Annotated in this window: 88 protein-coding genes and 1 tRNA gene (2 of these 89 only partly in view); 38 read left to right on the plus strand and 51 right to left on the minus strand. The window is 46.9% G+C overall.

The genetic code is table 11. The features are described 5' to 3' along the window. Together AC1XUF_RS12860 and AC1XUF_RS12865 are read right to left on the minus strand one after the other, a co-directional pair. Positions 1 to 1,303 carry the beginning of a histidine kinase gene (locus tag AC1XUF_RS12860; protein ID WP_483342205.1) on the minus strand. It extends 1,718 nt beyond the left edge of the window, so the window shows 1,303 of its 3,021 coding nt (coding positions 1–1,303); it begins with the start codon at positions 1,301 to 1,303; the stop codon falls past the left edge of the window. A 68-nt stretch (positions 1,304 to 1,371) separates the two neighbouring features. Next, entirely contained in the window at positions 1,372 to 1,791 is a 420-nt protein-coding gene (locus AC1XUF_RS12865) for a hypothetical protein (protein ID WP_483342206.1), read from the minus strand. Positions 1,792 to 2,226: 435 nt separating this feature from the next. Here AC1XUF_RS12865 and AC1XUF_RS12870 point away from each other — a divergent pair, with 435 nt between their 5' ends. Further along, entirely contained in the window at positions 2,227 to 5,169 is a 2,943-nt protein-coding gene (locus AC1XUF_RS12870) for a DEAD/DEAH box helicase (RefSeq protein ID WP_483342207.1), read from the plus strand. 119 nt (positions 5,170 to 5,288) lie between these two features. Here the strand turns inward: AC1XUF_RS12870 and AC1XUF_RS12875 are convergent, their stop codons facing one another. From AC1XUF_RS12875 to AC1XUF_RS12885, 3 genes are all read right to left on the minus strand, one after another. Beyond that, positions 5,289 to 6,584 carry an adenylosuccinate synthase gene (locus tag AC1XUF_RS12875; protein WP_483342208.1) on the minus strand — a complete coding sequence of 432 codons (1,296 nt, stop codon included), beginning with the start codon at positions 6,582 to 6,584 and terminating at the stop codon, positions 5,289 to 5,291. Positions 6,585 to 6,659: 75 nt separating this feature from the next. Further along, positions 6,660 to 7,160, minus strand: coding sequence for a Fur family transcriptional regulator (locus AC1XUF_RS12880; RefSeq protein WP_483342209.1), 501 nt, complete (start codon positions 7,158 to 7,160; stop codon positions 6,660 to 6,662). Between the two features lie 125 nt (positions 7,161 to 7,285). Next, positions 7,286 to 9,577 (minus strand): RelA/SpoT family protein, encoded by a 2,292-nt coding sequence (locus AC1XUF_RS12885; protein WP_483342210.1) that lies wholly within the window; start codon positions 9,575 to 9,577, stop codon positions 7,286 to 7,288. A gap of 164 nt (positions 9,578 to 9,741) precedes the next feature. Here AC1XUF_RS12885 and AC1XUF_RS12890 point away from each other — a divergent pair. Both AC1XUF_RS12890 and tig read left to right on the plus strand, forming a co-directional pair. Next, positions 9,742 to 9,823: transfer RNA gene (locus AC1XUF_RS12890), tRNA-Leu, on the plus strand. 158 nt (positions 9,824 to 9,981) lie between these two features. Beyond that, the gene (tig, locus tag AC1XUF_RS12895) at positions 9,982 to 11,331 is read left to right on the plus strand and encodes a trigger factor (protein ID WP_483342211.1); all 1,350 of its coding nucleotides are present in this window, start codon (positions 9,982 to 9,984) and stop codon (positions 11,329 to 11,331) included. Positions 11,332 to 11,381: 50 nt separating this feature from the next. Here tig and AC1XUF_RS12900 read toward each other — a convergent pair whose 3' ends face one another. Next, positions 11,382 to 11,762: a helix-turn-helix domain-containing protein gene (locus tag AC1XUF_RS12900; RefSeq protein WP_483342212.1), complete on the minus strand. Its 381-nt coding sequence runs from the start codon at positions 11,760 to 11,762 to the stop codon at positions 11,382 to 11,384. 246 nt (positions 11,763 to 12,008) lie between these two features. On the opposite strand from AC1XUF_RS12900, the gene AC1XUF_RS12905 reads away from it, so the two are divergent. The 5 genes from AC1XUF_RS12905 (at position 12,009) to AC1XUF_RS12925 (ending at position 17,252) form a co-directional block, all read left to right on the plus strand. Continuing rightward, on the plus strand, positions 12,009 to 12,683 hold the full coding sequence (locus AC1XUF_RS12905; protein ID WP_483342213.1) for a ClpP family protease: 675 nt from the start codon (positions 12,009 to 12,011) through the stop codon (positions 12,681 to 12,683). 245 nt (positions 12,684 to 12,928) lie between these two features. Further along, positions 12,929 to 14,173 carry an ATP-dependent Clp protease ATP-binding subunit ClpX gene (clpX, locus tag AC1XUF_RS12910; RefSeq protein WP_483342214.1) on the plus strand — a complete coding sequence of 415 codons (1,245 nt, stop codon included), beginning with the start codon at positions 12,929 to 12,931 and terminating at the stop codon, positions 14,171 to 14,173. A 107-nt stretch (positions 14,174 to 14,280) separates the two neighbouring features. Beyond that, positions 14,281 to 15,057: an SDR family NAD(P)-dependent oxidoreductase gene (locus AC1XUF_RS12915; RefSeq protein WP_483342215.1), complete on the plus strand. Its 777-nt coding sequence runs from the start codon at positions 14,281 to 14,283 to the stop codon at positions 15,055 to 15,057. Between the two features lie 106 nt (positions 15,058 to 15,163). After that, positions 15,164 to 16,123, plus strand: coding sequence for a 1-phosphofructokinase family hexose kinase (locus tag AC1XUF_RS12920; protein ID WP_483342216.1), 960 nt, complete (start codon positions 15,164 to 15,166; stop codon positions 16,121 to 16,123). A 67-nt stretch (positions 16,124 to 16,190) separates the two neighbouring features. After that, complete coding sequence (locus AC1XUF_RS12925; RefSeq protein WP_483342217.1) at positions 16,191 to 17,252, plus strand: NHL repeat-containing protein; 1,062 nt, start codon at positions 16,191 to 16,193, stop codon at positions 17,250 to 17,252. 22 nt (positions 17,253 to 17,274) lie between these two features. Here the strand turns inward: AC1XUF_RS12925 and AC1XUF_RS12930 are convergent, their stop codons facing one another. After that, positions 17,275 to 18,000 carry a hypothetical protein gene (locus tag AC1XUF_RS12930; protein ID WP_483342218.1) on the minus strand — a complete coding sequence of 242 codons (726 nt, stop codon included), beginning with the start codon at positions 17,998 to 18,000 and terminating at the stop codon, positions 17,275 to 17,277. Between the two features lie 195 nt (positions 18,001 to 18,195). On the opposite strand from AC1XUF_RS12930, the gene AC1XUF_RS12935 reads away from it, so the two are divergent. Continuing rightward, positions 18,196 to 20,526, plus strand: coding sequence for a TonB-dependent receptor (locus AC1XUF_RS12935; protein ID WP_483342219.1), 2,331 nt, complete (start codon positions 18,196 to 18,198; stop codon positions 20,524 to 20,526). Positions 20,527 to 20,561: 35 nt separating this feature from the next. Then, positions 20,562 to 21,116 (plus strand): hypothetical protein, encoded by a 555-nt coding sequence (locus AC1XUF_RS12940; RefSeq protein WP_483342220.1) that lies wholly within the window; start codon positions 20,562 to 20,564, stop codon positions 21,114 to 21,116. Between the two features lie 44 nt (positions 21,117 to 21,160). Here the strand turns inward: AC1XUF_RS12940 and AC1XUF_RS12945 are convergent, their stop codons facing one another. Next, the gene (locus AC1XUF_RS12945; RefSeq protein WP_483342221.1) at positions 21,161 to 21,571 is read right to left on the minus strand and encodes a Fur family transcriptional regulator; all 411 of its coding nucleotides are present in this window, start codon (positions 21,569 to 21,571) and stop codon (positions 21,161 to 21,163) included. A gap of 187 nt (positions 21,572 to 21,758) precedes the next feature. Between AC1XUF_RS12945 and AC1XUF_RS12950 the strand changes: the two genes are divergently transcribed. Beyond that, positions 21,759 to 22,151, plus strand: a complete 393-nt coding sequence (locus tag AC1XUF_RS12950; RefSeq protein ID WP_483342222.1) for a MerC domain-containing protein — start codon at positions 21,759 to 21,761, stop codon at positions 22,149 to 22,151. A 3-nt stretch (positions 22,152 to 22,154) separates the two neighbouring features. Here the strand turns inward: AC1XUF_RS12950 and AC1XUF_RS12955 are convergent, their stop codons facing one another. After that, entirely contained in the window at positions 22,155 to 23,369 is a 1,215-nt protein-coding gene (locus tag AC1XUF_RS12955; protein WP_483342223.1) for a serine hydrolase, read from the minus strand. A 154-nt stretch (positions 23,370 to 23,523) separates the two neighbouring features. Between AC1XUF_RS12955 and AC1XUF_RS12960 the strand changes: the two genes are divergently transcribed. Together AC1XUF_RS12960 and AC1XUF_RS12965 are read left to right on the plus strand one after the other, a co-directional pair. Beyond that, on the plus strand, positions 23,524 to 25,242 hold the full coding sequence (locus AC1XUF_RS12960; RefSeq protein ID WP_483342224.1) for an IlvD/Edd family dehydratase: 1,719 nt from the start codon (positions 23,524 to 23,526) through the stop codon (positions 25,240 to 25,242). A gap of 11 nt (positions 25,243 to 25,253) precedes the next feature. Further along, on the plus strand, positions 25,254 to 26,048 hold the full coding sequence (locus tag AC1XUF_RS12965) for an SDR family NAD(P)-dependent oxidoreductase (RefSeq protein WP_483342225.1): 795 nt from the start codon (positions 25,254 to 25,256) through the stop codon (positions 26,046 to 26,048). 5 nt (positions 26,049 to 26,053) lie between these two features. On the opposite strand, the gene AC1XUF_RS12970 is transcribed toward AC1XUF_RS12965, so the two are convergent. The 4 genes from AC1XUF_RS12970 to AC1XUF_RS12985 form a co-directional block, all read right to left on the minus strand. Next, positions 26,054 to 26,770, minus strand: coding sequence for a hypothetical protein (locus AC1XUF_RS12970; protein ID WP_483342226.1), 717 nt, complete (start codon positions 26,768 to 26,770; stop codon positions 26,054 to 26,056). Between the two features lie 75 nt (positions 26,771 to 26,845). Then, positions 26,846 to 27,439 (minus strand): gliding motility lipoprotein GldD, encoded by a 594-nt coding sequence (gldD, locus tag AC1XUF_RS12975; RefSeq protein ID WP_483342227.1) that lies wholly within the window; start codon positions 27,437 to 27,439, stop codon positions 26,846 to 26,848. 90 nt (positions 27,440 to 27,529) lie between these two features. Next, on the minus strand, positions 27,530 to 29,371 hold the full coding sequence (gene glmS / locus AC1XUF_RS12980; protein WP_483342228.1) for a glutamine--fructose-6-phosphate transaminase (isomerizing): 1,842 nt from the start codon (positions 29,369 to 29,371) through the stop codon (positions 27,530 to 27,532). A 214-nt stretch (positions 29,372 to 29,585) separates the two neighbouring features. After that, positions 29,586 to 30,392 carry a glycogen/starch synthase gene (locus AC1XUF_RS12985; protein ID WP_483342229.1) on the minus strand — a complete coding sequence of 269 codons (807 nt, stop codon included), beginning with the start codon at positions 30,390 to 30,392 and terminating at the stop codon, positions 29,586 to 29,588. 207 nt (positions 30,393 to 30,599) lie between these two features. On the opposite strand from AC1XUF_RS12985, the gene panC reads away from it, so the two are divergent. Continuing rightward, positions 30,600 to 31,442: a pantoate--beta-alanine ligase gene (panC, locus tag AC1XUF_RS12990; protein ID WP_483342230.1), complete on the plus strand. Its 843-nt coding sequence runs from the start codon at positions 30,600 to 30,602 to the stop codon at positions 31,440 to 31,442. Between the two features lie 59 nt (positions 31,443 to 31,501). Here the strand turns inward: panC and AC1XUF_RS12995 are convergent, their stop codons facing one another. Next, entirely contained in the window at positions 31,502 to 32,980 is a 1,479-nt protein-coding gene (locus AC1XUF_RS12995; protein ID WP_483342231.1) for a Gfo/Idh/MocA family protein, read from the minus strand. Positions 32,981 to 33,228: 248 nt separating this feature from the next. On the opposite strand from AC1XUF_RS12995, the gene panD reads away from it, so the two are divergent. The 4 genes from panD (at position 33,229) to AC1XUF_RS13015 (ending at position 35,907) form a co-directional block, all read left to right on the plus strand. Beyond that, on the plus strand, positions 33,229 to 33,579 hold the full coding sequence (gene panD, locus AC1XUF_RS13000; RefSeq protein ID WP_483342232.1) for an aspartate 1-decarboxylase: 351 nt from the start codon (positions 33,229 to 33,231) through the stop codon (positions 33,577 to 33,579). 38 nt (positions 33,580 to 33,617) lie between these two features. Continuing rightward, on the plus strand, positions 33,618 to 34,646 hold the full coding sequence (locus tag AC1XUF_RS13005) for a lysylphosphatidylglycerol synthase transmembrane domain-containing protein (RefSeq protein ID WP_483342233.1): 1,029 nt from the start codon (positions 33,618 to 33,620) through the stop codon (positions 34,644 to 34,646). Positions 34,647 to 34,730: 84 nt separating this feature from the next. After that, positions 34,731 to 35,219, plus strand: coding sequence for a D-glycero-beta-D-manno-heptose 1-phosphate adenylyltransferase (gene rfaE2 / locus AC1XUF_RS13010; protein WP_483342234.1), 489 nt, complete (start codon positions 34,731 to 34,733; stop codon positions 35,217 to 35,219). A 7-nt stretch (positions 35,220 to 35,226) separates the two neighbouring features. Further along, positions 35,227 to 35,907 (plus strand): zinc metallopeptidase, encoded by a 681-nt coding sequence (locus AC1XUF_RS13015; RefSeq protein WP_483342235.1) that lies wholly within the window; start codon positions 35,227 to 35,229, stop codon positions 35,905 to 35,907. Positions 35,908 to 35,976: 69 nt separating this feature from the next. On the opposite strand, the gene AC1XUF_RS13020 is transcribed toward AC1XUF_RS13015, so the two are convergent. Next, positions 35,977 to 37,146, minus strand: a complete 1,170-nt coding sequence (locus AC1XUF_RS13020; RefSeq protein WP_483342236.1) for an FG-GAP repeat domain-containing protein — start codon at positions 37,144 to 37,146, stop codon at positions 35,977 to 35,979. A 157-nt stretch (positions 37,147 to 37,303) separates the two neighbouring features. Here AC1XUF_RS13020 and gcvT point away from each other — a divergent pair, with 157 nt between their 5' ends. The 8 genes from gcvT to AC1XUF_RS13060 all read left to right on the plus strand — a co-directional run bounded on the left by gcvT (position 37,304) and on the right by AC1XUF_RS13060 (position 46,752). Continuing rightward, entirely contained in the window at positions 37,304 to 38,386 is a 1,083-nt protein-coding gene (gcvT, locus tag AC1XUF_RS13025; RefSeq protein ID WP_483342237.1) for a glycine cleavage system aminomethyltransferase GcvT, read from the plus strand. 34 nt (positions 38,387 to 38,420) lie between these two features. Further along, positions 38,421 to 39,131 (plus strand): 2-phosphosulfolactate phosphatase, encoded by a 711-nt coding sequence (locus AC1XUF_RS13030; protein ID WP_483342238.1) that lies wholly within the window; start codon positions 38,421 to 38,423, stop codon positions 39,129 to 39,131. A 20-nt stretch (positions 39,132 to 39,151) separates the two neighbouring features. Beyond that, a complete protein-coding gene (locus AC1XUF_RS13035) occupies positions 39,152 to 41,134 on the plus strand; it encodes a hypothetical protein (RefSeq protein WP_483342239.1) in 1,983 nt (660 codons plus the stop codon). 67 nt (positions 41,135 to 41,201) lie between these two features. Continuing rightward, positions 41,202 to 43,025, plus strand: a complete 1,824-nt coding sequence (locus AC1XUF_RS13040) for a PorZ beta-propeller-like domain-containing protein (RefSeq protein WP_483342240.1) — start codon at positions 41,202 to 41,204, stop codon at positions 43,023 to 43,025. Positions 43,026 to 43,071: 46 nt separating this feature from the next. Next, on the plus strand, positions 43,072 to 43,716 hold the full coding sequence (locus AC1XUF_RS13045) for a uridine kinase family protein (RefSeq protein ID WP_483342241.1): 645 nt from the start codon (positions 43,072 to 43,074) through the stop codon (positions 43,714 to 43,716). Between the two features lie 57 nt (positions 43,717 to 43,773). Further along, complete coding sequence (locus tag AC1XUF_RS13050) at positions 43,774 to 44,490, plus strand: hypothetical protein (protein ID WP_483342242.1); 717 nt, start codon at positions 43,774 to 43,776, stop codon at positions 44,488 to 44,490. 133 nt (positions 44,491 to 44,623) lie between these two features. Further along, positions 44,624 to 44,776, plus strand: a complete 153-nt coding sequence (locus tag AC1XUF_RS13055; protein ID WP_483342243.1) for a lasso RiPP family leader peptide-containing protein — start codon at positions 44,624 to 44,626, stop codon at positions 44,774 to 44,776. 32 nt (positions 44,777 to 44,808) lie between these two features. Continuing rightward, positions 44,809 to 46,752, plus strand: a complete 1,944-nt coding sequence (locus AC1XUF_RS13060) for an asparagine synthase-related protein (protein WP_483342244.1) — start codon at positions 44,809 to 44,811, stop codon at positions 46,750 to 46,752. Here the strand turns inward: AC1XUF_RS13060 and porU2 (AC1XUF_RS13065) are convergent, their stop codons facing one another. Together porU2 (AC1XUF_RS13065) and porU2 (AC1XUF_RS13070) are read right to left on the minus strand one after the other, a co-directional pair. Next, complete coding sequence (gene porU2, locus AC1XUF_RS13065) at positions 46,753 to 50,046, minus strand: putative type IX secretion system sortase PorU2 (RefSeq protein ID WP_483342245.1); 3,294 nt, start codon at positions 50,044 to 50,046, stop codon at positions 46,753 to 46,755. A gap of 66 nt (positions 50,047 to 50,112) precedes the next feature. Next, positions 50,113 to 53,082, minus strand: a complete 2,970-nt coding sequence (porU2, locus tag AC1XUF_RS13070; protein ID WP_483342246.1) for a putative type IX secretion system sortase PorU2 — start codon at positions 53,080 to 53,082, stop codon at positions 50,113 to 50,115. A gap of 313 nt (positions 53,083 to 53,395) precedes the next feature. Here porU2 (AC1XUF_RS13070) and AC1XUF_RS13075 point away from each other — a divergent pair, with 313 nt between their 5' ends. Both AC1XUF_RS13075 and AC1XUF_RS13080 read left to right on the plus strand, forming a co-directional pair. Continuing rightward, the gene (locus tag AC1XUF_RS13075) at positions 53,396 to 53,998 is read left to right on the plus strand and encodes a collagen-like triple helix repeat-containing protein (RefSeq protein ID WP_483342247.1); all 603 of its coding nucleotides are present in this window, start codon (positions 53,396 to 53,398) and stop codon (positions 53,996 to 53,998) included. Positions 53,999 to 54,249: 251 nt separating this feature from the next. Continuing rightward, the gene (locus AC1XUF_RS13080) at positions 54,250 to 55,776 is read left to right on the plus strand and encodes a malate:quinone oxidoreductase (RefSeq protein ID WP_483342248.1); all 1,527 of its coding nucleotides are present in this window, start codon (positions 54,250 to 54,252) and stop codon (positions 55,774 to 55,776) included. 280 nt (positions 55,777 to 56,056) lie between these two features. On the opposite strand, the gene AC1XUF_RS13085 is transcribed toward AC1XUF_RS13080, so the two are convergent. From AC1XUF_RS13085 to AC1XUF_RS13160, 16 genes are all read right to left on the minus strand, one after another. Further along, complete coding sequence (locus AC1XUF_RS13085) at positions 56,057 to 56,902, minus strand: sugar phosphate isomerase/epimerase family protein (protein ID WP_483342249.1); 846 nt, start codon at positions 56,900 to 56,902, stop codon at positions 56,057 to 56,059. Between the two features lie 3 nt (positions 56,903 to 56,905). Further along, positions 56,906 to 58,114, minus strand: coding sequence for an FG-GAP repeat domain-containing protein (locus AC1XUF_RS13090; RefSeq protein WP_483342250.1), 1,209 nt, complete (start codon positions 58,112 to 58,114; stop codon positions 56,906 to 56,908). Positions 58,115 to 58,147: 33 nt separating this feature from the next. Further along, entirely contained in the window at positions 58,148 to 61,309 is a 3,162-nt protein-coding gene (locus AC1XUF_RS13095) for a PVC-type heme-binding CxxCH protein (protein ID WP_483342251.1), read from the minus strand. A 99-nt stretch (positions 61,310 to 61,408) separates the two neighbouring features. Then, positions 61,409 to 62,485, minus strand: coding sequence for a glycoside hydrolase family protein (locus tag AC1XUF_RS13100; protein WP_483342252.1), 1,077 nt, complete (start codon positions 62,483 to 62,485; stop codon positions 61,409 to 61,411). Further along, entirely contained in the window at positions 62,482 to 64,257 is a 1,776-nt protein-coding gene (locus AC1XUF_RS13105) for a hypothetical protein (protein ID WP_483342253.1), read from the minus strand. The genes AC1XUF_RS13100 and AC1XUF_RS13105 overlap by 4 nt, the downstream gene beginning before the upstream one ends. Before the next feature lie 58 nt (positions 64,258 to 64,315). Further along, complete coding sequence (locus AC1XUF_RS13110; protein WP_483342254.1) at positions 64,316 to 66,037, minus strand: hypothetical protein; 1,722 nt, start codon at positions 66,035 to 66,037, stop codon at positions 64,316 to 64,318. 103 nt (positions 66,038 to 66,140) lie between these two features. Next, a complete protein-coding gene (locus AC1XUF_RS13115) occupies positions 66,141 to 66,305 on the minus strand; it encodes a hypothetical protein (RefSeq protein WP_483342255.1) in 165 nt (54 codons plus the stop codon). A 6-nt stretch (positions 66,306 to 66,311) separates the two neighbouring features. Then, positions 66,312 to 68,081 carry a RagB/SusD family nutrient uptake outer membrane protein gene (locus AC1XUF_RS13120; RefSeq protein WP_483342256.1) on the minus strand — a complete coding sequence of 590 codons (1,770 nt, stop codon included), beginning with the start codon at positions 68,079 to 68,081 and terminating at the stop codon, positions 66,312 to 66,314. A 17-nt stretch (positions 68,082 to 68,098) separates the two neighbouring features. Continuing rightward, the gene (locus AC1XUF_RS13125; protein WP_483342257.1) at positions 68,099 to 71,221 is read right to left on the minus strand and encodes a SusC/RagA family TonB-linked outer membrane protein; all 3,123 of its coding nucleotides are present in this window, start codon (positions 71,219 to 71,221) and stop codon (positions 68,099 to 68,101) included. A 36-nt stretch (positions 71,222 to 71,257) separates the two neighbouring features. Then, entirely contained in the window at positions 71,258 to 73,150 is a 1,893-nt protein-coding gene (locus tag AC1XUF_RS13130) for a RagB/SusD family nutrient uptake outer membrane protein (RefSeq protein WP_483342258.1), read from the minus strand. An 18-nt stretch (positions 73,151 to 73,168) separates the two neighbouring features. Continuing rightward, positions 73,169 to 76,681, minus strand: coding sequence for a TonB-dependent receptor (locus AC1XUF_RS13135; RefSeq protein WP_483342259.1), 3,513 nt, complete (start codon positions 76,679 to 76,681; stop codon positions 73,169 to 73,171). 21 nt (positions 76,682 to 76,702) lie between these two features. Further along, positions 76,703 to 77,791, minus strand: a complete 1,089-nt coding sequence (locus tag AC1XUF_RS13140; protein ID WP_483342260.1) for a FecR family protein — start codon at positions 77,789 to 77,791, stop codon at positions 76,703 to 76,705. A gap of 88 nt (positions 77,792 to 77,879) precedes the next feature. Continuing rightward, positions 77,880 to 78,479, minus strand: a complete 600-nt coding sequence (locus AC1XUF_RS13145; RefSeq protein ID WP_483342261.1) for an RNA polymerase sigma factor — start codon at positions 78,477 to 78,479, stop codon at positions 77,880 to 77,882. A gap of 120 nt (positions 78,480 to 78,599) precedes the next feature. Further along, the gene (locus tag AC1XUF_RS13150) at positions 78,600 to 79,841 is read right to left on the minus strand and encodes a DUF6786 family protein (RefSeq protein WP_483342262.1); all 1,242 of its coding nucleotides are present in this window, start codon (positions 79,839 to 79,841) and stop codon (positions 78,600 to 78,602) included. Positions 79,842 to 79,844: 3 nt separating this feature from the next. Further along, positions 79,845 to 80,927 (minus strand): L-rhamnose/proton symporter RhaT, encoded by a 1,083-nt coding sequence (gene rhaT, locus AC1XUF_RS13155; protein ID WP_483342263.1) that lies wholly within the window; start codon positions 80,925 to 80,927, stop codon positions 79,845 to 79,847. Positions 80,928 to 80,975: 48 nt separating this feature from the next. Further along, positions 80,976 to 83,225 (minus strand): FG-GAP-like repeat-containing protein, encoded by a 2,250-nt coding sequence (locus AC1XUF_RS13160; RefSeq protein ID WP_483342264.1) that lies wholly within the window; start codon positions 83,223 to 83,225, stop codon positions 80,976 to 80,978. Positions 83,226 to 83,343: 118 nt separating this feature from the next. Between AC1XUF_RS13160 and AC1XUF_RS13165 the strand changes: the two genes are divergently transcribed. The 3 genes from AC1XUF_RS13165 (at position 83,344) to AC1XUF_RS13175 (ending at position 86,029) form a co-directional block, all read left to right on the plus strand. Continuing rightward, on the plus strand, positions 83,344 to 84,648 hold the full coding sequence (locus AC1XUF_RS13165; RefSeq protein WP_483342265.1) for a UDP-N-acetylmuramoyl-tripeptide--D-alanyl-D-alanine ligase: 1,305 nt from the start codon (positions 83,344 to 83,346) through the stop codon (positions 84,646 to 84,648). Positions 84,649 to 84,864: 216 nt separating this feature from the next. After that, positions 84,865 to 85,416, plus strand: a complete 552-nt coding sequence (locus tag AC1XUF_RS13170) for a peroxiredoxin (RefSeq protein ID WP_483342266.1) — start codon at positions 84,865 to 84,867, stop codon at positions 85,414 to 85,416. A 22-nt stretch (positions 85,417 to 85,438) separates the two neighbouring features. Continuing rightward, the gene (locus AC1XUF_RS13175) at positions 85,439 to 86,029 is read left to right on the plus strand and encodes a carboxymuconolactone decarboxylase family protein (protein ID WP_483342267.1); all 591 of its coding nucleotides are present in this window, start codon (positions 85,439 to 85,441) and stop codon (positions 86,027 to 86,029) included. Positions 86,030 to 86,076: 47 nt separating this feature from the next. On the opposite strand, the gene AC1XUF_RS13180 is transcribed toward AC1XUF_RS13175, so the two are convergent. From AC1XUF_RS13180 to AC1XUF_RS13210, 7 genes are all read right to left on the minus strand, one after another. Beyond that, a complete protein-coding gene (locus tag AC1XUF_RS13180; RefSeq protein WP_483342268.1) occupies positions 86,077 to 86,895 on the minus strand; it encodes a TapB family protein in 819 nt (272 codons plus the stop codon). A gap of 54 nt (positions 86,896 to 86,949) precedes the next feature. After that, the gene (locus AC1XUF_RS13185) at positions 86,950 to 87,429 is read right to left on the minus strand and encodes a hypothetical protein (RefSeq protein ID WP_483342269.1); all 480 of its coding nucleotides are present in this window, start codon (positions 87,427 to 87,429) and stop codon (positions 86,950 to 86,952) included. After that, positions 87,416 to 87,736, minus strand: a complete 321-nt coding sequence (locus AC1XUF_RS13190) for a hypothetical protein (RefSeq protein ID WP_483342270.1) — start codon at positions 87,734 to 87,736, stop codon at positions 87,416 to 87,418. Before AC1XUF_RS13190 ends, AC1XUF_RS13185 begins: the two co-directional genes overlap by 14 nt. A gap of 10 nt (positions 87,737 to 87,746) precedes the next feature. Continuing rightward, entirely contained in the window at positions 87,747 to 88,469 is a 723-nt protein-coding gene (locus AC1XUF_RS13195; RefSeq protein WP_483342271.1) for a hypothetical protein, read from the minus strand. 4 nt (positions 88,470 to 88,473) lie between these two features. Next, complete coding sequence (locus tag AC1XUF_RS13200; RefSeq protein WP_483342272.1) at positions 88,474 to 89,943, minus strand: PKD domain-containing protein; 1,470 nt, start codon at positions 89,941 to 89,943, stop codon at positions 88,474 to 88,476. Positions 89,944 to 90,206: 263 nt separating this feature from the next. Then, a complete protein-coding gene (locus AC1XUF_RS13205) occupies positions 90,207 to 90,929 on the minus strand; it encodes a LytR/AlgR family response regulator transcription factor (protein ID WP_483342273.1) in 723 nt (240 codons plus the stop codon). 6 nt (positions 90,930 to 90,935) lie between these two features. Further along, a complete protein-coding gene (locus AC1XUF_RS13210) occupies positions 90,936 to 92,036 on the minus strand; it encodes a sensor histidine kinase (protein WP_483342274.1) in 1,101 nt (366 codons plus the stop codon). A 300-nt stretch (positions 92,037 to 92,336) separates the two neighbouring features. Here AC1XUF_RS13210 and ahcY point away from each other — a divergent pair, with 300 nt between their 5' ends. Beyond that, positions 92,337 to 93,653 (plus strand): adenosylhomocysteinase, encoded by a 1,317-nt coding sequence (gene ahcY / locus AC1XUF_RS13215; RefSeq protein ID WP_483342275.1) that lies wholly within the window; start codon positions 92,337 to 92,339, stop codon positions 93,651 to 93,653. A gap of 74 nt (positions 93,654 to 93,727) precedes the next feature. On the opposite strand, the gene AC1XUF_RS13220 is transcribed toward ahcY, so the two are convergent. From AC1XUF_RS13220 to AC1XUF_RS13240, 5 genes are all read right to left on the minus strand, one after another. Next, positions 93,728 to 94,597 carry a mechanosensitive ion channel family protein gene (locus AC1XUF_RS13220; protein WP_483342276.1) on the minus strand — a complete coding sequence of 290 codons (870 nt, stop codon included), beginning with the start codon at positions 94,595 to 94,597 and terminating at the stop codon, positions 93,728 to 93,730. A gap of 164 nt (positions 94,598 to 94,761) precedes the next feature. Next, on the minus strand, positions 94,762 to 95,541 hold the full coding sequence (locus tag AC1XUF_RS13225) for an SHOCT domain-containing protein (protein WP_483342277.1): 780 nt from the start codon (positions 95,539 to 95,541) through the stop codon (positions 94,762 to 94,764). A gap of 49 nt (positions 95,542 to 95,590) precedes the next feature. Then, positions 95,591 to 96,676: a M48 family metallopeptidase gene (locus AC1XUF_RS13230; RefSeq protein ID WP_483342278.1), complete on the minus strand. Its 1,086-nt coding sequence runs from the start codon at positions 96,674 to 96,676 to the stop codon at positions 95,591 to 95,593. Between the two features lie 18 nt (positions 96,677 to 96,694). Then, positions 96,695 to 97,654 carry a YjgN family protein gene (locus tag AC1XUF_RS13235; RefSeq protein WP_483342279.1) on the minus strand — a complete coding sequence of 320 codons (960 nt, stop codon included), beginning with the start codon at positions 97,652 to 97,654 and terminating at the stop codon, positions 96,695 to 96,697. Positions 97,655 to 98,048: 394 nt separating this feature from the next. Further along, positions 98,049 to 98,945 carry a helix-turn-helix domain-containing protein gene (locus AC1XUF_RS13240; protein ID WP_483342280.1) on the minus strand — a complete coding sequence of 299 codons (897 nt, stop codon included), beginning with the start codon at positions 98,943 to 98,945 and terminating at the stop codon, positions 98,049 to 98,051. Between the two features lie 176 nt (positions 98,946 to 99,121). Here AC1XUF_RS13240 and AC1XUF_RS13245 point away from each other — a divergent pair, with 176 nt between their 5' ends. Beyond that, the gene (locus tag AC1XUF_RS13245; protein ID WP_483342281.1) at positions 99,122 to 100,108 is read left to right on the plus strand and encodes an aldo/keto reductase; all 987 of its coding nucleotides are present in this window, start codon (positions 99,122 to 99,124) and stop codon (positions 100,106 to 100,108) included. A gap of 97 nt (positions 100,109 to 100,205) precedes the next feature. Beyond that, entirely contained in the window at positions 100,206 to 101,006 is an 801-nt protein-coding gene (locus tag AC1XUF_RS13250) for an aldo/keto reductase (RefSeq protein ID WP_483342282.1), read from the plus strand. Between the two features lie 307 nt (positions 101,007 to 101,313). Here the strand turns inward: AC1XUF_RS13250 and AC1XUF_RS13255 are convergent, their stop codons facing one another. The 4 genes from AC1XUF_RS13255 to AC1XUF_RS13270 form a co-directional block, all read right to left on the minus strand. Next, positions 101,314 to 102,675, minus strand: coding sequence for a TolC family protein (locus AC1XUF_RS13255; RefSeq protein ID WP_483342283.1), 1,362 nt, complete (start codon positions 102,673 to 102,675; stop codon positions 101,314 to 101,316). Between the two features lie 34 nt (positions 102,676 to 102,709). Next, positions 102,710 to 105,835, minus strand: coding sequence for an efflux RND transporter permease subunit (locus tag AC1XUF_RS13260; protein WP_483342284.1), 3,126 nt, complete (start codon positions 105,833 to 105,835; stop codon positions 102,710 to 102,712). Between the two features lie 13 nt (positions 105,836 to 105,848). Continuing rightward, positions 105,849 to 106,940 carry an efflux RND transporter periplasmic adaptor subunit gene (locus AC1XUF_RS13265; RefSeq protein ID WP_483342285.1) on the minus strand — a complete coding sequence of 364 codons (1,092 nt, stop codon included), beginning with the start codon at positions 106,938 to 106,940 and terminating at the stop codon, positions 105,849 to 105,851. Between the two features lie 132 nt (positions 106,941 to 107,072). Next, positions 107,073 to 107,348, minus strand: a complete 276-nt coding sequence (locus AC1XUF_RS13270; RefSeq protein WP_483342286.1) for an ArsR/SmtB family transcription factor — start codon at positions 107,346 to 107,348, stop codon at positions 107,073 to 107,075. A 110-nt stretch (positions 107,349 to 107,458) separates the two neighbouring features. Here AC1XUF_RS13270 and AC1XUF_RS13275 point away from each other — a divergent pair, with 110 nt between their 5' ends. Further along, a complete protein-coding gene (locus AC1XUF_RS13275; RefSeq protein ID WP_483342287.1) occupies positions 107,459 to 107,812 on the plus strand; it encodes a filamentous hemagglutinin in 354 nt (117 codons plus the stop codon). A 22-nt stretch (positions 107,813 to 107,834) separates the two neighbouring features. On the opposite strand, the gene AC1XUF_RS13280 is transcribed toward AC1XUF_RS13275, so the two are convergent. After that, the gene (locus tag AC1XUF_RS13280) at positions 107,835 to 108,377 is read right to left on the minus strand and encodes an O-acetyl-ADP-ribose deacetylase (protein ID WP_483342288.1); all 543 of its coding nucleotides are present in this window, start codon (positions 108,375 to 108,377) and stop codon (positions 107,835 to 107,837) included. A 544-nt stretch (positions 108,378 to 108,921) separates the two neighbouring features. Here AC1XUF_RS13280 and AC1XUF_RS13285 point away from each other — a divergent pair. Then, entirely contained in the window at positions 108,922 to 112,710 is a 3,789-nt protein-coding gene (locus tag AC1XUF_RS13285; RefSeq protein ID WP_483342289.1) for a carbohydrate-binding protein, read from the plus strand. A gap of 2 nt (positions 112,711 to 112,712) precedes the next feature. Here AC1XUF_RS13285 and AC1XUF_RS13290 read toward each other — a convergent pair whose 3' ends face one another. After that, positions 112,713 to 113,714 (minus strand): GlxA family transcriptional regulator, encoded by a 1,002-nt coding sequence (locus AC1XUF_RS13290; RefSeq protein ID WP_483342290.1) that lies wholly within the window; start codon positions 113,712 to 113,714, stop codon positions 112,713 to 112,715. A gap of 188 nt (positions 113,715 to 113,902) precedes the next feature. Here AC1XUF_RS13290 and AC1XUF_RS13295 point away from each other — a divergent pair, with 188 nt between their 5' ends. After that, entirely contained in the window at positions 113,903 to 114,403 is a 501-nt protein-coding gene (locus AC1XUF_RS13295; RefSeq protein ID WP_483342291.1) for a DUF1579 domain-containing protein, read from the plus strand. A gap of 321 nt (positions 114,404 to 114,724) precedes the next feature. Next, positions 114,725 to 115,343: the 5' portion of a DUF4932 domain-containing protein gene (locus tag AC1XUF_RS13300; RefSeq protein ID WP_483342292.1), read on the plus strand. The gene runs 785 nt beyond the window's last position; only the first 619 of its 1,404 coding nucleotides appear in the window; the start codon lies at positions 114,725 to 114,727; the stop codon falls past the right edge of the window.

A 115,343-nucleotide genomic window follows, 5' to 3' on the forward strand; every position in this document is an offset into this window, starting at 1 on the left:
CCCGGTTCCGAAAGTGCTGCTTGCCAGGCTTCCATTCGGAAAAATCCTGCTTATCCCCGATAAAAATCCCTTTATCCGTAAAAGAAAAAGGCCTGCCCTGAATCCATCGCAACTGTTGTGATTGTGCGTTAAAAGGATACTTCATCAACCTGAATTGATTGCTGTTGGGGCTCCATTCTATCACCCCGGAATGTGAAAGCCCAAGCAGATAAGTTTGATTGGGAGTGGGCAGTATGCAAGTGATCTGGACGGGAAGCCGCACAATATTCGATGGCAGAGTGATGGTCCGTATGCCGACATTCCGGTAACGGTATTTGTAAACGCCTTCGCTGGTACCCACCCACAATATTCCGTTCGTTTTGTCATCGAACATATCATTGACTTTTATTCCATTGTTATAAAACTCGGGTAAATGGTATAACTGACCAGTCTCCGGATAAAGAATGCTGATCCCATCACTGGTTCCTATAAACAGGAGCTTGCGGCCGTTTTCATCCGACGACTCCTGAACGCACAATACATTGTTATGCTCAAAACCAGCCTTACGGACACTGTAAGACTTGTCGCCAGGCGAAAAACGAACTAAACCATATTCATACCCTCCGATCCAGAGATTGCCCGCAGCATCTGCCGAGGCTTTGCTAAGCCTTATCGGGATCTTATTTGCAGGCAATTCCGCATCCATTCCAAGCTCACAAATCAGTCTGTCATTTTTGCGGTCATAGCTGTACAACCCCAATTCCGAAACGACCCATAACCTTTTTTGGGCATCCTCGAAAAAGCTGGCGTACTGGTATATATCGCCCCCCGAGGCAGAATTTGAAAAAGTGTAGCGGCGCAGTTTCTTTGTAGAAGGGTCGTACCGTTTCACAGAAGAATAATCGCAAACCCATACCTGGTCGTGGGAGTCCACCATTCCCTGCTCATGCAGATCGTTTCCGGGGTCAGCGTCGTCATAATTGTTAAAAATCACCGTAGTCACTTCAAGCGTCCGGATATTAATTTTACACAAGCCACGAGTATCAACGGAAGTGTAGATATCCCCATTTGAATCCGCAGATGCCCCGGAGCAATAGCCTAGCAGCAAACTGTCGAGCCGAAGAAAGTCGTACCCATCATACCTGCATATGTTGCGTCCAGTACCGATCCATAAAAAACCGCTTTTGTCCTTGGTTAAGCACCATACATCGTTGGAAGGAAGCCCTTCCTTCGTCGTAAGATGTTCGAGCGTGAGGACCGGCATTTGGGCAATCGTTTTCCTGTAAGTACAAAAAGCAATGAGGAAAACCATTAGATACTTCATAAATCAAAAAAATAATACGCATTGTTATTTCACAAAAGCCCCTGCTTCGGCTGACCTTACTGCTCTTTTTACCTATCCGGCTTCATTGAGAGAAAAGGATAACAAATTGCCGCTACTGGGCTGGTGCAGCCTGAGGATCTCAGCAAACGATCGCTCTTTTTTTCGGGCATACCTTTGAAAGTCCCGGTTATTTTCCGATTCGGCAACCCGATCAATATCAGTCCGTTTTCATTGTTGATTATTCCCGACCGTTCCATGTCTTTTTGGGATTCCGCAGGGTGATAAGAACCTTCAATAGGAGTGTTACTAATCTGAACGCGCGTTTGAAAGGCCGGAATAGGGGTTGTTTTATCATCGGACGCGAATTTCCAGATAAAAAGTCCTGGAACCTTCAGGGAATCGTCGGGGGAAGGACAGGTATACTGCTTTTCATGGTAACAAATGACAAGTAATACGCCAAAAATAAAGTATGGACGAAATGACTTCATAAACGGGCTGAGAAATAGGATTAGAGGAACACTAACGTCAGTAGAATAATCACGGTAATGAGCAACAGTGCGATCCAGTCAAAACTTTTTTCCAGAAATCGGCGTATCCCGTGACAGCCATTTTTCAAGCTGTCCTTTCTGTTGATTTGTCCGCTACCTCCCATGCTCGTTTCATTGGTGAATGATAAATTACATTTTAAAAATGCCCATTAAGCGCAGATAATATGGATCGGATTGAAATGTGGGGAGAAAAAGAAAAAAAACGGCTGCGTTGACCTGATATGCGGAGCGGCTATTCGAAAAGACTTCGTGGCAGGAGTCTTTTTTTTTGCCCTGCTTTAACCTATATTTGAAGTTTTCCATACCGTAAAGACGGCTATTTCCGACGGCCCTATATCCCTTTTCCCATCAACAACTCATCACGCAGAACAGTCCATGAAAGTATCTCCCTCAGAACCTTTTAAGATTGTTTACTCAATTCTGAACCACGAGTACTTGGGGTATATCTTTGAATCATTTGTAGTCCAGCTCAACAATCACGGTGAGTTTACATTTCAGATACAAAACATTTCTTCCAAAAACATCAAGGAATTTCGCAACGGGCTGGACACGCGTGATTTCGAGCTGGTGAGGCTGATTGATGACATCCAGCAGGATGCTATTCTTAGGAAGTTCAACACCAAAAAATGGAATGCCATTGACTTCTTTCTCAAGGTTTACGATCCTCAAAAGGGTGACAAGCTAATTCAGGAAGCAATCAGCGAATATCTTGAAAATTGTAAAGCCAGGATCCTGGAACGGCTATCAGGCAAAGACATGTTCATCATGGGCAGCGATGGTAATCCGATCTGGAAGCCGGTCGTTATGGAGCAAGATAAGGCGACCATCCGTTTTCACTTTATCAGAAATGAGGATAACACTCATTATTTCCCGACGATAAGGCACCAGTTTCAAAAGCTTGATTTTCAATATAAAAATGCTTTTCTGATCTGCGAAGATCCGGCATGGCTGGTTGTCGAAGGCCATCTCTACAACTTTGAAGGTAATGTAGACGGAAAGAAGATCAAACCTTTTCTGAGCAAAAAATTCATCGCCATCCCGGGTCAGATGGAGGAGCAATATTATGGTCGTTTTGTCGCACCACTAATCGCATCTTATGATGTCGTTGCACGGGGTTTTGAGATCAGAAACGTGTCGTCATCGCCAAAAACCGTGCTGACGATTTCCGAATATTCAAACTCTGCAAAAAAAGCGCCGGTTTTGTTTCAGGAGCCGGATGACGTGGAGCTGATGGAGGAAGAAGACAATGATGTTGCTTTTGATCTGTCGTTCCTGTACGCAGGATTTTCCTTCCACTACGATAGCTTCGCCCATCCTTCCAGCGTGCATATGGAGAAGAAAGGAAATGAATACTTTTTTCATAAGGTCAAAAGAAACATCGACGCTGAGACCCTAAACGTACGTCTGCTGAAAGAATGGGGTTTGAATATGCGGAACGGGAAAGTCCAAATGCCTAAGTCGCAGGCATTTGGATGGCTGCAAAGCAATGCTCCGGCGCTCGCCGAAAATGGCATCAGCGTCAGACAGAATACAAGTGATGTAAAGCGCTACTTCCTCGGTTATTCGTCGCTGGACATCTCGATCAATGAGGGGACAGACTGGTTCGATATCCATGCAAAGGTCAGATTTGGCGAATTTGAGATCCCTTTTATCCAACTGAGAAATTACATACTTAACCGGAAACGGGAATTTATACTGCCCAACGGGGAGGTCGCGGTCATTCCGGAATGGTGGTTTACCAAGTATTCAGAATTCTTTTCTTTCACAGAACACGGAGATGCCGATGATGACCTCCGACTGCGGATGCACCATTTAGCACTGGTGCAAGAACTAAATGAAGATAATCTCGCTACCGCAGTAATCAGCCGAAAACTTGAAAATCTGCGTGACTTTCAACAGATAGAGCCTGTGGAGCCGCCAAGGAATTTCAACGGGACTTTAAGACCTTACCAAAAAACCGGTTACGATTGGCTGCAATTTTTGAAACAATACAGGTTAGGCGGTTGCCTGGCCGATGATATGGGCCTTGGCAAAACGGTCCAGACACTTGCATTGCTTCAATCCGAAAAAGAGGCTGGAGTTAGTCATCCTTCTATGCTCATCATGCCGACATCCCTGCTTTACAACTGGCAGCTTGAAGCGCATAAGTTCACGCCGGATATGAAGGTCCTGCTTTATACAGGTACCGGCCGTGAAAAAGATACGGCTCAATTTGACCAGTATGACCTGGTACTGACATCTTACGGAATTATCCGACTGGATATCGACATACTTGAAAGTTACCGCTTTAACTACGTCATCCTTGATGAATCCCAGGCTATCAAGAATCCCGCATCAATCATTACCCGTGCCGTCAGAAAGCTCAATTCGGCGCACCGTTTGGTACTGACAGGCACGCCGATTGAGAATAATACACTTGATTTATGGTCTCAAATGTCCTTTATCAATCCGGGACTTTTAGGCAGCCAGTCATTTTTCAGGGACGAGTTTCAGGTTCCTATAGAGAAGCGTGGCGATGAAGACAAAATCAAAAGGCTTTATAATCTTATCAAGCCCTTTATCCTGAGAAGATTAAAATCACAGGTCGCTACCGACTTACCCGAGAAAGTGGAGAGCATCCAATATTGCGACATGACTGACGAGCAGGAAAAAACCTACGAGGAAGCCAAGGCATATTACCGTAATCTGATTCTGCAGAGCATCGATGCCGAAGGAATATCCAAATCGCAACTAGTGGTATTGCAGGGGTTGACAAGGCTCCGGCAGCTTGCAAACCATCCGCGCATGGTTGATCCGGAATACCTACATGGTTCCGGTAAGTTTGAAGATGTACTCTACAAGATGCAAACAGTGATCAGCGAAGATCATAAAATACTGATATTCAGTCAATATATCAAGCATTTAGAACTATTCAGGCATTACCTGGAGGAAAGGGGGATCAGGTTCGCTTACCTGGATGGCGCAACGCGCGATCGGCAGGAACAGGTAGAAACCTTCCAGGTAGATGAGGGGATTAAGATATTTCTTATCTCACTGAAGGCCGGAGGCTTGGGACTGAACCTCACCGCGGCAGACTATGTGTTTATTCTGGATCCATGGTGGAACCCTGCCATTGAGGCACAGGCTGTGGACAGGGCGCATCGCATTGGCCAGGATCGAACGGTTTTTACCTATAAATTCATCACCAAAAACACGGTCGAAGAAAAGATCCTGGCGCTTCAGAAAACGAAAAAGCAGTTAGCCGACGACCTGATCTCAAATGAAGAAGGATTTATAAAGTCACTCAGCAAAGAAGACGTGCTGAATCTATTGGCTTGATAGCGTTGGCGATATCAACACTGGCTTGTCTAAATAGCCGTTGCCGGTGTTGTCACCGGCAACAGCTATTCTCACATGTCGTATTTGTTGGTGATAACACCAAAACAATGGCCGTTAGGCTATACCGATAACTCGGGAGCTTCCCTGCTGATTAAAGCCTCCCGGTCAGGACCTGTTGAAATAAAAGTGATTGGCAATTTCAATTCCTCTTCCAGGAACTTCACATAAGCCAGCAACTCTTCGGGAATCGCATCAAAATCGTGTATACCATCCAGCGATTGCTGCCATCCTTTGAACTCTTTATAAACCGGCTCCACTGTTTCGTCACAAAGATCATAGGGAAGCTGGTCTGTAAGCGTTCCATCGGGAAGACGATAATTGGTACAAACCTGGATCGCATCAAAAATCGTAAGGACATCCACTTTCATCATGATTAACTGAGTTACCCCGTTGATCATGATCGCATATTTCAACGCAGGCAAGTCGAGCCAGCCGCATCTGCGCGGACGTCCTGTGGTAGCTCCAAATTCGCGGCCTTCCTGACGCATTTTTTCACCAGTCTCTTCCAACAGTTCCGTTGGGAATGGCCCGCTGCCTACTCTCGTACAATATGCTTTGAAAATACCAAATACCTCACCGATCTGATGGGGTGCAATACCTAAACCAGTACATGCGCCGGCCGCCATGGTTGTTGAACTCGTCACAAAAGGATAAGAACCAAAGTCGATATCAAGTAAAGATCCCTGGGCACCTTCTGCTAAAACTGTTTTACTTTGACTAAGCGCGTCATTGATCGTGTACTCGCTGTTAACCAACGTGAACTGCTTCATGAATTCAATTGCAGCAAAGAAATTCTCTTCTCTCTCAGCAAGCACGTCGGAATAATCGTAGTTATAAAAGTCCAGGATTACCTTATGTGCATCTACGAGCTTCTTGTATTTAGCAGCAAAATTCGGAGAAAGCACATCTCCCACGCGTAACCCTAATCTCGCTACTTTATCCTGGTAAGCAGGTCCGATACCCCTCAATGTAGACCCGATTTTAGAATCTCCTTTGGAACGCTCATAAGCTGCATCAAGCAATGCATGCGTCGGAACGATAATGGAAGCTTTTTTGGACACAAATAAGTTACTGATCAGGTCCAGGTTATATTTTGCGAGGTTCTCTATCTCTCTTTTAAAAACGATAGGGTCCAATACCACACCGTTCCCGATAATATTCTGGATGTCGCTGCGAAAAATGCCGGACGGAATCTGGTGTAGTACGTGTTTGATTCCATCAAACTCCAACGTGTGCCCTGCATTGGGGCCACCCTGAAATCGGGCAACAACCTGATAACGCGGAGCAAGAACGTCCACAATTTTACCTTTTCCCTCGTCTCCCCATTGAAGACCAAGTAGTACGTCAACTTTCATTCAATTTTTGATTACTGAAACTAATATGGTGTAAGATAAATGCGCCGCCTTCTGCGGGCCTTCGGTCCTGATATGCTATCGGTCTTCGAAAACGGCCGTCGTTTCCCGAACTTCGTTTTTGTTCTGACAGTTTTCTTTGGTGCAGTTTCCATAAAAAATAAGAGAATGGTGCAGCACGCTGAAATTCAGCATTTCACCAACCATATTCTGGATACTCTGGATCCTGGGATCACAGAATTCCATCACTTTATGGCAATCGGTACAAATGAGGTGATCATGTTGTTTGTTGCCATACGATTTTTCAAACTGGGCCAGGTTTTTGCCAAACTGATGCTTGGTCACCAGATCACAATCTACCAGAACGTCCAAAGTATTATAAACAGTTGCCCTGCTTACCCGGTAGCGCTTATTTTTCATACTGATGTAAAGTTCATCTACATCAAAATGATCCTCCCGGTTATAAATCTCTTCCAATATCGCAAAACGCTCCGGTGTTTTGCGAAGTCCTTTGTTTTCCAGATAGGCCGTTAAGATCTTCTTTGCGGCTTCGAAATTTGGTTTGCTGGCTTGTGGCATATCTCTGATATTCTTGCGCGAAAATACGCTTTTTTACTTAAATCACAGTTAATCTGGCAGTATTACGATGCCTGGACAATCGCTGTCACCTCAATAACAACACACTAATAGAATCGTTCAACCCTTTATTTCCCGGTGAGATTGGTATCAAACCGCTGTACATTATATACACCTTCCACGTGCTCTAGTTTTTCAATCAATATGTCCAAATGCCTGGTATCCTGCACATAAAGCTTAATGTCTCCGTTAAAAACACCATCTTTAGTATCGATGGTAAGACCTCTCATATTAATGTGCAGCTCATTGGAGATAATCCTTGTCACGTCATTAACCAACCCGACACGATCGGTTCCTGATAAATAGAGCCCTGCCAGGAACGCTTCTTCTTTACTCGACTCCCATTTAGCCTTAATAATACGATTCCCGTGTTTCGACATAAGCTCAGCGGCGTTCGGGCAAGTAGTCCTATGTATTTTGATCCCCTCATTGATTGTTACAAACCCAAATACATCATCTCCTGCGATTGGGTTGCAGCATGGCGCCAGCTTATAATCGATTTTATCCATGTCATCACCAATCAGCAGTGTATCGCTATCGGCACGGTCGCCATGGATGTGCTTCAAAAATTTGGTCAATGCCTTTCCGTCCCCGGGAATATGGCCTGGTGCGGGAATAGCATGCGCAACATCAGAAGATTTACGCTCCTTCGCCTCCTTGTCTTTCTTGAACCGCTTTAATTCATCCAGCTGAATGTACCCTTTACCGATTCTATAGAAAAAATCTGCAGCCGTTTTACATTCAAAAAAAGCGCGCAACTGGTTCACTACTTCGGCGGTCAGGTCTATGCCTAATATCTTCAGTTTTTTCTCAACCATTTGTTTCCCGTCGGTCTCATAACGACGGTTATCTTCTTTGAGAAAATCCTTGATCCTGGCTCTCGCCTTAGAGGTTACGACGATCCGCAGCCAGTCTTCATTGGGTTTTTGCTTGCTGGAAGTGATGATCTCAACTTGATCGCCATTGTTCAGCACATAGCTGATCGGGACCAAAATCCCGCCCACTTTCGCCGCCATGCAATGCGCTCCTACTTCGGAGTGAATATCAAATGCAAAGTCCAGCGCGGTGGCGCCGCTTTGCAGTACTTTGAGTTCACCTTTCGGTGTAAACACAAAAACTTCTTCGTTAAATAAATTGCTCCTGAACTCGTCCAGGAATTCGATAGCGGCCGTTTTATCGCCGTATCCGTTTTCGAGCGTTTCCCTAACCTGGGTGATCCATTGCTCGATGTTACCTCTGACCTTGGTATCATTTCCTTTGTATTTCCAGTGCGCCGCATAACCCTTCTCGGCGATTTCATCCATCCTTGTCGTACGGATCTGAACTTCCACCCATTGTCCGCTTTTGCTCATCACCGTTGAATGCAACGACTGGTATCCGTTGGCGCGGGGAGTGCTCAAAAAGTCCTTTAAGCGGTCAGGATTGGGCTTGTAGTGATCCGTTACGATCGAATACGCCTGCCAGCAAATCGCCTTTTCCCGATCATTTTCTGCGGTCGATTCCAGTACGATCCTGATTGCAAAGAGATCATATATTTCCTCAAAAGGCTTGTTCTGCTTGCGCATTTTATTCCAGATCGAATAGATCGATTTGGGGCGGCCCTTCAGGATAAAATTAAGTCCCGCAGCTTCCAGGTCCTGTGCAATAGGCTCCATGAATTTGGCAATGAAGCGGTCGCGGATTCCTTTCGTTTCTCTCAATTTCCTGGCAATCGCCCGGTATTCCTGTGGTTCGGTGTATTTGAGATACAACTCTTCCAGTTCGGACTTAATACTGTACAACCCGAGCCTGTGTGCCAGCGGCGCATAGATGAATATGGTTTCCGAGGCAATTTTGAGCTGCTTATCCCTCGGCATACTGTCCAGCGTACGCATATTATGCAGCCTGTCGGCCAGCTTCACAAGAATCACCCTGACATCGTCTGAGAGTGTCAGCAGCATTTTCCGAAAGTTCTCCGCTTGTTGGGAAGTTCCGTACTCGAACCGCCCGGATATTTTGGTCAGCCCATCGATAATTTTCGCTACTTTTTTTCCAAAAAGACGTTCAATGTCTTCAATGCGCATATCGGTATCTTCCACCACATCGTGGAGCAGAGCCGCAACGATACCTGTGGTGCCCAGGCCGATTTCTTCAACTACAATTTGCGCCACCGCCAGCGGATGGTAGATATAGGGTTCTCCTGATCGGCGGCGCATATCCTTGTGCGCATCGACCGAAGTATAAAAAGCCTTTTTGATTAATTTTGCATCATTATCCTTCAAAAAAGGCTTGGCTGTACGTAATAACCGGCGGTATTTTTTGAGGATATCCTTACGCTCCTGTTCCAGATCAATGGTGAGGGGTTCAACGAGTTGCTCCACTGCTATATGTATTGGTATGCTTTACCAAAATAACAAATTTTGAGCACATTTTTCAATATTGGCTAGCCAAAAGATAAAATTTCACAAAAAACTTGCATGTATAGGAAAAATAAGAATACCTTTGCACTCCCAATTCGACGAAAGGCGGATAAAGGGGTAAATAAGCGGGCGTGGCGGAACTGGTAGACGTGCTAGACTTAGGATCTAGTGCCGCAAGGCGTGGGGGTTCGATTCCCTCCGCCCGTACGAATTACAAAGGGAATGACGGGGCGTCAGATTTCTCGCAAAAGTTGAATTGCTCCGTACTATAAACCCGTCAAATGCCCTCAGGACTTCGTTTTGAGGGCATTTGTTTTTTTCTTTCTATTTTATCCAAAGGTATTTACCAACAGCATAAGCGACTCATGGAAGTTTTATTAGAAAAAAGTTCGCCCACATTAGCCTCTCTGAAAGTTACGTTGACCAAAGAAGATTATCAGCCAAAAGTTGATAAGACAATCAAGGATTATTCGAAACGTGTTAATCTGAAAGGATTTCGTCCAGGCAAAGTTCCGTCCCATGTGATTCAGCGCATGTATGGCAAAAGTATTCTCGTGGATGAGGTAAATAACCTTTTAAGCAACGCAGTAAGCAGCTATATCAGAGACAATAAATTACAGGTTGTGGGCGATCCGGTGCCTGACCGCGAAAAAGCAGCCGAGGTAAACTGGGACAATCCAAACCAGTTTGAATTCAGCTATGATCTGGGTGTTGCGACTGACTTCGAAGCAACCCTGAGCGACCTTCCAGCCGTAAAACGTTACACGATCAACGTGGACGATGCGGAACTGGCCAAAACATTGACCAGCCTTCGCGAAAGGTTTGCAGACAGCATTCATCCCGAGGTGAGCGAAGCAGGAGACATGATTTTTGGAAAGCTGACACAGGAATCTTCTGAGTTCACTACTTCAACGGCAATCCCGACCAAACAAATCAAAGAGGAAGCACTGGCAAAATTCATCGGCGTTAAAAAAGACGATACGATTGTTTTTGACATTCAGGATACATTCGCCGATGAATCGGCTATCGCTCATGTTACCGGTAAGAAGAAAGAAGATATCGGAGAACTGTCGGGCGATTTTACGCTGGTAGTGGAAGACATCACACGGTCTGCACCGGCCGCCTTGACGCAGGAGTTTTTTGATAAAGTGTTGGGCCCCGGACAGGCTGAAAGCGAAGAGCAGTTCAACGAAAAGGTCCTTGAAATCATCAGAGGGAATTACGAGCGTGAAACCGAAGCTCTTTTACGTCGCGATATTGAGAATACCTTGCTCGATAACATTGCGATTGAGCTTCCCGGTGAATTTTTGAAAGACTGGCTGGAGCGTACTAACGAAGGCAAATTCACACGCGAACAGATAGAGGAACAATTTAGCGATTTTCAAAAATCCCTGAAGTTGAGCCTGATCAAAAACAAAATTGCCGACAAAGAGGGAGTTAAAGTTGAATATCCTGAAATCCTCGCATTTACCCGAGAAATGGTGAAGGGACAATTCGGCATTTACGGTGACGACGAAAGCATGAAGGAAACCATCGACCGCGTCGCACAAGGCTATCTGGCGGACAAAGAACGCGATAACTATACAAGCATCTTCAATCAGGTATTCGATAACAAGGTCCTGGATATCATCCGTGGGCAGGTCACTACCGACGAGCAGACCATTGAAGTAAGCGAATTCGAAAAACTGGCCAAAGGTGAAGAAGTAGAAGCCTGATCCGTATTCGTTAGATATTTTCACCGTCCCGGATTTCGGGGCGGTGTTTTTTATTTAAAGCCGATCCGTTCCCGATGTTCTCCAATCTCACGTACAATACCTTCGCCAAACCATTGTCTGAACTTCAACTTCCACTGATCCAGCTCGTTCAGCAAGCGCCTGTTTTCTGCTATCAGCCTGGTATTTTCCTGACGCAACCATTCAGTTTCGGACATGGTTACCGAATCAAAACCCATTAAATCGGGGAGCGGTATTTCCAATAATTTTGAAATGTTTTCCAAACGTGAAATGGAAAGTTCGGTCCGCCCTCTTTCCAGATCACCATATGCTGTTGTCGACAGGCCCAGCATATCGGCCATATTTTCCTGGGACAAACCCTTTTGGAGGCGGATCTGGCGGATTTTCTCTGATAAGTTGGATGCAATATTCATATTGCGGTATGTTTTCTGTTAGTAACAATTCATGATGCAAGGTAATCACCACATTCATAGCTGACTCTCGCAAATTCCGATAATTTATCACAGAAATTGACAAGGATTATTGAATGAAATAGTCAATTTTGTGACAAGTGAAAGAATTGCAAGTGGGTTTATAATCAGAAACTAACATATATTGCTTTTTGTTCTCTTAGTCATTTTGCCCTTTAAATATAAATTCAATTAAATTTAAGTTTATCGATGAATCACGGAAATGAATTTAGAAAATACGCTGTTCACCATCTCGGCATGAATGGCCTTACAGTTGACGGCTACGTAAACCACACCATTGACAACATGACACGCTCCGTTATCGAAGAGCGTCCAATGAATTTCCGGGAGGTCGACGTGTTCTCACGTTTAATGGCCGACCGTATCATATTTATGGGAACCGGGGTTGACGATAACATTGCCAATATTATTGTCGCACAGCTGCTATTCCTGGAATCGGCCGACGCAAAAAAAGATATCCTGATGTACATTAATAGTCCGGGCGGATCGGTTTATGCAGGGCTGGGTATTTACGACACCATGCAATATGTGCGTCCCGACGTAGCGACTGTATGTACCAGTCTGGCTGCATCCATGGGCGCGGTGCTGCTGGCTGGCGGGGCCGCAGGAAAGCGTTCTGCACTTCCACATGCACGCGTGATGATCCACCAGCCATCCGGCGGTGCCCAGGGAACATCGGTTGATATCGAGATCACAACCCGTGAAATCGTGAAACTGCGTCATGAGCTATATGAGATCCTTGCCAATCACACCGGCCAGACCGCCGAGCAAATTGCGTTGGATTCTGACCGCGACAAGTGGCTGAAAGCTACCGAGGCAAAAGAATACGGATTGATTGATGAAGTTCTGACAAGAGAAAAATAGTGCACTAAGTCCTTCTTGGATGGCCCGGATAGCATGTCTGTCCGGGCCATTTTATTGTATGGCCGCTCCCGAATTTGGTAACCCGGTTAAAAAACCGGAAATTCGCCTACAAATACCCTGACCTGGAAATGGCCCGTCAAATTGAAACAATAATTAATGTCTTCTTGTTAATTGGTTTTCCAGGCTCTTTTATACCATCATTTCGGATTGGTACACCGGCAAATCAACAAAGATTATAAGGATCAATGGCACAAGTAAGTTGTTCGTTCTGCGGACGTAAGAAAAATGAGGTAGATTTATTACTATCCGGAATAGATGCACACATTTGTAATCACTGCATTGCACAGGGGCATCAGGTAATTACCGAGGAACTGGGCCCGAAAGAAGATAAAAAGGAGAAAAAAACCAAGCTCCCCAAACTCAAGCCTATCCCGCCTGCCGAAATCAAACGTTTTCTCGAACAGTACGTGATCGGCCAGGATGAAGCAAAACGCTCGTTGGCGGTTGCAGTATACAATCACTACAAACGGCTTAACCAGACCAGCACAGAAGATGACGTCGTCATCGAGAAATCAAACATCATTATGGTTGGTGAAACTGGAACGGGGAAAACCTACCTGGCCAAATCCATTGCCCGTATTCTCCAGGTACCATTTTGTGTGGCTGATGCTACTGTTGTTACCGAAGCAGGTTATGTGGGCGAGGATGTTGAAACGATCCTGACACGTCTTTTGCAAGCCGCGGACTACAATGTGGAAGCCGCTGAAAGAGGTATCGTTTACATTGATGAGATCGATAAAATTGCGCGTAAATCCGATAACCCTTCTATTACCAGGGATGTAAGCGGCGAGGGCGTTCAGCAGGCACTGCTGAAATTACTCGAAGGCTCAATTGTGAATGTCCCACCACAAGGCGGACGCAAGCATCCTGATCAAAAAATGATTACCCTTAATACCGAAAACATTCTTTTCATTTGCGGGGGCGCATTTGATGGCATCGAAAGGCACATTGGCAAAAGGATCAATACCCGGCCGATCGGGTTTTCGGGAGATAACCGTATCATTGAGATTTTTGACAAAGGCAACCTGATGCGTTATGTAACAGCTATGGATTTGAAATCCTTTGGTTTGATTCCCGAACTGATCGGCCGACTCCCTGTCCTGACGCACCTCAATCCGTTGGATCGGGAAACATTGCGCCGCATTCTGACAGAACCGAAGAACGCCCTGGTAAAACAGTACAGTAAATTATTTGCAATGGAAGGTATTACGCTTCATTTTGAGGAGGAAGTTCTCGATTTCATTGTTGACCAAGCTATGACATACAAGCTCGGCGCGCGTGGGCTACGGTCCATTTGCGAATCTATCATGACCGACGCCATGTTTGATCTCCCTTCTCAGAAAGATGTCAAGGACTTTACATTGTCGCTTGACTACGCAAAAGATAAATTCGAAAAGTCTTCCATGTCGCTGCTTCGTTCTGTGGCTTAGTCCGCTTAATTCTTAGGTATAAAGCGCCACCTATTTCAACGTAAATAGGCGGCGCTTTTATTTTTTATGGTAATAGTCCTACTTTGCATTAAAATTTGAAAATAGTGATGGAAAATTGGTTAGCAAATAAGTCTATTGTAATCATTGGAGGAACAACCGGTTTGGGACTTTCTGCCGCCAGGGCATTTGTAAAAAATGGTGCGAGCGTGGTTGTGGTGGGCCGGAATCCGGAAAACTGCCTGATAGCCGAGTTACACCTCGGAAACGCTTCGCGGGCCAAACAGGGTGATGCCACCCATCCGCAAACGGCATTGGATGCCATTCAACTTTGTATTCGCGAATTCGGCAGTTTTGACGGGCTGTACCATGTAGCTGGCGGCAGTGGTGAGAAATTTGGCGACGGCCCGTTGCATCAAATTTCGCTTGAAGGTTGGAACAAGACACTCGACCTGAACCTGACCTCCCTCATGTTGTCTAACCAGGCGGCCATAAGAACTTTTATGGGAATGAATAAAGGAGGGGCCATTCTGAATATGAGCTCTGTGTTGGGCGTCTCTCCTGCCTCGGCCCACTTTGAACATCATGCCTACGCGACCGCTAAATCGGCGGTTGTCGGTTTTTCCAGGTCCATTGCTTCATCCTATGCCTCGAAAAACATTCGCATCAATGTTCTGGCCCCCGGAATTATCGAAGGTACTGAAAACAATTCGCAGGAATCCTTGGGGTATGTTTCAACCAAACAGCCTCTGGAAGGCGGAAGACCAGGATTAGCAACCGATCTGGACGGAGCAGCTATTTATTTTATGTCTGACTTTTCGAAATTTGCAACCGGACAAGTGTTCACTGTAGACGGAGGTTGGACGATCAGTGACGGACAATATTGAGGCATTCAGCCGCGCTTGATGTGAAGAAATAAGGATGAACGACGACAACGTCGCTTTTTTTCTTTTATTCGCATAAAAAACTCACTACTACTCTACTCTCTCACTTATGGCTACCGGACCAATTGTAACACTTACAATCAATCCCGCTCTCGACAAAAGCTCAAATGTGGCCCGCATTGTGCCTGACAACAAGTTACGATGCGGCACTCCCAATTTTGAAGCAGGGGGCGGAGGTATCAACGTAGCAAAAGCGATTCACCGTTTAGGTGGGAATCCGATTGCTATTTTCACGATTGGCGGCCCCACCGGACAGCGACTTCATAAACTTGTAAAAAGTGAAGGGGTGGAAACGATGGTCATAGAGACCAAACAATGGACGCGTGAGAATTTCCATGTATTGGAAACAAGTACGGGCTTTCAATACCGGTTTGGGATGCCAGGTACCGAAATGATGCCGACCGAAGTAAGATCCATCCTGGAAACGATGGAAGAATTTGATCCCAAACCTTCCTACATAATTGCCAGCGGGAGCCTTCCGCCAGGCGTTCCCGAAGATTTTTACGGGCAAATCGCCCAGATCGCACATAAACAGGGTGCCAAGTTTATAGCCGACTGCTCAGGCGACGCGCTTCGCTATGCTACTGAATCAGGTGTGTTCTTATTAAAACCGAACATTACCGAGCTCAGTGAATTGGTAGGTGTGGACAAACTTGAAATGGACGAGGTCGACGACGCTGCCCGTGCTCTAATTATTCGCGGACAATGCGAGATCGTGGTCGTGTCCATGGGAGCAATGGGCGCCATGCTTGTGACCGAAGACCAGGTGGAACACATCCCTGCTCCGCCTGTCCAGCCCAAAAGCACCGTCGGAGCTGGGGACAGTATGCTGGCCGGCATTGTCTGGACCCTATCTCAAGGAAAATCCTACCGTGAAGCAGTAAGAATGGGCGTCGCATGCGGAACTGCCGCTACCATGAACGCCGGCAGCGAGCTGTTCAGGATGCAGGATGTAAATCGTCTGATGGATTGGCTGAACCGTTACGGCAAACGATATTCGGCAAGCTGATTCAAATACAATCTTGCTTATAGTAAGAAAATGGGGGGGCGGCCTTTTTTGAAGAAAAGACTGAATCATGTCCGATATACAATCACGCCGCGAGTTCGGTAAAATCACTGCAATTGCCGCAGCAGCCCTTACATTTAAACCTTTTTACATATTGAACGCCAAATCAAGAGCTGACGGTGAAATCATCGGGCATGGCTCACATCGATATAAAGTCCACCAGGGATGGGGTAACCTGGACTCGTCTCAATTTCCAATCAACAATTGCCACGAAATGGTCCAGGACAGCAAAGGAAGGCTGATCATGGTGGGCGACGAAATCAAAAACAACATTCTGATCTATGACCGGTCGGGCAAACTGCTGGAAAGCTGGGGGCACGAATTTCCGGGCGGACATGGCCTTACGCTCTGGAATGCAAACGGAGAGGAGTTCCTATTCATCTGCGATCCTAACATAGGAAAGGTTTTCAAAACAGACCTGAAGGGAAAAATCCTGCTTACGATTGAGCATCCGTCGAAAGCAGGTGCGTATAAGGACACCGACGCATTCAAACCCACAGAAACTGCCATTGGACCGGATGGAACAATTTATATCGCAGACGGGTACGGATCACAATGGATTTTGAGATATAACCAGAAAGGAGAGTTTATTGACAAGTTCGGTGGCCCAGGTGATGGTGACAGCCAGTTTTCGACGGCTCACGGCATTACGGTGGATTACCGCGACAAAGCCAATCCTACCTTGCTCGTTACTTCCAGGGTTCACAATGCGTTCAAGAAGTTTACCCTCGACGGTAAGTACCTGAGCACCTTGTTTCTTCCTGGCGCATTTGTCTGCCGACCGGTTTTCAAAGACGATACACTTTATGCCGGGGTATGCTGGTCGCGTCTGCGCTACCTGAACCAAACACCTAACTCTGGTTTTGTGACGATTATCGATAAGAATAACAAAGTTGTTTCCAATCCGGGAGGTACAGCTCCTGAGTACCGAAATGGTGAATTGCAGCTGATGGTGCAGGAAAAGCCTATTTTTATGCATTGCCACGACGTTTGCATTGACAACGACCACAATATCTACGTGTGCCAATGGAATGCCAAAAAGACCTATCCGGTGAAGCTGGAAAGGGTTTAAACAGAATCCGGCGTTGGTCCGTTCAGCGGACCAGCCTGATCGTTACCCCATTTACAAGCATAGTACCGATCACCAAAATGCCATAGGCGGCACCAATGGACATCTCGGGAACGATCCAGGCCACCCCTATCAGGAAAGCGACAAAACCGTATCCGGCCAGCATTAATCCATATAAAATCCGCGCAGCCGCCACAGATCCCTGTTGCGCGTGCGTGAAAACCGCAAGGGTGGATGTCATGATCGGAAAGGGTGTTAAAATACCACTCCACGTAGGTCCGAGATAATCGGCAGCCTGAGTAAGCAATACAACAAAAAAGGTAGATACAAGCATTCTAAGCGGAATGTCGTATAAAGGTTGTTTCCTGACATCTCCGGTCGCCTTGGGTTTTGGGAAAAAATACAGGACTGCCGTCAGCACCGCCAAATTCAAACCAGCTGCAACCGGAAGAGAAACGTCTCGACCGATAGAAAGCACCGCTATCGCAAAATAAACAGCATAGCTGATCACCACCGTGGGTAACCATGAAAACCTTGGCGAGAGCATAGAATAGACGAGGGCGAACAGAATTGTTCCAATAGATCCAAGTAAAGCGGAAGTTACCGTAGATGCAGCAAAGGACGCACCATGTTCCAGCGCGATAAAAAACGAGATGGGGCCCGCTACCCACGGAAAACCGCCGATCCAGCCACCCAGCCCCTCTCCCCATTTTCTGACGGCCAAAGTTACAGCAGCTATCAGCGGCGGCATTAAGAGGATTTTGGCAAAAAGCAGGTCAGACAAAGTTCAAAAAGCAGGTAATAGACTGCAAATTTACGATCCTCTCGATAATAGGCCCTAAAAATGCGCAAATAGTTGCAGATTTTAATTGCAACATAGTTGCAATGATGCTATTTTTGCAACATTGTATCAAAAACGAATCGCCAGTTGAAAAAGTTGGCGTGCATGTACTCAATGAACCGGATCCTTCTCAGCTTTATATTTTCATGGATCATCGTCGATTGCTTTGGTCAAAAACATGAATGCGCCTGTTTTGTTAAAGGGATAGTGAAGGACCAGCATAGCGGACAGCCGGTTGTTGGCGCGACCGTTCTGATCACGGGACTGAATGCGGGCGTCTTTACAGATCATAATGGCCGGTACGAATTGCGAAACCTCTGCCCGGGCTCCTACATTCTCGAATGCAGGATTGTTGGCTATCAATCTTTCCAGCAAAAAGTTGACCTGACAGCAGGGCATGAAGAAAACTTCAATTTGCTTGAACAGGAAGTCCATTTAAAAGACGTAGAAATAACCGCTCATCGCACGGAAGCGCCATCTTCGCAGCCTCTCACCACGCTGTCGGGCATTGAGCTGGAAAAAACACGGGGACAGAACCTCGGTGAGAGCCTCAAAGGCCTGGCCGGTGTAACCACCTTACAAACAGGCTCTTCAATTTCCAAACCTGTCATTCATGGTCTGCACAGCAACCGTATCCTGATCATGAACAATGGTGTGCGGCAGGAAGGACAGCAATGGGGCTCCGAGCATGCCCCAGAAATCGACCCGTTTATTGCCACAAGGCTATCCGTTGTAAAAGGAGCTGCGGGCGTCCGTTATGGTTCCGATGCAATTGGCGGTGTGATATTGGTAGAACCCGAAGAACTTCCATTTAACAAGCCGATGAGCGGCGAAACCAATGCGGTGGGCTTTTCTAACGGAAAACAAGGCGTTTTATCTGGCACTTTGCAAGGTGGAATCACAGGATTCAAAGGATTTGGATGGAGGGCCCAGGGAACAATCAAAAGAGGTGGGAACATTAAGACTCCCAAATATTACCTCGATAACACTGGAATCAGCGAGAAAAACTTTTCGCTTGCGGCCGGTTACCGGCACGGCAGCTTGGGCATTGACCTGTTTTATAGCAGGTTCGACACCAGGATCGGTATATTTTCTGGCTCACATATCGGCAGCGTCACCGATTTATTGAATGTGATCAAAAATGGGGAGCCGTTTGTGAAATCAGGATTCAGTTATGAGATCGGGCGGCCTAATCAGAACGTTACCCACGACCTTTTGAAAGCCGAAACGCATTACCATTTTAAGGATGGGAACCGTTTTCAATGGACGATTGCGAGGCAGATAAACGACCGGAATGAATACGACCTGCATCGCCCGCGAAACGATTCCCTCGCTGCACTGAACCATCCTGAACTCACATTTAAGCTGACCACATTAACCAACGATGTGCTGTGGGACCATAAACCTATTGCGGGCAAAATCGCCGGACAGGTAGGTGTGAGCACATTTTATCAGTATAACCTGATGGATGGCCGACCATTGATACCCAATTTTAACCAGTTCAATATCGGGCTTTTCTGGATTGAACGCTATGTGAAAAATGGCTGGGAATTGGAAGCGGGAGTAAGATATGATTACCGAACATTGAAAACCTACAGGATCGTAAGTCGTGAAAAAGTGTCCAATGCATTCCAATTCGCTAATTTTTCGGGAACATTGGGAGCAACCCGAAATTTCTCTGACCGCTTTTCTGCAAGATTGAATGTAGGTACAGCCTGGCGCGCCCCCAATGTGAGCGAGCTGTTCAGCGACGGCGTACACCACGGTGCGGCTGCATACGAGAAAGGCGATGCAACGCTCCAATCCGAAAAGGCACTGAACACTATTGGGAGCGTGAAGTACGCAGATGCCCGCTGGGCGGTGGAGCTGGGCGGCTATTACAATTACATTTCTGATTTCATCTACCTGAAACCCCAGCCTGAACCGATACTGACCATCCGCGGCGCTTTCCCTTATTTTAAGTACACCCAAACGGACGCTTCTTTTAAGGGGATTGATCTGTCGGCAAGTTGGGAATTTGTAAAAAGTGCGACCATTTCCAGCAAGCTAAGCTATCTGCGGGTTTACGACCAGAGAAATAACAATTATCTGGTGATGATACCGCCAAACAGGCTGGACAACCAGATGAAGTACGAAATTCCGGATCGCGGAAAACTGCATCAGGTTTTTATTTCTATCGGAAACCTGTATGTAGCCCAGCAAAAAAGGGTACCTCCGGCATCCGATTTTCTTCCGCCGCCGAAAGCCTATTCCCTTTGGAGCCTGCAAGCGGGAACTACACTGAAAGTCTCCGACAAACAACAATTGGAAATAGGTATCGGCATTCAGAACCTTTTCAATGCGGTGTATCGGGACTATCTCAACCGGTTCCGGTATTACGCCGACGATATGGGTCGCAATACATCCTTACGCCTGAAATGGAAATTTGGAGCCTGAAAAATTTATCAATACAATCAATAAACCTGTTACTTATGAAAATGACCCGCAATTTGGTATGGATGCTGCTGGTCGGCACCACCGTTGCTTTTACGCAATGTAAAGATTCAGGAGAGGCCCTGACGCCAGACGACGAAAATGAGCTGGTCACTTCCGTAACGCTCAAATTTACTGAGGAAGGAACCTCGACTGTAAGTTCATTCTCTTATAAAGATGCAGACGGGGATGGCGGAAATTTGCCTACGAAATTTGACACCATTGCATTAAAACCAAATAAAACTTACACCATGGCCATTGAGCTACTCGACGAAAGCAAAACGCCCGTTAGTGATATTACGGCCGAAGTAAGCAAGGAATCGGATGAACATTTATTCATCTATACCGCATCCCCTGCCGCCTTGCTGACCTATACGTATGGCGATAAGGATGTTAACAATTATCCGATTGGGTTAACGGGAAAAGCAGTAACGGGGGCTATGGGAATTGGAAAGCTCACCGTTCAGCTGCGTCACCAGCCTGGTGTGAAAAATGGCACGCCTGTGCCTGGAAGCGATGATGTGAACCTGAATTTTAATTTAAAAATCCAGTAACTCAGAATGGTTTGTGAAATGGACTTAGACCTGTTTCACAAACCTCAATTACATTTCGGGCAAACACCCTGAATCAGCAGATTGAAATTTTCGGCATGGTAACCGGCTGGAAGTTGTATTGCCGGAATGTGAAGGGTTTCCAGACAATTGGTTTCTCCGCATTCGCTGCATTTGAAATGGATATGATCGTGCTGGTGTTTTTCTTCGGAGCAACTGTGCGAACATAAGGCGTAGCGCAGGCCCTCATCGTCCAGCACTTTGTGGATGATCCCTTTTTCGAGGAAAGTTTTCAGCGTGCGATAGATGGTTACGCGATCATAATTTTCTCCCAAGGCCCCTTCAAGATCACCATGAGAAAGCGCATTCTTTTTACTAATAAACGTAGAGAGCACGTCTTCCCGGCAGGTTGTAGTCCGCAAATGGTGGCCTTTCAGCGTTTCTCTTAACTGGTCCATTGTCTCCAATCGTTTGATGGTTCGTCCTTTTGTAAACCTTTCCGACCAAAGTTAAGTTCTAACTCTTACAATTTCCAATTCTTTTGTATTTGAGTAAAGAAAGAGAATTGTACGTGCGAAATATTTTGCAACTCGGTTGCAACTACCGCCAAATCGTGTTATTTTTGCAACATCATTGTATCTACAAATGAAAGAAGCACATTCACATAGTAAGGCCGACTACATTGGAATTCTGGGTTCCGTGCTCTGCATTGTACACTGCATGCTGATGCCTGCATTGGCATTCAGTTCTACGGTTTTATCCCATCACGCACATACCGGTCTTCGCTCGCTTGACTATCTGTTTATATTGATCAATGGCCTGGCCGTTTACTATGCAACGCGTAATCATAAATCTTTACCGCTGGGAATTTTGCTTTGGGGAGCGCTGACTTTGTTTTCAGCTTCACTGATTTTTGAAGGAAAGCATTTTATCTTTTCCTGGCTGGGCTATGTGGGCTCCGCCCTGCTGATCATCGGGCATTTTATCAACCTTTACATTTGCCAGATCGCGCCGCGGCTAAAAATGAAGGTTTCCTGAATTTTATTTGTCGTATTCGACTTCAAATCTTCCCAGATCCGGACGTACCGGACGCTTGCGACTTAGCTCGTATTCAAAGAAAGTCTTGCCCAAGCCCGCCATAAAGGGCAACCCGATGGTGTCATAATCGTACTTGTCGTCATTGAAGATCTCGTCGTCGTTACAATAGATAACGGCAGTCAGCATAAACTCAATACCCTTTTCGAAATCAGCGATATATGCGTTGTCTAGTAAGAAACCATAAGCGTCACCACTCTTGTTGAACAGCCGGATATGGCGGGGAAGCCTGGTTTTGGTGGCCCCGAACATCAGAAATTTGACATATCCGTCGTAATAATCGTCGGTATAGCTGGCCGGAAAATCCGTTTCCACCGGAAACTGCGACATGTATTGGTAAATGAACTTATAATCGTCAGGAGTTAAGTTAAATCTTTCGCTCGCAGGGGCCTGGTCAGGAAAAAAAAGCACTTTCAGCACCCGGTGCTGCTCTTCCAGCGGGAAAAAGTTTTTGGTGGTAAAATCAAATGGCTCATTCACCAAAACCCCATTTTTCATGTAGCCTTTGCCCATGAGGATCTTCTCAGGCGCTTTGTACTCCTTATCATTGTATCTGGCAGGCTGATCGTAAACTACCTTCCCATCTTTTTCAAACCGGATCGGATTGGTATACCGGTTATTCTCATGCCCAATCGGCGATTCCAGCCTGTGTACGATACGTGCATTGACAAAACTTTTCTTATGAAGACTATCATTGAATTCCTGCTGGCCGATGAATTCATATAACCGGTTAAAAGCGTCATTGTCACTAGCCAGGAGTATTTTCTTCGCATAATGTGCAACCGACGGCAAACCGCTTTCAGCAGAGGTATCTTTCTCGGCTTTTGTTTGCTCCGGCCTGTCTGCGCCGGTAAGCATGGGCGTGTATTTGTCGATGCCTAGCTTATTTAACTTTTCAAATGCAAGCGCAACGGCGGGTAGCTTTACCGTGCTGGCCGGATAAAAATACTCTGAGTTGTTGACCCGGTACCCATGGGTCGTGAAGTGGGGTTCATTCTTCTTGTTTCTGTCAATGCGCGTATACAGAATCTGTACCCTGTATTTATCTGGCTTATTAAGTATTTCGGAGAACCTTTCGGGGTGTTTTTTCAGCAATCTTTCAATAAAACCATCAGCCTGGAACTGCGCAATAGAGGGGAATGCAACAAGTGTTAAAAGCAAGCAGGGCAATAGTTTATGAACTCTGAGCAAAATCATGGACAATACCTGGCACGTGTAAAACGAAGATACAATATTTATTTTAAAGGGTTAACGGAATTATATTTTACTGAAAACGGCCTTTACTTAATTGAATTTAAATCATGGCGAAGAAATAATGGAAGAAAATAAATTGCGAAGCAGGGACTGGTTTGGTAAATCGGGCAAGGATGGTTTCATATACAGGGCATGGATGAAGAATCAGGGCTACCCCGCCGACGAATTCGACGGCCGCCCGGTGATCGGAATTTGCAATACATTTTCGGAACTGACGCCTTGCAACGGCCATTTTCGGGATCTCGCCGAATCGGTAAAACGCGGGGTTTGGGAAGCAGGCGGTTTCCCTCTGGAATTCCCGGTGATGTCGCTAGGCGAAACATTGATCAAGCCTACGGCTATGCTGTACCGAAACCTGGCAAGTATGGACGTGGAAGAATCCATCCGCGCCAATCCGATCGATGGTGTGGTATTGCTTTGCGGATGCGACAAAACAACGCCCTCTCTGGTGATGGGCGCCGCGAGTGTTGACATTCCTACCATTGTGTTATCAGGCGGACCTATGCTCACCGGCAAATACCGGGGCAAAAACATGGGTACCAGCGACGTTTGGCGATTCAGCGAGCTATATAGAAAAGGCGAAATGACGCAGGAAGAATTTACGACTTCCGAAGCGTGTATGGCCAGGAGCAACGGGCACTGTGCGGTGATGGGAACGGCATCGACTATGGCTTGTATGGTAGAATCGCTTGGCATTACATTGCCTGGAAATGCAGCCATCCCGGCGGCGGATTCACGGCGGAAAGTGCAGGCACATTTGACGGGCCGCAGAATTGTGCAAATGGTGAAGGACGACTTGCGCCTGTCCCATATTTTGACCAAAGAAGCTTTCGAAAACGCGATTATGATCAATGCGGCCATCGGCGGATCTACCAATTTTGTGATCCATTTGCTGGCGATTGCGGGAAGGATTGGGGTGGATCTTACGCTCGATGATTTCAATGTGCTTTGTAAAAATGTGCCTCTGCTGCTCAATTTGCAGCCTTCCGGCGGATATTTTATGGAAGATTTTTACTACGCGGGCGGGTTGCCGGTGGTCATCAAAGAACTTAGCTCGATCCTGCACCAGGACGTGATCACGGCGAATGGTAAAACCCTGGCCGAGAATTGCAGCAATGCTGAATGTTTCGATCCGGAAGTCATCGGCTCGCTGGCGCAACCGATCAAAGATTTTACAGGATTGGCCGTCGTGAAAGGTAACCTCTGTGAAAATGGCGCGGTGATCAAACCTTCGGCATCGTTGAAACCCGAGTTAATGCAGCACCGGGGTAAGGCAGTGGTTTTTGAAGATATCGACGATTACAAAGCCCGGCTGGATGATCCTGAGCTGGATGTGGATGAAAACAGCATCCTGGTACTGAAGAATGTCGGACCGAAAGGTTATCCTGGCATGCCGGAAGTAGGCAATATGTCCCTTCCCAAGAAGCTGCTGGCACAAGGCGTGATCGACATGATCCGCATTTCGGACGGAAGAATGAGCGGCACCGGATTTGGAACAGTTGTTTTGCACGTTTCACCGGAAGCAGCTGTAGGCGGTACCCTGGCGTTGGTTCAGGATGGGGACATCATTGAGCTGGATGTGGAGAACCGGAGTCTGAACCTGGAAGTCTCGCCGGAGGAACTGGCGCGTCGGAAGGAACTCTGGAAACCGCTGGATCTGGGTTACAACCGCGGATACGTTAATCTTCATATCCAACACGTACTGCAGGCGCATGAAGGTGCGGACCTAGACTTTTTAAAAGGTGGTTCGGGAGATAAGGTGGCAAGAGATTCACATTGACCTAATTGAAAATGAATAACCAACTTTTTAATAGCCAGGTCGCGGTCATTACCGGGGCGGGGCAGGGAATTGGATTTGAAATAGCACGCCAGCTCGCTTTCCAGGGTGCTGGCGTCATTCTTAACGACGCAGACGAAGCGCTCGCTGCTGATGCTGCCCGAAAAATCCGGGAGGAGGGCGGAAATTGTATCGCCTTCGCTGGTGATGCGGCGAAACCCGAGATCATTGACGGAATGGTTGAAGAAGCAGTCAAATGCTTCGGTAAATTAACCATATCTGTTGCGAATGCTGGGATTACGCTCTTTGGAGACTTCTTCGAGTACCCCATTGCCAGCCTTCAAAAAGTCCTGGAAGTAAATTTAATGGGTTCCTTTTTACTCACCCAGGCAGCTGCCAGGCAAATGCGGAAGCAGAAATCAGGCGGGCGGATCTTATTGATGTCATCGGTGGTTGGTCATCAGGCACACCAATTTCTGGGTGCATATGCCATGACCAAAGCAGGATTGGAAATGCTGGCAAAAAATCTTGTCCTCGAACTTTCGCCATACGGGATTACCATTAACACGGTGGCTCCCGGTGCTACTTTGACTGAGAGGACATTAGCAGAAGATCCAACCTACCCCAAAATCTGGTCGGCGATCACGCCGATGGGACGACCTGCTATTTGTGAGGATATCGCCAACGCAGCACTTTTCATGCTTTCACCACACTCCGGGCACATTACCGGACAAAGTCTGGTTGTAGATGGGGGGTGGACTTCGGTAAGCCCCCTTCCCGATCTTAGTAATCTGGAGTTAAAAAAGTAACGCTATTATTCTCCTAGCCGTCCTGAGAACAACTGGGCCTCCAGGTCGTCGATATTACCGTCTTTACTCAGGAACAATTCCCGCGGCTTTGAAGAAGCGGCGGGTGTGACGGTCATAAAAGTCCTGTACTGCTCATCGGAGATAATTTTTAATGATAGCGCCCTTTTCAGTACCATTGGGAAAGGAACTTTGAAAAAATTAGCAATATCAGAAGCAAGGAAGTCGGGAATTTTAGAAATATCATCCCTGAAAAACGTCTCGACTTCTTTGTAGGGAAGCAGTGCCTCGAAAATGAGTTGCTCAGAGCGGGCGGCAAGGGATGTAGTGCTTGCATACAAGGTGTGCAACCCCAAAGAAACAGTAAGCAAGTGAATATGGTAATTCCGCTCGTTGATTTCCGAAGCGGCATTTACAAAGACCCAGCCTTTCTGACGATATATAGCCGAAAAACCTTTAAAAGAAGGATCCACATGATGTAGCTGTGCAATTTTTACTCCCTCTGGATAAGGCAACTTATGACCGATCTGATGAACAATATCCTGTGCATAAGAAATATCAGCGACTTCACCAGCTGGTTCTATCATCCAGTCGCCGTTTACTAAACCTTCGAATAGCTGATCCGCGACCCGCCGGCTTTCCACCTGTCCAAGTTGCAGGACGACCCTGTTTCCTCGAACCGAAAAATCGAGAAGAAGCTGGTTTTTGGGTTGCTTTTTAGCCATTTTGTTGATGTTGTTGAGGTGAGAGACCCCAAAGATAATGCCTTCCTGATTTCACTCCAACTACCTATACCAATTTTATCTCCATTCCAGTGTTGTCAGCAATCTCACCATATCTTTCTGAAGGTAGTCGATTACTGGGGCCAGGGAGTCGTTTTTGATGGCAGTAGGAAAGTAAATGGCTCCTCTCAAAAAATGAACGGTACTGTCGGTAGTATAAAACTGGTACGGGCTTGGCACATCTCCCTCGATCTTGAATATCATGGCGGTGAGTCCGGCCGGCGTCAGGATTTTCTGTTCCTGGATAGAGGACGCGCGTATCTGATGTTTGACTGTCAGCTTGTAACTATCATCAATGAAGGCTTTTAGCTTCGCCGGATCGTTTTGGACCGGTTTATAGGTGATCTGGATATTTGCTTTAAAGCGGGGATAATTAATAAAAATCCAGTCTTTACCAGCCATTGCAAAAGTGTCGGGAACGACCTCAGCATATTTGGAAACTTCAAATGTATAGGGATGTTGCCCCACCAGCTTTTGATAATGATGGCCTGGCAGGTCTATCCTGTTGTAGCCCTTTGGCTTTGGTATATAACCCTGACTTTCTTTTTTACAAGAAGAAAAAATAAGTAAGGCTAAAATCTGAACAAATAAGTGGCGGGACGGCTTAAACATAAAGTTTGAATTCTCGCGGTGATGCATTGCGCAAAGCTAACGAAAACCGTGGTTCATTATTTCCAATTTCAAGCCGTCCCAATGCCCGATTTATTCAACCGTAACCGATTTGGCAAGATTCCGAGGCTGGTCCACATTCCGGCCGCGCATCACTGCAATATAGTAGGACAGCAATTGCAAGGGAATCACGGAGACAAGCGGTGTGAGGATTTCATGTGTTTCAGGCACCTCGATAACGAAATCCACCATTCCGGGAATCAGTTTATCGCCTTCCGTAACGATTGCTATCACCCTCCCCTTACGGGCCTTTACTTCCTGGATGTTGGAAACAATCTTTTCGTACGAGCTATCTCTGGTTGCCAGGAAAACCACCGGCATATCTTCATCGATCAGCGCAATCGGTCCATGTTTCATTTCAGCGGCAGGGTAGCCTTCTGCGTGGATATAGGAGATCTCTTTCAGCTTCAGAGCCCCCTCGAGTGCGACCGGAAAATTCAGTCCACGCCCCAGGTAAATAAAATTTCTGGCATAGGTAAAGATGAACGCGATTTCCTTGATTTTAGAGGCATTGACAAATACGCTCTCGACTTTTCCCGGAATGTTTTCCAGCTCGATGAGCAATTCCCTGTAGGTTTCCTCCGTAATCGTGCCCTTCCTTTTTGCGGTTGCAATAGCCATCAATGTTAAAACGGTAACCTGCGCAGTGAATGCCTTGGTACTTGCGACGCCGATCTCGGGGCCTGCATGTGTGTACGCACCTGCGTTCGTTGCACGCGCAATAGACGACCCCACCACATTGCAAACACCAAAAATAGTCGCGCCCTTGGATTTGGCCAGTTCGATCGCTGCGAGCGTATCCGCTGTTTCGCCCGACTGCGAAATAGCAATAACAATATCATTTTCCCTGATTACAGGATTTCTGTACCTGAATTCCGATGCGTACTCCACCTCCACATTGATCCTCGCCAGTTCTTCGAACAGATATTCGGCAACTAGCCCGGCATGCCACGAGGTACCACAACCGACAATCACGATCCTTTCGGATTCCGCAAGCTTATCGAGGTAATTACTTAGCCCTCCCAATTGTAAATGGGCATCTTCAGCGCGCAACCTCCCCCGCATACTGTCACCAATCGATTTGGGCTGCTCAAAAATCTCTTTGATCATGAAATGATCATAACCACCCTTTTCGATCGTTTCCAACTCCATTTCAAGTTTCTGAATGTACGGGATCGTCTCGGTATCATTATTCAGGTTCTGAATGCTCAACTTGCCTTCGTTTATCACGGCCACTTCGTAATCATCCAGATAAACTACGTCTTTGGTGTATTCGATGATCGGCGTCGCATCCGAGGCGAAAAAGAACTCCTGCTCTCCCACTCCGATCACAAGCGGGCTTCCTTTTCTGGCTGCGATCAATTGCCGGGGATGATCAGCCGACAACACGACGATGGCGTAAGCCCCAACTATTTCTTTCAATGCCAGTTTAAGGGCCGCTTCCAGGGTGCCACCCGTCTCAATCTGAATATCCTCGATAAAGTGAATCAGGACTTCTGTGTCCGTTTCGCTCAGAAAAATGTGCCCCTTTTTGATCAAATTTTGTTTGATGGCGGCATAATTCTCAATGATACCATTGTGGATGATGGACAAGCGCCGATTATTGGAAAAGTGTGGATGTGCATTCGTATCGTTTGGCTCTCCGTGAGTGGCCCATCTCGTATGCCCAATCCCAATTGTGGCACTGATCTGTTTGCCTGAGAGCTCGGATTCCAGATCTGACACCTTCCCCTTCTTCTTGTAAATATTCAATTTCCCCTTTTCCAGCAGCGCGACACCGGAGCTATCGTAACCACGGTATTCCAGACGTTTGAGACCCCTAAGGATCAAAGGCAATGCCTCTCTATTTCCAACATAAGCTACTATTCCGCACATATTTTTGCCAGTATGATGTTTAAGTGTATGTTATAACAGCGGCAAATAAATGCTAATCTATATTGGCTAACAAGTCAATTTTTAATTTAATACTAAAAAATATCCTATCTAATCAAAGTGTTCGAACACATATAGTTATTTATTTTCAAAGTGCAGACACAAAAAAACCGGCGATTTAGAGATCGCCGGTTTTTTTGTGCCTGATATATGGATTTCAATTCATCAGGTCTGTGTACAAATTATAATACGACTCTGAGAATTTTTCCTCGTGCTCATCCAGTTCGACACGTTTAGGAGCACTATTGAAAATTTCGTTCAGACTATCGCTGCAGTGGTCATCAGCTTTAAGAACCGCATCTGCATAAGCACATCCGATTTTTACAAAACCTTCAAAATCGGCTGAATGCAAATGCGCAAGTGCCTCGTCGCTCACATCCATTGCTTTCGCTTTGCTTTGCAAGTCCGCATCAAATTTGTAGTCGAATGCGTTGTTGTGCACTGTAAATACACTCTTTGTATCCTTAAACATCGGATCGTTGCGATAGGTTGTTTTCAGGTATAAGGGAATCAATGCCGTCATCCAATCATTGCAATGCACCACGTCGGGAGCCCATCCTAATTTTTTAACTGTTTCCAGAACACCTTTACAGAAGAAAATCGCACGCTCGTCGTTGTCGTCGAAGAAGTTATTCTCTTTATCGAAGAAAACAGATTTACGGTGGAAATAATCGTCATTGTCTATAAAATAAACCTGCAGCTTCGCATTGGGAATGGAGGCAACTTTGATGATCAGAGGCTTTTCTTCATCTCCTACAGTAATATTGATTCCTGACAGTCGAACTACTTCATGAAGCCGGTTTTTACGCTCATTAATAAGACCAAAACGCGGGACAAGTATCCTGATTTCTGCACCGCGTTCCTGCATTGCCTGAGGAAGTTTCCTAACATAATCAGCAACATCAGTGGTTTGGAGGAAGGGATTGATTTCACTGGCTACATACAAAATTCGTAGTTTCTCCATAGATCTTTTAGCAGTTTGTGAAAAAAAGTTTTGCAAAATTATACAAAAAAAATCGCAATTTCAAAAGATATTCCAAACTAATTGTCATATTGCGCCCAGTTTGGGAATCTTCATTCCAAAATGTTCGCTAATCTGACTGCAGGCACGGTTTTAAGTAAGTAAAGCAGCAAGATCAGTTTGGTTACTCCCTCAGATTTTACTTTTTAAATGGAAGTATTTACTTCGGTCCGAGGTCTTCGGACTTATCTTAATTCCCAAGCTCATCAACAAAAAACAACAGGCCTTGTCCCTACCATGGGCGCACTGCATGAAGGCCATATTTCATTGATCGAAGCTTCTAAACGGGAGAACGACATCACAGTTTGCAGCGTTTTCGTGAACCCCGCCCAATTCAATAACCCTGAAGATCTGCTCAAATATCCGCGGACACTCGAACAAGACCTGGATATGCTTGAAAAGGCGGGTTGCGATGCGGTTTTTGCCCCTGCTGTTGAGGAAATGTACCCGGAGAAGCCGGTTTTGACATTCAATTTCGGTTTACTCGAAAGTGTGATGGAAGGGTCGTCCCGTCCGGGCCACTTCAATGGGGTCGGAATTGTGGTTTCCAAGCTCTTTAATATGGTCAACCCCCGTCGCGCATATTTTGGCCAGAAAGACTTGCAGCAGGTAGCTGTGATCCGGCAAATGGTCAGCGATTTGTCGTTCAATCTGAAACTGGTGATTTGTCCTACTGTGCGCGAAGATGACGGACTGGCTATGTCTTCGCGAAACAGAAGACTTGGTGAGGACGAGAGAAGAATTGCTCCCCACATTTTCAAGATCCTTGAATCTGCCAAGAATCAGCTGCTGCGTGGCAGTACAATTGCAGAAACGATTGGATTCGCCAGAAAGGAATTCTCGATGCTTGAAGCGTTTACGCTTGACTACTTTGAGGTCGTGGACCTTAAAACGTTACAATCTATCGAACAAATCGGCCCTGAAGGTACCAATGCAATTTGTGTCGCGGTTTTTCTGGGTCCGGTAAGATTGATCGATAACCTGGTTTTTTAGCAAAAAGACCTTGCAGGTTTGAAACACCTACAAGGTCTGTATACACCAGTCAGTGCTGTCTACGACAGCTTCCAGTCGCCGCGGTATTTGCGTTTCACGAACTGATTGGCTTCGTCGAAGTTTGTGATTTTCATATTCGTACCATCCCACAATAGCTTTTTACGCCCAGGATAGTCAAATCCCTTGCCGTCGGCCCGGGCCTGGCGCAAGTTATAGCTGCGGATACCCAGGTTACCCATGATAACCGTTTCGGTCAATGGTCCTGAATAGTCGAATGACGAAGTAAGCGCCTTATGCTCTTTGCTGTTGAACCCGGCTTTACAGGCGTCCGACCATGCAACATGGTGGCCAAACTCAGGCATGGTTGTATACTTGTTACCAAAATCACCCTGCTTGTATTCCAGCTTGGTACCGTCTTTCAGGTATACTTTCGGATTGATACCATAAGTTCCGCAAGTCATTACGCCTTTTTCTCCAATCAACAACACCCCATTACTGCTGTCTGGCTCTCCAAGAGGGTCATTTGCCGGGATCAACTCGGGGTGGAACGGGCGGAGGCCACCATCATGCCAGGTAAGTGTTACCTCCGACTTATTGATTTTATTGGCAGGGAATTTCAATTGTACCCGCGATGAAGGTGGACAGCCTTCCGGGATGTATTCAGGGGTCCAGTCTTTAATGAACACCTGGCCCACACTACATTCCAGTTCGGTTGGATACCCCAGGCCAAGCGTGCGGAACGCCGGATCGATCAGGTGGCAACCCATATCACCCAGTGCACCGGTACCGAAGTTCCACCAACCTCTCCATTTGAATGGGTGCCATGCCGGATTATAGTCGACCCACTCGGCTGAGCCTACCCACAATTCCCAGTCAAGATCCGCTGGCACCTCAAATTTCCCAGTTGGTACGGGGATACCTTGCGGCCAAACCGGGCGGTTTGTCCAGACATGTGCTTCATGCACGTTGCCAATTAACCCTTTGCTAAACCATTCCTTCATTTGCACCTGAGCAGGATTGGACGCACCCTGGTTACCCATTTGGGTGACAACTTTATATTTCCTGGCAGCTTCGGTCAACGCCCTTGCCTCGTAAATATCGTGCGTCAGCGGTTTCTGAACATACACGTGCTTGCCTCTTTGCATGGCGGCCATCGCGATAATCGCGTGCATATGATCGGTTGTGGAAACGGTTACCGCGTCGATATCCTTTTCCATTTCGTCGAACATTTTACGAAAATCCTTGTATTTTTTGGCATCGGGATGCAGTTCAAAATTTTTCTTGACCTGTGCCTGGCTCCAGTCCACGTCACACAATGCTACCAGATTTTCAGCTCCTTTGTTCCAGGCGTTATTTGTGTCAGAAAATCCTTTGCCTCCCACACCGACACCTGCAATATTCAATTTGTCACTCGGGGCACGATAGCCTTTACCTAAAACGTGGCGGGGGACTATAAAAAAACTGCCAATTGCTGCTGCCGTTGTCTTTTGTAGAAAGTCCCGGCGGTTAACATCTTTCGGTTTATTTCCTTCATTCATCGGATTTGATAAAAGTATAAGTGGACAATACTAGATTAAAGCACCTTGGTTTTAAATATTACTTAATGACATTAAATAGCGCTTAAATATAAGGATCTTCCCAGAAGCAGTGCGGCCTATTAAGAGATGTTTTCGCCCCGAAGCCCTTTGGAACAATAAGGAGAAGCGGGATGTTTTGAAGGCTGGGTATTATTCCTGTAACTTTGGGGGATAATGCATTTTATAATCTCGACCTATATTCACGGGTAATGCAAATAACAGTAATGAAATCGAAGATTCACCGGGTTAAAGTGACTCAGGCTGAATTGAACTACGTAGGCAGTATCACAATTGATGAAGACTTAATGGATGCTGCCGGGTTGATCGAAAACGAGCAGGTACATATTGTCAACAATAACAATGGTGAGCGTTTTGTAACCTATGTTATCAAAGGGGAAAGGAATTCGGGCATGATCTGTCTCAATGGAGCAGCCGCCCGGAGAGTGCAAATCGGGGACATCATTATTATTATTGCATATGGTAGCATGAGCCAGGAAGAAGCCAAAACTTTCAAACCTATGGTTGTCTTCCCAGACAGCAATAACCATCTGGTCAACTAATCTGCTTATTTAATAACACTGCACTTTATTCAGAAGATATGAAAAACGTTTTGCGTTACACGATTTCGCTTGTCCTGGCCGGTGGGCTCCTATGGTTTGTATTCAAAGATATAAACCTGACAGAAATGCTCGACCGCTTTGCGAAATCCGACTGGCGCTGGATTGCCGTTTCATGTTTTTTTCTGATGTGCGCTCATGTGACGAGGGCTTGGCGCTGGGGAATGCTGATGGAACCCCTGGGTTACAAACCTGGACTTTTGAACAGTTCGGTGTCTGTTTTGACGGGTTACTTTGCCAATTACATTGTACCCCGTATGGGCGAAGTGACCCGCTGCGGGACGCTTTACCGCCTGGAAAGGATACCTGTTAATCTGAGCTTTGGTACTGTAGTGGCCGAAAGGATTTTTGATGTCTTAGTCCTGCTGATCATGATCGGGCTGAACTTTATTTTTGAATTTGATCGTCTGAGCACATTTTTCACCGATTTTCTGCAAACTAAAGTCGGAAAAAGTGATGGTGGCGGCAACGGGCTTTTGTGGGTATTACTGGGTTTTCTGACAGTAGCCATTCCTGTTGCCATTTATACCATCGGGAATAAAGAAAAAAGAGCAAAGCTAATGCAGAATAGTCTGGTCAATAAAATTGCCACGTTCGCCAAAGGCATGCTGGAAGGCCTGTTGAGTGTTCGCAAGCTTAAAAACCCGGGGCTGTTTATCCTGAGCACCATCGCGATCTGGGTGTTTTATTATCTGATTTCGTACGTACTGTTTTTCTGTATTCCGGAAACCTCTAACCTCGGCCCACTTGCCGGATTGACCTTACTCGTTGTAGGTGCAATTGGTATGACTGCACCGACACAAGGTGGAATTGGGGCATATCACTTGCTGGTAGGCAATGTGATGATCCTTTACGGACTTTCGCATAACGACGGCATTACCCTCGCGACTTTTATCCACGGCACCCAAATGGTCTTTATGTTAATGATTGGGGCACTTGCTTTTTTATACGTTTTAATCCAGAACAAAAAAGAAGTAAGCGAGCCGGAGGGGATTTCAGCCGGAAATTAATTTTATCCGCTTTCAATAGTCCCGGGGAATGGAAACTTAGTATGTTACCATATTAATTCCTCAAAATCCTATATCGGTTTAACAATGAATTTCACGGAAAGCAAAATCCTTAGATTAGAAGAAGCCATACCTACGATCGAAGATTGGCAGCGCGCAGGACAGAAAGTGGTATTCACCAACGGCTGTTTTGATATCGTGCACCTTGGTCATATAGATTATCTGGAAAAGGCGCGTGCACTTGGCGACAGGCTTGTGCTCGGGCTCAATACGGATGCCTCAGTTAGCAGATTAAAGGGCCCCTTGCGCCCGGTTGTCAATGAATATGCCAGAGCGAGGCTGATGGCAGCGTTATCTTTCATCGATGCTGTCATTTTGTTCGACGAGCCGACGCCAAGTCAGTTGATTGAAGCCGTAAAACCTGACATTTTGGTCAAAGGAGATGATTATACCATAGAAAATATTGCTGGCGCAGATTTTGTTTTGGGTAAAGGAGGTGAGGTAAAAACAATAGCCCTGGTAAAGGGTTACTCTACGACCGCACTGATTGAAAAGATAAAACAAGGTTATAACTAAGTTAGCTATGATAGGTGCATATGTAATTGGTGGTATTGTGATGCTTGTGAGCTTTTACGTGCAATGGCGTCTCAAAAGTAAGTTCGAAGAATATTCGCAGGTTGGCTTAAGCAATGGAATGAGCGGGAAGGAAATCGCTGAAACCATGCTTCGTGAAAACGGAATTTATGATGTAAGGGTTGTTTCAGTAGAGGGAAGGCTAAGCGATCACTATAATCCTCAGGACAAGACAGTGAACCTAAGCCCTGATGTTTTTTACGGTAGAAGTGTGGCCGCGGCAGCGGTAGCTTCCCACGAATGCGGGCACGCGGTGCAGCATGCAACCGCTTATAGCTGGCTGCAATTTCGCTCTCAAATGGTTCCTTTTCTGAGTATTGCTTCGCAGTATATGCAATGGATCATTCTTGCGGGGATTTTTATGATTAACACAACCATTATTCCTCTGACAATCGGAGTGGCGTTGTTTGCTGCGACTACTTTATTCAGCTTCATTACGTTACCCGTTGAATATGATGCTAGCAACAGGGCTCTTGCCTGGATCCAGAAAAACCGGATAGTGACGGAACGGGAATATGCCATGTCGGCCGACGCGTTGAAATGGGCCGCACGTACATATCTGGTAGCTGCCATTGGTTCTTTGGCAACGTTGCTTTATTACGTAAGCATTCTTATGGGCCGCAGGGATTAACCAAATATCAAATCTAAAATCAAAATGGGAGGCGAATGCCTCCCATTTTGATTTTATTTACACCCCAATTCACCTCTTTCTTTGATTCCAATATACCACCAGGTTATGGGTCGCCCGTCCCGAGGCAATAATATCCAGGTCACCATCGCCATCCAGATCCGCCGGCAAAAGGTCTTCGCAAGCAATTTTGATCTTTTCGTCAAGCGTATATTCCTGCCATTTTTTCCCTTCCGGATCTGAGCCAACATAAATCCTTACCCCTGTTTCGCCAGTTACGTTCGGATTGCGCCAGCCCATTACAATCTGGTCCCTGCCCTGGCCAAAGAAATCAGCGCACGCCAGTGCATGCCCTTCCTTAATTCTCTCCGTTAAAACAGTACGGCTATCCTTGGAATAAACAACCAGCGAGTTTCCATGCATCGGCTCAATGGTTGCAGTAAAAAGCTGATTTTTACCCAAACTCCCCGTCCTGACCTCCCCTACCCCCTTATCGGCAACCATCCAGTTACCAGAAGATACCCAGCCATCTGCCCCATTTAAAAACACCTGCACGCCTTCCTTACCTGCTATTGAAAGACCCAAAAGCCTGCCCGGAACCTCCATCGGCTGCAGATTGTGGGTCATGTGCATATTGGTTTCCAATAGCTCATATCCCCAGATCCCATTTCTATTTTCAGGTACATCAAACACAATCAACTTTACACCTGCGCCCTCACCGCCTGTATTTCCTTCTCCGTGTAAGGGCAATACAGCGAGCTGGAATGCGCCGTCAGCTTTTCTGATCCATTGCATTCTATGAATGGTTACCTCGTGGTGCAAGCGTACAGGTTCCCATTCCTGCATGCGATCATGCGGGGCCATCAGGTAAAAAACAGCTCCCGATTGCTTCACATTCTTTGTTTCTGAGGGATTCCACTGTGCCCCGACCGCTACCTCCACTTTACCATCCCCATCGATATCTCTTGCCGCAATGCAAACATTATCATGCTCCGTCAGCTCTTTCGCGATGATGTATCTCGTCCACGGCCTGTCCTTTTTCCCAGGATTTTTATACCAGACGATTTCCTTTTTGTCTGCCAATAAAATATCCGTTTTTCCATCACCGTCAACATCCCCTGCAGCCACGCCATATCCGATGCTGATTTTATCGTCTATCGCCTCTCCAATGAAAGTAGCCGTTTGAGAAAAGGCCCCCGCTGAAATAATAAGGGCGGTAAAAAGCAAAAATTGTTTCTTCATGTCTGCGGATCTTGCCGGGTTTAGCTATAAAAGTTTTCGCCTATTTTTTCACAATATACTTCAAAATACTGTCCTCCTGCCTCAAACAACACTTTTTTGTGGGGCTTTCCTTGCCTTTGCATACTTTTGTAAATTCATCTGAACCTATTCATCATACATGAGAACTGTCCCTTTACATCTTGTCCATATTCAATTTGGAGCCAAAATGGTACCCTTCGCAGGATTTGAAATGCCTGTACGTTATACTTCGGACCTGGATGAGCATCACACTGTAAGAAATAATGTAGGCGTTTTTGACGTATCCCATATGGGAGAGTTCAGCGTGAAAGGACCAAAAGCATTGGAACTCATCCAAAAGGTCACTTCCAATGATGCAGCCAGCTTGTATGACGGGAAAGTGCAGTATGGCTACCTGCCCAACGCCACCGGCGGGATAGTGGACGATTTACTGGTTTACAGGATCAGCGAAGACAATTATATGCTCGTAGTGAATGCCTCCAACATCGAAAAAGACTGGGATTGGATCCAAAGCCAGAATACAGAAGGAGTGGAAATGGAGAACCTTTCTGATGCAACTTGCCTTTTCGCGGTGCAAGGACCCAATGCGGCAGCTACCTTGCAAAAGTTGACCGAAGTAAACCTGGCTGCGATGGAATATTACACGTTTCAAATCGGCAGGATGGCTGGAATCGAGGATGTGATCATTTCAGCGACCGGCTATACTGGCGCTGGTGGCTTTGAGATATACGTAAAAAATGGAGATGCCGAAAAAATGTGGGATGCTATTTTCGAAGCAGGTGCGGAATTTGGGATCAAGCCGGTCGGGCTTGGCGCAAGGGACACTTTAAGGCTGGAAAAAGGATTTTGCCTTTATGGAAACGATATTGACGATACTACATCTCCTTTGGAGGCGGGGCTTGGCTGGGTTACCAAGTTTTCCAAAGACTTTATCCATGCCGATGAATTGAAAAAACAAAAAGAGGCTGGCCTGAAAAGAAAGCTGGTGGGCTTTGAAATGATTGACCGTGGCATTCCAAGAGGACATTATGAATTATGTGATGCCGAAGGAGCTAAGCTGGGGGAAGTAACTTCCGGGACCCAATCCCCAACTTTGCAGAAAGGAATTGGCATGGGCTATGTACCTTCGGCCTACAGTAAGCCGGATACCGAGATTTATGTAAAAGTCAGGGATAAATTATTGAAAGCCAAAACAGTAAAACTACCTTTCGTAAAAAATTAACTTACCAAATCCCTATTTCGTTTCGATCCAAAATATGAAACAACTTGATGTTTGCCTTACACCGGATTTACTTCATTTACATAAACTTGATAACTCTATTGTTGTTGTTGCCGACGTTTTCAGAGCTACTTCCTGCATGGTAACAGGCCTCGCGTACGGCGTAAAAAGTATTACTCCGGTTGCCAGCATCGAAGAATGCAAATTTTTACAGGATAAAGGTTTCATCGCCGCTGCCGAACGGGACGCCCGAAAAGTGGAAGGTTTTGATTTGGACAATTCCCCGTTCAGCTACATGAATGAGCGATTGATCGGTTCTCAAATCGCAATGACGACGACCAATGGGACGTTATCAATCGCAAAAGCCAAAGCATCGGCAGTGAAAGTAATGATCGGATCTTTCCTCAATCTGGGCGCATTGGCCAATCATCTCAGATCGGAACCCTATGATGTCCTGGTACTTTGTGCAGGCTGGAAGGGAAGGCCAAATCTGGAAGATACACTTTTTGCCGGGGCTCTTGCCGACGCACTTAAAGACCAGTTTATGTTGCTGGAAGACGGAACATTGATGGCACAGCGATTGTATGACCAAAGCCACGATAACTTGATCGCGAGTGTATCTAATTCATCACACGTGAGGCGTTTGCAACGCTTGGGCATACAGAAGGACATCTCCTATTGTCTACAAAAAGATTTGTATGACATTGTGCCGGTACTGAGAGGAACTACCTTGGTAGCAATGAATTAACACACCCATATTCGACTTACATGCTCAGATTCTTCTTCATTTTCCTTTTCGGTTTACTTTTTCTTTCGAGTCACGCCGACGCCCAGCGAAGGGCAGCGTCACCCCGAAGACAGATCCTTGACCCTAAAAACAGGGCAGCGGCGCCAGCCTTACAGCAACCTGCACGAGATACAGCAACCCCTCAAATACCAGTACAGGTTGGCACTCCGAAAGCAGACACGACTAGCAGCACCGATTCTTCAAATGTTCCGGAAAATGAGACGGGGCAGTCCAAGGATATCGTAACAGAAAAAGAAGCAGAAGAACGGCTGGAAAAGGCTGCGAAGCCCGCCGCCGACAGCATTCGCTCCTACAAAATCATCGTTGAGGACATCTCGTATCTGTCCGTTTGTCCGGGAACAACGATTACCATTCCCTTTAAAACCGAAGGTCCTTTCGACGAAGACAATACCTTTATTGCGCAAATGATCGATGCCAGCGGTAAGACAATCCCCATTTCTCTCCCTTTCAAAAAGAGCCCGGTGAAAGCCGTTATTCCATCTTATAAAATCGGGGGAGAGGTATACAGGCTTCAAATTGTCAGCTCTATCCCTGTAGTAAGAAGCCAGGAAGTTCCTATCCGGTTGTTACAGGCACCCGCCGCAAGAATCGAATTTGCTGACGGCACACAATCAACCAGGATTATGCCCGGGCAGGAGGCACACCTTCGGGTAAGCCTGACAGGCGCAGCGCCCTGGTCCTTCCTCTTATCCGACAGTACGATTGTGCATCAGACATTGTCCAACCCACACTATCTCACTGTAAAACCCAAAGATGTTAAAGCTTATAAAGTAGCAGGCGTTTCCAATGCCTGTGGCAGCGGAGTTAGCTCGGGAGAAGCAATTGTAAATGTCAACAACAATCCAGAGCCGAAACTCGAACTCAAAGAAACTGAGAAAATAGCAAAACTTTGCAGCGGAGTTCCATTTCAGGTTCCTTTTAATGCAACAGGAAAATACAAAGAGGGTAATCACTTCGTCGTCCAAATTGCGGAAAGAACCGGAGCTTTTAAAACCATATCTTCCCCTGATACAAGTGGATATATCAATACGGAAATCCCTTCTACTTACAAGCCGGGTGAATATCGGCTGCGGGTAACCTCTTCGGCTCCATATCTGGTCAGCCAGACCACGAATGTCACGATCGTTTCGCCCACAGTCACGGTTTTGCAAAAAGATTCGTTGCGTCTGGGAGAAAACGAGTCGGGCGAACTTACTTTGAAATTCACCGGCGGCGGCCCTTGGTTTGTGCTGCTTTCAGACGGCACCTATGAAAATAACATTCAGGAGTCTCCTTACAAGATCAAGATCAAACCACAGTACGACACGAACTACCAGATCACTTCCGCAGGCGGCCTGTGTGGTGTCGGCAAGTTCTCGGGCTCTGCGAAAGTATCCGTTAAAAGCGCTCCGGCGAGTATTACTTTGGAAAAGCTGCCTCAAAACATGGTATGCGCAGGGTCGACCATCCAAATCCCCTATAAAACCGAGGGGCGGTATAATCCGGGAAACAAGTTTGTAGCGCAAATGACCGATAAATCCGGACGCTTTGTGAACCTGCCGACGACGGTTACTCCAACGGCCATGCAGGTAAAAATATCGGCCTTAGCGCAGGGCGACACGCTGAGAACACAGAAAATCAGGATCATTTCTTCATCACCCGCTGTTTCCAGCGCTATTGAAGAAATAAATGTTATCGCACCCGACAGGGCGATAGGTGAAGTGTCCGGAAGGGCCACAATTACGGCAGGCAGAACGACAAGGATACAATTGAAATTCAAAAACGGCCTTCCTCCCTGGTCATTCACCTTATCGGACGGCACTGCAATAAACGGCACTTTTCTTAATCCTTACCTGATTTCCGTTTCACCGACTTCAACGACCGAATACACGATCAGCTCGTTAAAAAGTGGCTGTGGTACTGGCACCGGCAAGGGATCTGCTATTGTTACTGTTGACAATTAGGGTTGCAGTTTCTCAAAATAATACCCTTTTTATGTGCCGGAGCAGGTCAAACAGAACAAAAAAACACATGCAAGTGCCTGCAGTGTTTTTCTTTTTTTTCCTGATTATTTCAAATCAGAGTGTTCAAGGCCAGTCTATTCCATTAGGCCAGTGGGAGACCCACTTCAATTATCTTTCTGCCAGGCATGTTGTAAGGGTCAAAGACCATGTTTTTTGTGCCTCTTATAATGGGTTGTTCAGTGTTAAAACCGGAGATCACCAAGTCGAAACCTGGTCGAAAATTAACGGGCTCAACGAAACAGGAATAAGTGCATTGGGGTATAGCAACGAAGATAACTTGCTACTCCTGGCTTACAGAAACGGCAACATAGACTTTGTCTATTTAGACGAGGAATCGGATCTCAGCCGGGTCGAGCCATGGCGGGTTTTCAATGAAACGCAGGGGCTACCGGAAAATAAAACCGTCACGCGAATCGCTTTCAAGGATGGATCGGCTTACCTGTGTACCAATTTTGGCATCGTTATTTTGGACATCCACCTTAAACAAGTTGTAGAAACCTACCGCTACATTGGTGCAAACGGGACCCCTGTGTCGGTTACTGACATTTGCTTTGCATCAGATTCTATATTCGCCATCACTTCACAAGGGCTTTTATCCATTTCTGATCAGCCATCGGTCAATAAGCAATATTTTGAAAATTGGAAAAAAGTGACCGCGCCCGGCGATCCATTGTCGCTGGTTAGCTTTAACGGTTCGCTTTACTCGGGAATTTCGGGCAAAGGGATATTTCAGAAGGAGAGTGCCGGCTGGAAATCGATCTATTCCTCCAATAGTAAAACCTATTCGGTTTCCGTTTCATCCAATGCTCTAATCGCAACGCTTGAAAAGGAAATTGTGAAACTGGATCCCGGTAATAAAGTTCAAACTTACAACGATCCCACTTTTGACTTTCTTAATGAGACGGTTGAAACAGAGACTGGTATTTTTTGGACCGCTGATCATTACAAAGGCCTGCTGAGCAATCAAAGCTCAGCCTTCCAAAGTATGGGCCCAGAACAAAACGATACTACATTGATCCCTCGGCAGGATTCTTCCATCATTGACCTTTCGGGAATTTCCTGGACACGCCTTCCAGATTACCTCGGTGGTGGTATATTGGCAAAAAGCACATTAAATCAGCAGCAAAGAATTTTGTCCACCTCTATTGGAAACGGAAGTCTGCCTTCATCAACCATCAATAGCCTGGCGATGGACAAGGATGGTTTTATTTGGTTCGCAAGTGACAAAGGAGTCGGGTATATTGTACCGGAGGGCGTTCTGGATGGTGAACGGGTCGATGCTATTCAGCCTATTTATGGACAGAGAAAGCTTTTTGCAACTGAAAAATGCACTTCACTGGCTATCGAGCCTGGCAACAGGAAATGGATCGGCACAAGAACCGGTTTATATCTATTCAATCCAGATGCAACAGAGTTAGTTCAAAAGTTTACAGCCAGGGACACCCCTCTCCCTTCTGATCAGATTTCAGTCTTGCGATTCGAAGACTCAGCCGGAGTGCTTTGGGTTGAGACTACCAATGGATTAGTATCCTATCAGAGCAATGCCTCTTCACCTGCTGAAAATCTTGATCACGTGATCATTTTCCCCAATCCGGTCCGTCCAGGATATGGTGGCCAGGTTGGAATAAAAGGCTTAATGCCGGAATCGACGGTCAAAATCACTGATCTTTCCGGCCGACTGATTTACCAAACCAAATCAGAAGGTGGAACGGCATCCTGGAACCTGAATGACTATACTGGCAGGCGCTCCAAAGGTGGCATCTATATGGTGCTCATTGTCGCTGGAGACGGAAGTGCGAAACTCGCCGGCAAATTGGCCGTTATAGAGTAAAGTGATAATTTATGTTTTATTTCAGAATAAGATCCAAATCTCGGATATGACTACTTCAGAAAAAATGCCTTATATCGTGGGTATAACTGGCGGAAGTGCCTCGGGTAAAACTTTTTTTATGAAAAGCCTTATAGATGCATTTGCAAAAGAAGATGTTACAAGAATTTCCCAGGACAATTACTACCGCCCGATTCACGAAATCCCGAGAGATGAAAATGGCGTGGAAAATTTTGACCTGCCCGAAACGATAGACCATCATTTGTTTGCCGAACATATCGCCGTACTACGGGCCGGGCGGGAAGTCCAGCAAAAGGAATACACTTTCAATAATCCACTGATCACGCCGGAAGTTCTGGTTTTCGAGCCGAGGCCCATCATCATCGTAGAAGGGATCTTTGTCTTTTATTTTCCCGAAATCTCCCGGCTAATCGATTTGAAGATATTCGTGGATGCCAAAGAACACGTTAAAATAAAACGCAGGATTATTCGTGATAATAATGAACGTGGCTATGATCTGGACGATGTACTGTACCGCTGGGAACACCATGTAGCGCCGACCTATGACAAGTTCATCCTGCCGCTCCGTTCCGAGGCGGACATGATCATCAACAACAATTCACGCTTTGACACCGGTCTGCAGGTTCTGATCGGCTTTTTGAGAGGGAAACTGGCAGAGCGAAAAAGTAAATAGCTTTGTGTACTTTTGGTTATCTTAATACGAAGGATTATTCTTAAAAACAGGTTGCAAATGAAGATCTTTACACACATTACAGCAATGACTTTTCAAAAATTCAGCTTTTTTCTGGTTGCTTCCATTCTTGTCCTCTCATGCAAGCATAATTCTACTGAACCAATAGACCCCTACAGTTATTATCCTCTTAAAGTAGGTTGGTTTGCAGTTTACGATGTGCACGAAGAAATCTACTCATCCGCACAGAAGGATCCCATAATTAAAACCAGCCAGGAGAAAGATGAGATTGAAGAGGTTAAGGTTAACTCTGAGGGGATTTCGACTTATACTTTTTCCAGGTCTACCAGGGCCAATTCAAGCGAGTACTGGCAGAAAGTGAAAGAATATACAGTCCAAAAGTATCCGGACAAAATATTGACCAATATCGACAATCAGACATTCTTTTCGCTCGTCTTTCCGGTTGACTCCCGGATTACCTGGAATGGTAATACCTACAACAACCAGGAGGCAGAGGATTATCATTACGAAGACCTGAACCAACCGGCCATAGTAGGCGAACAATCTTTCCACAAAACCTTAACCGTCGTAGAACGTAAAGACACGTCAATCATCAATAAGTACGTAGGCATCAAGCGGTATGGTCTCGGTGTAGGGCTGCTTTCCGACGATCAGACAAACTTTGAATTTTGCCAAAGCGATGATTGCATAGGATCCGGAAAAATAGAGTCAGGAACACGAAAAACGCGGATAATAGTGGAATTTGGGGGTCAGTAATAATTGCTAAAAATATCTTCAAAAACGCCTCAACTTGATTTTTTCATATTTAAAGTCAACAAAGTTTGCAAATTAAATTTATCTGTCTAAATTTACAACGGATATTGGTATATAGTCATCTAACAATTTAAAAATGAAAACAGTGAATTCGCACTCTACACAGACAAAAAAGTCTTATCGCAAACCGGTTTTGAACAAATTCGGTAATGTGGCTAAATTAACGAAGGGAAAACAAGGCGGTAGCCAAGATATAGATCCAACTGACTTTAATTTTAGTCCGGACTGATTTCGGTTTAAATAAACTTTTGCTTCCTGTTTATGTTGTTTGAAGGATTAATTCTTAGTAAAGACTTTGAATACAATCTTGAGGACGTAAAAAAGGGATATAATAGTTGTTTGCAATTTAATAATGGTTTTTTTGGAGTCGGTTTAAACTTGGCTTCCAATTCTTTGACGAACAGCTATTTTGGAGCGGTCGCTCTAATTAATGAAGAGACAAAATATTTGAGTAATTTAACCGCTCAAAATTTTGTCTCTTTGTCTTTACAGAATTTTCTGTCAAACATCGAATCAAACACCTTTGGTGTCAGCGCTTGGTTTTGTGAGGAGAAGCAGCAAGTTATCTTAGCAAGAGACTTGTTTGGCTTGATCCCTCTCTTTTATCTTCACGTACAAGGCCAGTTCATTTTGTTCTCCACAAATCTGGCATCTCTGGTACAAAATCCCAGAGTAAAGAGTTTGATAAGTATCAATTCCAAGCGGATCAGTACATACGGCACCTTTCTAAAAGATTCAGGATCCGGGTACGAGACAAATACATTTTATAACAACATCAAAACAGTGCCACCGGGGCATTTGGTTGAAATCACATCAAAAGGAGTTTCTACGAGACCATACTTTCGGTTTAAACCGTCTCGCTGGGCAAATCTATCTAGTGCCGCGGAATTTGGGGAGGAGTTTAGGGCTAAATTTTTAAGTTCGGTTGGAAATAATCTGATAGACCCCTCTGAGATAGTTGCATCGCATCTGAGCGGAGGTCTTGATTCTTCATCAGTGAGTACGGCAATCAAGTTTTTATATCCCAATCATTCCCTGCATACCCTTTATAATATTTCGAGCGGGGCCGACACGGATGAGAATCTACTCGCAGCAGAAGTTTCTAAAAAAATCAATTCTACTCACCATGAAATAATTCAGTCTGAAGAGGATTTCAGTCTGTTCAATTTATACATTCCCCTATTCGCCCAACCCTCATCGACTCTACTGAGTCCCTCTTTTAACGGCAGCTTGATGCAACACGCCAAGTCCTTTGGAGCAAATGCGATTTTTAATGGAAGCGGCGGCGATTCAATCGTTGGAAGTGGCCTGGAATTGATCAATCGATCATTTGAGAACGGTAATTGGGAACTCGTAAAGGATTTATTGAAGAAGAGGGTCAAGTATTTTTCACATTCAGATCAATATAGTCGGTGGAATTTATACTCCGAAGACAGAAAATACAATTTGGTGGTGCAGAACTTTCTTTTCAGAAGATTGGCGCCACAGCTAGTCCAACTATCCCTGAAAGATTTTTATAAATTGTATTCTGAGGTATCCTCCCATTTTGACATTTCCTATCCTTATCTATTAAAGAGAGGGGTCAAAAGTTTATTAGATAGAGTTAAGAAAGGACAGATCATTCCGTCTAAGTCTATTTTGGTTGATGACCTAGCCAGATTGGTCAGCGGCGCTGAAGGCCACAATACCGTAAAATTACTGGAAGACGGCACTTCGAGTTTATACGAGCAGTCGATGCTTGATATTTACAATGCTCAGGATTTGTTATCTCATGAACAAAACTTCGCGCTAAGCAATCATTACGAGATAGACAACCGTTCTCCGTTTTATGATAAGGAACTTTTTGAGCTCTGTATGGCTGTTCCTGACATTATCAAGTATGGAGACGGGATCGGCAGGTCACATTTCAGGGAAGCAATGAAAGGCTTGTTACCAGAAAGTGTACGGTGCCGAAGTACTAAAGCGCACATCAGATCGCACGGTCAGAAAATTGCTACACGTCTCTACAATCAATCCAGGGATTTTTTGATGGACTCAACCGAGGTTTGGAATTATGTTGACAAGGCAAAGTTCAAACAACAGGTGAAAATCCTGCAAAATGATAAAATCCCCTATCTACACAAAATTCATACCTGGTTTCACATATCACGGACAGTGTCACTGGCAGTTTGGCTTGAATGGCTCAAGGATGTGAAAAGTCGCTGACTATTTCACCAATATCACTTTACCGGTCAGCTGCTCAACAGCCTTGCCATCAACCGTATTCAAGAATATCTTGTAAGCATATACGCCCGATTGTAGCGTACTGGCAGGCAGCCAATACCATTCTGTTGTCAACGCAGAGGATATCAAGTCAACTTCATTTTCCTCCATCAGGACCCCGGCTTGGTTATATATTAAGTACTTGACAGACTTAAAATTCCGTTCCTTCGTGAGTTTTGTTGAAAACCTGATGTAAGACGAGGCTGGATTAGGACTTACGATTATCTGAGCCATGTCATAAACAGAGTTTTCTATCTTAAAACGTATCCTGTAGGGCTGTACAAGTGCATTCCCGGAACGATCGTTAGCATTAACTAATAATTCAAATATCCCTGCCTCAAGATTTGCTGTGAGAAAATCCAATCCGAAGGTTTTTGTATCAAGAGAATCTACTTCAATTTCACTTGCGTAATAACTTACCTTTTCAAAATCACAAAGTTCATCTCCACAGCGCTTAATAAAAATTTCCACGAGAGACGTATCGGCAAGTAATTGCCTGTCATCTCTCAACACCAGACTTATCTTGGGATTTGCTTCGATGGTCTCGTCCTTCTTAATCAAGCGATCATCAAAAAACACGGTTAGAATTGGAGGTACAATATCCTTGATGTTGGCTGACGAATAAACACTTTTGTCTTTGACAAAATCCCAATCCACGTCCAACTCCGCTATGTTATTACTAGTGTTTAATTCGCTAATAGTATGGTCTGGATCAATATGAACCTGAAACTTCTCAATGTCTCTGTTATTCGGAAAAGTTACCCGTACGGTGTCTTCATAGGGGAAAGATTGAATGAGCCCGGTTTTCACAATATCCCCCTTTTTTCCGAAATAAGTATATTTTATGGGCACAACCTGACCCGCGACATATCTGCCTTGATTGGAAATTGCGATCGCTACCCTTAACGAATCCGATTCCTGGATTGTCTTGTTACCTGACTCGGAAAATAAGGTTAGGCTCCCGTCGGGATCCAGCGAATAATCGGCCTTGGCGACAGTAATTAACTTCAACGCAGGATCTCCCTGTAATAATGATTGATGCACATTGGCAATACTATATTTGTCCTTATCTCTGGATATAATAGTATTGGCCACTGCCACCATAATTTTGCCTATCGACAAATTAACCGTCGATGGTTCCACAAACATGTTTTTATAAAGCTGTTCGAGATATCTGGACGCGGGACTAACGAAACTCTCAAATGAGTTCGCAATGATCGCGACCGTCCCGCGATTCGGCGCTAAGATCCAATCGAGCGACAACGTAATTCTGTCTGTTGACGTCGGATTGGTATTGTAGCGTGCGCTGAAGATGTTACCAACCCCGCATCCATTAAAATACATCATTGGATATTTTTTCGAGTTGTTATATCCCCTCGATGCATCGGAAATGTATCCCATGTCCAAGTCTGTAACCGTTGGAGAACCGTGACCAAAATAGGTGATTAAGCCCACACCTTTATTCACATCAGCTGTGATGTTGACGGATTCTACCTCCGCCATTGCCTGCTGCTTCACGTAGGGAGTTACCTTCCCTCCCACTACTCCTTCTTCAACGCTCGGCACCAATGCTCCTAATAAACCTTTCATCTGAGTTATTTCATCTACATTTTTGCCTCCATTTAAATGGAGAAAATTCTTCCGCCAGCCATAATCGCCTATTGCATTCGATTCATATTCTTTCACTTTCGCGAGATAATCATGAATGTGTTGATTTGTAATCGCTGCCACGCGACCAACTGGGATAGCAGGAACGTCAATGGCGGTTCCAGCGAGTCCTGCCACAAGCAGAAGGTCCGACGCAGGATATCCTATCGTTGGAACTTCATCTGGAAGTTCCCTTTTCATCCTCTCATTATGTGTGATAGACTTGCCAATCAAAAAAAGATATTTGTCCTTAGCCCCATCCGAAAGCATATAAGCCATAAATTTCTTTATGGCAAGAGGGCTCGGCTCGCCGTAATTGAATTGATTGTAAATGTCCGTTATCTTGACAACGAGAGGCTTAAATCCACCCCCAGCTTGCGATGCCCTGTAGTTAGCATACTCGATTGCGCCATCGTATAAATTATCAGCAGTAACAATGACATAATTAGGTTCCTTCGAACTAATGAAAGTTAAACCAACCGCTTTAATTTTACCTGCTGCAACACTGGTAATCTCGTTAGTGGCAAGCAAAGTGGCAGGTTTGCCCGAGATACGAGGAATCATTAGATTTTCTTTGGTGCCTTGGATTACTACTGGGCTGTCCGGATTAGATATATCCAGAAATGAAAGCCCCGTAGCCGCGCCTTTGATTTCAGCCCTGCTTACATTGCCTGATGTCGATTTCAAATAAAACTCTTTGCTTTTCAGAGCATCCATTTGAAAGGTCTGGGAATATCCGAGGGAGTAATATGCCAGGGAAAATCTGTCGGTTGGATCAGAGGCAACGGATTTAAAGGCAAGAATTCCATTTTTGTTGTCGTCCGTATCGTCTGCACTCAGGTCAAAAGAATACTCTGTTCCCTCAAAACCAGAGCTGTTGAGAGAACTCACAAGTCTCAAAGATTGTGCATTCTTTCCTACATAAATTTCAATTTTTCGGCCATTATTGCTTCTTCCGTGCAAAAGCAACTTGATAAATGGCCTTTCCGAGTTACTGCTGAAATTTTTAAGCGCAAAGTTAATGCTCATCAGGGCACCCACTACCTGTACTTTTCCTGTTCTGCTGGCTCCCAATTCAAAATAACTATTAAAGAAGTCCGGCCTGATGGGATTTTGTGTGCTTAGAGAGTAGTCAGTTTGGAAAATCGTGGTCGCTAATTCTTCGTGAAAAGGCAGCAATTCTGAAGCATTGTTAACCGGCAGATTTACGACTTTGGCACGGGCTCCCGCAACTTCCCCAACAGTTAAAAAATAGGACTCCTCGTCAGAATACATACTAAAATAGGGATTCAAGCGAGAACTCATTGGTCGGTAAAGCAGCGAGTCCAATGACCCGTCGTTGGGCAATGCATAAAATAAGATCTCATTATTTGTGGTACTAATAATGGATACTTGCTTGCCCCGCCGCCACAATTGTAGCTTTTCAGGCTCGCTTACCGAAATTTCCTTGGGCAGGGCAGAAAAAGGGATCCTGTGAATCCCTTTTTTAGTTGTCCCTATCTTCACGTAAGGCTTACCATAGCTGATCCAGCTGTTTGAGTAAGGAGCCGACCATTGTGCTTCTGCTTGTTGCAGATTTATAAAAATCAAGCAAAGCAACAATACTTTAAAATTAATCCTGATGAAAAACATCTAGTGTGTATTTAAAATAACAAATTATTTCTTAATCACTTTGCGATAGTAAACATCATTATTATCAGTGGTAATTTTCAAAACATAATTACCGCTTGATAAATTAGAAAAATCAGCCTTCGTGCCTACCCCGGTTTTTCTCACAAGTCCTCTGATATCCAAGATGTTCCAATACTTAATATTAACCGGCGCCTTCAAATCGATGTCAGCGAAATCTATCACTGGATTTGGGAAGGTTGTCAATACATTAGTTCCCTCTCTCGTCACCGATACTATTCTCGAATAAGTAGCTTTGCCATCGACTGATCCGCCGTCTTTCCCAGTAACTGCCTGATCGACCTGAATAAGTCGATAGTAGCTTATTCCAGGCAAAGGTTGGTCATCGATCAGATGGTACTCACTTTCGATATTTGAATCGCCTTTTCCCTCAACCCGACCTATCACTTCGAAATTCTTCGCGTTATAGCTTCTCTCAACAATGAAATGACTGTTATTCACCTCAGAACTTGTTTTCCAAGTCACATCAACTTGATTTGGGCTGGATTCCTTCGCCGAAAAGGAGATCAGCTCCACAGGAAGTCCGCCCTCGGTGCTGAGGAGAATTTTGAGTGCCGGATCGCCTAGGATAATTGTTTGATGAATTTGGGCCTGATCCTGAATATAGGCGGTCGCAGTCCTCGCGTCCTTGTCTCCCATTCTGAATCCGGAATTAGATTTCGTTTGCTGTGCAACAACCTGTAAAATCTTACCCAGGGTTTGTCTGTCTGCATCAGATTTTGTGAACATTTCAGTATACACTCTCTGCATGTAATTATTACAACTGCTAGCATAACCTGACCAAGAATTTCCAAACACCGCCACTGCACCTTTATTGGCACTTAACAACCAGTCAAGCGACTGTGGTCGTGAAGTTGACGTATTCACAGTTTCTGCAAAGTTGTTACTGAATACATTAAGTATATCACAGCCATTGTAAAACATGATCGGATATTTCCCCGGATTGCTGAAGTTTTTCAGGGGATCGGAAACATAGCCGAAATTAAAATCTGTCTGGTAGGGAGCGCTGTGCCCAAAATAGGTGATCATTCCTACGCCGCCCGGATTTCCTACCGCAGGTGCAGGAAAATTAACTTGCTTATAAAGCGTGTCGTTTTGTATCGTAGCATCTGTTGCGACCGGTTTTTTAGCCGAATAAACCTTGCCTTTAAAAATAGCAGAATTCACCTTGACTGCCGCATTCACTAGATTCAGTGCATGATCGTCGATTTCTGAATCCGTCTTGCCTCCACTGAGGTGTACCACATTCCTCCGCCAGGCAAGACCGCTTTTTGTTGCTTCGTACGATTTAACTTTGTCCAGATACGCCATAGCCTGATCGTTTGTAATGGCAGGAATTCGGCCAAAGGGAATAACAGGAACGTCGGAATCAGTTCCCTGAAGACCTTCGATTAGCAAAAGATCAGAGCCTGGAAAGCCGAATGTCGGAACTTCGTCAGGCAACTCCTTGGTGATCCTGTCGTTTCTGGTAACAGATTTGCCCATCAACAACAGATATTTATCTTTATTACCATCTGAGACCATGTAATCAACAAATCGCCGGATAGCCAATGGGCTCGGTTCACCATAATTAAATTGATTATACAAATCGACGATTTTAAAGACCCCGGTTTTGTATTTTTTACCTGGAGAATCTGTCTTACGATATTTGGCAAATTCCTGAGATGCCGCTAGCAACGTCGTATTACTGACAATCATATAATCGTAGTCCGAGTTCGTAATAGAAGTAAACTGCACTGGCGTGACCTTTTCAGCCGCGACGTTATTGGTCGTTACAGTAGCTAATAGGGTTAACGGTAGTGCATCCGGTCTAGAAAATATAAGGCTCGCAGCACTACCCGTTATATTTCTTGGGTTACTCGCATCAGAGATATCATAGAACTTCAGTGTTCCAGCTGGCGGGGAGGTTATCGTTATCCGGCTTGTTGACCCTGAGGTGGCAGCAGGAAAATTGAAGTTATACGATGCGGCTCCCCCCATATCAATTTGTTGCTTATAGGTAACATTGTAATAAGTCACAGAAAATCTATCCGTAAAAATATCCTGCGGAGTGGTATCGATATTAAACGCCAATGTTCCCGTACCGGCATTCAGGTCGGAGTCCTGAGCAGTGAAATCGAATATCCCATATTTAAAACCTTCGATAGCGATCTTACCTGCTTCACGAAGAGATCCCGCATCTTTCCCTATCCATATCCGGATATTTCTGGTATTTGCTCCACTTGGCGCGTAGTTTGTCCGCCCATGGACCAATGCTCTTATTCCAGGGGCCTCTGATCCTGATTGTTTTCTCAGGTTAATAGGAAAATTTGTAAACTTAGAGTGGGATGCATCATCTACCAGTATTGCACCCGATCTAGTTTGCCCATCTTCCATGAAACTATTTAAATTCGTCGGGCGGATTGGGATATTGGTTGCGTGGGTGTAGCTTGTCTGATAACCCACGTGATCTGTCTGAATGTGATAGGATAGCATTTCAGTCCCGCTAGGGTCATTAATGTTCACGGTAACGGCCCTTTTGCCATCAGGCGAACCGATGGTCAGAAAATAGGCGCTCTCATCTGAGAACATACTATAGTACGGGTCGACTCGGGCCGAATTTGGCCGGAAGAGATACTTATCGGATTCTCCATCATTGGGCACACCGTAAAACTCAATGTCAGTTGCCGTAGCACTTGTCAGGGCAACTTCAACGCCACGATGGTATAGATGAAGGGTATTCGCATTTGCACCTCCCATAAAATCGCCTGGAAGTGTTACTTTTTGGATTCCCTTTGTGGTTATCCCGATACGAAGCCATTTTTGATTGTACTTACCTTGTAACCACTCATTTCCGAATGATCCGTTCCAGGCCCCTTGCGCGACAACTGTTTCAGTGATAAGTGTGCATAGTAGAGAGGCGACAATGAAGAATTTTGTAAAAGTGCGTTGAACCATAAGTTGCTAGATTTTTCGGCAAAAATTTATTAAAAATAGCAATGGTTCACGACATTTTACAATGGCTCAACAAATTAATCACACCAATGTGAACTAATTCGATAACAAAAATTGCCAAACATGGCCCTGCTTCATAATATGGGTCACTCTGGTACAATTTTTGTATTTTTATTTCTCATAAGTAATTGCACAACCTCCTATTATCTTCTGAATTCTAGAATATCCCCTGGATCGCCATTTCCATAGGTATTTTTGGATTTTTATAGTTACTTTGCTTATATACGTATATCGACTAACCAAACTTGTTCAAACTATGCTTAAGAATTTAATCATTATCACGTTCCTGGGTATGTCTGTCATTCTCGCCAGCTGCGATGGCCCCAAAGGGGATGTAGGCCCCGCGGGACCAAAGGGAGATACAGGGGCACAAGGCCCCAAAGGAGATTCCGGGGTTAACGGGCAAGATGGGCTAAATGGAATTGGCGCCAGAGTGATTTCCACCGGACCTGTTAAGAGTTATAAAGGAGGATATACACTTGGAAAATCGAACCTGACAAGCGCTGACTCAATATTCTTTGCCAACAGCGTTGTTCAGGTATTTGTAACCGCAAATCATAAAACGTTCAATCAAAGCAGAACCTATGGAATGCCAGGAAAAGCTTGGTTTGACACAACTGTTTACACTGATTATGAATTTTTTACGCTATATAGAAGTTCAAGATTCTATGTTTCACTTGTCGCCGATAACTGGTCCGAAGAGCAAGATACCGCACCTGAACGTGAATTTCAGGATATCAGGGCAGTCATTATCCCGGCAACAGAATTCAGAGCGAACGGTGAAGTAAATTACTCAAGCTATGAAGAGACCATGAAATCACTTGGATTGACGGAGGCCGATGTAATTATGGCGGATTAATCCACTCCAATCGCTCGAAAAATAAATTGTTATTAAAGGTCGCGTACTTGCGGCCTTTTTTATTTCACTCTCCTCAAATTAAAACAAATCAAGTTTTAATTGCCACCTTTCAAGAACTTGTAACCCGTCATAACTTTTATTTTTGAAATTATACTATTTTCGAAACAAAGAGTGTTCTATACGTTGTTACGCATACATATCTTGTACTATTCCGGGTTTGTCGCCTGATTAACATACTTACTTTTTTCGTTATGAATACCAAAAAGTCTTCAAAAACGAGCACCCCTGATGTGGTTTTAATTGGGGCCGGGATCATGAGCGCAACACTGGGCGTCCTGCTCAAAAAGTTGAATCCTGCCATCACTATCTCCATCTACGAACGGTTGGACAGGGTAACAGCCGAGAGCTCCGATCCCTGGAACAACGCCGGCACAGGTCACTCTGCATTTTGTGAACTGAATTACACCCCCCAACTACCCGACGGCTCGGTAGAAACTAAAAAGGCCATCAAAATTGCCGAGTCTTTCGAAGTCTCCAAAGAGTTTTGGGCATACCTGGTCGAAAATGGGATTATTGATTCTCCTGATACATTTATCCACAATATTCCACACATGAGCTTCGTGTGGGGTGACGAAAATGTTGATTATTTGCGCAAACGCTTTGAGGCGCTTACAAGTCATCATCTTTTTCAAGGAATGGAGTATACCGAAGACCAGGAGGAAATCGCTGGCTGGATACCTCTCGTCATGACCGGCCGCCGGCCAGACGAAAAAGTTGCTGCAACTCGCATGAAACTGGGCACAGACGTCGATTTCGGTACACTGACCAAATCGATGTTCGACTACCTCGAAAAACAGGAGGGCGTTGATTTATTCCTGAATCATGAAGTCTCGGATATCGACAGAAATCGTGATAAATCATGGAACATTGAAGTTAGGAATCGTGCCACAAACCAATCAGGCAAGGTCAGTACCAAATTCGTTTTCATCGGCGCAGGTGGGGGTTCGTTGCTGCTCCTTGAAAAGTCGAAAATTCCAGAAGGTAAAGGCTTTGGCGGATTTCCCGTGAGTGGTCAGTGGCTGGTTTGCAACAAACCTGAAATCATTGAGCAACATCAGGCGAAAGTATATGGAAAAGCTTCTGTGGGGTCCCCGCCTATGTCGGTACCTCACCTGGATACCCGGATGATCAATGGAAAAAAAGCGTTACTCTTCGGACCTTATGCCGGCTTCTCGACAAAGTTTCTGAAAAACGGATCTTATCTTGATCTGCCCGCATCTATCAAACTCAATAATATTAAACCCATGCTGGCCGCGGGAATCCACAATATCCCACTGACCAAATACCTCATCGACCAGGTCAGACAGTCGCCGGAAGATCGCCTGGCGGCATTGAAGGATTATCTGCCTGAGGCACGTCTGGAAGATTGGGAACTTGAAAAGGCGGGCCAGCGCGTACAGGTGATCAAGAAAGACAAGAAAGCAGGGGGCGTGCTCGAATTTGGGACCGAAATGGTAACCGCTGCCGATGGGTCACTTGCGGCATTGCTCGGCGCCTCTCCGGGTGCTTCCACGTCGGTCTCGATTATGATCGACCTGGTCCATCGCTGTTTCAAGGAAGCAAAAACAACTGAATGGCAGGAAGGCTTCCGAAAAATGATACCCTCTTTTGGGAGTTCGTTGGCAGCCGATGAAGAACTCGCTGCTAAAACAAGGGCCTGGACCAGTGAGGTTTTGCAATTGAATGCGCCTCATCTCGAAGAAGAAATTACAGCATAGCAGCTATTTAGAAATAGTTTTTTGCCTCAGTTTAGTCTCCGCCTCCTTTCTGCTGAACAAGACGGGGCGGAGTTTTTTTATGACATCAAAGTCAACTAAGTCCGAATAGTGCTCCGGGCCATGCTGCTGAGCATCCCGTTGCTGATCAGTGCTTTTGCTTTCAACGTTCCTGAAAATTCAATCATCGCTTCATCCGTTTCCCCATGCAAGAGCACCTGCCTCCCTAAATTGATCCTTGAAAATTTCTGGCCGGGAAACGGGTTATGATGGATGCGGCAGCCTAAAAAGCGAGCGATCTCAAAAACTTCAGCCCTTCAACGGCAATCGCTTCTTTTGATGGCTCGACTTTACGCCAGATCGATGCTGCTTTGGCGATGACTTTCACGTCGGGGGTAAATGATTCGATGACAATATCACCTTGGTAGTTAATGTTATCCAATGCAGCGAAGATGCGGTCCCAGTCGATCTGGTCACCGCCGGGCGTACCGCGGTCGCTCCCCGACGCATGCAGTAACCCCAGTTTGGCACCTGCCTTTTTAATCGCCAATGCAGGATCCTTTTCTTCCAGGTTCATGTGAAAGGTATCCAGGTGCACCAGCAAGGCATTGCTGCCCACGTCTCGAATCAGGTCGAGCGCCTGGTCGCAGGTATTGATGAAATCGGTTTCGTAACGGTTCAATGGTTCAATAGCAAGTCTTACCTGCTTCTCTTCTGCATAGGCTGTCAAGGTTTTGAGATGTTTGACAACCATATTCCATTGCTTTACTTTCTTATCGTCCGGAACAAGGTTAGCCCGTCCTACTTGTGAATAAAGCGGTCCGGCTACCAGGTTTGCCCCGAGAACAGGTGCAATATCTACCAACGTCTGGATATAGTCCAGCGATGTGATCTGATCCTTCCGGTTTCCTCTCAAATCGCGGCCTGGCCCGGTTGCCGCGCAAACAGAGCGACATTCCAGTTCATTGTCATCCAGTGCTTTTCTTATAAAAAGAGGATCAATATTCGTCGGCTCCTCCACAGCTATTTCCACAAAATCGAACCCCCATTCCTTGAATTGCGGGAAGTAGGACACACTTTCGTTTGTGAAAGGCGAAGAAAACAAATACGTATTGATCCCGAATTTCATCCCTTATTTTCCTTTCTGTTGTATAAAAATCCTGACGCCCTTTTTATTGCCGGTCACAATGTCCAGCAGTCCGTCATTATTGATGTCTTCCACAGTCACATGCAATCCAATACCCGAATCGGTGTCGATGTCATGCCTGATCCATGTGGGTGTTTTTCCCGGCTTATACTCAAACCAGGTAACCAATGCAGGCTCGAATTCCCCCGGATCGTTCCCGCTATGGGCAAAATATCTCTTCCCTGTCACAAAATCCATATTCCCATCTTTATTCAGGTCCACCAGGGCCACTCCATGCGTCTGAGAAAAAGAATTATCGATCACATGGTGTTTCCATTCCACGTTACCCTGCGCATCCTTCATTTGTTCGTGCCACCAGATGCCGTAATTGTGCGCCGAAGCACTTAACACATCATTCAGTCCGTCGCCATTTAAATCCATCACATACATCTGCGAGGCATCCTGGCCCAGGTCGGCGGGATGAAATTTCCAGTCTGCATCCTTCGGATGTTTGGCCGGACCTCCTTCCGGGCCTTCCCACCAGCCGTTCCGCACGATCACATCTTTCCGGCCGTCGCCATTGATATCCCCATACCCGATTCCATGCGTGTACATGTGCGTGGCATTGTTGGGATCATTGCTGACCACATATTTTTCCCAGTTAACATCGCCCTTTTGGGAAGGCGATTTCAGCCAGATCACCTTCTTACCGGTGGGATCATTGCACAACAAATCCATACGACCGTCCCCATCCATATCTACCAGCATGGGCGATTCATTCCCCACTGCCGAATAAATCTGGTGCGCCGGCCAATACCCGGGTTTATTTTTGGGATTTTCGTGCCAGTACGCCGCTTTTCCGGGCCAGTCTATGCGGATCAGATCGATCCAGCCGTCCTGATTTACATCCATTGCGAAGTCCAGAAAAGAGTCGGAGTAACTTCCGTTCGCTACAAATGTGTCTGGTTTCATCAACTCGTGGGCTTTCCAGCTGGGCGCTTCAAACCAGTAGGCACCGGCAAGAACGTCTTTTTTGCCGTCCTTGTTCACATCGCCCATCGCGGCTCCTTCTGAAATAAATCTTTTGGTCAAGTCTGTTTTTTTGAAAACGAGTTCTTTTCCTTTCGACTGAGTTTGGGCAGTAGCGATTTGAGCTGACAGCAGCAAAAGCGGACCCAGGAAAAGCCATTGTAATTTTTTTCGGGTTAAAAGCATCTTATCTATTGGATTTAGGATTTCAATTCATTTTTATTTAATGCTCAGCAAGTAATCCAGCAGGGGATAAAAATCCTTTTCAGGGATGATATTTCGAAACTGGTCCGGCATCAAGGTGTATTTCGATGCCCGGTATTCTTTCATGTCATTCTTCACAACCGCAAATTCCTGACCGGTAAGGTCCGCAAAAACCATTGTTTCACCTTCTGTGCGCCGGTAAAGGCCTGTTAAAGTTTTGTCATTCTTCAACGTAATGTTATAAGTCCGGAATGCCTCGGTTATATTCCTGTTAGGGTCAAGAATCTTTTGGGTCAACGCCTTATGCCCCCAGTTTCCGATCCCATCGAGCTGCGGACCCACCATCCCGCCGGCTCCCTGAATGGAATGACAGCCACTGCAATGCTGCACAAAAATCGATTTACCGTAGTCCGTCAGCCCGGAAGCAGGCTTGAAAGCCGCAACCCTGGCATCGATCAGTTTCTGCCTTTCAGCACGTTCGTCGGCACCGCTTGCCAGAAATTTTTCCATCTGCTTTTTCTGATCTGCATTGGAATTGATCGCAAACCGTTCCTGTACCGGAACTTCATTGGCAATATCCGGATTAGCCTCCTCTTCCTTAAATGCATTCAATAGGTAATTGATCCCTTCCTGACTATTGGCTAAAATGGTTGCGATCACGACCTGAAGACTTCTTGCTCCCCCGGCCAACTGCTTTTTCAGGATTTCAAAAACAGAAGGCGACGACGCCTGCTGCATGGATATCGCCAGTTTTTCACGCAAAACAGGACGTTCGGCGGGGTCATTGAAAACGTCCGCGAGTACCGTTACATTTTCTTTCGGATCGATGTTCATCAGCGCCCCGGCCGCCGCGCTCCTGACCCGGTAGTCGAGCCAATCGGCTCTCACAAGCTCACGCAACTTGGGTTCCAGTGATTTGATCCGATAATCACCTGCAATATCTGCCGCCGTGATCCGCTGGTCTGCCTGCAAAGTCGGTGGTTTCGGGCTTTGTCCTGTTTTCATTGGAGGCGGGTTTTTCAGCGTTGAATCCTTTTCCGAGACCGTTGTTAAAAATTGGGCCGATAACTTAGTCCCCCAGGCGATCAGCTTCTGACCGGGGGCAACACCGCTTTGTTTTACGCCAGCCGAAATGGTTTTATATAACGAAAGCTGGATTTCAGGATCGTTCACAAATTTGTTATTGATCAGGTCGATCGCTTTGTCGAGCTGATAAGGAGATACATGCCGGCCAATGTATTCCAGGTTATTGACCAACTGTTTGGAAGGTAAGTCGTGGTTCAAAGTATAATCCAGCACAAATGATGCCGCCGCAGTCGAAGGTACATCGAGCATAACCCTGGTTAGTAGGGCTAGCTGGTTTTCGCTCCATTTCGTGCCTGGCACCTTCCACATCACGCTCTGGTTTTTCAGGTTATTCCGCACGCCCAGCATGGCGGTGTACTTCAGATGACTGTCGCCGGGATCAGCCTTTTCGTAAACATCCATTAAAAAGGCCAGGTTTTCACCCTTTGGAAAATGTCCTAAAACCTCGGCAGCGGTGCGTTGCACAAATGGATCAGTGGACGACAACGCCTGCACAACGACCATCCGATGGTCCTCGGCCAATGATTTCCGCTCCAGTAAAATCCGGAAAGCATGTACCTGAACAATCGGGTTGCTATGTTTGAGCCCCTTGTTCAAAGTTGCATCATCCAATGCATTGAGCCGGTGCAATATCCACAAGCCATGCACATAAGGTGTCTGATCCGAGGCATTAGTAACCAATAAAGCTCTCACAGGATCAATCGCCTTGTCTTTCCAGGTATCCACCAGCCGGTCTGCCACTTTCAATCTTGTGTTCAGCTGGGGATGCTTCAATCCTTCCAATAGCTGATCTATTGTCGCTTTGGACCAGTCGGTAACCTGCATATCCTTATGCGGCTCGGTGCCCTTGTAGGTAATCTTCCAGATCCGCCCACTCACTCTGTCTCGCCCCGGATGGTTCAATGCGACTTCGTAATGCCCGATGATGCGGTTATAAAAATCGGCAATGTACAATGCACCGTCAGGCCCGAGTTTCACGTCCACAGGCCGGAACCACGGATCTCTACTTACCAAAAACGGCTCCTCCTTTTTGGAAGCCGGGGTTGATCCTTTGTAAGTGATTGTATTGCGATCAATGCGGCAGGTTACCACGTCGCCCGTGAAAAAGCTGTTGCGGTATTGCTCGGGAAACTGCGTTCCGGTGTAATAAACCAGTCCTGCCAAAGCGGTCGAACCCAGGTCGTAACTCATCATTTCTGGTGCAAAACCCAATCCTACCGGTGCTTTTTTACCAAAATGCGGATAATCGCCTCCAAAGATCAATTGTGTGATCGGCTTCGTATGGCAATCCACCGAATACAGATAACCTCGCTCGTCGTAAGCATATCCAAATGGATTAACCCGCCCAAAGGTGGTCTGCTCCACGTGGCCTCCATCCATTTTCACGCGGAACGTGTTGCCTGAGGTCATTTTGATGGTATCCCCGTCTGAACCAGCCACATTGGAAACATTGGAAAAACCATGGCATACATGCAGCCAGCCGTCATAACCCCGCATCAGGTTATTGACCATTCCATGCGTGTCTTTATGCCCAAATCCGCCAACGAGCACCTTTTTGCTGTCGGCCTTACCGTCATTATCTGCATCTTTGAAATAATATAAATTCGGGATACTGTATGCGATCGCACCGTCGGAAACAGGCATGATGCCGATCGGGATGTTGAGACTATTGTCAAATTGGGTGAAAACCTCCGCCTTTCCATCACCATTTTTATCTTCCAAAATGGTAATCCGGTCTTTCCCGTCGCCCATTCCAGCGGCAATGGGATACTCAGACGACTGGGTTACCCAGAGGCGGCCTCGGTCATCGAACTCCATGTTGATCGGCTTGGTAATCTCCGGCTCGGAGGCGAAGAGGGTAACTTCAAAACCCGGGGGTAACTGAAAAGCCAATCGCTCCTGCTCGGGCGTCTGGAAGCTGCTGGTGCGGATATGCTCTGCGTAAATGTCGGCATTGGGTGTTGCCTGACTTTGTTTAACTGCTTGCTTGGCCGCCTGGTTTTTGGGGGCGCTGCAGCTTTGGGCATAAAGAAAAAAAATGGCCGTCATGAGCAAGACGCCATTTTTCTTTGGGTTTTTCAATGTGATCATACAGTCCGTAAAGTGACTTTTTATAAGAGGCTTAGGAATTTTGCAATAGATGAAGATTGCATGATATAAAACTTCGGTTGGCGGTTTTATACTGGTTTACTATTTGTCAATTGGCTTTGAAGGGATTTGTAGAGGCAACTCTTTCCAGGCCAGCCCGATGCTGCGGCGCATATGTGAAGTACTGCTGCCTTCGACGGCATCATAAAGCAAAGCGAGCCTCTTCCCCACCCTGATGACCGACGGCATACCAATGGCACCATGTGCCCAATCGGAGTTTTTGGCATCCAGGACAATTGCTTTATTGGCGGCATCCCAGTGGTTGATGTCCTTACTCCAATACACCCAGATCGCATCGGTGTATTCTTCTCTTTTTTCGTTGATCCCGATGTGATTGGTGAATAAAAACCAGGTCTTGGTTTCTTCTTCATAATAAACCGACGAATTCTCGATCTGCTCCGAAAGCGGGAAAAGCGGCTCTGCTTCGATCTTCCAGGAAGCATTCAGGTCTCTGGTGCGGGCGATACCGAGCGTCCTCTGCACTATCTTTCCTTCCTGTGTGGCACCGCTGAAAAACTGGATGTATTCGCCTTTGTGCTTCACAATAAAGCCTGGACTGGATGTGACGGTATAGTAACTGTTTTCCTTCGGCGGCAGCGGCGTCACATTATATTGCTTTGTCCACGGCCCGGCGAGGGACTTGGCCTGCGCTTTCATCGTCAGGTACGGAAATGCGGGAATGCGGTAAGGGGCAGGCGTGGTATTGGGCGTGCCGATATAGAACATGTGCCAGGTATCTTTTTCCTTCACCACCCAGGGCGACGAGGCGCTTTTGTAATCGTTTTGAGTGGAATCCCCCAAAGTCAGGATGGTGCCCTTTTTGGTCCAGCTGATCAGGTTTTTACTTTCTGCCAGGCAGGATATCCATCCGTTTTTACCTGCTCCGTCATAAAAAAGGTAATAAGTATCCCCTTCTTTATTGACCACCGCTTCCCGAGCGCCGTAGGTATCGCAGCTATCGGGCCCATCGCCGTAACGCATCACGATGCCCGTATCTTTGAAGTCCATGCGAATGGAGGCATTGGGGCGGCCATCGATGTAGGCTTGGGTTTGAGCAAAAAGCAGTGCGGGTAAATGCATTGCGATCAAGGTAAACAACAAGGAAAAAATGATTTTCATGGCTTATAGTGATAGTTAAACCTTCCGGCCGGAGCAACATCACCATTGATCCAGAAATCCATGATATCGCCATCGTGCTGCATGTTATCGCTCCATTTGAATTCGAAATCGGGCTCCCCGGTGATGCCCAGCATGGATTTGGGGATTTTTATTTCCAATTTATTTTGATTGACTGAATATTCCACTTCCCCGGCTTTCTGCCAATTCCAGCCGGCATCTGTTTTCTCTACAACTGTCTTTTGGGCTGGGCTAAGGCGGTTTACTACAAAATCGTAACCTTCCCAGCCGGTGTTTTTATCGTTGTCGATATTCATGAAAAGCCGCATCCAGCCCGGATCTCCTTTGGGTGTGAGCGGCGCGGCGGTTTCTACGTAGAAATAAACGTGATCGGCATCCCGCGCGACTTTGGCGAGCACAATGTCGTTTCGGCCGGTATTGTTCTTATAAACCAAGCTCCCCCAGCCTGGACTATCGCGGTGAATGGTATTGCCCTTATGCGCTACGAAACTCGGGGTGACCTTTTCCCAGTCATTCAATTTTCCGTCAATAGAAATGGTAACTGGCGCGGAAACCGGCGCGGGGGCAGGCAGACCTTTAAATTTCCTGATGTTAGCCGCCATCTGATAATAGTAATTGTCGCCGTGGCCGCCTTTCATGGGTTCAATATCGCGACTGCCTTCCTGGTCAAACTCGTCCGGAAATGCATTGGTCTGCTGCTGCCAGGTATCGTAACGGCCAGCGATCCATTCGTTCCAGCCTGTGAGGAAAACGAGCTCGGGGTTCAGTTCCAAGGCCCTGTCCCATTGCTCCTGGAAGTTATAGCCATAGTTAACCGCTCCCCGCTCGGTGATCTGGCCTTTTGCGTTGGTATAACTTCTTCCAAAAGAACCTGTTGCATTCAAAGCCGTCAGCCCAATTGCCTTCGTCCAGTTTTGCGCCACGCCGACGGTTACCTGTTCAAAACCACCATTTTCTGTTTTCTTAAATCCATGCTGCGGGGCAATTTCGAGCCAGCCCCAATGATCCGGTTTTTCAGGGCCTTTATTATAAACCGGCTGACCGGGGCGGAATGTGAAGAATTCACGCATCTCTTTTTCCAGTGCCGGGTTCGCGTCTTTTCCTTTGATTGGTTCGGTAAATTCGGGCGAAGCCATGATGAACGGCTTTCCTTTCCATATAAACCAAAGATCCTTGTATTTGCCGGGTTTATAAAGATCATTGTAAATTTCCCGGATGATTTCCTTCCCGCCATCGGTCGTCCAGAATGGCAGCATAAACGAGATCTGTGGCGTTCTGACGCCGTCTTTTCTTGCTTTGGTAAAAACCTCGCATAGTTTCATGTATGATTCTTTCCAGGTCAGGTTTCCATTGGTACAATCAAAAATGATCATATCCACACCCGCGTCGGCCAGCATCTCGGCATGTTTGCGCAGCAGCCATTCGTCGGTATCCACATAATATCCAAACAAAGGCTCTGCCCAGAACCACGGACTATTGCGTTTCGGCCAGATCGGGTTCCTAAAATCATGGATTGCTTTTGGGTCGCGCGCCAGGTACTCGGTCACATTCAAGGCAGGATTATTTTGGGCTTGCTGCGTATGCCAGGTCCAGTAGAACAGCGCTACGAATTTGTCCTTTTTGAGATCGCCTACCTGACTGTGGTCGGGCAGCTTCCGGCCGACCGCGTCCGTGGCAGTGGTGCTGGACGAATAGTTTTGGGCCAGGAGGGCTGGGGAAAAGAATGCTATTATGGCAGTAATGATGAATTTCATTTCTGGGTTAGGATTTAGATTGGTTTGTCATAAAGTAATTGTCACGCTGAGCGAACCATCACTGACTCACAACAAAATTAAACCTCCCTCCCGGAGCCGCATCGCCATTGACATACCAATCCAAAGGATTACCTTCTTCCTGCATATTGTCGGACCATTTAAATTCCAGGCTGAGCGGGGTTTTGAGGTTTGTGATAAAGGATTTGGGGATGGTGATCATCATTTGATTGCCGGTCACTGCATAAGTTACTTTTTTCACATCGTGCCAGTTGCCTGCTTTGTATTGCTGCAGGGTATTGCCGCCCACTACGCGGTAATCATATCCTTTCCAGCCGGTTGCAGGTTTAGCGTCGCTATCCAGGTATAGCCGCATCCAGTTATCGCCGGAATTGGGGGTGATTTCTGATTTGGTCTTTGCATAGAAATAGAGATTCTTAGCATCACGGGCCACTTTCATCTGGTCAAAATCATTGCGCCCCGTTTTGTTGACATACACAGTTGCCGGGTCGGTTTGTGCGCCGGGATGGTTGCGTGCTTCGGTATCTCCGGTGTAATCTTTGTAAACCGGACCCACGTCTCCCCAATCCTGGAAGTTTCTGATGGTCTTGCTGGCAGATAGGTTTGGGTTTGCCTCCAGTCCTTTGTATCTCCGGATGTTTGCCACCAATTGCATATAGTAATTGTCTTTCAAGCCCGCCGTCAGCGAAGGTTCTATATCACGACTGTACTCGGGACTGGCCTGGTCGCAAAACCAGGAATGCTCCGGGTTGCCGTCGTGGCTTGGGAACTTGCCCGCGATCCATTCATTCCAGCCCGTTACATATACAAACGGGGTATTCTGTGTGAGGGCGAAATCCCACTGTTCCTGCATGTTATAGCCATAAAAGATGTCCTTTTTAGGATCTCCGGGCGAACCTTTGCGATAGCTTCTCCCCCAATTGTCCTTATTACCGTAAAAAGCCGAACCGCCCATACCGGCAGTGGGATTAGGGTGCTGCGCAATGGAAACGTTGATGATCTCTCCTTCGCCTTTGCTGTTGAAATGTACTTTCTGTGGCCGGGTGAACGATATCCACGGCCAGCCATTGACTTTCTGTCCCTCGGTTGGCCATTGCGATTCTCGGAAAGTAAAAAAGGATTTGTAATTGGAGCCTTCCGCTTCCTTGCTGAGCCCGATGATCAGAGGCTTGCCGTCGAGTTCATACCAGCATTCCGGGTGACGGTAGGGCGCGCCTTCTTTGTAGAACATATCATAAGCCTCCTGCATCGTTTCGCCGGATTGGGTATTGGTATAAAAAACAATCTTCGGTGCTTTCCTTCCCTGCGCCCGCACGGCGTCCATGGCTTTCATGAGCACGTCGGCCTGCTTGGGATAAGTAAGCCGGTTGGTGGCGTCGATCACAAGAAAATCCACGCCCGCATCGGTCAGGAGCTGTATGCTGCGCAGGTGCACCCAGTAATCGTCGGCTTTGTAATAACCATAGATCGGCTGACCCCAATAGTACATACCCAGGTTTTTAGGGTCGCCGCCCCACTCCGGATTGTCGAAATCTTCGAGTACTTCGGGATGTCCGGAGACGATTTCATTGAGATCCCAATGCTTCGCCGGTGCCACATCATGCCAGAGAAAATAGAACATACCCACCTGGCGGTTTGCCTTCGGGTTGCCGACGACATTGTTTTGAGGCAGGGTGCGACCGAGGTCGTCGGTTCCGGCAAGGGGCTGGGCGATAAGGCGCGCGCCGACCAGCATGATCAAGGTTAAGGTTCGTTTTATCATCGTTTTTTAATCTGCCGGATTGAAATCCGACGTTACTAAATCGGTCGCTGCTCTGCAGCTTTTGCCAGTGCCGGAGGTACGACGCATTTTCAAGCCCGGGATTTCAATCCCGGGCTACGCCGTCATCATTGTCATCATTGCCGTCGCTGTCATCACCATCGCCATCACCGCCGTCATTGTCATCGCCGTCATCGCCTGCCACGGGATTGAAATCCGGGGCTATGGATATCGGTCGCTGCTCTGCAGCTTTTGCCAGTGCCGGAGGCACGACGCATTAATCCAGCCACCCAGGATTCTGCCAATCTGCACCCGACAATCCGATCACTTTATCCACTTCGGCCTGATCGATCGGGTACATCAGGTATTTATCTGAAAAAGCATTGCGGTTCACGAATTTAAAGCGTTTATAGACAAAATTGGCGCCGCTTTTGGTGATCCGCATGCCGGTCACGAAGCGGTCGGTCTGGTCAAGGATTTTCCAGCGGCGGACGTCGAAGAAGCGGTGCTCTTCGAACGCGAATTCGATGCGACGCTCGTTTCTGTATTTGGTTTCAAAGGCAGCCTTGGTCATTCCGGCCGGGAAGCCAGGCATACCTGCTCTCGCACGCACCACGTTCACGGCCGCACGGGCTGTCATAGACTGCGAGCCCACCGGTACCACCGCATCCGGGCCTGCAGACTGATAAGCCGATTCAGCAAAATTCATATACAACTCGGCCAGCCTGAAAAGCCGGATCGCCCCATCCGCATCATTGTTCTGCCCCGATCTGAAATTGTTGAATTTGCGCAGATAATAGCCCGTTCGGGTGTGTTTGCGGTTGATGTCGGAAATCTCTTCAGCGCCACCGACAAATGTTTCTACCTTGGTGCCGGTCGGTTGATCCAGGTTTCTCACGGCCCCGTTGTAATAGATAGAAGCGTAAAATCTTGGGTCGCGGCCCGCATAAGGATCGGTTTCCTTGTAACCCGACGCTGTATTGACGATTGGCGTGGTGCGGCTCTCGTCCGAATAGCCGGTGATGGGTGCCTGGCCATTGGCCATTTCGTAGCTGTCTACCAGCTCCTGCGTGGGGCATGGTCCAGTCCTTTCCATACCAGGGTTGGTCGGCATGCCTGCATACCGCCAAACCTGCATGGGATCTCCGGCATGGTAGATGGTCTCTTTGTCCGTAGCGCGCTGATCGTTGGAACTGGTGAAAAAATACAGTGCGTAGGAATTCTGTGCGATGTTCGCGGCTGGTTTTACATCAAAAAGGCTGTATCCGTTTGCCAGGCACTGGCCCAATGCCTCTGCATTGACGGCTGTCGCTTTTTCCCAGGTATAAGTTCCGTCGCTCCACAATGGGCTTGCGGCATAAGTTACGGCCTGCGACTTGATTGCATAGGCAACAGCACGTGTCATGATGCCGTATTGATTATCGAAAATATCCCAGGGCAAACCGTCGCGGGTAGCGGGATAGGACAATGCTTTGTCACAATCGGCCAGGATGAAGGTGACTACCTCCGAAAACGATGCTCTCTTATCTTGCGAAAAATCGTGATCGATCGCCAATGGCTTGTCAAAAATCGGTACGCCTCCGTAGCGTTTGATCAGCTGCAAATAGTAAAGCGCTCTTAAAGTATACGCCTGCGCGGTCCAGGAGGCTTTTTCGCCTTCGCTGGCATAGACCGTGGCGGTTTTGATATTCTCAATAAAAACATTGCATTTGCGGATGCCTTCGTACAAAGTACCCCATGGACTGCCGTCCGCAGAATTGGCCTTGTAAGTAAGCGAAGTCACATTGCCGCCATACCAGACGATGTAGCGCGAACCCGGCGTGATATCGTCCGCGTCCTGGGCTTCATCGGTGAAAGAAGCGCGGTCCATATAAGGCTTGGGCACTTTGCCGTAGCAGGAATTGAGGTAACCACGCGTCCGGTTATAGTCACTGAAAACCTGGTCCATGGTAATGCGGCCGTCGGAAGGCAGGTCGAGCTTGTCGTTGCAGGAAAGCAACACACCCGAAACAGCCAATGCCACAAGAATTATTTTATATTTTTTCATTTCAAAAAAGGCTTTGTTTAGAAAGTCACACTGATACCCGCATTGAAAACCCGGTACACCGGAAACGCCGCATAACCACCGCCCTCAGGGCCGAAATCTTTGGATTTCATCTTATCCCAGGTGATCAGGTTCTGTCCGCTGACCAGTATCCTGATCTTTTCGGCAAGGATAACCCGGGCTAGTCCTGCCGGTAATGTGTAGCCGATCTCAACGTTTTTCAGACGCAGATAAGAGCGGTTATCAACATAGTAGTCGCTGGGTTCGTGATTGACCGACTTACCCAGTGAAAGCGCAGGAGAAGTAATTTCAGCCCCGCTGGCAAAGCGATCGGCTGTCCAGGCGTTGCGGTGAAGCGACCCAAAAACACCATCATAAGAAGTTTCCCAGATCCCGATTCCGCTCGTATCCAATGTTGAGTAGTTGCCAACTCCCTGGAAGAGGATACTCAGGTCAAAATTCTTGTATTTCAAACCTCCTGAAACCGCATAAGTCACGCTGGGCAGCATGCCTGTTCCTATAGGCGCTTTGTCGCGTTCGTCTATTTTACTGTCGCCGTTCAAATCGCGGTACTTGAGATCGCCCAATCGCGGCGTTCCAAAACCATAGGTCAAATTGCTCTGTGCAATTTCAGGCTGGGAATTAAAAAAGCCGTTTCCATTGCTGTAATCGACGAGGTACCCGAATTTTTGACCAAATGAATAACCTTCCTCCCATTTGCGATAGACATAATCCTCGGTTTTCTGTGCTTCGTTTCGGTTGATGATCTTGTTTTTGGCATAGCTCAGGTAGCCGCCGCCGTAGACGAGCAGGTCTTTGCTCAATGCTTTGGAATAATTAAGATTGATATCCACGCCTTTGTTTTCAAAACTTCCGGAATTCAGTCTGGGATAATTCACCAGCGGAATACCCTGATAAAGCGGGATGGTCGAAAGGGCGCTGACGATCATGTTGTTCATCCGTTCTTTGAAAACATCCACCGACAAAGTCCATGCATTGAACAGCCCCAGGTCAATCCCATAGTTCTGCTTTTTTGAAACCTCTGCCTGAATATTCGGATTACCCACCTGGCCTTCCACCACATTGTACTGCAGTGAACCAATCGGGCCTCCGCCAGTGACGGTCACGTTGTCGAGGTAGGCATATCTTGCCAAACCGCTCTGATCGTTTGCCGTTTTACCGTAAGAGGCCCTGATTTTCAGGTTGGTGAGTAGACTGTTATTCTTCAAAAAAGCTTCGTTGGACAAAACCCAGGCTGCCGAAATGGCTGGTGTAGCCGTGTACCTGCTGCTTCGCGCATATTGTTCAGACCCGGAATAGCCCATATCCAGCTTGATCAGATAACGGTTGTCGAACCCATAGTTAATTTCCACACCCGAGCTCACCCTGTTGTAAGGCAGCATCCGCGCCGAATCGTTTTCGGCTTTAGTCAGGTTTTGATAAAACATATAAGCCATTGCCCCGACGTGATGCCTGCCAAAATCACGTTTGTAATTCGCGGCGACATTGTAGGTCAGGTGGTAATAGTACGAGTGCGATTTGGAGTAAGCCAGCGGCGTATCATTCTGTGCGCCCTTTTTGATAAAACTGGCAGTGCCGCTGGAATCAACCGTTTGCACATACCGCTCGTAATCCTGCCTGGTCGCCAGACTGCCCACCGAATTGGTCTGGTATGCCAGCACGCCTGTCAGGTTCAGTCCTTTTGTGAGGAAGCCCATGTCCAGATCGAGACCGAACTGGGAAGTAATATTGGTAACTGTATGACGGATGTAGCCCGTGCGGTTGAGCATTCCGTAAGTCGGGGATTCCACTCTTTCGGTTGTAATCACTTTTCCGCCGGGGTCCAGCACTTCGCCTGAGGCATCGACGACAGGCTGCGTAACCGGGCCGAATGTGGTTGGCGGTATCTGGAAAATGCTTTTATATACATCTGCATTGCTTACGCCGGGCGTGCGTTCCCTTTTGACATTACCGCTCAGCCGCACAAATGCTTTGAGGTAACGGTTCAACACCATATCGATATTCGACCGGTAGTTGACCCAGATATTGTTTGCATTGGGATTGTAACGCTCCTGATCGGTTTTGAACTGACCGCCCTGGTGCATGAAATTGATATTGGAGAAAAACTGGACCTTATCATTCCCGCCCGTCACGTTGACGCTCGCCCGCTGCATGGTCGCAAAATCCTTCATAAAGCGATTGTACCAGTTATTGTTAGGATAGGTTTTAAGATCCTGTCCGGAGCGGTAACCGCCAATTTGTTGCTGGCTAAAAAGATAATTGGGGCCTAACCCATCATTCAATGCCGCCTGGTTTCTCATTTCCGCATACTCAGCAGAATTGTAGAATGTCGGCTTGGTAGTTACCTGCTGCACCGACTCGTCAAAACGGGTTTTGATTTGCAGAGGTCCTTTTTTACCCCTTTTTGTCGTGATAACCAACAATCCGTTCGCTCCCTGGATCCCGTAAAGAGCCTGTGTCGAGGCATCTTTCAAAATCGTGATGGATTCGATTTCATTGGCGGTAATGTAATCCAGCGTCTGGTTACTGTTATAGGAATTGATGATCCCGTCGATCATGACCAGCGGGCCGGCATCGCGGGCAGCGGAAAGGCCTCTTACATATAGGTTGGTGGTTGTCCGCGACAATTCCGAGTAGGTCTCCTGGGTGATCACGCCACCTAGCCTTCCAGCCAATGTCTGCGTCAGATTGGCGACGGGCGATTTTTCCAATTCTTCTCCTTTGACGGTCGTGACGGCACCGGAAATTTCGCTGCGCAGTTGAGAAGTATAACCCAATTGAACGATCTCGTCGTTCTTATGCGCATCCCATTTGAGCTTCACTGCCAGTTCCTGCTTATCGGTAACCTGGATTTTCTGGTTGGCGTACCCGTACATTGAGAAAATAATCGCATTGCTGCCGTCGTCGATACTCATCGAAAATTCACCTCTGCTATTGGTCGAAGTTCCGTTTCTGCCGTTTTCGGATTGGATCGCTACGCCTGCCAGGGGCTTGCCAGATTCGTCCAGTACAATGCCATTGATAGTCTCCGCCATGTCCTGTGCGGCTGTCGGGCCGGCCAAAACATAAAGCAGCAGCAATGCAAGCAGCGGCCTCATGTTCAGTTTTATAAATTGTATCATATAAATGATTGTCTAAATCGTTGAAATCTGAATGGATTACCAGCCTTTATTCTGCCAATCGGCGCCCGTGATGGAGCGCAGCCTGTTGGCCTCATTCAGCGGGATTGGTACCCAAAGAAATTTGTTGGTGTAATTCTTTCTTTCGGTAGCCCGCACGTTCCTGCGGGTATAGGAAAATGTGCCGTTTGCATTGCGCGTAATTTGCATTGCGGTGATCCAGCGGTCGGTTTTCGAAAGGTCGTCGGTCGGCAAAGCCCATCGTCTGAGATCGAAGTAGCGGTTTTCTTCCATCGCCAGCTCCACCCTGCGTTCCGCCCGAATCCTTTTGACGAGGTCCGCTTTGGCGAGGGAAGCTGGTAAACCTGGCATTCCGGCGCGTGTGCGGATTTCGTTCACAGCCTTTGCGGCTTCTACCAACTGACCCGCTTCCGCGGCGGCTTCGGCATAATTCAGGATGATTTCCCCCAGCCTGAAAAGTTTCCAGTTGGCACCCGCAATCGGGTTATCGCCGCCGGAATTGGGGTGCAGGAATTTTCTTTCAAAATAGCCTGTCCGCGTTGCACGGCGGGTGGTTGGATGGATACCGGTCTGCGGCTCGCCGTTGTAAGTAGCAATGATCCGCACGCGGTTGCCAATTGGTGCGGGATAGTTTTCAACAGATTCCGGAGCTTCGGCGAAATTCCACATGGCCTTTCTTTTAGACCCATTGTAATAAATGGAGGCATAAAAACGCGGGTCACGATTGGCATATGGATTATTGGGATCGTAGAGTTTATTGGCTGTGTTATAATTGGGCTGTAAATGCTGATCGTCCAGGTAAGGTTTATCAAGGTTCAGGATCGGTTCGCCGTCGGTCGTTTCGTAAGCATCCACCAGCTCCTGCGAAGGACAGGTTCCCGACTTATACCCATCCTGGGCGCCAATACCATCAATATTCCAGATGTTACCTTGGTTTTCGCGACTTTGAAAAATGGTTTCCCTGTCTACCGGACTGGCCGAGTAGTTCATCGTTTGGGTAAAATATTCATTGTAGATCGCCGTCTTTTCATTTTTATTCGGGCCTAAAAATGCGGTTTCCGCGAGATAAGTCTGGGGCAAATTCACTTTGTTGTAAAGCTCATAACCATTGGTTCTCAGGTTTTCCAGGGATATTTTATTGATCTGATAAGCCTCCTGCCAGATGTCTTTCCCGCCGTTATTCTGCGGACTGGCTGCAAACAGGATCATTTTGGATTTGATCGCCTCGGCCAATCCTTTGTGGACACGGCCCGCTTCTCCGCTGGTTGTGATCCTCCAGGGCAGCTCATTGGTCCCCAGTGCCACATCGCAATCCTCCATGATAAATTTGACCACATCATAATAGCTGGCCTTTTCAACCGAAGAAAAGTCGTCCGAAAATTCGTACAGCTCACGCTCAATCGGCAATACCGCGCCAAACCATTTCAGCAGTTCGGAGTAATAGTAAGCCCTCAACAGATGCGCCTCAGCCTTCCAGCGGGCACGGTCGGCCGGATTTTTGACCGTCGCCTTGTCAATACGGGTGATAAAAAGCGTGCAATTGCGGATGGCAGTCCAATACCTGGCCCAATAGTCGCCATTGCCGGCATCCGCGCTGATATTGGTGATCGGGTGGCTTCCGGCAGACGCATCCCCATTGTACATCCGTCCCGACATGATCCACGATTCTGCCTCCGCATCAGTGTCCCAGGCCTCGTCGCTCCAATCCACCGGCCCACGGCTCCAGAAGAAATACCGGGTGCCTTTTACCGGAATGTTGGCATAGCAGCTGTTCAGAAAAGCGCCAACTTTGTCATTGTCCGCGAAAATTTCGTCCATCGAAAGCTTGCCGTCCGGTGCCATATCCAGCACATTTTTGCAGGATGTGACCGCAAAAACGGAGAGCAGCAGCGTAAAAAGTATATGTTTCATTTGCATGATTTTCAGATTTTAGAAATTGATGTTCACGCCCAAATTGAGCATTTTGGTAACCGGATAGCCCAGCGGATCATCGTTTTCGGGATCCAGGTGGCCCATTTTCAGGTGTGCCCAGGTAAAGAAATTCTGCGCGCTGGCGTACACCCTCAGTTTGCTGATACCCAATGCTTTCAGCGAACCTTTTGGCAAAGTATATCCCAAGACAATGTTTTTCAGCCTCGTGAACGACCGGTTCATGATGAAGAAATCATTGGCCGTGTGATTGGTCGTGCTATGGGTGCTGAGCGCCGGATAAGTGATCTTTTCACCTGCCGCATATCTTTCCGGTGTCCAGGCTGTTTTGTGGTAATCAAAATAAGTACCCCGGATAATGTATTCATAAACTCCCTGCTGCGAGTAATTGCTGGTGTATTTGCCAACGCCCTGGAAGAAAGTCGTAAAGTCGAAAGCTTTGTATTGGAATGTCAGCGAGAGACCATAATTCACTCTCGGGATATTGGAATAACCAATCGGAGCCTGGTCCTTGTCATCGACCACCCCGTCGTTGTTCAGGTCCACATATTTGAAATCACCTACGCGCGGTTCGCCAAATCCGTATTTCGTTTTGGATAAATAGGTATCCAGTTCTTCCTTGGAGTTGAAATAGCCGTTCCCATTGCTGTAATCGATCTTATAACCCCACGACTGGTTCAGCGAAAATCCTGCGGAACGGTAGCGGTACGCATAACTTTCGTCCCGTATCGATTCGTCCATAAACTTCACTGTATTGTGGTTGTAGCCGTAATTCCCGGAAACCATGATCGTGAAATCTTTGGAAAAAGCTTTGTTGTAGGTTAATTCAATCTCGTAGCCTTTGTTATCCACCAATCCCATATTCACTTTTGGAATGTTGCCCAGTGGAACTCCCTGGAATTCCGGCACGGTACCTCTGGAAATCAGGATGTTGCTTCGGTGTTCTATGTAATAATCAAAGGAAAGGCTCAGGTCGCGGAGCAGTTGGAAGTCCAGCCCATAATTCTGCTTTTTGGCCACTTCCCACGTCAGGTTTGGATTTCCCAGCAGTCCCTGATTGATCGTCTGTCCCAATCCGAGGCTAGGCAGCGGTCCGGATCCCGACATGGTGATGTTGCTTTGGTACAGAAAGCGTGGGCTGGTTTCCCTGGAGGCGCCCAGGATATCATTACCGACCTTACCATAAGAGGCCCTGAATTTCAAATTGGTAATAATCCGGCTGTTCTTCAGAAAGGATTCATTGCTCACCACCCAGCCTACCGAAAACGCGGGAAAAAAGCCAAACCGTTTGTTGGGTGCAAATTGCTCCGAACCATTGTAACCCATATTGACCTCGGCCAGGTACCGGCTGTCGTAACCATACGTAGCCCTCGCAGCCACACCCAATACATTGTAAGGAATCTCGCCCGCAGGTGTTTCCCAGGTATCGCGCTGCGCCAGGATCATTCCGCCCACATCGTGCTTTCCGCCAAAGATGCGCTGGTAATTCAGCGAGCCCTGCATGTTGATATTATATCTTGAATCGGCCCCTTTTTCCAGCTTCAGCAAACTCTCATCCGACCTTTTCACCGCGTAAGTCAGCACGTCGGTCGTCGGATTTACCTCTGCCAGATAAAGCCTTTCCGATTTATTGCCCTGCATGGCGGTAGTAGCCTTAGCGTCATAGGAGATCATTCCTTTGATGCTCAAACCTTTGGTGACCGTATTGCTCAGGTCCCAATCCAGTCCGAAAGAAGCGTTGAGATTGGACCGGACTTCATTGCGATAACCAAACCGGTTCATGATCTCAAATGCCGAGCGATCCATATAACCGGGGTCAACGATCTGTCCCGGCGCTACGCCAAAACCGTCAATCGTAGTCGGCCCAGGTGTGATGGGCAAAATGGTTTGTGCCTGGTAAAGCAAATCGCGCATCATCCAGTTGGTATCGTTGCCGTACAGCCAGGCAGCCGGCATGTTCACCTGCTCGATGTAGCTACCGATGTTCAGAAATGCTTTTAACGAGTTGGTCACCTTATAATCCAGGTTAGCACGGAAACTGTAACGGTCCATTTTGGAGGAAGGATCGTAACCGAGAACCGATTTGGGTTCCACATTGAGGTTGCCCCCCTGGTGCAGGTATGCACCGTTTACGAAATAGGAAACCTTATCGGTACCGCCGCTCACATTCATATTCACGCGCGTTTGCGGCGCATAGCGGGAGATATACTCGCGATAATAATCGTGATCGGGATACATGTATTTTCTGACCATCGCTTTTCTGGCGTAGTCGGGGTCATTGGGGTCCAGGCCAGCGAGCGGGTTGGCGTATTTGTCCATTTGTTCCTGCGTAAAGGGCAGCGGCGTGATGCCGTCATTCTTGGAAGCTTCATTGCGCAAAGCCATGTATTCCAATGAATGCAGGCGTTCAGGCTCCCTCGTGAAAGACGAAAAGCTTTGTTCGGAATTGATTGTCAACTGGGTTTTTCCGGCAGTACCTCTTTTGGTCGTGATCAGGATGACGCCGTTTGCGCCGCGCACCCCGAAAACCGCCGTCGCCGAGGCATCTTTCAAAACCGAAACCGAGGCTACTTCATTGGCGTCCAGCGTGCGGATGTTGTCCCTCGGAACCCCATCAATAAGGATCAGAGGGCTTTTTCCGTTCGTCGTAGCCGCGCCACGCAGGTACATCGTGGCATCGTCCCTACCCGGCTGCCCCCCGCCCGACTGTATTGAAGTCAGGCCGGGAAGGCGTCCGGACAAGGAGTTGGCCAAGCTTGCTGATGAACTCTGCTGTAAAACCTCCGAGGTCACCGAAGATACCGCCCCGGTAACCGATACTTTCTTCTGTTCGCCGAACCCGACGATCACCACTTCGTCCAATGCTTTTTCGTCTACTTTGAGCGTCACATCGAGCGTAGTGGCCGAACCGATCGGTATTTTCTGGCTAATATATCCTACAAAACTGAAAATCAACGTGGTACCATTTTCCGGCACAATCAGATGATAGTTTCCGTCGATGTTTGTGGACGTCCCCTGCGTGGTACCTTTCACCACCACACTTACGCCGGGAATTCCTACGCCTTTGTCGTCCGATACCTTCCCCGTCATCTCCTTATCGGCGGCCGGCTTCAATTCCAGGGTTTCTGTTTGCTGGGAAGTCTTTTTCTCGGCTGCCTTTTTCAAAAGGATGGTCCTTTTCGACACTTTATATTCAATTCCGAGTGGATTCAACAATGTCTCGAGCACGGTATCCAGCCGCTGGTTCTGGCTTTCGAGGCTTACCTTGCGCTCGGCATGGATCACTTCGGCGCTGTAGATGAACCGCACTTTGGTTTGTCCTTCGATTTTTTCGAGCACTTTTTCCATATCCATATCACTAACTGTTATGGTTATACGTTGACTCAAAATCTCCTGCGCCCGCAGGTCGTATGCCACGGAGATCTGCATAAAAAGTAAGAAGAGCAGGCATTGGGTCAGGGTGATTTTCATAAGCTGAGACAAGATCTCTTTTGCATGTCGATGTCTTTTCATAGGTTTTTGGTTTAGTTGTCTTTATTCGCAACCCGGCGACGTGACCAGGATCACCCCGTTTCTGGTTTCGTATTTCGCATTCACGACGGTGCAGATCATATCCAGCTTTTCCGAAACCGGCTCGTCGCCCAGCCGGGCAGTGATGGTACATTTGGCAATCGCCGATTTGTCGAAGCGGATATCCAGTCCGTAGGTTTTTTCCAGGGCGACAAATACCTCGGCCAGCGGGGTTCTCCTGAATTCAAAATCCTGGCTCTCCACGGGCAAGTCAAGCAATACGGGCTGTTTTACGGCTCTGGTCACCATTTTCAGGCTTTTCCTATTGAATGTCACTTGTTCATTGGGTTTCAGAATAACCTTTTTAGATTCCTGAGCGGCACTTTTCTTGTCGGGATCATTTGCGGAAACTTCTACAATCCCGGTCTTCACCACCAGGTTTACCTCTTCGTCTCCCTCATTGGCGCGGATACTGAAACTGGTACCTTTCACTTTGGTGACCATGGTACCGGTGTAGACGAAAAACGGCTGGCCGGGGTTTTTAACTACTTCAAAAAAAGCTTCGCCGGTAAGGCTAACCTCCCTTTTATCTTTATCAAACTGAGCCGGATAAGCAATACGGGCGTTTTTCTTCAAAATCACTGAGCTCCCGTCGGGTAAATTGACTAGCTTAATGCTGCCTGATCCGTTGCTCATTTCAATCATTTGCCGCTTTTCGTCCTGCTTTGTATGAGCTGACGAACCGTACTGAAATCCCGCAGAGAAATTTTTGCCTTTATAAAAAACCATGGCAAAGCCTGTGATAAGCAGGAGCATCGCAGCAATCCGAAGCCAGTTACCGTTCCATCGCGGCATCGTCCGGCGTTGCGCTCCGTCAGGTATGGCATCCAGGATTTCAGCCACGCGTGATTTCACTTCGGTCTCCGAAATCAGGTCCAGCTCACCCCTTATCGACAACAACAGTTCTTTAGCCTGTTCGATAGGAGCGGCTTGACCCGGATTTTCGTGGAGGAATTCCTTCCAGAAATCGTCGGCTTCACCATGATAGACCCACCGCTGAAACTTCAAATCTTCGAGCCAGTCTTTGGTCCCAAAGTTTCTATAATTATTCATGGATTTTATTAAATTATTTGCTTCGATACGATGAGTATCTCGTCAGCAAATAGTACCCATGAACATTTGAATATTTTTTTAGTTTTTTCTAATACCACGAAATGTCTACCAGCAACAGCATTGAAATAGCAGCGTGCTGTAAATATTCGCGTAATTTCTGGATACCATATTGCAGGTAATTGGCAACTGCCTGTCGCTGCAAACCCATCACAGACGCGATCTCGTCGTAGGACAGATTTTCGTAGTATTTCAGATAAAGGGCTTCTTTTTGTCTTTTGGGGAGCGATTCGATGGCGCGTTTCAGTGTGCTTGTGGTAAGCTGGTCGGTTTCGTTGACGATCCAGTCCGATTCAGGAGATATGTCGTCAAAGGGATCATTGTCCCTCATTTCTGAAAAAACCGACTGCCGTTTGATACGGCGAATCAGGTTGTTCCTCAGGGATTGGAACAGGTAAGGCTTGATGGCGGCAATGCAGGAGAGTGATTCGCGTTTTTCCCAGATTTCAAGAAAGAGGTCCTGCAGGCAGTCTTTGATCATATCCCGATCTGCCGTAAAGCGGGTACCATAATGATAAAGCGCGGCATAGTTGTGCTCCGTAATTTCTCCGAAGGCGTTTTTATCACCCTTGCAGAACTGCAGCCAGCGGGTAATCAGATCAGTTTGGGGTAAACGTTCTGAATGCTTCACGGAATTAAAGAGTGCTATCGTTGATCATCTATTCCACTTCAATACATCCAATTAAATCTTGCAATCGGAATGTAAAGATCAACGATGCCCCTTCCTCAACTATCCTGCGCTATCATGCTTTCATTTAAAAATTCCCCCGATATGGTCTATGTTCACGCCTAGCACCTTTTGGGCGATCTGGTTCAGGGATGCTTGATCTCCCTCGAAATGGTAGGTACGCTGGGTATGTACCAGCTTTTCGTTTTGCTTTAAAAGTTTTGCCGGCGAATTGGATTCCAGCTCATAAAAAGGCCCCATTTGTGAACCGTCTTCCAGCGGCCCGTCGTTGTAAGCATTCAAAGCATCGCCTTTAAATGGCTCCTTATGCAGCTCCCAGGTCGATTTGAGGTATTCTCCTTTGGGCTCCAGGTCGTACTGGATGATCGTCAGGATGTTTCTGGCGGCATCGTAACTTCCGGCTACCGTCTTCGCCGATAACGGGGCAAGACCGATTTTGCTGCGGTATTTTCCATCTGCTTTGAGATAAACCGCGCTGTCCTTTACCGCGAGGCGATCTTTTGGAATACTTCCGAAATAATTGTCCGTCAGATGGGGCTTATCCGAATTTGCTCTGGAAAATGGCGCGATGATGGTGGTTTCCGCACCGGGGGTGAACATACCCAATAGCCAGATCCCGACCGCCCCGGATTCCCTTTTCCAGTCCTCGCCGTTATTGGTAATTGCGTTTTCTGAAACATAACCATTGGCCGAGACTTTTTCAGACAGAGGAACAGACAGCAGATCTTCCATTTCTTTTTTGGTCAACATGGAAACCCTGCGATCGATCGTGAAAGTCAATGCTGTTCCCGAATGATTTTCCAGCGTCGCTTTTTTCTGGAACGTAACCGATCCCGAATCGGAAGAAATCACCTGAAAAGGCTCTGAATCAATCAGCGCCGGTGTTTGCCAGTTTTCGAAGTCAAACTTCGCGCCTTTTTTAAAATAAACAGAAAACTGTCCCCCTTCCGGAGAGAGCCAGAAACGCTCCTCGCCGCCAAATGCATTGATATGCGGCAGCAGCTTCCCGCTTTCGATTAGTTTGTAGTTGATCCAGCCGTAACTGTTGCCGCTCTCCCCGGTAGCAGTGCTGGTCATGACCCGGCCCTGGTAATCGGGGATGATGATCGCCTGGGAGCTGTTGTTGTCCGGAGAACTCAGGACAATTACTTCTTTATGCTTCCTCAAAAAAGCAAGATCGTAGCCAAAAGTGCCTGCGGAAACGGCTGTTGTATCTTTCACGTTATGCTGTTCGCTTTTATGACCGTTCTGGCAGCCGGAAGCCGCCAGACAAATGATGAAAATGAATGGATAAAGCCTTTTCATGACTTACTCTTTCAGATAGTTACCATATCCCACAATGAGTACCGAAAGGATGATCACGAGAATTGCTGAGACGATCGTCGTAAACGTTTTTTTCGAGACACCCTTCCACTCGTTCAGGATCAATCCCCATGAGTTGGCAATGATGATGATAAATGCCATGTGGAGGATCCAGGAGCTGGCACCGTTCCCCAGCTTGCTTTCGCCCATGCCATAAAAGAAGAACTGTAAAAACCAGGTTGTCCCGGCCAATGCGGAGAAAATATAGTTTTTCAGCAGCGGCGTTTCCGAATTGGTGTAATCGCCAAAGGTTTTATTTCTTGTATTCAAAATCATGCACCAAATGAAATTGGTTGTTAAGCCACCAAGCAGAATTACGACGTACGTCACGTTGTTTTGGAACAGAAACTCTCCCTGGCCGGGATTTGCGGCTTTCCATATTTCGTTGGCTTCCTCGGCCATTACTTTTCCTGCATCGATACCGAAAGCAAAACAGGCGCTCAGCACGCCTGAAATGACGGATACAAGCAGGCCCAAACCTATTTTGAACTCCGTTTTATCGTCGGCAACAAAACCGCTTTTCCGGCGGTCGGCGTCTTTCATTGTACCGGCCTTCCCGCAAAGAACGATACCGATCACGCAGACCAGCAAGCCAAAAAGCACGGTTTGCCCCCAGGTATTTGTGAAAAGATCGGAAATGGTATCCTTTCCTGGTTTTGGATTGAACTGATAGAAAATGGACGGGATCAACGAGCCCAGCACAGAGCTGAGTCCAAGAATAATGGAGCTGCCGAGGGAAACGCCCAGATACCGGACGCCGAGGCCATAAGTAAGCCCGCCGATGCCCCACAACACGCCAAAGAAATAGGTCAGGAAGAGAATACCTCCGTTGGTATGTGCAATGATTTCGGTGTAACCCGGAATGGTCAGATATGCGGCGAGCGGCGGAACGATGAACCAGGAAAACAGACCGCCGACGATCCAGTACGACTCCCACGCCCAGCCCCGGACGCGCTTGTAAGGAATATAAAAACTGCCGGAAGCAAAACCTCCGATAAAATGGAAAATGACGCCAAGAAGAGCCTGCATGGATTTAGGATTTTAAGAGAGAAAGAAAAATAGCGGGGTATCTACTTGCTATCTCCCCATTACCACCTTCTTCACAACCCTCAAATCCCCACTCTCCAATACCAGCAAATACAGCCCGGCAGGCCAGTTCAAAGTCGAGATTTCCTTTTCACGGAACGCGGTTACGGGCTGTCCAGGGAGCATTTTCTGACCGCTTGTATTCAAAACCTGCAGGTTGCCCGCTCTGGACGATAGTATCTTGAAATAGCCGGAAGCAGGATTGGGATATACTTTAAAATCGTTGTTCAATGGCGGCTCAACACCCGTGACCGTAACCGGCAACACATTGTTTAACAGCCGGATACCTCCTGCATTGTTTCCAATGGCCAGATCAGGCTTTTTGTCCCCGTTCAAATCACCCACGGCGAGCGCCAGATAATTCCCGAACTCAGCGACAAATCTTTTTCCATTGATTTCAACCAGCGAATCTGCTCGCTGCGTCCATTTGCCCCATTCGGCGTTATGGAATATGCGGACGTTCCCGGTATGGTCCACGGTGGCGAGATCGGGCAGGCCGTCGAGATCAAAATCTGCAACGGCGACTTGCGGGGAGCGACCTGCAAAATTGATACCCACACCCGCAAACGCATCTGTTTCCAGCTTGAAGGCAAATTGTTTGTTGGTACCGGTGTTGGTATAGTAAAAAATATTGCCCTGACCCTTTCCCACCAGCAAATCCAGGTCGCCGTCGCCGTCGGCATCATAAAAGTAGGGCGAATCGCCAGTCAGCGATTCAGCCGGCATCGCGATCGTCACTGCATCGGCTGCGTTCAACTGGGCTGCCGCACCTGCCACAGCTTTATTGGGGATGTATCGGTATTCCATTTTGAGATCATTGGTGGAAGTACCGGCGAAACCCAGATCCGCCACGCCGTCACCATTGAAATCCGCCCATTGCGGTTTGATGTTGTAGAGAGAAAAGCTGGAAAGGAAGCTGAGATAGTTATCAGATTCCAATGTAAACTTGGGGGCGGATGCGCTGCCTTCGTTTCTTAATAACCACAAACCTCCTTTAAAACCACTGGTAACAGGTGTCCCGCCGGTACCGATCAGCATGTCAAGGTCACCATCACCGTCGATATCAAAAAATGCAGGTGCTGAATTCTCTCCCACATCGATCATTTGATCCTGAAGGAAGTTTTTTTGCACCAGCTTAAAATCCGGCTTGGCAGTAGTCCCGGCATTATGGTAAAACCAGCCGCTTGATTTGAAATCCGTCTGGTTCAGGTCATTGGCTGAGACGCTGGGGGCAATCAAAAGGTCCTTCACTCCGTCAAAATCAACATCTTCCAGAAAAGCGGCCGGAAAAATGTGCAGCGAGACAGGATCTGCCGCCGGGTAAGTATTGGTATAACTGACGTAATTGGCGATAATCCCCGCAGCCGAGTTGGTCAGCAACGAAATGTGCTCGTTGCTGACATGGCCTACGAGCATGTCTTTTGTTCCATCGCCATTCAGGTCCTGCAATACAATGGAGTTTCCGGCATGCATAACCCGCCCACCCGGATTGGCCACTACGCCGCAATTGTCCCCGAAAATAAAATCCTCGCCGTTCCCCTTGCGGAAATTCCCCCAGCAATCGCCGTTCCGCTGAAAAATAGGCGCTGTGGGCATACCTAAGCTATCGCGTACGCCAAACTTTTCCATGCTCAGGTTCTGATGGAGCTCAATGTAGGTGCCCGAAAAATCGAATGTCAGCAAATCCAGGTCGCCATCGTCGTCGATATCGGTAATACCCGGGATATCCGTACCTGAAACCTGAAGATTGATATTCCCCGAAAATCCTTTGGTATAAAGCGCGTCGCGCATCAGCTTCCAGGCCCATCCACTGCCCGACCTGACCTGCTGATAAACCGTGATGCCCAACGAAGTGCTGGTGAACAAATCTTTAAGCCCGTCGCCATTGTAATCGGCAAGAATGATCCAGTTATCTGCGGGCGGAAAAAGCGTCTCATAATAAGGTGCATGCACGAAAACTTTCCTGCCCGCATTGGCAGGGTCCCCCGCGGCTACAAAGGTGGTGACTTTGCTGTTGGTACGGTCGTACACGACCAGGTCTTCGTCCGCATCATTGTTGAGATGCATTTTTAGAAATTGGGAAGCGTTCAATCCACCCGCCCAGGGATTGACCATCTTCTGGCCTTTGGAAGTAACCACTGTGAGGGTATCCGGTTTGAACCAGGCTTGCTGAGAACAGGCGTTGGAAACGGTCAGTATGAAAAGAATCAGGAAGGCAAACGAGGTAAATTTGGTTCGCATCGTTGAGGAATAATCTATTAGTTTTGCAAGATTCCGCGGACGCCGCGCGGGGCTACTGTATTTCGCTCCCAAACCTAACGAAATATGCGCCTTTAACTTTATAACGCAGGAACAATTCATGCATATTACCACTGAAACGCTATATCAGCTCTTTTTGAAGGCCGGGAAAATATCGACCGACACCCGCCAGATCACGCCGGGAAGCATTTTTTTCGCATTGAAAGGAGATAAGTTTGACGGCAACCAATATGCCGCGGAGGCGCTGTCGAAAGGTGCAGCTTATGCAGTGGTCGACGATGAAACGGTGGTGGCCGATGAGCAGTTTTTATTAACGCAAGATGTATTGCTGGCTTTGCAGGACCTCGCCCGGCACCATCGTAAAACCTTCACTTTCCCGGTGGTCGCGCTGACCGGTTCCAACGGAAAAACAACTACCAAAGAGCTGATTGCAAAAGTGTTGTCCATGAAATACAATACCTATGCGACCAAAGGAAACCTCAATAACCACATCGGTGTGCCGCTGACGATTCTTTCGATCGATCCGGTGAAACACGAAATGGCCGTCATCGAAATGGGCGCCAATCATCAGCAGGAAATCGCATTGCTGAGCTCGATTGCACAGCCCACTCACGGGCTGATCACCAACATCGGCAAAGCGCACCTGGAAGGCTTTGGCGGGGTGGCAGGGATTATGAAAGGAAAGGGTGAATTGTTTGACTTCCTTTCCAAAAAGAAGGGTACCGTGTTTGTAAACTCCAGACAAGACGTGATCATGGATATGGTCAGCAAGCGCCGGGCCTTTGGCGAGATCGTATTTTACTGCTCCGAAAACAGCCCGGTAAATCCGGAGCTCTTACAGGAAAATCCTTTTGTGGTTTATCAAAACAAAGGAAAAAAAGTAACGACGCACTTACCGGGAAGCTACAATTTTGATAATATATGCGCCGCACTGGCCGTAGGGAAGCATTTTGAAGTTTCGGATGAAGATGCCAATGAAGCGGTGGCTACTTACCAGCCGGATAACAACCGCTCCCAGATCGTGAAGAAGGGAACCAATACGGTTTTCATGGATGCCTATAATGCCAACCCTTCTTCGATGGCCGCCGCGATTGCCAATTTTGCGAAGCTCGACGCGCCCCGCAAAATCCTGATCCTGGGCGATATGTTTGAGCTGGGCGATGCCGCGCCGGAAGAGCACCTGGCACTGGGTAAGCTCATCGCCGCAGAAAAGTTTGATATCGTAATCCTGGCCGGAAAACTGATGCAGCACGCATTGCCCGTACTTCCCAAAGCCTACTACTTCCCCGACAAGTTTTCATTGCATAACTGGATTATGGACAACCCGCAGGAAAATACATACTTTCTGATCAAGGGTTCACGCGGTATGTCGCTTGAAACAGTGCTTGGCGTGATGGCGGACTGATCCCATATTAGAAGTAAATGTGAGTAAAATTATATTGGGAGAATTGATACATATATCGAAAAAATTGATAACAATCTCAATTCAATCAATAAAACTAAATTCATTTGTTTTAAACAACTCTTTCCTGTGATTGTACCAGGCTGGAAGTTGCCTTGACCATCGGGCGTTTGTAGTTTTGTACACCAAAAAATACAATTTATAAACAAACGAACAATCATGGCTAATAGACTCTTATCCGTGGGATCGACATTCCCCGAGTTCAAAAAAACTTCCGTAGTATCTCTTGAAAAAGGAAATGAATTCTACGATATTACCTCAGAAGACCACAAAAATGCTGAGAAATGGATGGTCATGTTCTGGTGGCCAAAAGACTTCACTTTCGTTTGTCCTACTGAAATCGCTGAGTTTGGAAAGCATGTAGATGACTTCTCGGACCGCGATACCATGTTGATCGGTGCTTCTACAGACAGCGAATTTGTTCACCTTGCATGGCGCAAAAACCACGACGATCTGCGCGACCTGCGTTTCCCGATGCTTGCCGACACATCCAAATCCCTTGCAGAAGAGCTGGGTATCCTGGAAGCCAATGAAAAAATTGCCTACCGCGTAACTTACATTGTTGACCCACAAGGAATTATCCGTTGGGTTAGTGTCAACGACCTTTCTGTTGGACGTAATGTAAATGAAGTAATACGGGTATTGGATGCATTGCAAACTGACGAACTTTGCCCTTGCAACTGGGTAAAAGGAGAGGCTACTTTGGCTTAATCCAACCCTAAAAATCAACGAAATGTATCCATTTGCAACCACGGGAAGCACCAAAGATTCCCTGTATAAAGAGGTTAACCTGCCCGCCGGATTCGAAAGCGTGCTGATTAACAAACTGGCAGCGCTTGACCACCGTTATCTGAAAGACCTGAAAATCAACGTTGGTAACGTGCTGAAATCGCAGACGTTGAACAAAAAAGAAGCCTTACTGATCGCGTTTGCGGTGGCTGTGAACGAGAAAAATACGGCTTTGATCGCAGCCATCGAAGAATTGGTGAAAGGCGAAGGCGCAGACGAAAAGGAGATCGCGGAGGTTACAGCCTGCGTTTCGCTGATGAATGCCAACAATGTTTTCTATCGTTTCAGGCATTTCATGCACAAGGAATTTTATGACAATGCACCTGCTGGTATCAAAATGAGCATCATGCTGAACCCGGTGCTTGGCAAAGAGTTTTTTGAATTGCTAAGTCTTGTTGTTTCGGCATTGAACGGCTGCGAAATGTGCGTAACCTCGCACGAGCAGTCGGTATTGAACCATGGCGGGACCCAGGCACGTATATTCGATGCAGTTAGGATCGGCAGTATCTTTAAGAGCTTTTCCGTTCTGATTTAAATTTTTGAGGGCGGGACTTACTAGTACGGCAGGTCCCGCCTGTCTTTTTATTTGTCAATTTTCTGCAGTTCGGTAGTGGTAACATCAGAGCCGGAAGCTTCTACGGACTTTACAATCCCTACTCCCGGGGCTGTCCAAACTGTTACGGTGTAAACAACCGAGCTTTCTTCAGGAGCGGTCTGATCTGTGACCAGCTTGGTATGAAGTTCATAGCTATACAGCCACTTGCTGCAATTGAATGTTCCTGCCGGCGTGGTAATGCTTTCTTCTTTTATCGCTTTTCCATCTTCATATTGCAATGTACAATCCAGTTTAGCGGAAATCTGCTCATCTTCACCAACCGGAATAGTCAGGTCCAGGTGCATTTTGATGGGCTGTTTGCTGAAAGTCACTTTGCTATCGACCGTACCCTTGTTCTCGAATACCTGAACCTGCGGAAAACCGGATAGTTTGTAGTCTTCTATATAGGCAAACTCGCGGACATACTGTTCCAGAGCTTCGAGGCCAGACGGAACAGACAATTCATTGGTGGTGAACCCATTACGACTGAACGCCCTGTAATTCAATGTGGTTGTGCCCCCCTGGTCGCTCATGACATTTTCGATATTGAAAACCGGGATCCCAACAGAATCCTTCACACTTTTAACTCGTACTACCGAGTTGCTTTCAGCACCTTCACTGTCTTCAATTTTGTAAGTGTAAGTCTGATTTTTATCGGGGATCAACGCTTTTTCTGTGTTTTGCGGATTCTCCTCGGGATCAACATTCTTGTCGTCCTTACAGGAAATCAAAGTAAGAAGGGCGAGTGTCAAAGGCAGCACAACCGCCTTTGACCACCGCGTTATGCAGGATATTTTATTTAACATGGTTTTTGGATATAATAAAAAGTTGAACTATTAACAATAAACGTACACGCGTCCTTACCGGACTTTCAGGACAAGCTGTAGCATCAGCAGGAAGAATCCAGCCATGGAAAGGTAGCCTCTGATAAAAATGAATTTCAGCCATTCGGCCCGGGCGTTCGTGTAGCCGGTTGGGGTATTGAGCAAATCGCTGTTGATCAGTTCGTTCACGGGTTCACTGAATTTTACGATCAGCACCATATCCGCTATGAGCAGCAGAAACGCGAGGAAAACCGGCCCGTAGGAAAGAAAGCCGCCCGACTTATCCGAAATGAGCAGCCATAGAAAGAGGACGCCCAGTGCAGAAAAATACAGTCCTTTGAATCTTGGTCTCACAACCGGGTCAACCGCTTTACGTAACTCGATAAAATGATCGGCAGAGATCTGAAACAATGCTTTGCCAAAGCCAAAATGGTAAAACGCGCCCTGGGCTGCGATGAAGAAATAAAGCACAACTCCTGTCATCCGGATGAACGGCACCAGGTCAATCGATTTCATAAAGCTTTGGTAACGTTTTAATGGTCGAATCTTTTGCGAGCTCGGTTTTGAGCCTGCTGTTCAGGTACTTTCTAACGGTCAGTTTCGAGATATCCAGCTGATTTGCCTCGACCGTTTCGGAAACGAGGTAGTTGCTGTTGGCGTAGTACTTTACAATCGTTTTCTTTTGGTCAGGTGTTGTTTCGGTTACCCAAAACCCAGTTTCGGGATAGGGCTGCCTCGATGACCTGTTTTGTCCGGAAAAAATCGGCACCAGGTTGGCCACCGGTAGCAAGGCTGCCAGCAGAGATATTTTTATGATTTTCATGGCTAAATATTTATTTGATAAAAAACTGGCTGAAAAGCGTGCTGCTTTGATGCTCGTACCAATGAGTTTTGACCAGATTCCTGATCACTACCAGGTGAGCACATACAATCATCGGGATTACCGCGCCGGGAAGAAACACAAACGGAAAATGCAGCGCAGCCATGTTGGGTTGTTCAAATGCAAGGGTCTGAAAAAAATAAGGGGCCGACAAAATGGATTTCAAGGCTACATTCATGAGCAAGCCAAGGCTTAAAATGTTCCATATCACCACCAATCGCCAGCGTATTTTCCCTTTCAGTATCCCCCAATAGTAAATGAACGGGGCCGTTACGCCCGAAATGATATCCAGGTTACCTCCCCCGAAGGTCATTTCACGGGGCACCAGGTCTCCGAGGTACAGCCAGTACAACACCACTTCCAGAGGCGCCCGTACAACATGTATGACCGTGAGCAGATGCAAGTCCATCCTGTCCACGAGTGCTTTCCCGGGCCTGGCCAAAAAGAGCCAGGCCATCGACAGAACAGGCGGGACCATCACTAAGACGAGCCGGGGGACATATGTATTTGTGATCGTGTAAAAACCGGAAGCTGAAATACCACTTTGCAACGCTACCCATACCACTAGCGCAATCACAAACCCTTTTACATGATTGATTGCCTGATAAAATGTAAAAACCGCGAGGAAGGCGATCAGCCCGAAGATCAGGCTGACGCAAAGGTTAAAACTTCCCATACTTCTACTCTTTCAGAAGCTTGCCTTCCGCATTATCGGCAAAGGTGTTGACTGTTTCAACATCCTCATTGATGCTCGCCTGGTAGTTTACAAAAATCCCGTAACCGCCGCTGCCCGATATTTTGGAGTGCTTGATCTGCATTCTCGCCTGGCCGCCGTAGACGGCAATGTTGACCTTTTTACCTGAAACAAGCGCCGTGCTCCCTCCTCCCGATATTTCCGCATATTCGAAAACATTGAGATTGCTGGTTGAAAAGCAGATCAGTCCTCGCCAATAAGCTGCTGAGTTCTCCGCGCCTTTGATGATGATTTTGGAAGCCTGCGTTCCCACTGCATTGAGGTACCCGTTGTCTACAGACAGGCGTGCGCCTCTCGACATTTCGATCACTACGCCGGGCATCAGCTTCCAGTTAGCGTCGCTCGTCAGCGATTCCAGGATGCGGTAAGGCGTTTTGTCTTTAAAACCCCTCCATACAACTTCGGCGGTGACATTCTTGGGCAAGGCCGACGCATACACTTCCACCACATTACGCCCGTTTCCATTGGTGAATACCGAATTGTAATCCAGGTTTTCCACATTCGCCGCGTCGAGATAAATACCCGCCTCCGCATTATCCTTGAAAGTATTCCTCAAAAATCCAGACAGAACCGCCCCTGACTGGACAAACAACCCATATCCCGCATTGTTTTCAAACAATGAACTTTTCACGGAAAGTTCTGCTCTTGAGCCACCCAAAACACCTACTGCTGCGTTGGTCAGGCTATAAATTGGCTTGCTTCCTGTGTGCAGCACTTGCACCCATTCGAGCAGGTTGGCACTGCTCGACGACCGTACGATCACACCGGTCCAGAACCCTTTTGTGGCCTCTTTTCCGATCAGCCGGATGGGTTTCAGCGTATCGCCTTTTGCAATCAGGACGCCCCCGTTGTCATTTACTTCCAGCCTGGTGTCCCGTGCAAAGGCAATAACCACACCCGGTTTCAATGTCAGTTCCGCGTTCACAACCACATTGGCATTGACAATGTAATCGGGGAAGGCGGGGTTATTTATCCGGTCTTCCAAAATGGTCTTTGTCTTGATATTTGTCTCAAGTACGATTGGCTCAATGGCCGTGGCCGTGATCAGGACTTTGTCTTTGCTCTCTCCGCTGGCATTGCTGATCGTCAGTTCCAGCTCATACTCACCCGGGATATCTGCGGTGAAAGTAGCTTTGCTGGTGGTCGGGCTGCTGAGGTTTATCGTGCTGCCGGCAGGTTTCTTTGAAAAAGCCCAGCGGTAATCGAATGGCTTGTTCTCTTTATCCGTGGAGCCGCTGCCGTCCAATGTGACTACATCCCCTACTTTTACATTCTGGTCGGCCCCGGCTTTCGCTGTAAGTGTGTTACCCGGTTCTACGACTTCGTCTTCCTTACAACTTGCAAAAAACAGCGCGAAGGATAGCGCTGCGAGCAGAATTGTTTTACTGTTCAACATGGTTGATTATTTTCAATGGCTAATAAAACTGACAATGCCATTTGCAAATGGCGCTGCAATTTTAAGCCTAAAACAGAAGGGAAAAGCAGTGCAGAAGCGTAGTGTCGATCAACAGCATCATTTGTCGACAAACGCCGTTATCCGTTCGCTGAAGCGAACGGACATGGATGGCCGCCATCGGCTTCAATGGGCTGTGGCGCTAAGGCGCCACAGCCCATTGATCTTTTGCCGGGGGCTTGAGCCCCCGGACATTTTGATAAAAATCAAAATGTCAGTTTGAATCTTCTTTGGCAGTCGTTTCTGAAATTGCGGCCGATGGGGAGTTCTTTGCCTTCGATTTCGATTTTGTGGGAGTGGTAGCTTTGCACTTTATCGACTGATACAATAAAAGAGCGATGTACCCTGATGAAGCTGTCCTCGGGCAAAAGCTCTTCGAGCAAGCTAATTTTTTGCTTGGATATCAGCACTTTATCTTTCAAAACAACTTTAATGTAGTCTCGCAGGCTTTCTATCCAGTAAATATCATTGACATTCACTTTCACCATTTTACGGTCTACTTTAAGATACAGAAAAACATCTTTATTGCTAACTACATTTTTTTCGACCACCGAGACTGGCTGATTGCTCATATTCAAGCCGGTAAAGACCTTGTCCATTGCCCTCAGAAAGCGCTCAAAAGGAATCGGTTTCAGCAGGTAGTCCACCGCATTCAGGTCGAAGCCTTCCACGGCATAATCCTGGTAAGCGGTGGTAAAGATGACTTTTGGCGGGTTTTTGAGGCTTCTGAGCAGATCCGTACCTTTTAGGCCTGGCATTTTGACGTCCAGAAACATCAGGTCGACCTGGTTTTGCTGCAAAACCTGAAATGCCTGAATTGCATCCTGGCACCGCGCGACGATCTCAATCTCGTTGAAATTGCCGAGATAGTTATCCAGAACCTCAATTGCATGCGGTTCGTCATCTACCAAAATTGCCCTTAGTGCCATCGTCTTTTATATTTCCATTCGTTTATCCAATTCAATTTCCAGGATCACCGCAAACACATCGTCTTCCTCCAATATCCTCAGCTGATACGCAGAAGGGTACAAAATGTCCATCCTTTTACGAACATTGGCCAGTCCAATGCTTACATGATGTTTTCTGTCGTCCTTCACGACCGCTTTTTCCGGTCGGCTATTGGCTATCTTGAATTTAAGTAAATTGTTTTTAACCCTTAAATCAATGTTGATCCACGCCTGCCCTACCTGTTCGCTCGCGCCATGTTTGAAAGCGTTTTCAACCAATGGAAGAATCAGCAAGGGAGTGATTCGCTGGTTACTGGCCAGTCCATTGATGCTAAAATTAATGTCGAGCCGCTCTCCATACCTGATTTTTTCAAGCTCAATATAACTTTCCACAATGCTTATATCCCTTTGAAGATCAACAACATCCGTATTGGCTTCATACAGCATATATCTCAATATTTCCGCCAGTCCCATCACGACGGAAGGTGACTGGGGATTTTGCGTAAGGGTTAATGCATAGAGGTTATTAAGTGTGTTAAATAAAAAATGAGGGTGCAGCTGCCCTTTCAGGAAATTCAGTTCTGCTTCTATGGCGGCCTGCCTCCTTTCAAACCACATTTTGAAAAATTTGATTGACAATGCGATCCAGACAAAAATGTTGGTCTGCTCAAAGGCACTGATCAGGTATACAGGCTTGGTCAGCTGATGCACAAAAGTCCCGTCCAATTTCTTCCATACAAACGTCGGATCGTTCCTTTTTACAGCTGCATAAATAATCGGATCCGCGACCAGGATTTCCACCAGCCGGAAAGCGAGCGTTGAAAGCAGCACACAAAAAATGATACTGATACCGACTTCCAAGTACTTTTTCCGATTGAAATACCGGGGGATAATGACGTAACCAATGCTATAAAAGTAAAAGATATGGATCGGCAGAAAGAGGGCAACAATACGCAGCGCCAGCCCGTAATCCGGCATACCTGTTCCATAAATGAATGTCAGCACAAGCAGTACTGCCCCCCAAAACATGATGTGCAGTAAAAGTCTTTTGGGGGCAGAGGAAAAGAATATCGAAACCTTAGGGCGCATGAACAAATATAATTAATTGACAACCCAAAATTTTGAAACGAAACCATTGTCGACAGATGCACCGGTATCGTCGACGAACAACAGCCTTCTGAGGCAATATTTTCTGGTCAGGACAAAATATCTATCAGAGGTAGGTTTACTCTTCTGACTTAGTGTCAAAGCGTTAGGTTACGAGCCGATATTAGATAATTTATCCAATTCTTTAAGCCAAATCACAATTTGTATCTGCTTTTCTTCCCGTCGGTGGTTTTTCTACTTAGTTTTGTAGCATAATCAAGAAAATAACTAAACTGTAAAATAATGGCAACGTCAACCGAAACGTACATTCCTTACAAGGTAAAAGACATCTCGCTGGCCGAATGGGGCCGCAAAGAAATTACATTGGCAGAAGCAGAAATGCCGGGCTTAATGGCGATCCGCGCTGAATACGGGCCATCTCAGCCATTGGCGGGTGCACGTGTTGCAGGTTGCCTTCACATGACCATCCAGACTGCAGTATTGATCGAAACATTAACCGCATTGGGTGCGGAAGTGACGTGGTCGTCGTGTAACATCTTCTCTACACAGGACCACGCAGCGGCGGCAATCGCAGCAGCAGGTATCCCGGTTTACGCTTGGAAAGGAATGAATGAAGAGGAATTCAACTGGTGTATCGAGCAGACCCTTTTCTTCGGAGAAGACCGCAAGCCCCTGAACATGATCCTGGACGACGGCGGTGACCTTACCAATATGGTTTTTGACGAATACCCCGAGCTGATCGAAGGCATCAGAGGTCTTTCGGAAGAAACAACAACCGGCGTTCACCGCTTGTACGAGCGTTACAAAAACGGCACCCTTCATTTGCCGGCGATCAATGTGAATGACTCGGTGACCAAATCTAAATTTGATAACAAATACGGCTGCCGCGAATCGCTTGTAGATTCAATCCGTCGTGCAACAGACTTGATGCTTGCCGGTAAGGTAGCAGCAGTAGCAGGTTACGGTGACGTAGGTAAAGGTTCTGCCGAATCCCTTCGCGGAGCAGGCTGCCGCGTATTGGTAACCGAAATCGATCCAATCTGTGCGCTTCAGGCCGCCATGGACGGTTTTGAAGTGGTTACCATGGACGAAGCTGCCAGCCGTGCGAACATTTTTGTAACTGCAACTGGTAACTACAAGATCATTACCGAGGCGCACTTCCGCAAAATGCGTGACAAAGCGGTGGTTTGCAACATCGGCCACTTCGACAATGAAATCGATATGGCCTGGTTGAACAAATCATACGGTCATACCAAGTCGCAGATCAAACCGCAGGTTGATATTTACAACATCGAAGGCAAAGACATTATCGTACTTGCTGAAGGACGTTTGGTAAACCTGGGCTGCGCAATGGGCCACCCATCCTTCGTGATGTCATGCTCTTTCTCTAACCAGACTTTGGCACAAATCGAACTTTGGACCAATACTGCGGCTTACGAGAAAAAACTTTACGTACTTCCAAAAGCATTGGACGAAAAAGTAGCTGCTTTCCACCTGGCCCACGTAGGTGCGAAACTGGACACTCTGACTGAGGAGCAAGCTGCGTACATCGGCGTGTCAACAACCGGACCGTACAAAGCGGAGACTTACAGATATTGATATCAATTGAGGTTCATATTAAAAATGCCTGTTTCATTTTTTGAGGCAGGCGTTTTTGTTTACGGTTGCAATGATCATTCGGCCACCCCTTTCCCGGGCATTACTTCCACGGCCCTCACCGGCGTCGGGAATGCGATGCCATTCTCATCAAAAACCCTTTTTACGGCCTTCATGGCAATACTTTTCGCCGGGCCGGGGCCTATTTTATCCTGGTTGATCCAGAACAGGATTTCGAAATCGATGCTCTTTTCGCTGAACCGTGTGAAGTTGAGTTCGACTGGTTTTAACTTATTTAAAAAATCCAGTTGGTTGATGACAGAAAGCGCCAGATTTTCCACGATTCCCAGGTCATCTTTATAGCCGATACTGCATTCCATCTGCACGCGACGTTCGCCGGAAAATGTGAAATTCACAATAGGTTTCTGAAAGATATCCTTACTCGGCAGTTCCACTTGCTGTCCGGCGAAATTATCCAATTTGACAGACCGCAGCCCAATCGATAATACCTTACCCGTATAACCATTGGTTTCAATAATGTCCCCCACTTTGATCGGTCTCTGAACCGCAATAAAAGCCCCAGAAATGAAGTTGGTGGTCAGGTCCTGAAATGCAAAACCGAGTGCAAGCGCCAAAACACCTGCGCCAGCCAGCAACGATGTGACTGTCTTATCAAGTCCCATTATGCCCAGTGCAAAGAAAAGGCCCGTCATCACGATGGCTATTCTGGTGATGGCCGAAATCAGGCTGACCAACGCTATATTCTGGGAGGCGCGACCTAAAATCTGCTCCATGATCCGGCTTACATATTTTGCCAAAACCCTGAAAACCACCAGAATTATGATGGCCATGATCAGGTTGGGAATCACCTTGACGGACTCTACAAACCATCCATCCAGCTTGATGGCGATGGGATCAACTATTTTTGAAATCTGCGCAAATATCATTTCTACAATCAAGAGATTACGGCTTGACGCTTGCAAATAAAGGAAAATTACATTGGATTGGTACGACCGTCAGTTGGTAAACGTCTTAGTATTCTCCAGATTGCCATATCAACAATCAGGCCCGAAAATTTTCCGGGCCCAACCAAAATGACATCAGGTCAAAATTATAATCTTGCCAAAAGCTCCTGCTTTTTGGTTTTAAACTCCTCTTCCGTAATCTGCCCTTTCTCAAAAAGTACACTGATTTTTTCGATCGTGGAAATAACGATATCCTGAGGGCTTCGGGATGTTTCGGAATTCCGGAGGTCGGCATTTGAAGTTACATCGTACGCAATTTCCGGCGTGGCCTGCATTTGGGCGCTTGGCTCTGAAATGACTGATAAACTGTTGATATCCACAGGCCCCTCCTGGCTGGTAAACTTGTAGGAATTCCCTGATCCCTGCTGCTGCGAAATACCGGTTATCTGGTGATGTTTGGTATCGTAAATGGTCCTTTTACCATCTTCCTCGATAACCAGGCGCCTCACTGGCCCAAAATAGGCATATTTGAAGTTATTCTGTGAACCGCTGGATGTTGGATTCCCAAATACGGACGGCCAGGAGCTGCCTGAATGGCTGGAAAAACTCCCGCTTGTATGTTTCTTTTCAACATCCAGGTTTTCAGCTTCCGCAAATAAAATTCTCGTAGTAACAATAGAGGACAACTCGCTGGCAAGTTTATCAACAGTCGTCTTTAATGAACTGTTGAACATATCTCCTACCATTGTCATACCACCTTTCATCCATTGCCCGGAACCTCCAAGTTCAGGAATATTAAATTGTGCCATGGTTCCGCCACCGTTGATAACCGCCTTCAACATGGTTTCAACGGTCTCTGTTTTAAGGTTATATTTTGCAGCCAGGTCCTTGATATATTGCTGCCCTTCTGTTGTTAGTGCTTTCATGATGTATCATTTCTTTTATAAGTAAGTCACAAAAATAATGCCATACCCATTAAGACTTGTTGAATCTGATCTTCTGCCACTTATGCTGCAGAACCGACTGATCTCTGATATTGGTCTGCTCCCGGGCGAGCGCTTTGGCATGCTGTATCCTTTCCTGGTTGAGCGGGTGGGTGCTCAAAATCCTGAAGTTACCCACATCCCCTGCGTGGCTTTCCAGCAATTGGAATAAATCTACAAAACCTTTCAGGCTAATTCCGTCGCTCTGGAGCGTTTGCATGGCACGGTGATCGGCCTCCGTTTCCAGATCCCGGGAATAAGTAAGATTGACCAGCATATTGGAATTGTCGGCCAGCACTGCCACGATGCCATTTACATCACTGATTACCAATGAAATAAAAAGATAGCCGGCCAGGCTCCTGAACATACTTTTCAGGGAATGGCGGTATTGAACGTGGGCTACCTCGTGCGCTAAAAGCGCCGCCAGTTCTTCTTTGGTCTGCATCCCTTCCAGTATCTTGTCATACACGACAATGTGCCCTCCCGGCAGTGCGAAGGCATTGGCCTGGTCTTTCTTTACGACAGTGACTTCGATTGGATAAGTGGTTCTGAAATCAATAGATTGGACGAAATCATTTACCCGTGCCGTGAGGGTATCGTTCACCTGGTAGTCCGAAATCATATGATCATAGAGCGCTTCACCGAGCTGTGCTTCCATACTTTGAGGAACACGTGACGCAATTTGTTCAGCCAAAAAGGGAAGTGCAAACCAATATGAGCAACCCAACAGCACGATCGTTAACGCGGCCAGGCCGATCACCAGCGTGTTGGTCTTCCTGAAGATACCGGATACGTTTTTTTTGAAAAATACCCGCGAAGGATACTTTTCTTTTAAAACAACGGGCAGATTTTTTTCTTTGGTTTCGATGGTCTGCTGTGGAAAACCACCATATCTGAGAATATAAAGCGTGGTAAAATTCTGATCGGCTTTAATCTGGTCGAGTTCCCATTTCACAGATTGCAACTCGTCATCCTGATCCACATAGTGGATCAGCCAATAATCCGGCATCAAAGTCAAAGTAGCATCGTGGGCAATAGAGCGCCTCCCGTCGTGATACTTTACACTAATATTCAACATGAAATAGGGTTGGTATTTCTAAACAAGCCCAATATCGATGATATCGGCCAGATCTTCACCTGTGGCATCCGTATAATTCTCTTCGGTCTGCCGGATTGCGTTTACATTGAGAGAGCCTTCGATCTGGATATGTGAAAAAACAAAGCTGAGCGCACGTACGATGGCCCAGGGCGTGCCCAATCCCAATGTGAGTAAAATAATGAGTATGTTCCCAAAGATCAGTTTGAAATAACCGCCAGCCGTCGCATTGGAGCGGAACACGATCCGGTTGTTATCCTGGTAAAGCCGGATGTTATCGACATAAAATGCAAACAGGTCTTTGGCGTACCAGAAAGAATAGATCCCCAATGTAAACAATGACAGGAAATATCCCTTGACATTTAACCAAAAGAACGCTGCTCCTTCTCCTTCATAAGAAAAGGTCAGGTTCCCGAAACGGAGGTTTTTGAAAATGTATTTACGGATTTCGACAATAAACCAGAAGGCATAAATGCCCAATGTGAAAATGGATAACAGACTGCCGATCACAAACATGGTCACAAATTCTTTCAGGTTGCCGCGGTAACCAAAATGAATGCCGCGCCAGGAAGATCTGGACATTCGGTACCGCATGGAGCCGTGAATAGCGACCGGAATCAGCAAAAGCAATGCAGCATAGAAAACGAGGAGCCCAATCGAAATGATGACAGGGTTTCTGGAAAAAATGGCCCCGATCAGTATGCCGTAAATAACCAGAATAATGGCGATGGCCTTGATGAAACCAATGAACATTTCCCTCCCTGTCCCATGAAAGGTAAACCGGCTGCCATCAAACTCGGATTCCTCATATACATATTTCAAAAGCGCCGCTTTCGCCCAAGGGTAATATAGGCCGAAGGTGAAGACTGTGAGCAGGATATTGACAATATAAATCCCGAATAGTTTCGTCCCTTCGCCATGAAAAGAGACCTGAAGTGTGGGTTTGTAATGCTGTTCCATATTTGATTTGTCTGATGGGAGATTAAACCAAATATAAAATTTATTGTGAAAAATATACCTTTTCAATGTTCCTGCGAGAGAGAAACGGCAGAATAATTATCCTGCGGTTTATAAAAAAATGAGTTGTGGATCTTGTCAGATGAAGATCGACGGTTTACGCTCGAGTGTTGAGTGGGTGGCCAGCGCTGCATAGGCCACCCAGGCGATAAATGTTTTCAAAGTACTTGTTGCCCGCTGAGGTGGTAAGGGATCTTCATGCACATCATCTTGGAGGTGGAGATGGCAGGCTTTGTTGGCTGTGCGATGAGCCCCGGTCCGGACGGCAAGTTCAGTTGGTGGATCTTTTCGAAGCGATGTGAAAGTCATCTGAAAATGATATTATAAACGATTTCATTTAATTCATCATCCGGTAATCATGAGGTGTAACACCTGTTTTTTGTTTGAACAAACGGGTGAAATGCTGCGGGTATTTAAAGCCCAATTCATAGGCAATTTCACTCACGGATTTATCCATATCAAACACTCTCTCTTTCGCCACATCGATCACTTTTGACTGAATGTATTCCTGAGCAGACCTGCCGGTTTCTTTCTTCACCAGGTCACCAAAATAGTTGGGTGATAAATGCAGGGCTTCGGCGCAATAAGCGACGGATGGTAAGCCTTCGTTCTCCGGTTTGTCGGTAGAAAAATAGTCTTTCAATAAATATTCAAACCTTTCGAGGATTCCTCTGTTCGCATTGTCGCGGGTAATGAACTGGCGGTCGTAAAAACGGATGCAGTAATTGAGCAGCAACTCGATGTTGGATGCAATCAGTGTTTTGCTGTGCTTGTCTATATTTTGATCAAGTTCATACTCGATTTTTGAGAAACAATCCATTACGATACTCTTCTCTTTATCCGACAGGTGAAGCGCTTCATTTACGTCATACGAAAAGAAAGAGTACTCCTGAATGTGTCTGCCCAGCGTAGTGCCGTTGATCAGGTCGGGATGAAAGAGTAATGTCCAGCCTTTCGGCGCAAATGGTGCTGCGCCAGGCTGCACACCTAAGATCTGCCCGGGCGCTACAAATATCAGGCTTCCTTCCTGGTAGTCATAGTGCGTTCGTCCATAGCGCAGCTGGGCAGAATGATGTTCTTTCAGAGCCACCGCATACAAACCAAAGTTAAATGATTTGGCGGGCATTGCTTTTACCTTCGAAGCGTCGATTACCGTAACCAGAGGATGTTTGGTTGTTACACCACGCATGGTATTGTACCGGGCAATGCTGTCAATTTTTACAATCTCTTCCATACCTACATCTTTCTCTTACCTTAACTTTTATCATTACAAAATTACAGGTTCTGTTGCGCCTTTGTCATACCTGTCTTCGCAATCAGTAATAATGGTAGGGAAACCCGTAATCTGTATACAAAGCGGCTCGCACTCCCTCCACAATTTTGCGACAGTAAAACATTCAAATATTCAACATGAAAACACGACCATTAGGAACCTCAGGATTAGAAGTGTCTGAACTTGGTTTCGGCTGCATGGGATTAAGCCATGGATATGCCAACCAACCGGACCGGAATGAAGCGATTCGCGTGTTGCGCGACGCCGCGGAACAGGGTATCACCTTCTTTGATACTGCGGAGGTTTACGGCCCTTATACCAACGAAGATATCGTTGGAGAGGCTCTGGAGCCTTTCAAAGGCAGGGTGGTGATCGCCACCAAATTTGGATTCAAGAATGGTTCGAACGCTGAACTTGACAGTCGCCCGGAAACCATCCGCAAAGTAGTGGAAGCATCACTCAAACGCTTGCGCATCGATACGATTGATCTCCTCTACCAGCACCGTGTGGACCCGACCGTCCCCATAGAGGATGTGGCTGGCACCGTGAAGGATCTTATTACCTCGGGTAAGGTGAAGCACTTCGGGCTATCCGAGGCTGGGGTCAGCAACATTCGCAAAGCCCACGCCGAGCAACCCGTGACGGCGCTGCAGAGCGAGTACTCCCTCTGGTGGCGTGAACCCGAAGAAAAGGTCTTTCCTGTGCTGGAAGAACTGGGGATCGGTTTTGTGCCCTTCAGCCCACTCGGCCGGGGCTTTCTGACCGGAAAAATAGCTGTCGACACGGTCTTTGAAAAAGAAGATGGCCGGAGTTACTTCCCCCGTTTTCAGAAAGAAAACATGGAAGCGAATCAGGCCTTTGTGGACATCCTCGACCGCGTTGCGACGGAGAAAAGAGCTTCCGCCGCGCAGGTGGCGCTTGCCTGGATCCTGGCACAGAAGCGATGGATCGTTCCGATCCCGGGTACCACGAAATCGGAACGTGTAAAGGAAAATATCGGAGCTGCGGTTCTGGATCTTTCACCCGCTGAGCTAAGCACGATCACCCGGGGTGCAGATAACATTGAAGCCAGGGGCGGCCGGTATCCGGAAAGTCTGGACAAGGTGATAGACCGGAAAGCTTAGGCGATTGGGCGACCCCGGTAGCTGGGCTCCGTTCGCAGAGCCTGCTACCGGGATCTGTAGCTAAGCAACATACTTCAAGTTGTTAAAATTTAGGACGATGAACATTACATTAAATAACGGCATCAAAATGCCGCTGCTTGGTTTTGGCACTTACTTGCTTCGGGACGGTTCGGCGTGTGAGCAGTCTGTGCTAAATGCTTTAAATATTGGCTACAGACTGATCGACACGGCTGCGGCATACTATAATGAGGAATCGGTCGGCAGAGCGATCAAAAAAAGTAATGTCAAACGAGAAGAAATCTTTGTGACTACTAAATTTTTGCCAGCGGATCCCGGGTATGAAAAAGCAAAGCGCGCATTTGAAGCATCCCTACAAAAATTGGGTCTTGACTATATTGATCTGTACTTGATTCATCTCCCGCAGGGAGACATCAATTCCTCGTGGACAGCCATGGAAGAATTGTATAAAGAAGGTAAAGTGAGGGCTATAGGTGTAAGTAATTTCAATATGGATCAGATTCAGCACTTGCTTAAGCAGCATCGTGTGATACCGGCAGTTAATCAGGTGGAGACACATCCATTTTCCCAGAAAACGGAAATGCAGAAAGCTTTGAAATCTCAAGGCATCCAGCTGGAGTCATGGGCCCCCTTTGCTCAGGGCAAAAACAATCTTTTTAACAATGAACTTTTAAAAGGGCTTTCAGGCAAATATAACAAGAGCATTGCCCAGGTGGTTTTACGATGGCTAATTCAGAAAGAAGTCGTGGCTATTCCGAAATCAGCGGATATGAAAAGAATACACGAAAATTTCAATGTCTTTGACTTTGAGTTGTCCTCCGATGACATGACAACTATTAAATCGCTGGATAAAGGTACCGGACTGATTTATCATGTTTGAAAGACGTTTGAAATCAGCAAGCAATAAAACTTCGTAAACTTCATTGCAACTTTTCCATCGTGGAAGTTTGCTTTATTTCATGGTTTTCATCGGTTTAATATCCGGTTGCTACATTTAACCGATGGCCTCAATTTGGGGGAGTATTAAGGCTGATCAGCATAACAGTAAAATGGGTTGATGACAATCGCCGTTTGTTATCAACCCATTTTCGCATAAATCCCTTACCGACAACCCCTGGCTCACCCGTAAGAACCCGAATCCAGGTTAAATACACAACCAGATTCCTTTTAAGGTAAAGCGGCAAACGTTACCAACCGGTTTTGGCGTTGCCAGTTACCCGGTCCAATTCAATTTTGGCTGATAGATAGTCGAAAACGGATTCGAGGTAATTGGCTTTGGCGGTAGTCAGGGCCAGTTCGGCGTCAGTTAGCTCCAGCCGCGATGCGACACCTTTTTCGTACCGATACCTGGTAATGGAATAACTCAGTTCAGCCGTTGCTGAAACTCCCTGCTGGGTTTTGATCCTTTCTGATGTTTCGATAAGGCTGGCCAGGATTTGTTTGACCTCCGTTTTCAATTGTTCTTGCGCATTGCGATAGACTAAATCCGCTTGTTGTCTTTCAATTTTTCCCAGCGCAATACTGTTCACATGCTGGTTTCCGCTAAAAATCGGGATCGCAAACTGGATACCAGCGAAGAAAACCGGCGGATAATCTGCGTTGCCAAACCTGAATTGATTGGTTTGGGTGTTCAGCTGGTACTGGCTTACAAAATTCACGACTGGCAATCTGGCCGAACGGTACAGGTCAATTTCCTTGTCCGAGATTTCTTTATTCAATGTCAGAATTTGTAAATCGGGGCGTTGCTGAATGGATAATCTATAAGTGCCCGCTTCGGAAGGGATCGAATCCGCGGAGCTCAGTTCCAATGAATCGGAAAGCACATATTCGGTCTCGGAAACGTCACCGAGCAGGTTTCGTAGTTGCTGCTGACTGACCTGTACCGCATAAGTAAGTCTCAAAACGTCCGGTTCGAGGTTTTTGACCAGCGTATAGGCCCGCAACGTATCCACCCGCAATGCTTTTCCCTGGGCTAAGAGATACCTGGAATCCGCCAATGCCTTCTGGTTACGAAGAATGCTCTCTCTTTGCAGCTTAAGACGCTCGCTGAGAACCAGCTGCCGCACATAATTCTGTCTGACTTGCGCAACGACATCAATTTCCTTTTCCTGGAATATCAGCTTGCTTTGCTTTTCCACCAATTTCCTTCGCTGAACTTCATGTCGCGCGCCCGAATTGTAAATCGGCTGCACCAATGAAAGCATTGCGCCAGCCTGGTCTTCACCGCCAAAGCGGGCATAGCCAATCTTTTCGGAAGATGACGAATTCCCATTGAGGCCAAAAAAGACGGGTTTCTGGAAATAATGTTGAAACTGGCCGGTGAGGCTGATATTCGGCATTAACAAACCCTGTGTAACCGCCGTTTGCTGGGCCGATTTGCGGATCCCCATCGAATCGATCCGCAGGTCGCGGTTATGATTTTTAGCGGCTTCAATGGCTTGCTCCAAAGATAAGGTTTGTTTCTGCCCCCAGCTAAAAAGCGGGCTGAGGGCCAGGATAAGGCCCAATAGCTTTATCCTGGTATATCTGTCTAACAATGTATTTTTCATGATTGATATGTGGTATTCATGTTCCTTTCTGGAATTAATGTGTGTGCAGCAAAGCTTCCTCTGATTGTGGAACAGGCCTTGCATCGTCGCGTTTCCGCAATGGTCTTGATAAGTAGGAATAAATGGACGGGATCACATAAAGCGTCAGCACCCCGGCGAAGATCAGCCCGCCAACGACCACAATTCCAAGCGATTGGCGACTTCCGGATGATGTTCCGAGTGACAATGCGATCGGTAATGTTCCGAAAATCATGGCCAGCGTCGTCATCAAAATCGGGCGGAAACGGGAAACCGCCGCTACTTTGGCCGCCTCAAATGTGGAGGTGCCTTCTTCCTTACTTTGGTTTGCAAATTCCACGATCAGGATACCGTTTTTGGTGATCAGACCAATGAGCATGATAATCCCGATCTGGCTGAAAATATTCACGGTTTGGGCAGTAAACCAGAGACTTAACAATGCGCCTGTCAAAGCCATCGGCACGGTGAGCAGGATAATAAACGGATCGACCAGACTTTCAAACTGGGCAGCCAACACCAGGTAGATGAGCACAATCGCAAAAATGAACGCAAAGATCAGGCTCGAACTGCTTTCGGAGTAATCGCGGCTTTGCCCTGCCAATGCAGTTGTAAAACCTTTTGGAAGTTCTTGGGAAGTGATTTTATCCAATTCCTGGATCGCTTCTCCCAAGCTTACCCCTGCCGCCGGTGTTGCTGAAATCGTAGCGCTGTAAGACTGATTATATCGGTAAATCGCTGGCGGACTGATACCCTCATTTTGTTTGGTTACATTATCCAGTGAAACCATTTCCCCGCTGCCCGATTTGAGATACAGAGATTTCAGGTCGTAAGGTGCGGACCGGTCCTCGCGCTCCAATTGGCCGATCACTTCGTATTGGCGATCGTTGAAAATAAAGTAACCATACCTCCTGCTGCTCAATGCCAGTTGCAAAGTCTGACCAATATCCTGGGTTGAAATTCCCAACTGGGCCGCTCGCTGGCGGTCGATGCTGATACTGATTTCGGGGCGGTTGATTTTAAAATCCGCATCGGCAAAATTCAGCTTTTTGCTGCTTCCTACCTGAGTCATCAGCCTCGGCATCACCTCGATCAATCCTTTCAAACTCGGCGCCTGGATTACATATTGGACAGGCTGCGTATTTCCATAACCGCCGATGGTAGGTAACTGGATAGGAATAATCAGTACGTTCCTGAATTGCCGGGTAGCCATCACCAGTTTCATGAAGATCTGCGCCTGTGTTAAGCCGCTTTTTCTGTCCTTCGGCTCTTTCAAAAATATCCACTGAAAACCACCATTCACTGGTTGGGCCAAAGTACCTCCCGCTGCGGCAACAGCAGTGTAAGTGCGCTCCGCATTGAGATCGGGAATGGAATCGCTGATATAATTCCCAATTTCCTTCATGCTGGCCTCCATACTTTCGTAGGAAGTACCTTCAGGCGCGATCACCGCGAGCCCGATCATCGACCGGTCTTCCAGCGGCGCGAGTTCGGAAGGCAGCTTCGGCGCGAGCCAGTAAGCCACCCCAAATGATACGAGCAATAACACCACACCGAGCCAGCGAACTTTCATAAATGCCGACAATGAGCGTGCATACGCATTGTTCAGCGCTACGAACCAGGGTTCTGTTTTCTTATAAAGCCAATTATGGGAGGTTCCTGATCTGAGCAAATAAGCGCTCATCATCGGCGTAAGTGTTAATGCTACGAAGGCTGAAACCGTGACTGAACCAGCCACTACAATTGCAAATTCTTTAAACAAGCGGCCTGTTAATCCGCCTAAAAACAAAATCGGGAGGAATACTGCCACCAATGTGATGGTGGTGGAAATTACCGCGAAGTAGATTTCATTGGAACCCTGCCGCGCCGCCTGGATCGGCGACATGCCTTCCTCGACCTTGCTATATATGTTCTCCAAAACAATGATCGCGTCATCGACCACCAGCCCGATCGCAAGTACCAGCCCGAGCAATGTCAGCACATTGATCGAGAAGTTGGCAATATACATAATGAAAAAGGCCGAGACGATGGAAACCGGGATCGCGAGCAGCGGGATCAATGTGCTGCGCCAGTCTCTCAGGAACACGAAAATGATCAGGGATACCAGGGCGAAAGCAAGTAATAATGTTTCCTCAACTTCTGATAATGAGTTTCTTACCGGAACTGTAAAATCTTTCCCCAAAGCGATCTCATATTCTTTCGGGGCGGTTTTCTGGATTTCTTCAAAACGTTTTTTGAATTCGTCCACGATCGCCAGCGAGTTGGCGCCACGCTGCGGGCTTACGCCCGTTCCCACGCCATAATCAGCTCTTTTTCCATTATAAATGATCATCGCGGTACGCTCGTTTTGCGAAGACATAATCGCCTCGCCCACATCTTTGAAGCGAACAATGGCGCCTTCGCTTTCCCGGATGATCATGTTATTGAAATCGTCTTCTGTCACCAATCTGCCTTGGGTCCGGAGGGTCACTTCCGTGTTTTGTCCTTCAATCCTTCCGCTTGGCAAATCCACGTTTTCACGCTGCAATGCTTTTTGAATGTCAATTGGGGTCAAACCATAGGCAGCCAGCTTGACCGGATCCATCCGTAAACGCATCGCCCGTTTTCTTCCTGCATAGGAATCCACGAGACGAACTCCCGGGATCGATTGCAGACGTTCTTTGATGTTGATATTGACAAAATCCGTTACGTCTTCCAATGTTTTGGTCTTGCTTTGAACCGTCAAAAACACCAGGAAATCGGCCGGGCCTGCTTTTTCAACAATGGTAGGCTCGATATCCGTGGGCAATTGCTGACGTGATTTGGAAACTTTATCCCGCACATCGTTGGCAGCTGCTTCCAGGTCCGCATTTAGTTCAAATTCGACGGTGATTATGCTCACCTGTTCACGGGAAGTAGACGAAACCGATCTGATCCCGTTGGCTTCCGCAATGGCTTCCTCCAAAGGTTTGGTCACCTGCGAGGCAATGATATCTGCACTGGCGCCCGGATAAACCGTGGTTACCATCACAATCGGGGAGTCTGTGACCGGATATTCCCGGGTTCCCAGATAGGTGTAGCCAACGATACCGAAAAGGATAAGCAGTACAGACATGACCCCGGCCAAAACAGGCCGGGAAATACTTACTTGAGAAATCGCACTCATGCTGAATAGATTTTTAGTGAACGGAAACCAATTGGACGTCAGCGCCAGGTGTCAGGCGAAGCATATTGCTTGTCACGATCGTATCGCCAGGAGCAAGTCCTTTGGTTACATGTACCGAATAAGCATTGCGCTGCCCGATTTCAATCGGTTTGAAATTGGCTTTATTGTTATTGACTACAAACACGCTGTATCCTTTTGAAGAAGGGATGAGGGCCTGGTTAGGCACCATCAGCGCGTTACCGGTGCTACCTAAACGCAGGGTAAGGCGGGCACTTTGGCCGGGCAACAGTTCGCGGCTGCTGTTATTGCTCACGGCGCGCACCAGGAGCGTACGGGTCTGCTGGTTCAGGCCAGCCTCATGCGCGATGATGGTTGCGGTGTAAGGTTTTTCATTGGATTCTACATGGTACTCCACTAAATCTCCTGCCTTCAATGTATTGGCATGCTTCTCTGGAATGGCAAAATCGATTTTGAGACGGGTATTGTCTGTGAGCTGGGCAAGCGGGGCGCCCGGTGTAACATAAGCGCCGGTATGCACATTCACAATACCCAGGTTTCCGCTGAAAGGCGCCCGGATGCTCGTCTTGGAGATCATCACTTTCAGCTGGTCAATTTTTGCCTGGATCACTTTCAGATTTGTAAACGCTTCGTCATAGTCCTGTTGTTTGGCTGCCTCGTTGTCAATCAGATCTTTAAACCTTTTTTCATTCAAAATCACCAGTTTCTCCTGTTGTTTCAATTGTTCCAGTTCAGCGATCAGATCGGCGTCGTCCAGCTTAAACAGGACCGTCCCCGCTGCGACTGCTTTTCCTTCTTTGGCGTAAACCGCCGTCACCTTGCGATTGAGCTCGCTGGCAATACTTACGTCCTGATAAGCCAGTAGGGTACCCGATACGATCATCTCGTCACTTAATGATTCAGAGTGAAGGACCTGAGCATCTACTGGGACGCCCACAGCCGCAGCAACACTTGGTTTTGAGGCTGTATGCCCTTTCTTGGGCACGCCATCTTTAGAGGTATATCCTTTGAAGAATACGGAAAGCAATATCACGCCGGTAATAATAAGTCCCGACACGATCTTTGCGGATTGGATGGTCTTTTCCATAAATTGATTAATTTAAATATTTGAATGTATCGATTTGTTTAGTTCGAGAGGCGGGCAGATCTGGCCTTGCCGGGTTACACACCTTTCATAAATTAATATATCGAAATGTATCGATGTATTTGGGTAAAAAATTTAAACTTTAAGCGTATTCAGAAATTGAACGTAGTCGTCGAGCACAGCCTGGTTCAGTTTATATTTTACATTTCTTCCCTCTTTTTCAACGAAAATAAGATCTGCGTCTGCTAGTTGTTTAACGTGATGTGAAATAGAAGGCTGGGCCAAATCAATAAAGTCGGCGATTTCGTGACAGTACAGACAATCCTCCTTCTGACGTAATTGTTTCAAAATCAGAATACGGCTGGGATCACTCAATGCCTTCGATATCCGCTCTACTTGTCGAACCTCCATGCCAAGATATATTGATAGATTTAAATATATTGAACTGTACAGTGCCTACATTACAAGACGGAATCAGAAATGATTCCCGGGAGTTGAAAATATTTCGGAGATTTTAAAATTTGTGCACGCGCGTCATGAAAGATGCAAATGCCCGGCACACTTATTTTAATAAGAGCGTACTAGTCTTAGAATCAAGATCAACACTAAAAACCATGGATATCTATCAATTTGCCAGTACGTGGGATATGCCTGCGTCCGATGCGGAACCCTTCGATCCGGAAACACCTCCCTTCGATCCGCGCCCCGAAGTACCTTCTCCCGATGTGCCCGAGGAAACACCCCCATTTGAAAAAGATCCTGAAACCCCGCCGATAGAACCAAGCCCGGAGTTGCCTCCTGTAGAACCGGCCATTCCGGAAGTGGAACCTCTACCTACGCCGGGCGGAGAACCGGGCATCCCCGGCTTCATTTAGTATGGGTCATGCATTGAATTGATCAGATGCCTGATCCCCTTTTTACTTGTGGATACTTGGCCAGATGCAGGAAATTCTCCTGGTCAAAACAGACGAATATTACTTTCCGGGGAATAGAATGGCTGCTGAGACAGTCCGAAACGGTTTCCACCGCGATCCGGGCGGCTTCGTCTTTGGGATACCCGTAAATCCCGGTACTTATATTAGGAAAAGCGACCGTTTCGCACTGGTTTTCAGATGCCAGTTCCAGCGATTTCCAATAACAGGACGCTAGCTTCTGTGCTTCGCCTTTTGCTCCGCCGTTCCAGACAGGCCCAACGGTATGAATCACAAATTGGGAAGGTAGTTTCCCCGCTGCTGTGATAACCGCCTCACCCGTACGACAGCCTCCCTGCCTGGCAACAATTTTTCGGCATTCCGCGAGAATAGCAGGCCCTCCTGCCCGATGAATAGCTCCATCCACCCCACCGCCGCCCATCAGAGATGAATTCGCAGCATTCACAACAGCATCCACATGAAGCGTTGTGATGTCTCCCCGTACTAGTTCAATTCTGTGATTTTCCAATGATGATCCATTTACCTGTATGAGTTCTCAAAAAAAACTATTCCTCACTTCCTCTTCAACTAGTACAATCCACAAATTTCTACCGTACCTCACTTTCTATACCTCTAAGTCTCCGTGTTGTAGAAGTAAGACTACTAAATTCAACCAATCTATTACATTCAACTCCGGCACAATGTTTACATGAATTTTTTAAAACCCCTTCCACCAACCGGCAACAAACGCCAGTGATCAATTCGACCCTCATCATCGTAGGTTTCAGGAAATGATCAAGGGATTTACCAATCTAGGGTACTACAAAGATGTCAAATACCCTCTAACTCTCGCTGGTACACAACACCTTGACTGTTTTTAAGAGGAAACGGGGCGAGCTTTTGGCCTTGGCCGTAGGAATACTCCTTTTTTCTATCCAATTTATTGATATAAAACAAAAAATTATGCGATATGTCAACCTAGTTCACCTACATACATAAAATATTAATTTCTATTTATAAATATATATTTTTCGAATAAATACTATATTGGAAGTGAAATAATGCTTTCCTCTATGAAAAATATTTTACTCGCGCTGTTGCCTTTTTTCAGCATTAACTGCATGGCACAAACTTACCGTCCGCTGGCAGGTAAAATTGAGGCCGAAAGCTATGATTCCAAGATCGGGGCAAATACCGAGACTTGTCAGGATATCGATGGCGGACTGGATATCGGGGGCATGGCAGATAATAGCTCAATCACCTTCAGGTTCGATGTTCCTTCTGCGGGGTATTTCACCTTCAGGATCCGTGTTGCAAATGCTGCCAGCGACAACGCGTCTCTCCAACTGATCAAGACTGCCGATGCCACCGTGCTCAGCCAGGTATCCGTTCCGCGCACCGGCGGGGCGCAGGGCTGGACAACGATTACGATGTTTGCAAAGCTGGTAAAAGGCAAGCAGACACTCCGTCTGTTGGCACAACGTGGTATTTTCTCCATCAACTGGTTTGAGGCGACCAGCGCGAGCAAGACCTTTCCCGGCAAAATACAGGCTGAAAGCTTTGACAATGCAAGTACTGTCAGACTTGAAAGCTGCCCGGACGGCAATGGAAGCAATGTAGCCGATATTGACGATAACGACTGGCTGGATTACAACGTGAATGTCCCCGCCGCGGGATCCTACACGTTCTACTTCCGCGTTTCCAACAGCTATGGGAATGGGGTTATCGAGATCCAAAGCGATTATGGAACGGCACTCGCGCAGGTTAATGTGCCACGCACCGGTGGATGGCAAAATTATGTAACAGTAAGCACAGATGCGGTTTTAACAGCAGGAAGCCATATTATCCGACTTTACGCCCGGCAAGGCGCATTTAATTTTAATTGGTTTGAAGTTTCGAGTGGCGTACCACTTTTAACCAAAAGTCTGCCGGGTAAAATTGAAGCCGAAGACTTTGATGGCGAGAGCGTAATTCAAACAGAAAACACCGGGGACGAAGCTGGCGGCAACCTGAACGTAGGCAGCATTGAAGACGGGGATTGGATGGATTACCATGTGAACGTGGCGACATCCGGCCTTCATACCTTCCAGTTCAGAGTGGCGTCCCCCAATGGCAATTGCAAAATCGAGATTAAAAATACAGCAGGTACAATCCTTGGCCAGGTTACTATCCCATGGACAGGCGGGTGGCAAAGTTATGTAACGCTAAGTACTACCGCTACATTAACGGCGGGTAACCAGGTGTTGAGACTATATGCCAATAAAGGTTACTTTAACATCAACTGGTTCGATGTACAACTTGGCAATAACATCCCTAAACCTCAGTCAGTTATCAATTTTGCTGCACTTACGCCTAAAACGGTTACGGATGCTCCTTTCAGCCTGGTCGCTTCCAGCAATAATGCCGAAGTGGCGGTGACCTTTACGTCATCAGACGCTTCCATCGTTTCGGTTTCCAATGCTACCGGCAGCTGGAAAGCAACGGTGGTAGGTGAAGGTACAGCAACAATTACCGCTTCTCAGGCAGCAAGCGCGTCCTTTTCCGCCGCAGCCGATGTGGCCCAGGCTCAGGTCGTACACCCTTCGTCGCCGTTGGCCCCATCTGCCAAAATTGTGCTGGACCCGGCCCGCTGGTATCAACTGACCAATGCAACCAATTCACTGGCAGGCCTTTTCGATGGAAATACACAAACCAATGTCAACACGGGCTGGGGCAAAGTGCTTAATGAATATGAAGCTTATTATCCATTGCTTCCGGGTGAAGCGATCACTGTTGAAAGCATTAAGTTCTTTGATTTCGAAGGGTCTTCGCCCGACAACCCGATGACTTTGTCGGTCATTACGGACCAGTGGGAGCGGATCCAGATCGCAACTTTCAAGGGTTACGAATACAATACCTGGGTCGGGCCCAACCCTGATAGCCAGGTAATTGCCGAAGGCAAATTTAAGTTGAGCACACCGGTGGGAAATTTCAGATACCTGGTTTTAAAAATTCAGGGCGTGCTCCCTACCGAAATGGAATTTTACGGCTCCTACACAGCCCCAAGCCAGCCATTATCCGTTGCTCCGCAAAAGTCGGTGCGTCTCGGAGATATGTTTGGTGTGAATGGCTATGAATGGAATTTCGAACTGGGCAGCAATCCTGGTCAGATCAATGAACCGATGATGAATATGGCCAAAAGCTTCAGTGGTTTTCGTCATTATATGGACTGGCAGAAGCTGGAACCAGAGGAAGGTGTTTACAGTTACAACCCGACCATCTACGGCGGCTGGAATTATGATGCGATTTACGAACGTTGTAAAGCCGAAAACATAGAAGTACTAGCTTGCCTGAAGACGCTACCTACCTGGATGCTGGACAGCTATCCTGCCGGCGAGCAAGACAATGAAAACGTGCCGCTTCGCTATGGCAAGGATTTCAGTGACCCGAATTCCTATATCGAGCAAGCAAAAATGGGGTTTCAATATGCCGCGAGATATGGAAGCAATACCAATGTTGACCCGGCACTATTAAGCACCCACAGCACCCCGAGGTGGAATGGCGACGTTCCTAACTCCGTGAAGATCGGCCTTAACCTTGTAAAATATATTGAATGCGATAACGAAAGGGACAAATGGTGGAAAGGCCGCAAGGCATACCAGACCGCACGGGAATATGCAGCGAATTTATCAGCCTTTTACGACGGGCACAAAAATACAATGGGTGCTGGCGTAGGCATCAAAAATGCAGACCCTAACATGAAAGTGGTCATTGCGGGACTTGTCACCGGCCCGGATTATGTAAAGGGAATGGTAGACTGGTGCAAGCAATACAGGGGCTACAAGGCAGACGGCAGTGTAAATCTCTGCTGGGATATTGTTAATTTCCACCTGTACATCGACAATGGTACGATGAACCAGAGCGGGACTTCTACGCGTGGCGCCGCTCCTGAAATGACCAGCGCAAAACAAATCCTCGATGATTTCATCAAAACATCTCACGAAGTATCCAATGATATGCCGGTTTGGATTACGGAAACCGGTTACGATGTAAACCAGGGAAGCCCATTAAAGGCAATTCCAATCGGCAACAAATCGGCGCTGGTGACACAGGCTGACTGGATACTGCGGACATCCCTGTTTTCTGCGAGGGCTGGCATCGACAAAGTGTTCTTTTATCAAATGTATGATGACAACACCGGCTCGGGTATGTTTGGCACCTCCGGATTACTCAATTCTGACCAGACCCGCAGGCCCGCTGCGGACTACATCAACCAGGTTAACAGGCAATTCGGAGACTATCGTTACAAGGAAACGCTCAACAATGATCCGATCGTCGATCGCTACGAGTTGAATGGCAAATCGCTTTTTGTACTGACTGTTCCTGATGAAATAGGCAGAACGGCGGAATACACGTTGCATTTCAGTGAAACCGGCGTTGCGAGAATTTATACCCCTGCGGCAGGAAGCACTGCTATGACCGTGGAAGAAAAACCGATTGTAGACGGCCAAGTAACCGTTACCGCTGGCGAAACACCGATTTTTGTAGTCGCAGCGAATGTTTCCAACGCCAGAACAACCGCTGTTGCCAGCGCGGCACCTGAGTTGCCATTGACCGAATCGCTGCATGAGGAAGTCAGTATTTATCCTAACCCCACCTCGGATTTTATCAACATAGATATGGCGAATGATCAAATTGGCGATGTCGAAATAAAGGTTTTCGATGCGGGATCGGGTCGTTTGCACCAAACCGTTCGCGTTCAGAAAGGCGGCAACAAGTTTTCCCACCGCCTGGATATCGCGGGTCTCCCTGCCAGCATGTATATCGTAGAAATAAGCCAGGAACAGCAGCATGCATTCAGAAAGATCGCTAAGCTAAACTGATCCTATACCAGTCTTTTTTCTAACCGACTTGCTATTTCGAGGCGTGTAATGTTGAATTTATCCCTGTACTCCTTAGGGGTAATGCCTGTGCTTTTTTTGAATAACTGACGAAAAGATTTCAAATCATTGTAACCGGAATTTAGCATCACTTCCAAGACACTCTGATCGGTCTGGGCCAGAAGCTTTTTGGCCGCTTCGATCCTGGTACGCTGCAGATATTCTATGGGTGTTACGCCAATCGCCTGTTTAAAACGCCGCACAACATTGCGCCTGCTGGCGGGGATATCCTGTATCAAGGTCTCGATCGTACTTCCCTCCTGGTATTCTTTTTCGATCTTTTGCTGCGCCATGTTTACCAGCCCGTCACCGTGATTTTGGGATGGGGCAAAAGTCCCGAAATAAGTTTGTTGTTCCCGGTCCATATCGATCGCGAACATCTTAGCGGTTTTCAGGGTGAGTTCCTTTCCGCACCTGCGCTGGATCAGGTAAAGCATCAGATGAAAACTGCTGGTGGCACCTCCGCTGGTATAAATTCCTCTGTCGTCGGTGACAACCGCATTGCTTTTCATGATGACTTCGGGAAAATTGGACGCCAATGCCTGGGCCGAATCGATATGTGTGGTAGCTTCCTTGCCGTTCAGAAGCCCGGCGGCAGCCAGCAAGAACGCCCCGGTACAAAAACTGGCTATTTCGGCCCCCTTTTGATGTTGTTCCCAAAGCCAGGGAATGAAGATCTTGTTACTGGAAACAGAAACGCCGAGGTCGCCTGATCCGAAAGCCGGGACCAATATCAAATCCATCTGACCAGACTGCCCGATCGGTTTCATTTCATACGAACCATAATAACTGCCAGGCAGCATATCACCCGAAAACAAGGAAATATTGAAATAGGCAGGCTGACCTGCCTTCTCGTAGAAATGATTGACGGACTCAAAAACATCAAGAAGAGCTGCTACACTTAGTAAACGATGTCTGTTCGTAATTAAAAGACCTAATTGCACCATGTTGATGAGATGTTGATTTCAAAGCAAGTGAACAAAACGGTACACAATATAAGCGTTTTGTCGAAAATACCCCCTTTCCCCCAACACCAGGAAAATCCTGATGGCCATGAATTATTCTATTTTTATACTTATTTATGCAAATTGCGGTTCTCCGAACTTACAAATCCGAACCGAAAAAGCAGGCGAATATGGGCAAGACTAAATTTGAAATTTCTTTGGAATCTGGCATCCACCAACAAATGCAGTCCTTCGTCGGGAATTGGGAAGGGACTACCAAAACCTGGTTTGAGCCCAACGTGGTGGCCGACGAATCGCCAATGGCTGGTACGATCCGCCCGATCCTGGGAGGCAGGTTTCTTTTGCATGAATACAAGGGCAGCCTCAGCGGAAAACCTTTCGAAGGTATCGCGACGTATGGGTTTGACATTGCAAACAACAAATTTCAGTCCGCGTGGATAGATAGCTTCCACATGGGCACCGGCATCCTGTTATCTGAAGGCCCTGCATTGGAAAGTGGTTTTTCCGTCCTCGGAAGTTATGGCGGGCCGGACATACCAGAACCCTGGGGCTGGCGAACAACCATCGAGCTGACCAGTCAGGACGAACTGATTATCACTGCATATAATATTTCGCCGGATGGGCAGGAAGATAAGGCTACGGAGACGGTGTATAGGCGGGTGACTAGTTAGAAAGCTCATTTGTATGACAAATTCCTCAACCAAACCTTCCACATATATCTGAATAACCTCTTCTCCGGAAACTGGCAATTGGACAGCCCTGAGCTTCATCGTCTGGTTGCCTTAATTCTCGTGCGGCCAAGCGAGTTCTATTGCATTCGGCTGTGGCAACTGCATAGCCCCATTCATTAAATAATTGAAATCAACCAGTGGATAATTCATTTTGATATCCATTCAAAACGCCTGTTACATTGATCAGTCTGGCTTAGGTACTTCTCATACCTTGGTTCACATCCAAAATATTAGCTTCCTGCCTAATTAAACCTCCAAAATATGTCGTCGCGAGTAAATTTGATTGCTTTACTGTTGCTAACACTATCCTTTCCTGGAAAAACCCAACAAATTCAAGTTATGCGATCTAATTCTGATATACTTGATATCCGAGAAAACAGTGTTCTGACTAAGGCCGCTTGGCAAATTAATACCGCAATAAAGCCAGACGTGTATGAGTCATATGTAACAGGCAATGGTAAAACCATTTCCTTTATTAGTGACATTGATTCTCTATCCTTTAATGTTAAAATCGGGGATGTGTTTTTGTTTGGCATTATTACAAACAAACAGGATACAGCCTTCACCCTCATAAAAGGGATACAGGATACTCCCTCTGCAAAGTTTTCATCTGCCTATATACAGTCTCATTCTGGCAAAACCTTTGTAGAAATTCCTCAGGTTTATGAATTAGTGAATGTCATAATCGCCTTGACAAAAAAAGGGAAGGGCGAGAATGGGCTGGTTATCAGGAATACGACTTATTATAAGGACGTAGTCAGCTACTTCGATCATTATAGTCATGAGCCGATCGTGGAAATGATTGACTCATTACTTCAAACCTACCCCAAATCCTATTTTGACCTAAAAATGGATGCTTACTCGTTTGACCTATCCCCAG

Source organism: Dyadobacter sp. HNCC25DJ185 (assembly GCF_056895195.1).

Bases quoted from the DNA above. Each gene is read 5' to 3' on its own strand.
- AC1XUF_RS12865 (WP_483342206.1), bottom strand. From the start codon at position 1,791: ATGAAGTCATTTCGTCCATACTTTATTTTTGGCGTATTACTTGTCATT.
- AC1XUF_RS12870 (WP_483342207.1), top strand. From the start codon at position 2,227: ATGAAAGTATCTCCCTCAGAACCTTTTAAGATTGTTTACTCAATTCTG.
- AC1XUF_RS12875 (WP_483342208.1), bottom strand. From the start codon at position 6,584: ATGAAAGTTGACGTACTACTTGGTCTTCAATGGGGAGACGAGGGAAAA.
- AC1XUF_RS12880 (WP_483342209.1), bottom strand. From the start codon at position 7,160: ATGCCACAAGCCAGCAAACCAAATTTCGAAGCCGCAAAGAAGATCTTA.
- tig (WP_483342211.1), top strand. From the start codon at position 9,982: ATGGAAGTTTTATTAGAAAAAAGTTCGCCCACATTAGCCTCTCTGAAA.
- AC1XUF_RS12900 (WP_483342212.1), bottom strand. From the start codon at position 11,762: ATGAATATTGCATCCAACTTATCAGAGAAAATCCGCCAGATCCGCCTC.
- AC1XUF_RS12905 (WP_483342213.1), top strand. From the start codon at position 12,009: ATGAATCACGGAAATGAATTTAGAAAATACGCTGTTCACCATCTCGGC.
- clpX (WP_483342214.1), top strand. From the start codon at position 12,929: ATGGCACAAGTAAGTTGTTCGTTCTGCGGACGTAAGAAAAATGAGGTA.
- AC1XUF_RS12915 (WP_483342215.1), top strand. From the start codon at position 14,281: ATGGAAAATTGGTTAGCAAATAAGTCTATTGTAATCATTGGAGGAACA.
- AC1XUF_RS12920 (WP_483342216.1), top strand. From the start codon at position 15,164: ATGGCTACCGGACCAATTGTAACACTTACAATCAATCCCGCTCTCGAC.
- AC1XUF_RS12925 (WP_483342217.1), top strand. From the start codon at position 16,191: ATGTCCGATATACAATCACGCCGCGAGTTCGGTAAAATCACTGCAATT.
- AC1XUF_RS12930 (WP_483342218.1), bottom strand. From the start codon at position 18,000: ATGCCGCCGCTGATAGCTGCTGTAACTTTGGCCGTCAGAAAATGGGGA.
- AC1XUF_RS12935 (WP_483342219.1), top strand. From the start codon at position 18,196: ATGTACTCAATGAACCGGATCCTTCTCAGCTTTATATTTTCATGGATC.
- AC1XUF_RS12940 (WP_483342220.1), top strand. From the start codon at position 20,562: ATGAAAATGACCCGCAATTTGGTATGGATGCTGCTGGTCGGCACCACC.
- AC1XUF_RS12945 (WP_483342221.1), bottom strand. From the start codon at position 21,571: ATGGACCAGTTAAGAGAAACGCTGAAAGGCCACCATTTGCGGACTACA.
- AC1XUF_RS12950 (WP_483342222.1), top strand. From the start codon at position 21,759: ATGAAAGAAGCACATTCACATAGTAAGGCCGACTACATTGGAATTCTG.
- AC1XUF_RS12960 (WP_483342224.1), top strand. From the start codon at position 23,524: ATGGAAGAAAATAAATTGCGAAGCAGGGACTGGTTTGGTAAATCGGGC.
- AC1XUF_RS12965 (WP_483342225.1), top strand. From the start codon at position 25,254: ATGAATAACCAACTTTTTAATAGCCAGGTCGCGGTCATTACCGGGGCG.
- AC1XUF_RS12970 (WP_483342226.1), bottom strand. From the start codon at position 26,770: ATGGCTAAAAAGCAACCCAAAAACCAGCTTCTTCTCGATTTTTCGGTT.
- gldD (WP_483342227.1), bottom strand. From the start codon at position 27,439: ATGTTTAAGCCGTCCCGCCACTTATTTGTTCAGATTTTAGCCTTACTT.
- glmS (WP_483342228.1), bottom strand. From the start codon at position 29,371: ATGTGCGGAATAGTAGCTTATGTTGGAAATAGAGAGGCATTGCCTTTG.
- AC1XUF_RS12985 (WP_483342229.1), bottom strand. From the start codon at position 30,392: ATGGAGAAACTACGAATTTTGTATGTAGCCAGTGAAATCAATCCCTTC.
- panC (WP_483342230.1), top strand. From the start codon at position 30,600: ATGGAAGTATTTACTTCGGTCCGAGGTCTTCGGACTTATCTTAATTCC.
- AC1XUF_RS12995 (WP_483342231.1), bottom strand. From the start codon at position 32,980: ATGAATGAAGGAAATAAACCGAAAGATGTTAACCGCCGGGACTTTCTA.
- panD (WP_483342232.1), top strand. From the start codon at position 33,229: ATGCAAATAACAGTAATGAAATCGAAGATTCACCGGGTTAAAGTGACT.
- AC1XUF_RS13005 (WP_483342233.1), top strand. From the start codon at position 33,618: ATGAAAAACGTTTTGCGTTACACGATTTCGCTTGTCCTGGCCGGTGGG.
- rfaE2 (WP_483342234.1), top strand. From the start codon at position 34,731: ATGAATTTCACGGAAAGCAAAATCCTTAGATTAGAAGAAGCCATACCT.
- AC1XUF_RS13015 (WP_483342235.1), top strand. From the start codon at position 35,227: ATGATAGGTGCATATGTAATTGGTGGTATTGTGATGCTTGTGAGCTTT.
- AC1XUF_RS13020 (WP_483342236.1), bottom strand. From the start codon at position 37,146: ATGAAGAAACAATTTTTGCTTTTTACCGCCCTTATTATTTCAGCGGGG.
- gcvT (WP_483342237.1), top strand. From the start codon at position 37,304: ATGAGAACTGTCCCTTTACATCTTGTCCATATTCAATTTGGAGCCAAA.
- AC1XUF_RS13030 (WP_483342238.1), top strand. From the start codon at position 38,421: ATGAAACAACTTGATGTTTGCCTTACACCGGATTTACTTCATTTACAT.
- AC1XUF_RS13035 (WP_483342239.1), top strand. From the start codon at position 39,152: ATGCTCAGATTCTTCTTCATTTTCCTTTTCGGTTTACTTTTTCTTTCG.
- AC1XUF_RS13040 (WP_483342240.1), top strand. From the start codon at position 41,202: ATGCAAGTGCCTGCAGTGTTTTTCTTTTTTTTCCTGATTATTTCAAAT.
- AC1XUF_RS13045 (WP_483342241.1), top strand. From the start codon at position 43,072: ATGACTACTTCAGAAAAAATGCCTTATATCGTGGGTATAACTGGCGGA.
- AC1XUF_RS13050 (WP_483342242.1), top strand. From the start codon at position 43,774: ATGAAGATCTTTACACACATTACAGCAATGACTTTTCAAAAATTCAGC.
- AC1XUF_RS13055 (WP_483342243.1), top strand. From the start codon at position 44,624: ATGAAAACAGTGAATTCGCACTCTACACAGACAAAAAAGTCTTATCGC.
- AC1XUF_RS13060 (WP_483342244.1), top strand. From the start codon at position 44,809: ATGTTGTTTGAAGGATTAATTCTTAGTAAAGACTTTGAATACAATCTT.
- porU2 (WP_483342246.1), bottom strand. From the start codon at position 53,082: ATGGTTCAACGCACTTTTACAAAATTCTTCATTGTCGCCTCTCTACTA.
- AC1XUF_RS13075 (WP_483342247.1), top strand. From the start codon at position 53,396: ATGCTTAAGAATTTAATCATTATCACGTTCCTGGGTATGTCTGTCATT.
- AC1XUF_RS13080 (WP_483342248.1), top strand. From the start codon at position 54,250: ATGAATACCAAAAAGTCTTCAAAAACGAGCACCCCTGATGTGGTTTTA.
- AC1XUF_RS13085 (WP_483342249.1), bottom strand. From the start codon at position 56,902: ATGAAATTCGGGATCAATACGTATTTGTTTTCTTCGCCTTTCACAAAC.
- AC1XUF_RS13090 (WP_483342250.1), bottom strand. From the start codon at position 58,114: ATGCTTTTAACCCGAAAAAAATTACAATGGCTTTTCCTGGGTCCGCTT.
- AC1XUF_RS13095 (WP_483342251.1), bottom strand. From the start codon at position 61,309: ATGATCACATTGAAAAACCCAAAGAAAAATGGCGTCTTGCTCATGACG.
- AC1XUF_RS13100 (WP_483342252.1), bottom strand. From the start codon at position 62,485: ATGAAAATCATTTTTTCCTTGTTGTTTACCTTGATCGCAATGCATTTA.
- AC1XUF_RS13105 (WP_483342253.1), bottom strand. From the start codon at position 64,257: ATGAAATTCATCATTACTGCCATAATAGCATTCTTTTCCCCAGCCCTC.
- AC1XUF_RS13110 (WP_483342254.1), bottom strand. From the start codon at position 66,037: ATGATAAAACGAACCTTAACCTTGATCATGCTGGTCGGCGCGCGCCTT.
- AC1XUF_RS13120 (WP_483342256.1), bottom strand. From the start codon at position 68,081: ATGAAAAAATATAAAATAATTCTTGTGGCATTGGCTGTTTCGGGTGTG.
- AC1XUF_RS13125 (WP_483342257.1), bottom strand. From the start codon at position 71,221: ATGATACAATTTATAAAACTGAACATGAGGCCGCTGCTTGCATTGCTG.
- AC1XUF_RS13130 (WP_483342258.1), bottom strand. From the start codon at position 73,150: ATGAAACATATACTTTTTACGCTGCTGCTCTCCGTTTTTGCGGTCACA.
- AC1XUF_RS13135 (WP_483342259.1), bottom strand. From the start codon at position 76,681: ATGAAAAGACATCGACATGCAAAAGAGATCTTGTCTCAGCTTATGAAA.
- AC1XUF_RS13140 (WP_483342260.1), bottom strand. From the start codon at position 77,791: ATGAATAATTATAGAAACTTTGGGACCAAAGACTGGCTCGAAGATTTG.
- AC1XUF_RS13150 (WP_483342262.1), bottom strand. From the start codon at position 79,841: ATGAAAAGGCTTTATCCATTCATTTTCATCATTTGTCTGGCGGCTTCC.
- rhaT (WP_483342263.1), bottom strand. From the start codon at position 80,927: ATGCAGGCTCTTCTTGGCGTCATTTTCCATTTTATCGGAGGTTTTGCT.
- AC1XUF_RS13160 (WP_483342264.1), bottom strand. From the start codon at position 83,225: ATGCGAACCAAATTTACCTCGTTTGCCTTCCTGATTCTTTTCATACTG.
- AC1XUF_RS13165 (WP_483342265.1), top strand. From the start codon at position 83,344: ATGCATATTACCACTGAAACGCTATATCAGCTCTTTTTGAAGGCCGGG.
- AC1XUF_RS13170 (WP_483342266.1), top strand. From the start codon at position 84,865: ATGGCTAATAGACTCTTATCCGTGGGATCGACATTCCCCGAGTTCAAA.
- AC1XUF_RS13175 (WP_483342267.1), top strand. From the start codon at position 85,439: ATGTATCCATTTGCAACCACGGGAAGCACCAAAGATTCCCTGTATAAA.
- AC1XUF_RS13180 (WP_483342268.1), bottom strand. From the start codon at position 86,895: ATGTTAAATAAAATATCCTGCATAACGCGGTGGTCAAAGGCGGTTGTG.
- AC1XUF_RS13185 (WP_483342269.1), bottom strand. From the start codon at position 87,429: ATGAAATCGATTGACCTGGTGCCGTTCATCCGGATGACAGGAGTTGTG.
- AC1XUF_RS13190 (WP_483342270.1), bottom strand. From the start codon at position 87,736: ATGAAAATCATAAAAATATCTCTGCTGGCAGCCTTGCTACCGGTGGCC.
- AC1XUF_RS13195 (WP_483342271.1), bottom strand. From the start codon at position 88,469: ATGGGAAGTTTTAACCTTTGCGTCAGCCTGATCTTCGGGCTGATCGCC.
- AC1XUF_RS13200 (WP_483342272.1), bottom strand. From the start codon at position 89,943: ATGTTGAACAGTAAAACAATTCTGCTCGCAGCGCTATCCTTCGCGCTG.
- AC1XUF_RS13205 (WP_483342273.1), bottom strand. From the start codon at position 90,929: ATGGCACTAAGGGCAATTTTGGTAGATGACGAACCGCATGCAATTGAG.
- AC1XUF_RS13210 (WP_483342274.1), bottom strand. From the start codon at position 92,036: ATGCGCCCTAAGGTTTCGATATTCTTTTCCTCTGCCCCCAAAAGACTT.
- ahcY (WP_483342275.1), top strand. From the start codon at position 92,337: ATGGCAACGTCAACCGAAACGTACATTCCTTACAAGGTAAAAGACATC.
- AC1XUF_RS13220 (WP_483342276.1), bottom strand. From the start codon at position 94,597: ATGATATTTGCGCAGATTTCAAAAATAGTTGATCCCATCGCCATCAAG.
- AC1XUF_RS13225 (WP_483342277.1), bottom strand. From the start codon at position 95,541: ATGAAAGCACTAACAACAGAAGGGCAGCAATATATCAAGGACCTGGCT.
- AC1XUF_RS13230 (WP_483342278.1), bottom strand. From the start codon at position 96,676: ATGTTGAATATTAGTGTAAAGTATCACGACGGGAGGCGCTCTATTGCC.
- AC1XUF_RS13235 (WP_483342279.1), bottom strand. From the start codon at position 97,654: ATGGAACAGCATTACAAACCCACACTTCAGGTCTCTTTTCATGGCGAA.
- AC1XUF_RS13240 (WP_483342280.1), bottom strand. From the start codon at position 98,945: ATGGAAGAGATTGTAAAAATTGACAGCATTGCCCGGTACAATACCATG.
- AC1XUF_RS13245 (WP_483342281.1), top strand. From the start codon at position 99,122: ATGAAAACACGACCATTAGGAACCTCAGGATTAGAAGTGTCTGAACTT.
- AC1XUF_RS13250 (WP_483342282.1), top strand. From the start codon at position 100,206: ATGAACATTACATTAAATAACGGCATCAAAATGCCGCTGCTTGGTTTT.
- AC1XUF_RS13255 (WP_483342283.1), bottom strand. From the start codon at position 102,675: ATGAAAAATACATTGTTAGACAGATATACCAGGATAAAGCTATTGGGC.
- AC1XUF_RS13260 (WP_483342284.1), bottom strand. From the start codon at position 105,835: ATGAGTGCGATTTCTCAAGTAAGTATTTCCCGGCCTGTTTTGGCCGGG.
- AC1XUF_RS13265 (WP_483342285.1), bottom strand. From the start codon at position 106,940: ATGGAAAAGACCATCCAATCCGCAAAGATCGTGTCGGGACTTATTATT.
- AC1XUF_RS13270 (WP_483342286.1), bottom strand. From the start codon at position 107,348: ATGGAGGTTCGACAAGTAGAGCGGATATCGAAGGCATTGAGTGATCCC.
- AC1XUF_RS13285 (WP_483342289.1), top strand. From the start codon at position 108,922: ATGAAAAATATTTTACTCGCGCTGTTGCCTTTTTTCAGCATTAACTGC.
- AC1XUF_RS13290 (WP_483342290.1), bottom strand. From the start codon at position 113,714: ATGGTGCAATTAGGTCTTTTAATTACGAACAGACATCGTTTACTAAGT.
- AC1XUF_RS13295 (WP_483342291.1), top strand. From the start codon at position 113,903: ATGGGCAAGACTAAATTTGAAATTTCTTTGGAATCTGGCATCCACCAA.